This is a genomic window from Thioclava atlantica (assembly GCF_000737065.1).
Taxonomy (GTDB): Bacteria; Pseudomonadota; Alphaproteobacteria; order Rhodobacterales; family Rhodobacteraceae; genus Thioclava; species Thioclava atlantica.
In genome coordinates this window covers 335,619-446,333 of sequence record NZ_AQRC01000001.1, presented here as the reverse complement: position 1 = coordinate 446,333, position 110,715 = coordinate 335,619, and the positions used below count along the sequence as shown (strand labels likewise).

Sequence of the window (110,715 nt, the reverse complement as noted above, 5' to 3'; positions counted from 1 at the left end):
AGGCGAGCGGCGGCAGCCCCGGCGGCTTCAGAATGCCATCGCGGACGTTGGCGGCGAGGATCGCCTCGGCGGCGTCGTGGTCATAGTCTTCAGGCTCGACCCCCGCCAGCCCGAGGATCGTCGCGCGGTCGGTCGCGTGGCCCTTGCCGGTGAAAGCCAGCGATCCGTGCAGCCGCACCCGCAGCCCCTGCGCCGAGAAGGGCGATCCGCGCAGCGCCTCGAGAAACCGCGCCCCCGCGACCATCGGCCCCATCGTATGCGACGAGGACGGCCCGACGCCGATCTTGAAGATATCGAAGACGCTCAGAAACATCCGCTTCCTCCTTGCCCGGTTTCCTCCACTCTGCCCTCGCCGGGGCCGCCGCTCCGGTTTCGAAACGACATGCGCGCGACAAAACAGGCATCGGCGATAGGTATTTGGATCCATTTCTCGACCGCTTCGCGCGGAAACGCAACGCGCTCGCCTCTGCGCCCTTGCGCGAATGCCCGCCGGCTCCGGCCGTCTTCGGACGAAATGCCCCCGGGGTCAGAAGACGGTAGCGCCGCGTCGCGGCGCCCCCGGGAGACGGAAACGCACCCTCCGGACCCGCCACAATTACCCTCGCACCCTTGGGCATGATTGCCTATAACCGGGGCAACCAAGCTTCATGGAGTAACCGATGGCCGCCGAACTCTCCCCAATCGACAAGGCAAAATTCGTCGCCGCCCGCCGGGCCGTTGATCTCATCGAGGACGGGATGCGCGTCGGGCTCGGAACCGGCTCCACCGCCGCCTGGATGGTGCGCTGCCTGGGCGAGCGCGTGCGCGAGGAAGGGCTCAAGCTGGTGGGCGTTCCGACCTCGGCGCGCACCGCCGATCTGGCCCGTCAGGTCGGCATCGACGTGGTCGCGCTCGACGAGGCGAAATGGCTCGACATCACGATCGACGGGGCCGACGAGTTCGACCCGGCTCTGAACCTGATCAAGGGCGGCGGCGGCGCGCTGCTGCAAGAGAAGATCGTCGCCACCGCTTCGGATCAGATGGTGGTGATCACCGACGCGTCGAAGGAGGTCAACCATCTGGGCGGCTTCCCCCTTCCGGTGGAGGTCATCCCCTTCGGCTGGCAGACCTCGCGCGCGCTGATCGAGGAATTGCTGGACTCGATGGATGTGCTCGGTCGCCAGACCAGCCTGCGCCTGAACGGCTCGGAGCCCTATGTCACCGACGAGGGCAATTACATCATCGACCTCCATCTCAACCGGATCGGCAATCCGCGCCAGCTGGCGCTGGTGCTCAACCAGATCCCCGGCGTGGTCGAGAACGGCCTCTTCATCGACATCTGCGATCTCGTGATCATCGGCGGCACCGACGGGAAGGTCGAGATCCGCGACATCAACGAGGGCTCGGTCGCGCATGACACGATCGAGTTCGCCGAGGAGGAAAACATCTTCCGCGATCTCGACTGAGGCAGGACAAGGACAGCTCTCAGACATGACTTTCGATTACGATCTCTTTGTCATCGGCGGCGGCTCGGGCGGCGTCCGGGCGGCCCGCATCTCGGCCACCCATGGCGCGAAGGTGGCGCTGGCCGAGGAATACCGCATGGGCGGCACCTGCGTGATCCGCGGCTGCGTCCCGAAAAAGCTGATGGTCTTCGCCTCGACCGCGCCCGACGCGATCGAGGAGGCCCGCGCCTATGGCTGGGACGCATCGGTCGGCGCGTTCGACTGGCCGCGCTTCCGCACCGCCCTCGATGCCGAGCTTGACCGGCTCGAGGCGATCTATCGCCGCGGACAACAGAATGCCGGGGTGACGGTCTATGATCAGCGCGCGACCGTTGCGGGGCCGCATGAGGTGCGCCTCGCCGATGGCACGACCGTTTCGGCCAAGCATATCCTCGTCGCGACCGGCGGGCGTCCCTTCGTGCCCGATTTCCCCGGCTGCGACCTCGTGATGACCTCGAACGAGGTCTTCAAGATGGAGCGACTGCCCGAACGGATCCTGATCGTGGGCGGGGGCTACATCGCCTGCGAATTCGCCTGCATCCTGCACGGGCTGGGCGTGAAGGTGACCCAGTTCAACCGCTCCCCCCTGCTGCGCGGCTTCGACACCGAGGCGCGCGACCTGATCGTCGATCAGATGGGCGCGCGCGGGATCGACATCCACACCCATGTCGTGATCACCAAGATCGAGAAAGAGGGCGACGAACTCGTCGTCACCTGCGGCGACGGGCGCGAGGAGCGGTTCGACGCGGTGCTCTATGCGACGGGCCGCACGCCCAATACCGAGGGGCTCGGGCTCGAGACGGCGGGCGTCAAGCTCGGCGAGCGCGGCGAGGTGATCGTGGACGAATGGTCGCAGACCAATGTGCCCTCGATCTTTGCGGTGGGCGATGTGACCGACCGGATCAATCTCACCCCGGTGGCGATCCGCGAAGGTCACGCCTTCGCCGACACGATCTTCGGCGGCAACGCGCGTCCCTCCGATCACGAGATGGTGGCCTCGGCGGTGTTCACCCAGCCCGAATTCGGCACATGCGGGATCACCGAGAAAGAGGCGGAAGAGCGGGGCAATACCGAGATCTACGTCTCGACCTTCAAGCCGATGCGGTCGGGCTTTGCCGGCTCGGATGCGCGGGTGCTGATGAAGCTGATCGTGTGCCGCGAGACGCGCAAGGTGCTTGGCTGTCACATCGTCGCGCCCGAAGCGGGCGAAATGATCCAGATGGTCGCGATCGCGATGAAGATGGGCGCGACCAAGGAACAGTTCGACGCGACCTGCGCGGTCCATCCGACGATGGGGGAGGAACTCGTGACGATGCGTAACCCGGCCCGGCATTATTGAAATCACGAAGATGATACCCAACTGACCGAGAAGATAACGGAAAGGTGAGGAGCACATGAGCAACGGAGGCCCGTGGGGCAGCGGCGGTGGCGGGGATGACCGCGACGATGGCCGCGAAGACAACCGTCCCGGTCAGCGTCGTCCCGGAGAGGGCGGGCAGATTCCCGAGATCGAGGAATTCATGCGCAAGGGATCGGAGCAGCTCAAGGTCCTGATGGGCGGCAAGGGCGGCGGTGGCCGCTCCAACCGGCCCACGGGCGGCGGTCCGGGTGGTGCCTTCCCGGTCAAGCTTGCCGTGCTCGTAGGGATCGTCGCGGTGGTGGCGATCTGGCTGGCCTCCTCGCTCTACAAGGTGAACCCCGAAGAGCGTTCGGTCGAATTGATGTTCGGCCGCTATTACGCGACCAAGGGGCCGGGCCTCAATCTCGCTCCCTGGCCGTTCATCACCTATTCCAAGGTGCCGGTCACCCGCGAACAGACCGTCGATATCGGCTCGGGCCGCGCGGGCACGAACGATACCGGGCTGATGCTCACCGGCGACCAGAACATCGTCGATCTGGAATTCCAGGTGGTCTGGAACATCAACGATCCGGCGAAGTACCTGTTCAACCTCACCGATCCGCAGGACACGATCCGCGCGGTCTCGGAATCGGCGATGCGCGACATCATCGCGCGCTCGAACCTCGCGCCGATCCTCTCGACCGCACGCGGCGAGATCGCGGCCGACCTGCGCCAGGCGGTGCAGAACACGCTCGACAGCTATGACGCGGGCATCAACATCGTGCGGGTGAACTTCAACCGCGCCGACCCGCCGCGCGAGGTGATCGACAGCTTCCGCGAAGTGCAGGCCGCCCAGCAGGAGCGTGACCGGCTCGAGAAGGAAGCCGACGCCTATGCCAACAAGGTGACGGCGGGCGCTCGCGGTGAAGCCGCCCAGCTCAAGGAAGAAGCCGAGGGCTACCGGGCCCGGATCGTCAACGCCGCCGAAGGTGACGCGGCGCGCTTCAACTCGATCCTCAAGGAATACGAGAAGGCGCCCGAAGTGACCAAGCGGCGGATGTACTACGAAACCATGGGTCAGCTGCTGTCGGGGCTCGACAAGATGGTCGTGGACACCAAGCAGGGTGACGGGGGCGTCGTGCCCTACCTGCCGCTCGACCAGCTTCGCAAACCCGCCCCGAGCACGACCGGCAACACCAATACCGGAGGGAGCAACTGATGCGCGGACCTTTCGCACTAGCCGTTCTGGTGATCCTGATCGCCCTGGGGCTGAACTCCTTCTTCGTGGTCGACGAGCGCGAGAAAGCTCTCGTGCTGCGTTTCGGCGAGGTTCAGCAGGTCAGGACCGAACCGGGTCTGGGCTTCAAGATCCCGCTGATCGACATCGTCATGAAATATGACGACCGGATCCTGAGCCTCACCACCCAGCCGCTCGAGATCACCCCCGAGGACGATCGCCGCCTCGTCGTGGACGCCTTCGCACGCTGGCGCATCGTCGACGCGGTGAAGTTCCGCGAGGCCGTGGGCGGCGGCGGCGAGCAGATCGCCAAGAACCGGATCGACGGCATCCTGAACAACGCGATCCGCGAGGTCCTGGGTTCGGTCCCCTCGACGGCCGTTCTGTCTGACGACCGGACGCCGCTGATGAACCGCATCCGCGATCTGGCCCGGCGCGAGGCCGCCTCGCTCGGGGTCGACGTGATCGACGTGCGGCTTACCCGCACCGACCTGCCCGAGCAGAACCTCGCCGCGACCTATGGCCGGATGCGGGCCGAGCGCGAACGCGAGGCCGCGGACGAGCGGGCGCGTGGCGCCGAGGCCGCACAGCGCGTGCGCGCCACCGCCGACCGGACCGCGGTCGAGGTGACCTCGAAGGCCAAGAAGGAAGCCGAGATCGTGCGCGGTGAAGCCGATGCGGAAGCCAACAAGGTCTACGCGGAAGCCTATGGCAAGGATCCGCAGTTCTTCGCCTTCAACCGCGCGCTGCAATTCTACGCGCAGTCGATGAAGACGCAGACCTCCTCGCTGGTGACGCAGCCCGACAGCCTCTATTTCGACTATGGTCGCTTCCTGCGCTCGATCGGGGAAAACCCGGGGCCGGAGACGGGCGCCGGGCGGGGTAGCGCATCCGCGGCGGCGACGGGCCAGTGATGGCGATGCTTCTGACCGGTCTGGGACTGGTCCTTGTGATCGAGGGGCTGGCGCTTGCGCTGGCCCCTTCGCGTATCGAGGCCGCGCTCGATCTGCTGCGCGCCATGTCGCCCGGCCAGCGTCGCATGCTGGGCCTCGTGGCGCTCTCCGGCGGCGTGGCGCTGCTCTGGACGATCCGCCTCCTGGGCTGAGCCTGCCCGCCCCGCGACGATATTTCCCGCCTTCGTGGCATGGAAAATCTTCCCATCACGCCCCTGCGCTCCTACATTTCACGAATACGGGAGGAAAAGGCCGGCGCGTGTCGGCCCAATAAAGGGAGAACCTCATGAATTTCGCCACCGCCCCCGGAGCCTCGCTGCGTGCCGTCTTCAGCGCCGTCATGCTGGGCGTCGCGCTGAGCTGCGCCCCGATGGCGGCCCCCGCCTTCGCCCGCGCCGCCCCCGAGAGTTTCGCCGATCTCGTCGATCAGGTCTCGAATTCGGTGGTCAACATCACCACCTCGACCACGATCGCGGCGCCGACGGGCGACGTCCCGAATTTCCCGCCCGGATCGCCCTTCGAGGATCTGTTTCGCGATTTCGGCCTGCCCGGTCCGAACGGTCCCAACGGCCCCAACGGACGGGGCGCGCCGCGCCGCTCGAACGCGCTCGGCTCGGGCTTCGTGATCTCGGAAGACGGCTATATCGTGACCAACAACCACGTCATCGAGGATGCCGACGAGATCGAGATCGAATTCTTCTCGGGCCGGCGGCTCGAGGCGACGCTCGTGGGAACCGACCCCAAGACCGATATCGCGCTTTTGAAGGTCGAACCCGAGACGCCCCTGCCCTTCGTGAATTTCGGCAATAGCGACAAGGTGCGCGTGGGCGACTGGGTGATGGCGATGGGCAACCCGCTCGGACAGGGCTTCTCCGCCTCCGCCGGCATCATCTCGGCACGCAATCGCGAACTCTCGGGGAGCTACGACGACTATCTGCAGACCGACGCCGCGATCAACCGGGGCAACTCGGGCGGCCCGCTCTTCGACATGGAAGGCGAGGTCGTCGGCGTGAACACCGCGATCCTGTCGCCCAATGGCGGCTCGATCGGGATCGGTTTCTCGATGGCCTCGAACGTGGTCTCGAAGGTCGTCGATCAGCTCATGAATTTCGGCGAGACCCGGCGCGGCTGGCTTGGCGTGAAGATCCAGGACGTGACGCCGGACATGGCCGAGGCGATGGGGCTCGACAAGCCCGAGGGCGCGCTGGTTTCCGAAGTGCCCGATGGGCCCGCGAAAGAGGCCGGGATCGAGGCGGGCGACGTCATCACCTCCTTCGATGGCGGCGAAGTGAAGAGCACCCGTGACCTCGTGCGCCGCGTGGCCGACGCCCCGGTGGGCGAGAAGGTCCGCGTGGTGGTGCTGCGCGATGGCGAGAGCAAGACGATCCTCGTCACGCTGGGACGGCGCGAACAGGCCGAGGGCGAAGAAGCCCCGGCGGAAGTTCCGGCCCCGCAGGAGGCCGAGAAGGACATGCTCGGCCTGACCGTCACGCCGCTCACCGACGCGATGCGCACCGAGCTCGGCCTGACCAAGGAGGCGCAGGGCCTGATCATCAAGTCGATCGACGAGACCTCGACCGCCTATGAGAAGGGTTTGCGCACGGGCGACCTGATCACCGAGATCGGGCAGCAACCCGTCGCCACGGTCAGCGATTTCGAGGCGCGGGTTCAGGACGCGAAGGATGCCGGGCGCAAATCGGTCCTGCTGCTGATCCGCCGCGGCGGAGAGCCACGTTTCGTCGCGCTGCCGGTCGAGTGATCCACGGCGATACCGGCCAGTCAGGGCGCTCCTCCGGGGGCGCCCTTTTTCATGCCCAGGCTTCGCGCGCTCCTACCCGGCGCGCGGCGATCGCGAGACTGAAGGACGCGGCCACGCACCACGCCGCCATGCCCAGCATCTGCGTGGGCAACCCCACGCCCATATCGATAAGCACGCCGGTGATGCCCGGCCCGATTGCGGTGGAGAGAACCATCGAGGCCACGATGATCGCGCGGATGCCGCCGAGGTTCTTCAGCCCGTAGACCTCGGGCCAAAGCGCGCCCATCAGCGTGCCGGTGAAGCCGTTGCTGATCCCCAGAAGCAGCATGAAGACATAGATCCCCCAGACCGGCGTCACCAGCGCGACCGTCAGCGAGGCGAGCATCAGCGGCCCCAGCACGAAGGGGAGAAGGCGCAGCGCCCCGAACCGGTCGATCAGATGGCCGCAGACGAAGCCGAAAGCCACGGTCGCGACGGACATCACCGGGAAGGCCGCCGCGAAGGCGAGATCGGAATAGCCGCGCAGCTCGGTCAGGTAGCCCTGATGGAAGAAGATCACCGTTCCGATGAAGGGCGGCGCGAGCAGCCCCGCGAGCAGCATGTAGAGAACCGGGTCGCGGATGACCTCGGCGCGGGTCCAGTCGCGCGCGGTGCCCGAATTCGTCGCCGCGATCTCGGTCGAATGCGGCACGCGCTCCACGCGCATCAACCCGACGATGAGCGGCAGTCCGACCACGATCAGAAGCCCCGCCGAGAGCCACCAGGCCACATGCCAGTCGCCGCTCCAGCGATCGACCATCACAACCGCGAGCGGCAGGATCGCCGAGCCCGCGGGCTGTCCCGGCACGATGATCGACATCGCGCGGCCCCGGCTCGCGACGAACCAGCGACCGATCTCGGTGAAGGCGATCTCGGTCATCATCCCCTGCCCGAAGAGCCGCAACAGGTAGAGCGCGAGCCCGAGCAGAACGACATTCGGCGCGAAGGTGATCAGCAGGCAGGCCAGCGCCAGGGCGGGCGTGGTGAAGCGCACGACCTTCCAGCCCGGCATCAGGTCGAGCGTGCGCCCGAGCCAGGGCAGCGTCGAGGCGCTCGCGAGCGTCGCCAGCATGTAGAGCGCGCCGAACTCCCCGCCCGAAAGGTGAAAGGTGGCACGCAGCTCGTTGCCCGACAGCCCGATGAAGAAGGTCTGGCCGAAAGAGGAAAACAGCGTCAGCAGGAAGCCCGCCGACAGCCAGCGGGCATTGTCGAGAACGAACCGGAGATTGCTGCGGAAAAAATCAGGCATCGGGCCTCGCATGTGACCTGCCCCTTAGACTGGAGGGCGCGGGGCATTGCAAGACGTCAGCCCCGGTCACGGCGTCCAGATATAGAGGCCCAGCTCCTGCGCGGCGCGCACCGAGAGGGTCGGGCTGTCGAGCCCGCGCGGTTTCTGATAGGCGGCAATCGCGCGGCCCGTCGCCGGATCGAGCTTGCCGTCCGCCGCCCCCGAATAGAGCCCGCGCGCCCCGAGCGCGCGCTGCACCATCGCGACGAAGGCGGGGGTGAGATCGCTCGAGCAGATCGCGGGGAAATAGCGCGCCGATCCCGCCTCGACGATGCGCTGCGCATCCACTTCGCGATAGATCGCGGGCTGGGTCACCTCGCCGGTCTTCGGGTCGCGCTGCTCGGGCACGACCTGAACCTGTTGCGTGACCGTCTCGACCGTCGCGGGGGCCTTGAGTTCAGCATAACAGCCCTGCGTGCCCTGCGCCGGGGGCGTCTTTACCAGAACCCGCGCAAGCGTGCGCTCGGGCGCGGGCCGTGCGCCCTGGGGGGGCGTGCCGCGGGCGGGCTCGGGCTGACAGCCCGCAAGCGCGAGCGCAGCGGCCAGGACGAGCCCCGCCGTTCCGAATAGTCTGACGCCGCGATCTGCCACCGGTCTCTCCGCCTGCATGCCCCGCGAGATTAGCGAAACCGCGCGCGGCAGCAATCCCCGGTCGCGCGATCGGCGATCCGCCTCTGGTCAAACCGCGCAAAGGTGCTTAGATCGGGGGCGTCCGGCCCCGGCCGGGCAGGGAAATTGCGACGGAGGGGCCCAAGCCCATGGCGAAGATCACTTATGTCGAAGCGAACGGAACGCGTCACGAGATCGACGTGAAGCCCGGCATGACCGTGATGGAAGGCGCGCGCGACAATGGCGTGCCCGGCATCGACGCGGATTGCGGCGGCGCCTGCGCCTGCTCGACCTGCCATGTCTATGTCGACAAGGACTGGGTGGATCGCCTCCCGCCGAGAGACCCGATGGAAGAGGACATGCTCGATTTCGCCTGGGAACCCGATCCGGTGAAGTCGCGGCTGACCTGCCAGATCAAGGTCACCGACGCGCTCGACGGGCTCGTGGTCAACATCCCCGAAAAGCAGATCTGATGCGGGCGCGTCCGGTGATCCTCGCGCTTGCGCTGATCGCCGCCGCCCTGCCCGCGCGCGCCGCCCCCGAGGTGAGCGCGCATTTCGCCGCGCCGACCGACCGCTATGGGCATGGCGCGCTCGGGCCCGAGCACGAATTCGCGAAGCTCGTGGTGACGGTGACGCGGCCCGGCTCCGGTCCTTCCCCGGCGGTCGAGCGCAAGAGCTACACGATCACCGCCGCCGCCGACATGGTGTTCGAGGATACCGCACCGCGCCTTGCCGATCTCGACGGAGACGGGTTCGAGGAGGTGATCGTGGTGGAATCGAGCCTCACCAAGGGCTCGCGCGTCGCGGTCTTCGGCCTCGCCACGGGCGCGCCGACGCGGATCGCGGCGACCGAATTCGTGGGCGAGCCCAACCATTGGCTGGCCCCGATCGGCATCGCCGATCTCGACGGCAACGGAGAGCCCGACCTCGCCCTGATCGACGCGCCGCACCGGCTCGGCATCCTGCGGATCTACGCCTTCCGCGACGGGGCGCTGCACCAGATCTACCAGGGCGGCCGGCTGAGCAATCACCATTACGGCGCGTCCCGGATCCTCGGCGGGATCCGCGATTGCGGATCGGGGCCGCAGATGGTGGTGGCCCGCTTCGACTGGGGCCGGTTCTATGCCCTGCGCCTTTCCGCGGACGGGCGCGTGTTCCAGACCGATCTCGGACGCGATACCTCGTCGGCCGCCTTCGACGCCGCGCGCGCCTGCAAGATCTGATCCCGTCGTCTTTGCTCCGGCCCAAGTCGCTTTCGCCTCAGCCGGTTTCGCGACAAAGCCGGATTGTGCCCCCAGCCGCCGCGCGCTAAGCCATCGCGCAGGAATGCGAAAGGACCGAACATGACCCAGACCGCCAACGCCTATGTTCTCACCGTCGCCTGCTCCTCCACGCGGGGTATCGTCGCGGGCATCGCGAATGCGCTGGCCGATCAGGGCTGCAACATCACCGACTCGCATCAATATGACGACCCGAAGACGGGACGCTTCTTCATGCGGGTCAGCTTCGTGTCGGAAAAAGGCGCCGATGCCGCGCAGATCCGCGCCGCCTTCGAGCCCGTCGCGCAGGAATTCGCGATGGACTGGGCGGTGCGCGATGCGACCGAGAAGATGAAGGTCCTGCTGATGGTCTCGAATTTCGGCCATTGCCTCAACGACCTGCTCTATCGCTGGCGCATCGGCGCGCTGCCGATCGAGATCGTGGGCGTGGTCTCGAACCACATGACCTATCAGAAGGTGGTCGTGAACCACGACCTGCCCTTCCACCACATCAAGGTGACGAAGGAGAACAAGCCCGAGGCCGAGAAGCGGTTGATGGATGTGGTCGAGGAAAGCGGCGCCGAGCTTGTCGTTCTGGCGCGCTACATGCAGATCCTTTCGGATGCGCTGTGCCAGAAGATGTCGGGCAAGATCATCAACATTCACCATTCCTTCCTGCCGAGTTTCAAGGGCGCGAACCCCTACAAGCAGGCCTATGAGCGCGGCGTGAAGCTGATCGGGGCGACCTCGCATTACGTCACCGCCGATCTCGACGAAGGCCCGATCATCGAGCAGGACACGGTGCGCGTCACCCATGCGCAGAGCCCCGAGGATTACGTCTCGCTCGGCCGCGATGTCGAGGCGCAGGTTCTGGCGCGGGCGATCCACGCCCATGTGCAGCACCGGGTCTTTCTCAATGGCAACAAGACGGTGGTCTTCCCGGCCTCGCCCGGCGCCTATGCCTCCGAGCGGATGGGCTGATCAGAAGCGCAGGACGCCCGCTTCGGTCACGATCAGGTCGAGAGGCTGGTCGGTGGGCTCGGTGGGCACCTCTCCCACTTCCTGCGCCGCGAAGGCGAAGCCGATCGCGGTGACAGGTCCGCGGGCGCGCAGCCGCTCCAGCGTCCGGTCGTAGAAGCCCCCGCCATAGCCCAGCCGGTAGCCGCGCGTATCGAAGGCCAGAAGCGGCACGATCAACACCTCGGGAATGACCTCTTCGGCTTGCGCGGGGACATGGGCGCCGAAGACGCCCTCGATCATCGGTGCGCCCGGTGACCAGCGGTGGAATTCGAGCGGACGCCCCTGCCCCACCACCACCGGCAGGCAGAGCGGACCGCCATGCGCCTCCATGGCCGGACGCGGATCGGGCTCGGTGCGGATCGGCCAGTACCCCGCGAGCACCCTGCCCGCATAAGGCTCGAGCACCGCGGTCAGCGCCCGCGTGGCCGCCCCGTCGTCGGAAGCATGTGCGGCCTTGCGCGCGGCGAAGGCGGCCTTGCGCGCCAGATCCTTGCTCATAGCAGGATCAGCGACGCGAGCCCGAGGAAGGAGAAGAAACCGACCACGTCGGTCACCGTCGTGACGAAGGTGCCCGAGGCCAGGGCCGGGTCCGCCCCCACCTTCTCGAGCGTGAGCGGCACGAGGATCCCCGCGAAGGCCGCGACCGAGAGGTTGATCAGCATCGCGAGCGCGATCACCACGCCCAGCTGCGCCCCGCTGAACCAGAAGGACGCGACGACCCCCATCACCACCGCGAAGGCGAGCCCGTTGAGCATCCCCACGATCACCTCGCGCCGCACGACGCGCCAGACGTTGCTCTCCGTGAGGTTCTTGGTGGCGAGTGCGCGCACCGCGACGGTCAGCGTCTGCGTTCCCGCATTGCCGCCCATCGAGGCCACGATCGGCATCAGGACCGCGAGCGCGACGAGCTTCTGGATCGTGCCCTCGAAGACCGCGATCACCGCCGAGGCGAGAATTGCGGTGAGCAGGTTGACGAAAAGCCAGGGCAGGCGCTGACGGACGGTTTCGAGCACGGTATCGGAGATCGAGGATTCCTCGCCCACGCCGGCGAGGCGCAGGATGTCCTCCTCGTGCTCCTCGTCGAGCACCGACATCGCATCGTCGATGGTGATGACGCCGACCAGCCGGTCATCCTCGTCCACGACGGGCGCCGAGATCAGGTGATACTGGTTGAACGCATAGGCCACGTCGCCCTCGTCCTGATAGGCCGAGATGGTGCGGAATTCGTCCTCGCAGATATCGACCAGTTTCGAGGCACGCGGCGCCGAGAGGATCCGGCCCAGCGTCACGTTTCCGATCGGGTGGTGGCCGGGATCGACGAGGGTGACGTGATAGAACTGGTCCGGCAGCCATTCGGCCTTGCGCAGGAAGTCGATCGTCTCGCCCACCGTCCAGTGCTCGGGCGCGGTCACGACCTCGCGCTGCATCAGGCGGCCGGCGGAGTATTCGGGATAGGCGAGCGACTTCTCGACCGCGACCCTGTCGGGTTCGTCGAGCGCGTCGAGGATCGCCTCCTGCTGCGGCTCCTCGAGATCCTCGATCAGGTCGACGACGTCATCGGAATCGAGTTCGCGCACCGCGTCGGCAAGCACGTCCGGCGGCAGGCTCGCGAGCACTTCCTCGCGGATCCCCTCGTCGATCTCGGTCAGGATCTCGCCGTCGATCTCGCGGCCCCAGAGCCGCAGGATCGCGCGCCGCTCATGGCCCGAAATCTGTTCGAGAAGGTCGGCGATATCGGCCGCGTGCAGCGGCTCGAGCAATTCGCTCAGCCGCGCGGCATCCTCCTGCTCCGTGGCATCGAGAATCGCCTCGACCAACTCGCCGTCGAGCCGGTAATCCTCTTCTTCGCGTTCCGTCTCTTCGGCTTGTGCTTCGGCCATGTCGCCCTCATTCCGATCGCGCTTGAACCATATCCGAATTCACCGCGAGGGACAGGGGGCGGGGGCGAAAAAACATGTACGTGACGGCAGAGATTTACCTTCACATCGCCGCGCCCTAGCATGACGTTTCGGACAGGAGAAAGAGCATGGTCGCGCTGCATCTGGGGCAGACACTCGAATATCGCGGCGATCCCTTCGTGGAAGGCCCCGCGGCGGTCGTTCATCGGCGCCGGGGTGCGATCGCGGTCGCGGATGGGATGATCGTGGCGGTGGACGAGGCCGACAAGCTGCGCGCGGCTCATCCGCAGGCCGACATCACCGATCACGGCGATCACCTGCTCTCGCCCGGTTTCGTCGACGCCCATGTCCATTACCCGCAGACCGCGATCATCGCGAGCTGGGGCAAGCGGCTCATCGACTGGCTCAACCATTACACCTTCCCCGAGGAGATCTCCTTCGCCGATCCCGCCCAGGCGTCCGAGATCGCCGATCGCTATCTTGACCTCGCCTTGGCGAACGGCACGAGTTCGATGTGCAGCTACTGCACGATCCATCCCGGCAGCGTCGACGCCTTCTTCTCCGCCGCGAAGGCGCGCGGGATGCGCGTCGCGGCAGGCAAGACCTGCATGGACCGCAACGCCCCCGACGGTCTGCGCGACACGCCGCGCAGCGCCTATGAGCAGTCGAAGGCGCTGCTCGAGCGCTGGCACGGGGTGGACCGGCTTTCCTACGTGATCACGCCGCGCTTCTCGCCGACCTCCTCGGCCGACCAGCTCGCCGCGCTCGGCGCGCTCTGGAGCGAGCATCCCGACTGCCTGATGCAGACCCATCTGAGCGAACAGGTGGACGAGGTGGCCTGGGTGCGCGAGCTCTATCCCGCCGCGCGCGACTATCTCGACACCTACGAGACCTACGGGCTGCTCGGACCGAACGCGCTCTACGGGCACGCGATCCATCTCGAGCCGCGCGAGGCCGAGCGGATCGCCGAGACCGGCGCGGCGCTGATCCATTGCCCGACCTCGAACAGCTTCATCGGCTCGGGGCTGTTCGACTGGCCCAAACGGCTGGGCGAGCGCCAGCGGATCGGGCTTGCGACCGATACCGGCGGCGGGTCGAGCTTCTCGATGCTGCGCACGATGGCCGCGGCCTATGAGGTGGGGCAACTGACCCACCAGCCGCTTCACCCCGCGCAGCTGTGGTGGCTCGCGACGCAGGGCTCGGCCCGCGCGATGCGGATGGAGGAGCGGATCGGCGCGCTCGCCCCCGGCATGGAAGCCGACTTCATCGCCGTCGATCTCGCCTCGACCCCGGCCATCACGCAGCGCGCCGAGCGCGCCGAAGATATCTGGGAAGCCGTCTTCCCGACGATCATGATGGGCGATGACCGGGCGATCGCGGGTGTCTGGATCGGCGGAGCGCGCGCGCTGTGATCCCGCCCCCCGGGGGTTTCACACCCCCGGACCCCCGTGGGGTATTTCCCTCAAGGTGAAGATCAGCCCATCAGCTTGGCCGCGAGGCGGGATTGGGTCTCGATCACGCGTGGCAGGTCGATCGTGGCGATCTGCCCGTCGCGCACCACCTGCCGCCCTTCCACGAAGAGGTGCTTTGCCTTCGGCGGGCCGCACAGGACGAGCGCCGCGACCGGATCCCAGGCGCCCGCCGCCTCGAGCCCCGACACATCCCAGATCGCCAGATCGGCGCGCTTTCCCGGCTCGAGCGAGCCGCAATCGGGCCGCCCCAGCACCTGCGCACCGCCCAGCGTGGCGATCTCCAGCGCCTCGCGCGCGGCCATCGCATCCGCGCCGTTCCGCACCCTTTGCAGCAGCATCGCCATGCGTGCCTCGCCGATCAGGGACCCCGCATCATTGCTGGCCGAGCCATCGACCCCGAGCGCAACCTTCACGCCCGCATCGCGCATCGCGCGCACCGGGGCGATCCCCGATCCGAGGCGGCAATTCGAGCAGGGACAATGGGCGACGCCGGTGCGGGTGGAGGCGAAAAGGTCGATCTCGGCGCGGTCCAGCTTCACGCAATGCGCGTGCCAGACATCCTCGCCCGTCCAGCCCAGGTCTTCTGCATATTGCCCCGGGCGGCAGCCGAATTGCGCGAGCGAATAGGCGATATCCTCATCGTTCTCCGCCAGATGGGTGTGCAGCATCACCCCCTTGTCGCGCGCCAGAAGCGCTGCGTCGCGCATCAATTCGCGCGAGACCGAGAAGGGCGAACAGGGCGCGACGCCGACCCGGCACATCGACCCTTCCGCCGGATCGTGGAACGCGTCGATCACCCGGATGCAGTCCTCGAGGATCGCGTCTTCGCGCTCGACGAGACTGTCGGGCGGCAGGCCTCCCGCGCTCTCGCCGATCGACATCGCGCCGCGGGTGGGATGAAAGCGAAGTCCCAGCTCGGACGCGGCGTGGATCGTGTCCTCGAGCCGCGCGCCGTTCGGGTAGAGATAGAGGTGATCCGAGCTCAGCGTGCAGCCGCTCAGCGCGAGTTCTGCCAGTCCCACCAGCGCCGAGACTCGGAGGTCCTCCGGGCCCATGCGCGCCCAGATCGGGTAGAGCGTCTGCAGCCAGCCGAAGAGAAGCGCATCCTGCCCCCCCGGCACGGCGCGGGTGAGCGTCTGGTAGAGATGGTGATGGGTATTCACCAGACCGGGCGTGACGACGCAGCCCTGCGCCTCGATCACCTCGCCCGCGCAGTCCAGCCCCGGCCCCATCGCCGCGATCCGACCGTCGCGGAGCAGCAGGTCCGCGCCTTTGAGTTCGCGCCGCGCCCCGTCCATCGTGACGACGACCTCGGCGCCCCGGATCAGTGTCTCGCCCATCTCTGCCTTTCTTGTATCCGGCTCAGCGCCCCATCGCGTAGAATTCCGCATTGGGCGGGATCGCGGCCATGTTCACCAGCCGGTTCGACAGCGCGAAGAAGGCCGCGATCGCGCCGATATCCCAGATATCGTCCTCGCTGAAGCCATGAGCGCGCAACTCCTCGTAATCACTCTCTTCCACCTCCTGCGCGCGCAACGCCACCTTCATCGCGAAATCGAGCATCGCGCGCTGGCGCGGAGTGATCGGGGCCTTGCGGTAATTCACCGCGACCTGATCGGCGATCAGCGGATTCTTGGCGCGGATCCGCAGGATCGCCCCATGCGCGATCACGCAATACTGGCACTCGTTCGCGGCCGAGGTGGCCACCACGATCATCTCGCGTTCGGCCACGGTGAGGTTGCCGGGCCGCTCCATCAGCGCGTCGTGATAGGCGAAGAAGGCGCGGAATTCGTCGGGTCGATGCGCCAGCGCGAGAAAGATATTGGGGATGAAGCCCGCCTTTTCCTGAACCGCCTCGATCCGGGCGCGGATATCCTCGGGCATGTCTTCGAGCGCGGGCACCGTGTGCCGGCTGATCTGATCTTGCATGATGTCTCCTCCTTGCCGGCGATGCTGCGTCGGCGCGCGGGAGGATGCAAGCCGCGAGACGCGGGCGCTCAGGCGGCGAGGTCGATCCAGACCGGGACGTGATCGGAGGGTTTCTCGCGGCCGCGGATCTCCTTGTCGATCCCGACCTCGCGCAACAGGTCCGCCGCCTGCGGCGAGAGCAGCAGATGGTCGATCCGGATCCCGTTGTTCCGCTGCCAGGCCCCCGCCTGGTAATCCCAGAAGGAATAATGGCCCGGTCCCTGCACGCGGGCGCGGAAGGCCTCGGTGAAGCCGAGATTGAGGATCCGGCGGAACGCTTCGCGGCTTTGCGGCAAGGCGAGTGCGTCGTCGCGCCAGGCTTCCGGTTTCGCGGCATCCTCGTCCTGCGGGATGATGTTGTAATCGCCCGCCATCACGACCGGCTCCTCGGTCGCGAGAAGCGCTTCGGCACGGGTCTTCATCCGCTCCATCCAGGCGAGCTTGTAGTCGTATTTCGGCCCCGGCGCGGGGTTGCCATTGGGCAGGTAGAGCCCGCACAGGCGCACCGCGCGTTCGCCCACCACCGTTGCCTCGATCCAGCGCGCCTGCTCGTCCTCGTCATCGCCGGGCAGGCCCCGGGTGACATCCTCGAGCGGCAGTTTCGAGAGGATCGCGACGCCGTTGAAGCCCTTCTGGCCGTGGGTCTCGACCTGATATCCGAGCTCTTCGAACAGCTCGCGCGGGAAAGCCTCGTCGACCGACTTGATCTCCTGCAGGAGCACCACCTCGGGCTCGGCCTCCTTGAGCCAGTCGACCAGCGCCTGATGGCGGGCCTTGATGCCGTTGATGTTGAAACTGGCGATTTTCATGCTCGGCTCCGGCTTGGGTCTGGGACGGGTGTAGCGTCAAGGCGGGCCGGGAGACAAGGCCTCGGGCCAGGATAGCCCTTGCAGGGAAATGCGGTGGCGCAAAGAAAAAGCGCCCCGCAGGGCGCCTTTCCGCGTGTTTTTCTGTCTCAGTTGATCGTCAGCTCGAGCGTGATCTCGCAATCGAGCAGTTTCGAGATCGGGCAGCCCGCCTTGGCCTCTTCCGCCGCCTTGCGGATCGCTGCTTCGTCGCCGGTGCCCGAGACATGCGTCGCCAGCGCGGATTTCTTGACCGCGAACCCCTCGCCCTCCTTGTCGAGCGAGACTTCGGCCTTGGTGTCGATGACGATGTCGCTGATGCCGGCCTGTTCGAGCCCGAGCGAGAGCGCCATCGAGAAACAGGCGGCGTGGGCGGCGCCGATCAGCTCTTCGGGGTTCGAGCCCGGCTTGCCCTCGAAGCGGGTGGCGAAGCCGTAGGGCTGATCCTCGAGCGCCCCGCTCTCCGTCGAAATCGTGCCCTTGCCGTCCTTGATCGGTCCTTCCCAATGGGCGGATGCGTGCTTGCGGATCATCGGCTTCCCTCCTGTTCGTTGTCCACCGGGGACAACGGCAAGAGGGCCGGACTTGTTCCCTCAGACGGTCCGGCCGATCAGCCGATCGTATTCCTGGATCGCGAAACGGTCGGTCATTCCCGCGACGTAATCAAGCACGACCCGTGCGAGCGCCTCCTTCGCCTCGGGCCGGGTGCGGTCGCCGCCCGCGATCCGGGCCTTCGACACCTCGTCCTGCCATTCCTCGGGCAGAAGCTCGGGGCGTTCCATGAACAGCGGGAAGAGCGCGTTGACCATCGCGGTCACCCGCTTGCGCTCGACCACCACCGAGGGCGCACGATACATGCGCTGGAACAGGAACTGCTTGAGCACCTTGAGGTTCTGGTAGAGCGGTTTCGAGAAGCGGATGATCGGCCCGTCCATCTGGCGGATGTCATCGACGGATTGCGGCCCGAGCGAGGTCAACCGGTTCTCCGCCACATGGATCACGTCCTCGACCATCACGCCGAAGACCCGTCGCAGGGCCTCGTGCTGGCGGCGCGTCGGGTCCAGCCCCGGATGCAGCCGGTCCACCTCGGCGAAACACTCGCCGATCATCGGCAGCTCGCACAGGTCATCCTCGGTGAAGAGCCCCGCGCGCAGGCCGTCGTGAAGGTCATGGTGATTGTAGGCCACGTCATCGGCCACCGCCGCCACCTGCGCCTCGGCGCTGGCATTGGTCTCGAGCTCCAGATCCCACTCGGCATCGACCTCGGCCAGCGCATAGGGAAGCTGGTCGCGCGTCGGGAAGGAATGCGACCCGCCCGTATCCGAGATCGCGGGCCCGTTATGCTTGGCGATCCCCTCGAGCGTCTCCCATGTCAGGTTGAGCCCGTCGAAGCCTGCGTAATGCTTCTCGAGCTTGGTCACGATCCGCAGCGCCTGGGCGTTGTGATCGAAACCGCCGTATGGCGCCATCAGCTCGGCCAGCGCATCCTCGCCGGTATGGCCGAAGGGCGGGTGGCCGAGATCATGGGCGAGCGCCACGGCCTCGGCGAGATCGGTATTGAGCCCGAGCGCGCCCGCGATCGTGCGCGCCACCTGCGCCACCTCGATCGTGTGCGTCAGCCGCGTGCGGTAGTAATCGCCCTCGTGTTCGACGAAGACCTGCGTCTTGTGCTTGAGCCGGCGAAAGGCCGAGGAATGGATGATCCGGTCCCGGTCGCGCTGGAACGGCGAGCGGAAGGTGGACATGCTTTCGGGATGAAGCCGCCCGCGGCTCTCGCCGGGCTGGCAGGCATAGGGTTTGAGCACAGAAAACCTCGTCTTGTCGGCGCGCCGTGCCCCTCCTATATCTCGGATAAGACGGAATTACAGGCCCCGCGAGGGGATGAAAGGTGGATCCGATGCAATTGCCCCCGAAAGTGACCGAACGCGCTTTCGCCCGCCTCGCCGAGATCAATGCCGAGCGTACGCCGCCGCAGGCGCTGCGGGTGGCGGTCGAGGGCGGTGGCTGCTCGGGTTTTCAATATGACATCAAGCTCGAGGATACGCCCGCGAGCGACGACATCGTTCTCGAAGGGGCGGGCCAGAAGGTGTTGATCGACCCGGTCTCCCTGCCCTTCCTCGAAAACGCGGTGATCGACTTCACCGAGGAACTGATCGGCGCGCGTTTCGTGGTGGAGAACCCGAACGCCACCAGCTCCTGCGGTTGCGGCGTCTCGTTCTCGATGTAAGCGCCCCGGACGGGCCGGGACCGCTCCGCGGGGGGTATTTCGGTCTAGGTGAAGCGAGGCCGCGGCCCCTCACCCTTCCTTGGATACATGGCGGAGACGTTCTTCGGGGATCGGTTCACCGCGAGGGAAGCGGGCCGCCCATGTCGATGCCGCTATCCATCGCGAGCGCCCGCGCCTTCTCGATGCGTGCCCAGAGCGCTGTGTCGCCCTCGTCCTGCGGCCACACGCCGGTCAGCGCGAAGCGGAAGCGCGCGGAATGGCGTGCCTCGCGCTCGATCCGGTCGATGAAATCGGCGCCGTGATCGGCGATCAGATCCTCGAGCGGCCCCGCGGCCAGCATCACCACCTGCCAGACCGTCTCGGCCCCGGCCAGCGCCTTGCGGATGAAGGCCCAAAGCTCCTCGGGATATTCGCGCAACTCATAAACGCAGAGCACCGACCAGGGGAAATCCTCCCCTTCGGGTTCCTGCGCATTGTCGGCCAGCCAGAGCGCCACCAGCGCCTCCACCGTGCGCACATCCTCGGGCGCATTGGCCTCGTTGCACAGGACGGAGACGAGCTCGGGGGGGAGGGGCGTGGTCATGGGGCCGAATTCTCCAGCGAAGGATGGGGGATGGGGCTGTAGCCCGCACGCAGGACGGCAAGCGTCGCCGCCGGGGTGAGCACGGTGATCGCGCCGCGCGGCAACGCCAAGGCTGCCCGATATCCGTCGCGATGCCAAGGACGAAGCGCCCCCGCCCAGACCAGCATGGGGCGTCCCTCGATCAAGGCCATCGCGCCGTCGGGCAGATCCCGGGCCGAGACTTCATGGCGACGCTGGCCGCCCCCGGTCACGCCGTCCAGCCGGTCGGCATGGAGTGTCCGGTCAAGTTCCGCCGCGCTCGGCCGGTCTCCGAAGGCATGCTCCCAAGCAGCCCGGAAGCGCAGGTAATCCCCGCGCCGGCACTCGGCGCAAGGGCGATGCCCGACCGCAAGCGCCGTCGCCTCGTCGAGGAAGAACAGCTCGGTATAGCGACCCGGCACCATCAGCGTGCGCCTGCGCCCCTTGAAGGACAGACGGCAGGTGATCCAGTTGCGGTGCCTCCAGCGGGCGCGGCCCAATCTCCGCGCCGCATCGTGAAGACAGCCGCGATTGCCCATCAGGGTCCCGCGAAAGGGTTCCGCCACGATCTCTCCCGTGGGCAGAACCCGGTTCTGCAGGGTCACTGCATCATCTCCTTGGTCGCGCTCAGCGTCACGCCCTCATAGTCGCGCTCGACCCGGTCGATGTCCCATTGCAGGCGGGTCAGGAACACCACGTCGCCGTCATGGTCGTAGGAGATGTGCTGCTTGTTCGCGTTCAACAGCTTCTCGACCGCCGCCTTGTCGCCCTGCACCCAGCGGGCAGAGGTGAACTGCGACGTCTCGAAGCGCACGGGAATGCCGTATTCCAGCTCGATCCGGCTTGCCAGCACGTCGAATTGCAGCGCGCCCACGACGCCGACGATGAAGCCCGAGCCGATTGCGGGCTTGAACACCTTGGCGGCCCCTTCCTCGGCGAATTGCATCAGCGCCTTTTCCAGATGCTTGCCCTTCATCGGGTCGGTCGCGCGCACCGATTGCAGCAGTTCGGGAGCGAAGCTCGGAATGCCGGTGAAGCGCAGGCTCTCGCCCTCAGTCAGCGCATCGCCGATGCGCAGCTGGCCGTGGTTCGGGATGCCGATGATGTCGCCGCCCCAGGCCTCTTCGGCCAGCTCGCGGTCGGCGGCGAGGAACAGCACGGGGTTCGACACCGCCATCGGCTTTTTCGAGCGCACATGGAACAGCTTCTGCCCGCGGGTGAAATGGCCCGAGACGAGACGCACGAAGGCCACCCGGTCGCGGTGCTTGGGGTCCATGTTGGCCTGCACCTTGAAGACGAAGCCGCTCACCTTCTTTTCCTCGGGCGCCACGTCGCGCTCGGCGGTCTTGAACACTTCCGGCTCGGGGCCGAACTCGCCGATCCCGTCCATCAGTTCCTTCACCCCGAAGGAGTTGATCGCCGAGCCGAACCAGATCGGCGTCAGATGCCCTTCGAGGAAGCTCTGGCGATCGAAGGCGGGCAGCAGCTCGCGCGCCATCTCGACCTCTTCGCGCAGCTTCTCGAGCATATCGGCGGGCACGTGTTCGGCCAGTTTCGGATCGTCGAGGCCGGAGATCTTGATCGACTCGGCCACCTTGTTGCGATCGGCCCGGTCCATCAGCTCGAGCCGGTCATGCAGCATGTCGTAGCAGCCGAGGAACTCGCGGCCCATCCCGATCGGCCAGCTCGCGGGCGCCACGTCGATCGCGAGGTTTTCCTGGATCTCGTCGATGATCTCGAACGTGTCGCGGCTTTCGCGGTCCATCTTGTTACAGAAGGTCAGGATCGGCAGGTCGCGCAACCGGCAGACCTCGAAGAGCTTGCGGGTCTGGCTTTCCACGCCCTTTGCGCCGTCGATCACCATGATCGCGGCATCCACGGCGGTGAGCGTCCGGTAGGTGTCTTCGGAGAAATCCGAGTGGCCGGGCGTATCGACGAGGTTGTAGCGGAAATCGCGATACTCGAACGACATGGCCGAGGCCGAGACCGAGATCCCGCGATCCTGTTCGAGCTTCATGAAGTCCGAGCGCGTGCGCCGCGCCTCGCCCTTGGCCCGCACCTGCCCCGCCATCTGGATCGCACCGCCGAAAAGCAGGAACTTCTCGGTCAGCGTGGTCTTGCCCGCATCCGGGTGCGAGATGATCGCGAAGGTGCGGCGACGGGCGATTTCGGGCGGGAGGGCGGGACGGTTGCTCATGCGCGCCCGTTTATCCTGCCCGAACGCGCCATGCAATCGGCGATGGAGGCGTGGCCCCCCGGAACGCGAGCGCGGTCTCCCCCGGTGATGTTAGCGCAAGCCCGCAGACGGGGCGGCCTCGATGGGCCCGAGACACCGCTGGGGGCCCCACACGGTGGCCGGAGGGAGCGGGGCAAGATGGGCCGCAACGCCCTCGAAGGCGGCATTTCTTTCCTCGAAGACGGACCCGGTGGCACGGCACCGCGTTGGCCTTGCGACTAACCTTTGGAGGACCCTTGAGCTGGCTCGTGGACAACAGGGAGATCATCGGCCTCGCGGTGCAGAGCGTCACCGCGATGGTCTGGGTCGTCTATCTGCAACTGCTGCTGAGCAATTTTCGCCGCGAGCGACGCTCGAAGATCCTGATCACCCGGGTCGCGGGCGGGCATGAACATGGTCACCTGATGGTGGGCAACATGGGCGCCGAGCCGATCTTCGTGAAAGCGGTGCTGGCCGATCTCGAGGTCGACGGCCAGACCTATCACTCGATCGCCAACGATTCCGGCGGGTTCGCACCGTTCACCGACGACGATCCGAGCCGCTCGATCAAGGGGCCGCTCAAATCCGCGGATTATCGCGACCTCGGCCGGATCTCGGATCTGGTGAAGATCGCCTACGATCTTGCCGATATCCCCAAATCGGCGCATCAGATCGAGGCGGTGGTGGTCACCGTGCTCGCGGAAAGCAGCCGCGACGGGGTGCTGGTCGCGGGCCGGCAATGTTTCGACGTCTATCACGGCCGCGGGCATATGCGCTTCTTCCCGCGCAACGCCTCGACGCTGCAATTGCGCAGCTTCCGCAAACGCCGCGAACTGGCGCGCAGGATGGATGAGATGCTGGCGCAGGAGGCCAAGGCCTTCCTGCAGGGCGAGGACGGGAAGCGGCCGAAACGTGGCGCCGATCTGGGGCAGATCGGGCGGAGCGAGGAGGCGCGCGCCGAGGCAGAGGTGGCGCGATGACGCTCCTCGGCCTTCTCGGCGCCGCGATCGTCCTTGTCACCTTCTGGGACATCATGATGTCGGCGCTCAGGGCGGGCACGGCCGGCCCGCTCGCGCCGCGCATGGCGCGGGCGATGTTCGCGGCGATGCGCCCCTTCGCCCACCATCGCTTCGCCCACCGCATCTGCGGACCGCTGTCGATATCGAGCGTCGGCGCGATGTGGATCGCGTTGCTGCTGCTGGGCTGGAGCCTCGTCTTCGCCTCCGCACCCGGCGCGGTGGTCGAAACCGCGGACAAGACCGCCACCGGCCCGCTCGGCCGCATAGCCTTCGTCGGCCATCTGCTGGGCACTTTGGGCGGCGGGCTCAATGAAGCAGGCGGTCAGGGTTGGGGGCTCGTCTCGGCGCTTGCGGGCGTGTGCGGGATGATCGTCCTGACGCTGTCGGTGAGCTTCGTCTACTCCACGACGCAGGCCGTGGCCTCTTCCCGCGCGGTGATGGCGCTCGCGGAGGTGCATCCGCCCGGGTCGGAACATTTCTCGCAAGTGTTTCTGCCCCAGCTCGGGACGATGGTGGCGCAATTCAAATCCATCCCCTTCGCGCTCCATTTCAGCACCGAACGGGAGCGACGGCGGGTGCCGCGCGGGCTGTGGCGGCTGCGCCATGACGCACGGCTCACCTCGGATCAGCGCGAGAGCCTCGATATCCTTCTGCACGAATTGCCCGGGCTCGAGAGCGCTCCGGAAGAAGGGTTCGACGAGACATTGCGCACATGGGCACGGCAATACGATCTCGGACCGCGCGATTTCTGAGGCATCGACCGCAGGGGATCCGCGCCGCGCTTAAACGCCTCATCGCCACGCCTTGAGATGGCGGCGGGGTGGCGAGAGGATCTCGGGCGAAGCGCCATGTCGCGTGAACGCAACGGCGCTCCGTCCCCTCAAATGGCATCATCGGCCAGGTGAAACGGCACCCCGGACCCGCTGCGGGAAGGTGAAAATTTCGCCCTCGAGTTGTCTTAGGTTAATGACTTTTACTTTTTTCGACTCGCGCCCCGGATTCGGTCAAATCCGCAGGAACTGGCGTCGAAGATCCGGCGTTACGGCCCCGGAATATCCATAAAGACAAGCGTCTTTCCCCACCGCATTTTAGGAGGGCTGTCCGTCCATGCCTGCTCGGCTCGTCGTTGTTTCCAATCGTATTCCCACCGGAGGCGCCCCGTCGGGCGGGCTCGTCGTGGCGCTTGACGAAGCGCTGCGGGAAAAGGGCGGCATCTGGATCGGGGCGCATCCCGAAACAGGGCCGGAAGAGGAGGCGCTGACCGATCTCGGGGGCGACGCCTACCGCCGGCTCGGCTTCCGCCTGAGCGAGGCGGATCGCGAGAATTACTATCTCGGTTTCGCCAATTCGGTGCTCTGGCCGCTCTCGCATCACCGCACCGATCTCGTCGACACGAACCGCGCCTTCACCGAAGCCTATGCCCGGGTCAATCGCCGCCTCGCGCAGCAGATGGCCGAGGTCATCGCGCCCGACGACCTGATCTGGGTTCATGACTATCACTTCTTCCCGCTCGCGCAGGAGCTGCGCAAGCTGGGCGTGACGAACCGGATCGGTTTCTTCCTGCATATTCCCTTCCCCAACATCACCGATCTCGCGGTGCTGCCCGATCCGCCCGCCTTCGCCGGCTGGCTCGCGCATTACGACCTGGTGGGGTTGCAGACCCGCGCCGATGTCGCGCGGTGCCTCGAGATGTTCCGGGCCACGCCGCAGGCGGAGCATCTTCGCGGCGGCACGATCAAGTTCGGCGCGCATGAGGTGGCGATCCGGTCCTTCCCGATCGGCATCTCGGTCGAGGCCTTCACGCAGGCGGCACAAGGCGGCGCTCCGGCCCTGATGCAGGACGGATGCGGCGACGCCTATGTCATCGGGGTCGACCGGCTCGATTACTCCAAGGGGTTGCCGAACCGGTTTCGCGCCTATGAGCGCTATCTGGAGCGTTTCGGACCCGATCCGCGCATCTCGCTGGTGCAGATCGCGCCGCCCTCCCGCGAAGGGGTGAAGGCCTATCGCGAGATCACCCATGAGCTCGAACATATCGCGGGCCAGGTGAACGGTCGTTTCGGCGAGGTGCACTGGGCGCCGATCCGCTTCCTTCATCGGCCGGTCCCGCGCGACGAGGTCGCGGGATTGCTGCGCGGCGCCCGGGCCTGTCTGGTGACCGCGCTCGCGGACGGGATGAACCTCGTGGCGAAGGAATATGTCGCCGCGCAGGCCCCGGAAGACCCGGGCGTGCTGATCCTGTCGCGTTTCGCCGGCGCGGCCGAGGACATGACCGAGGCGCTCCTGGTCAACCCCCATGACTGCGACGAGGTGGCCGAGGCGATCCACCGCGCCCTGACGATGCCGCTTTCGGAGCGGCGCGCGCGATATCGCGCCTGCATGGACGTGGTCGAAGCAACCGATGTGGGCGATTGGGCGCGTCGTTTCCTCGATCGCCTCGCCGCATGCCCCCCCACCCTGTCGGTGGCGGGCAAACCCGTGGATGTCGCCCTGCGCGCGCTCGGGGGAGATAGTTCGCAAAACCGGGCCCGCGCCGGATATCCTGACGCCGTCCCCACTGAGGAGGCTTGACATGATGCACGACCCGAAAATCCAGTCCCCGAGCGAGGGGGCGCTCGTCCTTGCTATTCACCCCGAATGCTGCACCCTCGATCTCGACAGCGATCTTGCCCAGGCGCTCAAGGGGGACCGGGCGCATCTGGTATGCCTGTCCCATAACGGGATGGGGCGCAGCGACATCCTGGACCGTCTCGCGCGCCACGGGGCATCGCCGCTTTGCACCTCGTTCCTGACCTATGAGATGGAGCAGCTCAGCGACCCCGACGAGCATTGCGCGATCGCCCATGTGCTGTCCTACATCATGCGCGCGCATGAGCTGCGCAAGATCCTGATCGCCGCACATATCCCCGACGGCGACACGTCAGCGGCCGTGGAGGCGATCGCCGGGTATCTCTCGCGGATCACCGGGGCGACGGTGCTGCGTCACGGCGCCTTGCCGGTCACTCCGGTCGCCAACCGGCCCCCTATCGAACCGGCCCGGTAACCCCTGCGCGATCATTCTTCGCCCAGGGCATTCGTTAAGTGATTTGATCTGATCTTTCCCGCGTGCCCGTCCGTTGGGGCGCGCACTGCACGAGCGCTCCGCCCCGCAAGGTCAGGGACCATGCGGGGCGGTCGTGATCGGCGCTCTCGCGTGATCTCAGCCCTTGCGGCGCGGCGGCTTCGGCCCGTCAGCGGAGGGAGCGGAGAACTTGCGCCCCTCGCCCGACTTGCCCTTGGCAGGCTTGCTCGAAGCCGATTTCTTCGCGGCGAACTTGCCCTTCGTCACTGGTTTCTTGCCCGGTTTCGGGCCGCGCTTGGGTTCATATTTGGCCGCACGCTTCTTCGCATGACCCTGCCCTTCGGCGGGTGCAGCCTCGTCATCGGGGCGCCAGCCGGCCGAACCCGCCTTGTCGCGGCGGGGTTTGGCCTCGTCATGACCGGGCTCGTCCCGTTTCGTCCAAGCTTTCCCGCCCGTGGACGGCTTGCCCTGCTCCGAGCCATCCTTCCGGGTCGCGGGCGCGCCATCGCGGCCGGTCCGGTGCTGCCCTTTCTCGGGTCGGGGCTTGCGGGGGGCACGGGCGAAGTCGGGCGGCCCGTCGAGCGCGGAGGCGGTCATCCCGTCCGATATCTCCCCGTCCGGCCCAATTGCCTTCATGAATTGCGCCACGCTGCTTTCCGCGATCTCGACGAAGGTCTCGGACTGCTGCACGCGGATCGCACCGATCGCGGCTTTCTCGAGATCCGCCGCCCGGCGCAGCAGCGGCAACAGCCAGCGCGGCTCCGCGCGGTCATCGCGCCCGACCGAGAGGGAGAACCAACGGCTCGGCCCGAACTCCTTGCGTTCGGAGACACCCTTGGTATCGGGCGGCAGAAGCTCCTCGGGGGCGGCGTGGCGCGACTGGTGCAGGCGCAGGAAAGCCGCGGCGACCGCCTCGGCCCCGTGCCGCTCGAGCAGTTTCTGCGCGAAGGCCGCCTGATCCTCGGTGATCGGTTCGCGCCAGGCGGGATCGGTCAGGAGCCGCTCCTCGTCGCGCGCGATGATCTCGTCCGCCGAGGGCGGGACTGTCCATTCGGCGTTGATCTTCGCGAATTTCAGCAGACGCTCGGCGCGTTTTGTCATCCGGGGCGGCACGATCAGCGCCGAGACACCCTTGCGCCCGGCACGGCCGGTGCGGCCCGAGCGGTGCAGCAGGCTTTCGGTGTTCTGCGGCAGATCGGCATGGATCACGAGGTTGAGGTTCGGCAGGTCGATCCCGCGCGCGGCCACATCGGTCGCCACGCAGACCCGGGCCCGCCCGTCGCGCATCGCCTGAAGCGCATGGCTGCGCTCGGACTGGCTGAGCTCACCCGAAAGCGTCACCACCGGCAGGCCGCGATTGGACAGCCGCGCCGTGAGATGGTTCACCTGCGCCCGCGTATTGGCGAAGACGATCGCGCTCTCCTCCTCGTGGAAGCGCAGCAGGTTGAAGATCGCGTGGTCGCTGTCGGAGGCCGCGACGCGCAGTGCCTTGTAGCTGATATCTGCGTGCTGCTGGGCCTTGTTGATCGTCGAGATCCGGCGCGCGTCGCGCTGGAACTGCTCGGCGAGCTTGGCGATCATCGGCGAGACGGTGGCCGAGAACAGCAGGGTCCGGCGCTCGGCCGGGGCAGCGCCGAGAATGAATTCCAGATCCTCGCGGAAGCCCAGATCGAGCATCTCGTCGGCCTCGTCGAGAACGACGGCGCGAATGTCGCTCAGATCCAGCGATGCGCGGCGGATATGGTCGCTCAGACGCCCCGGCGTCCCCACCACGATATGCGCGCCGCGTTCGAGCGTGCGCCGCTCCTGGCGCATGTCCATCCCGCCCACGCAGGAACTCACGATCGCGCCGGTCTTTGCGTAAAGCCAGCGCAGTTCCTGCATCACCTGGAAGGCCAGTTCGCGGGTCGGCGCCACGACGAGGGCAAGCGGCGTCGCGGCCGAGCCGAAGTGATCGTCCTCGCCCAGAAGCGTCGGGGCGATGGCAAGGCCGAACCCCACCGTCTTGCCCGACCCCGTCTGCGCCGAGACCAGCAGGTCCGCGTTTCCGAGATCAGGCGCGGTCACCGCCTCCTGAACGGGGGTAAGGGTTTCATAGCCGCGCTCGGCAAGCGCCGCGGAGAGGGGAGTGATCATGAGGTCGAGAATCCAAGGGGGAGGTAAGAGGGTCGTACGGTTGCCCGCGCAACGAGGAAGCCGCCTTCTTAGCGGGCCGGGCAGCAAATGTATATCCGCAAATCGCCGGATACTGCAAAACCTGCAGGAAATTCACGCAATCTGAGCCGGGAACCGCTCGCCGGGAACCGCCTGCCGCACGCCCGGCGCAGGGTCGGGGCGTCTTGAGGCCCCGCGCATGGACCGATAGGTTGGGGCAAACCGAGAAGGGGAGCCGCCATGACCGAATATCTCGAGACGCCCGAAGGCCGCCGCATCGCCTATAACCGCACCCCCGGAACGGGGCCGGGCGTGGTCTTTCTCGGCGGTTTCAAGTCGGACATGGAGGGCACCAAGGCGCTCGCGCTCGAGGAATGGGCCAAGCGCACGGGCCGCGCCTTCCTGCGCTTCGACTATTCCGGGCACGGCGTCTCGGATGGCAGGTTCGAGGATGGCGCGATCGGCGACTGGTTCGAGGATGCGCGCGACACGATCGCGGCGCTCACCGAGGGGCCGCAGATCCTCGTGGGCTCGTCGATGGGCGGCTGGATCTCGCTCCTGATGGCGCGCGAACATCCCGAAAAGGTGGCCGGTCTCGTGACCATCGCCGCGGCCCCCGATTTCACCGAGGACGGCTATTGGGCAAGCTTCGACAAGGAGACGCGCCACCGTCTCGAAAGCGAAGGCTCGGTCGCGGTGCCCTCGGATTATGGCGCGCCCTATATCATCACCCGCCGCCTCATCAACGAGGGGCGCGAGCGACTGGTCCTGCGCACCCCGCTCGCGCTGCCCTTCCCCACGCGCTTCCTGCAAGGCACGGCCGACGACGCGGTGAGTACCGAGACCGCGATCCGGCTCCTCGATCATGCCGAGGGCCCGGATATGCGTCTCACCCTCGTGAAAGGGGCGGATCACCGCTTCTCGGATCCCGACTGCCTGACGCTGATCGAGACCGCGCTCGGCGAGGTGATCGAGCGGCTTTGAGCCGCGCCCCCGGTTTTCGATTTGCCAGCCCCGCAGGCTTGCGGCACACTCGACCCAACAGAGCGCCTAAGCGCCGTGAATGAGGTTTCGAGCCATGCCTAGCGCCCCGCTGGTCTTCCTGCCCGGTTTCATGTGTGATGCCCGGCTGTTCTGGCACCCGCTCCAGGAATTGTCCGCCCAACGCAGCGTGATGGTGGCCCGGCTCCGGGGCACCAGCATCGAGGAGATGGCCGAGGCGGTGCTGGAGGAGGCCCCTGCCCGCTTCGCGCTGGCCGGGCATTGGCTGGGCGGCATCGTCGCGATCGAGATCCTGCGCCGCGCGCCCGAACGCGTCAGCCAGATCGCGTTGATCGACGTCTCGCCGCTTCCCGAAACCCCGCAGGTCGCCGCGATGCGCGAGACCCGGATCGTGGGCGCGCGCACGGGGCGGCTCGACGAGGTGATGCTCGACGAGATCCCCGCCGAAACCCTCGCCCCCGGCCCCGAACGCGCGCATGCGCAGGCCCTGCTTCTGGAGATGGCGGCGGCGCTCGGCCCCGAGGCTTTCGCCGCGCAGTCGCGCGCGCTGATGCGCAGGCCCGACCTGCAGCGCACCTTGCGCAATTCGAAGGTCCGGGCCCTGCTGATGTGCGGCGAATTCGACCGGATCTGCCCGCCCCGGCGGCACGAGTTCCTCGCCGAGCTGATGCCGCATGCCGAATACCGGATGATCCTGGGCGCAGGCCATCTGAGCCCGCTGGAGCAGCCCGAGAAGGTCACGCAAGGTCTGCGGGACTGGCTGGAGGCGCCGCTTCTGCTCGCGTGAAACGCAAAAAGGCGCGAGGTTTCCCCCGCGCCCTTGTCTTCAGATCCACGCCGCTCAGGAGGCTTCGGCCTGTTTCACCCGCTTCTTGCGGATCGGGGTGACGGTCGCGGCTTGCACCTTCGCGCCGGGCACCGGGTTGTCGGCATTCTCGTCGATGAATTCGAGCACCAGCGGGCGGATGTTGTTGCGCCAGTGCGAGCCCGCGAAGATGCCGTAATGGCCCGCATCGGGTTCGAGATGCTGCTGCTTCATCGACTCGGGGACGCCGGTGCACAGATCGAGCGCCGCCACGCATTGGCCGGGCGCCGAGATGTCGTCCTTCTCGCCCTCGACGGTCTTCACCGCCACCGCGGTGATCTTGCCGATATCGACGGGCTTGCCCGCGACCACGAACTGGTTCTGCGCGATCTCGAGCCCCTTGAAGACCCGCTCCACGGTCGAGAGGTAGAACTCGGCCGTCATGTCCATCACCGCGAGATACTCGTCGTAGAAACGGTAATGCTTGTCATGATCGGAGCCCTCGCCCGTCGCTTCCTTCCAGATCTTGTCCTGGAAGGCCTGGGCGTGCTTGTCCATGTTCATCGAGATGAAGGAGGCGAGCTGCATCAGGCCCGGATAGACCAGACGGCCCGCGCCCTTGAATTTGAAGCCGACGCGCTGGATCACCATCTGCTCGAGCTGGCCCATCGTCACGCGGCGTCCGAAATCGGTCACCTCGGTCGCCGCGGCGTCGGGGTCGATCGGGCCGCCGATCAGGGTCAGCGTGCGGGGCTGGGCCGCGGGTTCCTCCTCGGCGAGATAGGCGGTCGCGGCCAGAGCGAGCGGCGCGGGCTGGCACACCGCGATCACGTTGATGTCGGGGCCCAGCGCCTTCATGAAATCGACAAGGTAAAGGGTGTAGTCCTCGATATCGAACTTGCCCATCGAGACGGGAATGTCGCGCGCGTTATGCCAATCGGTGACCCAGACATCGGCATCGGGAAGCAGCGAGGCCACGGTCGAGCGCAGAAGGGTCGCGTAATGGCCCGACATAGGCGCAACCAGCAGGATCCGGCGCGCCATCGGCTCGCGGCCCTGCACGTTGAAGCGGATCAGGCTGCCGAAGGGCTTGTCGAGAACGCTCTCGACCTCGACGAGGTGATCGCGGCCATCCTCGGCCGTGACCGCATGGATCCCCCAGTCGGGCTTGATCACCATGCGCGCGAAGGAACGCTCGGTCACCCGCCCCCAGGCCGACATGATCTTGAACATCGGGTGCGGCGCCAGTCCCCAGACCGGATAGGAGGCCATGGCGCGTGCCGAAGCTCCCATCCACTCGTTCGTATTCCTGAAGGTCTCCATCAGGTCGTAGGACATGATTGTCTTCATCGTGACTCCTCGGGAGGGCTGGCAGGTCTGCGCCTGGCGCTTGGCAATCGCCGCTTTACCCAAGGATGGCGGCAAGACTAAGCTGCACGGGAGAATAGGGAGGAAAGTCACTCATGACAACCGAGGACGAGAACAAAATTGCTGCATCGCAGAAAATGCAGGAAAATCTCGCCCGGATCGAAGAGCTCACCCAGCGCATGGTCGAGGCGGCCGCGAAAAAGCGCCCGATCAACCCGGCGCTGGAGGGGCCCGGAGCGGATCTGTACCTGTCCGCGAGTGCCGCCTTCATGAAGGAATGGCTGGAGAAGCCTTCAAAGGTGCTTGAGGCTCAGGTGAACTACTGGGGCGATGCGATGAAGCATTACCTCGAGGCGCAGGAGGCTCTGGCCAAGGGCGCACTCGCGCCGCCCGCTGATCCCGGACCGTCCGACCCACGCTTCACCAACCCTCTCTGGGACACGCATCCCTATTTCAATTTCATCAAGCAGCAATATCTGATCGCCTCGAAAGGGGTGGAGGAGGCCGTGGAGCGGATCGAGGGTCTGGCCCCGGCCGATCGCAAGCGGCTGCACTATTTCGCGCGCCAGATCATCGACCTCATGTCGCCCACGAATTTCCTCGCGACGAACCCCGACGCCCTGGAAAAGGCGATCGAGACGGAAGGCGAGAGCCTCGTGAAGGGGCTCGAGAATCTCGTCGCGGATATCGAGGCCAATCGCGGCGATCTGCTGGTGACGCTCGCGGACAGGAACGCCTTCAGGGTCGGCGAGAATATCGGCACCGCCGAGGGCTCGGTCGTCTATCGCAACCGCCTGTTCGAGCTGATCCAGTACAAGCCAACCACCGAGACGGTGCACAAGACGCCGCTCGTGATCTTTCCGCCCTGGATCAACAAGTTCTACATTCTCGACCTGAAGCCGCAGAACTCGCTGATCCGCTGGATCGTGGATCAGGGCTTCACCCTCTTCGTGGTGAGCTGGAAGAACCCCGACAGGAGCTATGCCGAGACGGGCCTCGACGATTACGTCGAGGAGGGCTACCTGACCGCGATCGAGCAGGTGAAGCAGATCACCGGCGAGAAGAAGATCAACGCGGTCGGCTACTGCATCGCCGGCACCACCCTCAGCCTGACGCTGGCGCTTCTCGACAAGCGCAAGGACCGGTCGATCAACTCCGCGACCTTCTTCACCACGCTCACCGATTTTTCGGATCAGGGCGAATTCACCGTCTTCCTGCAGGACGATTTCGTCGACGGGATCGAGCGGCAATGCGCCGCGGACGGGGTGCTGTCGAGCTATTTCATGTCGCGCACCTTCTCGTTCCTGCGCTCGAACGACCTGATCTACCGGCCCGCGATCCGCAGCTACATGATGGGCGAGGCCCCGCCCGCCTTCGACCTGCTCTACTGGAACGGCGACTCGACGAACCTGCCCGGACGGATGGCACTCGATTACCTGCGCGGGCTGTGCCAGCGCGACCTCTTCGCGCGGGGCGGCTTCGAGGTTCTGGGCGAAAAGCTGAGCCTCGCGGATGTGAAGGTGCCGCTGATGGCGATCGCCTGCGAGACCGACCATATCGCTCCCTGGATCGCCTCCTTCAACGGCGTCGCGCAGATGGGATCGAAGGACAAGAGCTTCATCCTCTCCGAGTCGGGCCATATCGCCGGGATCGTGAACCCGCCCAGCAAGAAGAAATACGGGCATTACACCTCGGCCGCGCCGGTCGCGAATCCCAATGAATGGAAGGCGACGGCCCAGTTCAACGAGGGAAGCTGGTGGCCCCGCTGGGGAGAATGGCTCGCCGCGAAATCCGGCAAGATGGTTCCTGCGCGCCAGCCCGGGGACCGCGAGCATCCGGTTCTTGCAGCCGCGCCGGGCACTTACGTGACCGAGATCGTGAAGATCTGATTTCACACGCTCCGATTGTAACCTTTCTGCGACGCAGCAAGTTTTCCTTGAAATGCTGCGCTGCAGCATGTATATACGTTACGTAAGCGAAAAGGGCCCGGCCGTTGTTCCCACCTCGGGGGCCCCAACCCAAGGAGCAAAGTTATGGCCAAGACCCAGGACTACACCAAGATCATGCAGGACATGATGGCGTCCTTCCCCGTCGACACGACGAAATTCCAGGATGCCTTCAAGTCGCAAGCCGCGCTCGGCGAGAAGATGACCAAGGTCGCGCTCGGCGCCGCCGAGAAGTCGACCGAGATCTCCTCGAAATGGACGAAGGACACTCTCGCGAAGATGAGCGACCTCGCCAAGACCAAGGAAGAGCCGGCCGATTACGCCAAGGCGATGAGCGACTTCACCTCCTCCGCCGCGGAAATGGCCGCCGAGAACCTCGCCGCTTTCGCCGAAGTCGCGAAATCGATGCAGATGGAAACCGTCGAGCTGATGATGGCTGCCGGCAAGGACATGTCGGAAGAGGCCAGCGCGACCGTCAAGAAGGCGACCGCCGACATGAGCTCGGCGACCAAGAAAGCCGCCGCGGCCGCGAAATAAGTTCCTCCCGCGGCTCCCGGCTTCCTCCTCCCCGCCGGGACAGCGGACCTCCCTGGGCGCGCGTCAAGCGCGCCCTTTTCTTTTGTTGCTTTTGCGCGCGCGGCGTCTCACAATCGCTGCGACCGCATCATCCGGGGAGGATCGCACCACATGGCCGAAGACGAAAAGCCCTTGCTGATCAAGCGCTACGCAAGCCGCCGGCTCTACAATACCGAGACGAGCGATTACGTGACGCTTGAAGATATCGCGAAATTCATCCGCGACGGGCGCGAGGTGCAAATCGTCGATCTGAAATCGGGAGACGACCTGACGCGGCAATACCTGCTGCAGATCGTGGCCGAGCACGAGAGCCGGGGCGAGAACGTCCTACCGGTCGATGTGCTCACCGATCTGGTGCGTTCCTATACGGGGGCCGCGCAATCGGTGGTCCCGCAGTTTCTGGCCGCCAGCTTCGAGATGCTCCGCGAAGGCCATTCGCAGATGCTCGACAACATGACCAAGATGCCGAACCCGATGGCGAACATGCCGGGCTTCGAGGCGCTCCAGCGCCAGCAGCAGGCCTTCTTGCAGAACATGATGGCAGGCTGGGGCACCGCGGGGTCTTCCGGGCCCGCGCCCGAAAGCGACGAGAAGAGCGACGACCGCTCCGAACTCAACGCGATCAAGAAGCAGCTCGCGGATCTGCAGAGCAAACTCAACAAGATGTGACGAAAGGGCGCCGCACGGCGCCTTTTTCATGCCGGAACAAGGGGCGGCCTCCTTCGGGCGCGCCGAACGCAGCCGCGGAATAACTGACCGGCCCCGACGGGAAACACGGCACGCCTTCGGCCGCGTCCGAATGTCCCGGTCCGCCCTCGCGAAGGACGGGGGCGCATCCCGCCGCGACCTCTCCGTCTTCCCTGCCCCATTGACAGCCGCGCCGCGCTTTCGCAAAAGGCTTTCAGCACATATCCCGCAACCGGGCGTTCCGTGGGCGCCAAACCGACGAGGAGGACGACATGTCCCAGATCTCCCTCACCTTTCCCGATGGCAATTCGCGCGAGTACGCCGCGGGCGTGACCCCGGCCGAAGTGGCGGCCTCGATCGCGCCGTCGCTGGCGAAGAAAGCGATCTCGGCGCAGGTCAACGGCGCGCATTGGGATCTGCAATGGCCGATCACCGAGGACGCCCAGATCGCCATCAACACGATGGCCGACGACGGCCCCGCGCTGGAGCTGATCCGCCACGACCTCGCCCATATCATGGCCCGCGCCGTTCAGGAGCTCTATCCCGGCGTGAAGGTCACGATCGGCCCGGTGCGCGACAATGGCTGGTTCTACGATTTCGACCGCGAGGAACCCTTCACCCCCGAAGACCTCGGCGCGATCGAGAAGAAGATGCGCGAGATCATCAATGCGCGCGACGCGATCAAGACCGAGGTCTGGAGCCGCAAGCATGCGATCGACCACTACCTGGCCACCGAGGAGCCTTACAAGGTCGAGCTGATCAACCGGATCCCGCCCGGCGAGGATATCCGGATGTATTGGCACGGGAACTGGCAGGATCTGTGCCGCGGTCCGCACCTGCAGCACACCGGCCAAGTGCCCGCAGATGCGTTCAAGCTGACCCATGTCGCGGGCGCCTATTGGCTGGGCGACTCGACCCGCCCGATGCTGCAGCGGATCTACGGCGTGGCCTTCAAGACCAAGAAGGACCTGAACGCCTGGGTCACGATGATGGAAGAGGCCGCCAAGCGCGACCACCGCAAGCTGGGCCGCGAGATGGATCTCTTCCACATGCAGGAAGAGGCGCCGGGCCAGATCTTCTGGCACCCGAATGGCTGGACCATCTACACCGCGCTGCAGGACTACATGCGCCGCAAGCAGCGCACGGATGGCTATGTCGAGGTAAACACCCCGCAGGTCGTCAACCGCAAGCTCTGGGAGGCCTCGGGCCACTGGGAGAACTACCAGGAGAACATGTTCATCGTCGAGGTCGACGAGGAGCACGCGCGCGAGAAGACCGTCAACGCCCTCAAGCCGATGAACTGCCCCTGCCACGTTCAGATCTTCAATCAGGGCGTGAAGAGCTACCGCGACCTGCCGCTGCGCATGGCCGAGTTCGGGTCCTGCGCGCGCTACGAGCCCTCGGGGGCGCTGCATGGCATCATGCGGGTGCGCGGCTTCACCCAGGACGACGCGCATATCTTCTGCACCGAGGATCAGATCGAGGTGGAGACCGAGAAGTTCATCAAGTTCCTCTCGGGCATCTATGCCGATCTGGGCTTCACCGACTGGCGCATCAAGCTGTCGACGCGCCCCGAGAAGCGCATCGGAAGCAATGAAAGCTGGGACTATACCGAGGCTGCGCTTGGCAATGCCTGCAAGGCCGCCGGCTACAATTACGAGATCTTCGAGGGCGAAGGTGCGTTCTACGGGCCGAAGCTCGAATTCGTGCTGACCGACGCGATCGGGCGCGACTGGCAATGCGGCACGCTGCAGGTCGATACCAACCTGCCCGAGCGGCTCGATGCGGAATTCGTGGGTTCGGATGGCGAACGCCACCGGCCCGTCATGCTGCACCGCGCGGTGCTGGGCTCGTTCGAGCGCTTCATCGGCATCCTGATCGAAAGCCACGCGGGCAAGATGCCGCTCTGGCTCGCGCCCCGTCAGGTCGTGGTGGCCTCGATCGTCTCGGATGCGGACGATTACGTGCTCGAGGTGACTTCGAGGCTGCGCGTCGCCGGCATCCGCGCCGAGGCCGACACCCGCAACGAGAAGATCAACTACAAGGTCCGCGAGCACTCGCTCGGCAAGGTCCCCTATATCTTCGCAATCGGGATGAAAGAGGTCGAGGAGCGCACGGTTTCGGTCCGCAAGCTGGGCGAGAACCGCACCTCCACGGTCGCGCTCGACGCCGTCATCGAGGACCTGCGCGCCGAATCGACCCCGCCCGACCTGCGCGGATAATCGCTTCAAAACAGGGCTGAAGCCGAAATTTCACAGACCTGTGAGGGGCTTGCGCCCCTCACGGAATGTCATTGATTTTTCGCGAAGTTGCGCCAGACTTGATTTGCGTGTTTCGCAGACTTTCTTACCGCCTCGCTTCTGAAAAAGGCAGCCGGAAGACACGAAAGAGACTGGCTGCACGGCTCGGACGCAATCACGCGCCGGGAGACTACTAAGGAGAAGACGGTAATGGCCACTGGCACCGTGAAATGGTTCAATTCCACCAAGGGTTATGGCTTCATCGCCCCCGATGAAGGCGGCAAGGACGTGTTCGTGCACATCTCTGCGGTCGAACGTGCGGGCCTGAAGGGTCTCAACGACAATCAGAAAGTCCAGTACGAACTGCAGGACGGTCGCGACGGCCGCGCCTCGGCCTCGGACCTGCAACTGCTCTGATTGCCGGCAGACGGTCTTGACCAGCGGTCCGCGCCTCTCGCGCGGGCCGTTTTCTTTTGTCCACGCGGCGATGCGGGACGGCAGCGGCGGATGCCTCCGGCGGGGGTATTTGGGACCAGGTGAAGTTCAGAGCCACTCGGCCTGAACCGGCTTCGCCCAGCCCAGCGTGAGTTTCCCGCCCTCGCGGATCACCGGACGCTTCATCAGCGCGGGATGGGCGCGCAGCAGATCGGCCACGGGCGCCGCGCGCTCGGCCTCGGAGAGGCTGCGCCAGGTCGTCGAGGCCCGGTTCACGATCTTGTCGCCGAAGGCCGCCTCGAACTCGGCGGTCTCCGCCGACGAGAGCGGTTCGGCCCGCACGTCGCGAAATTCCACCTCGCGGCCCGCAGCTTCCAGCGCCTTGCGCGCCTTGCGCACCGTGTCACAGGTCGAAATCCCGTAGACGATCATCAGCCTCTCCTCAGCCTTCGCTCAGCATTCCGTTCTCGAGCCGCACCACCCGGTCCATCTTGGCGGCGAGTTCGAGGTTATGGGTCGCGATCAGCGCCGCAAGCCCGGTATCGCGCACCAGCGCCATCAGGACGTCGAACACCCGGTCGGAGGTCGCCGGGTCGAGATTGCCGGTGGGTTCGTCCGCCAGAAGCAGGCTCGGCGCATTGGCGAGCGCCCGACAGAACGCCACGCGCTGCTGCTCGCCGCCCGAGAGCGCCGAGGGACGGTGGTCAATGCGCTCGGTCAGCCCCACCCGGTCCAGAAGATCGGCGGCGCGCGCCTCGGCCGCCGCGCGGCTCTGGCCATTGGCGAGCTGCGGCAGGATGATGTTCTCCGCGGCGGAGAATTCGGGCAGCAGGTGGTGAAACTGGTAGATGAAACCCAGTTTCTCGCGCCGCGCCGCGGTGCGCCGTCCGTCGCGCGCGCCGGTCAGATCCTCGCCGTCGATCACGACCCGGCCCGCATCCGGGGTGTCGAGCAGCCCCGCGATATGCAGCAGCGTCGACTTGCCCGCCCCCGACGGCGCCACGAGCGCCGTGACCTGACCCTTCGGGATCGTCAGATCGAGACCGCGCAGCACCTTGATCTCGTTCGGCCGCCCCTTGTTGTAGCTCTTCTCGAGCCCTTCGCAGATCAGAACCTCACTCATAGCGCAGCGCCTCCACCGGATCCATGCGCGCGGCCCGGCGCGCGGGGAAGATCGTGACCACGAAGGAGAGCGACAGCGCGAGCCCCACCGCCTTGAGCACGTCCCAGGGCTGGAGCTTCGCGGGCAGCTGGTAGATGCCGCGGATCGACGGGTCCCAGGCCGGGCCGCCATTGATCCAGTTCACGAAGCCCATGATGCTGTCGATATTGAGCGCGAACAGCACGCCGAGCGCGAGACCGGCCACCGTGCCGATCACGCCGGTGAAGGCGCCGCAGAGGAAGAAGACGCGCATGATCGAACCCTGGCTCAGGCCCATCGTGCGCAGGATGCCGATATCGCGGCCCTTGTTCTTCACCAGCATGATCAGCCCCGACGTGATATTCATCGAGGCGATCAGCACGAGGATCGCGAGGATCACGAACATCACGTTATCCTCGATCGTGAGCGCGCGCAGGAAGCTGCCCGAAGCGTCCTTCCAGGTCCAGATCAGGGTGCCCTTGCCGCTCGCATCGGAGATCGCGGGTTCCCAGTCCGCGACATTGTCGGGATCTGCCACGTCGACATCGATCTCATCCGCCCCGCCCTCGCGGTTGAAATAGCTCTGCGCCTCCTTGAAGGGCATGTAGAGCCGGGTCTGGTCGATGTCGTAGCGCCCGGCCGAGAAGATATAGACGACCTTGTAGGCATTGACGCGCGGCGAGGTGCCGAAGGGCGTCTTGGCGCCGCTGGGCGAGATCAGTTTGACCGTGTCGCCCACCGTCACGCCGAGATCGCGCGCCATGCCGACGCCCAGGGCGATGCCCTGCCCGAGATCGTCGATATTGCCCTGCGCCTCGTCGGAATGGGCGATATTGGGGATATTCTTGAGATCGGAGAGCGCGAGCCCGTAGACATCGGCCACGTTCGAGCGGTCGCCGAAGCTCACCATCGCCTGACCGCGGATCGCGGGGGCGGCGCTGACGACGCCGGGGATCTTCTTGATCCGTTCGGTACGCGCCTCGAAATCGCGGATCAGCCGGGAATAGACGCCCGAGCCCTCGACCACCTCGGTCGGCGCGGAATAGACCGTGATCTGCGGATTCGACCCGACGATCGTGCTCACGAATTCGTCGCGGAAGCCCGCCCGCACCGCGAGCGTGGCAATCAGCGCGGCCACACCGAGGGCGATGCCGATGAGCGAGATCCAGGTCATGGTCGAGACGCCGCCCTCGGCACGGCGCGCGCGCAGGTACCGCCAGGCGATCATGAACTCGAAACGGGAAAACGGGGCTGTGCGTGCGGCCATAAGCTCCATCCACGAAAATCCGGCGCAAGCTGGCCCGGCGGGCCGCGAAGGTCAAGCCCGCACCATTCACGCCAGCGCAACTCCGCGCCGGCCCGGAGGTTCCCCTCATCCGCGAGGGGGCTCACTCGCAGGCGAGACTTCCCGGCACATCGGCCAGAAGCGGCGCCATCTCCTCGGCCCGGTCCGCCGGGTAGTCGATCCGAACCGTGGCGAGGACCGGCCCCGAGGGACAGGCCAGCCGCAGCGTGCGGATCAGTTCGACCTTGCCCGAGGGATCGGTGGCGCGGATCTCGAAACCCTGCGCGTCACTCTGATCCGAGGTCACCTGCGCCCCGTCGAGCAGCAGCGCGCGCAGGCTCTGGTCATGGGCCGGGCCCAGATCGGCCCCCGGATCGGGATAGGCGCGCAGCGCGACATGGGGGGCATGGCGCGGCTCTCCGCCGGGGGCGGTGAAGAGCACGCCGCCGCCGGGCAGCGTATCCGAGCCCCAGCCCTGCGGCACCTCGGCGGTGATCCCGAGCGCCTCGTCCGACCACGCGACGAGCCCGCCCGCCTGCGCCATCGGCGCGACGGCGAGCGCCGCGCCGAGCGCGAGGATGGCCTCAAAGCGCGGCATAGATCGCGGCCACCTTCTCGACCGCCGCCTCTGCCGACATCTCCTCGCTCTCGCCGGTGCGGCGGCAGGTGAGTTCCACCTTGTTCGCCGCGATCCCGCGCGGGCCGACGGTGATCCGCCAGGGCAGACCGATCAGGTCCATCGTGGCGAATTTCGCCCCCGCCCGCTCCTCGCGGTCGTCATAGAGCGGCTCGAGCCCGTGCTCGGCGAAAGCGCGGTAAAGCGCCTCGCAGGCGCTGTCGCAGCTGACATCGCCCTGCTTGAGATTGACGATGCCGACATGGAAGGGGGTCACGCCCTCGGGCCAGATGATGCCCTTCTCGTCGTGGTTCGCCTCGATCAGCGCGCCGACGAGGCGGCTCACGCCGATCCCGTGCGACCCCATATGGACCGGCACCTTGCCCTGATCGGGAGTGTTCACGGTCGCGCCCATCGGCTCGGAATACTTGGTGCCGAAATAGAAGATCTGCCCGACCTCGATGCCGCGGCCGACCTGGCGGCGCTCCTCGGGGATCTCGTTGAACAGCGCCTCGTCATGGGTCTCGTCGGTGCGCGCGTAAAGGGTGGTGAACTCCTCGCAGATGCCTGCGACCTCTTCGCGATTGTCGTAATCGACCTGCCGGTCGCCCAGCTTCAGCTCGGGCACCTTGGCATCGTAGAAGACTTCCGACTCGCCGGTCTCGGCCAGCACGAGGAACTCATGCGTGTCATCGCCACCGATCGGGCCGCTATCGGCACGCATCGGAATCGCGGTCAGGCCCATGCGCTCATAGGTGCGCAGGTAGCTGACCATGTGGCGGTTATAGGCGTGCAGCGCGTCTTCCTTGGTCAGGTCGAAATTGTAGCCGTCCTTCATCAGGAATTCGCGGCCGCGCATGACGCCGAAGCGCGGACGCACCTCGTCGCGGAATTTCCACTGGATGTGGTAGAGCGTCAGCGGCAGCTGCTTGTAGCTCTCGACATGGCTGCGGAAGATGTCGGTGATCATCTCCTCGTTGGTCGGTCCGTAGAGCATGTCGCGGTCGTGGCGATCCTTGATGCGCAGCATCTCGGGGCCGTAGGCGTCGTAGCGGCCCGACTCGCGCCACAGGTCGGCGGGCTGGAGCGTCGGCATCAGCAGCGGGATATGCCCGGCGCGGATCTGCTCTTCGTGGACGATCTGCTCGATGCGCTTGAGCACCTTGTAGCCCAGCGGCAGCCAGGAATAGATACCGGCCTGTTGCTGCTTGATCATGCCCGCACGCAGCATCAGCCGATGCGAGGCGATCTGCGCCTCGGCGGGCGTTTCCTTAAGAACGGGGAGGAAATAGCGGGAAAGGCGCATCTGCGGTCCTTTGGGCTTGGTTTGATCGGTTGTGTTCCGCCTAGAGGAAAGCGGGCCTCTGGGCAAGATCCATGGGGATATGACACCGCTCCGCGCGTGCGATCTTGCGCGAACGATCGACGGAACGATCGAGGGAACGGCTGCCCGGCAGGTTCCGACGCCGCACGCGCTCGTCGGCATGGAAAGGCACGGGAACCTCCGCGCCCCGCGGGCAGAGCCCCACTTGATTTCCCCCCGCAATCCGCCACGTTAAGGCGACACATCCCGAGAGGAACCCGCATGGCCCTGCCCGCCCGCAAGCAAGCCACCTATTGGAGCATCGCCGCGCTGGTCTTCGTGTTCGCGCTGTGGTGGCTGGGCAATGTCATCCTGCCCTTCGTGATGGGCGGCGCGATCGCCTATTTCCTCGACCCGCTGGCCGACCGGCTGGAAAAGCTGGGCCTGAGCCGGACCGCCTCGACCGCGGTGATCGCGCTGATCGCGGTGGTGGCCTTCGTGGTGCTCTCGCTCGCCGTGGTGCCGATGCTGGTGCGCCAGCTCGGACAATTCATCGCCCTCGCCCCCGACCTGGTGAAATCGCTGCAGGGCTTCCTGACCGAGCGGTTCCCCGATCTGTTGCAGAACTCGGTGATCAACGACACGCTCAACAGTCTCGGCGAGGCGATCAAGGCGCGCGGCGGCGAACTCGCCTCGACCCTGCTCAGCTCGGCCATGACGCTTGTCAATGTCATCGTCTTCATCGTCGTCGTGCCGGTCGTGGCCTTCTACATGCTGCTCGACTGGGATCGGATGGTCGCGAAGGTCGATGGCTGGCTGCCGCGCGACCATGCGCCCACCATTCGCCGGATCGCGCGCGATATCGACAAGGTGCTGTCGGGCTTCGTGCGCGGACAGGTCACGGTCTGCCTCGTGCTCGGGACCTTCTACGCCGTCGCGCTGATGGCCGCGGGGCTCGATTTCGGTCTTCTCGTGGGCTCGATCGCGGGGGCGCTGACCTTCATTCCCTATATCGGGGCGATCATCGGCGGGATTCTGGCGATCGGGCTCGCGTTGTTCCAGTTCTGGGGCGACTGGCTGCAGATCGGCATCGTCGCCGGCATCTTCGCCTTCGGCCAGTTCATGGAAGGCAATTTCATCACCCCGCGCCTGATGGGCAATTCGGTGGGCCTCCACCCGCTCTGGCTGATCTTCGCGCTCTCCGCCTTCGGCACGCTGTTCGGTTTCGTCGGCATGCTGGTCGCGGTTCCGGTCGCTGCGGTGATCGGAGTGGTTGCACGCTTCCTCATCGACCAATATTTGCACGGGGCGCTCTATCGCGGCCAGTCGGGGCGTAGTAATCCGCCCGGTGACGCGCCACCCGGACTGATCAACGAGACGACCGGAACGGTGACGAGCGCGGCCGAAACGCGAGATACCGAGGGCTAAGATGGCCGAGCAGTTGACCTTCCCGCTGCACCTGCGCTCGGCGCAGGGGCGCGAGGATTTCTTCATCGCACCCGCGAACGCGCTTGCGCTGACCACGCTCGATTCGCCCCCGAGCTGGCCGCTGGGACGGATGATCCTGATCGGGCCCGAAGGGGCGGGCAAGACCCATCTCGCCGCGATCTGGGCCGACGAGCACGGCGCGGCACTTCGCCGCGCCCGCGACCTGACCGAGGAAATGGCGCCCGAGCTCGTCGCGCAAGGCGCGGCGGTGATCGAGGATGCCGAGGCCGTGGCGCAAAGCCTCGACCATCAACGCGCGCTGTTCCATCTGCACAACCTCATGCAGGCCGAGGGCGGGCAGCTTCTGCTGACCGCGCGCACCCCACCCCGCGACTGGGGGATGACGCTCCCCGACCTGATTTCACGGATGGAAGCGACCGCCACCGTGCGGATCTCGCCCCCCGATGACGCGCTGCTCTCGGCGGTGCTGGTCAAGCTCTTCGCCGATCGACAGCTGACCGTGCCGCCCAACCTGATCGCGTGGCTGGTGACCCGGATGGACCGCTCGCTCGCCACCGCCCGCAAGCTCGTGGCCGCGCTCGACCGCCAGGCGCTCGCGCAGCGCCGTGCGATCACCCAGAGGCTTGCGGCCGAGGTGCTGGACAGTCTCGACTGAGCTGCGCAAACTGTCATAGAGGCCACACAATCCGCAACGAAAAGAGCCCCATGACCCAGGCAGATTTCCTCAAGTCCCCCTTCCCCACCCCGGTCACGCTGCCGCCCGGCGAGATCGAGGGGCCGGGACGGTTCTTCAACCGGGAACTGAGCTGGCTCGCCTTCAACTGGCGGGTGCTCGAAGAGGCGCGCAATCCGCGCGTGCCGCTTCTGGAGCGGGTGCGCTTCCTGTCGATCTCGGCCACCAACCTCGATGAATTCTACACCGTGCGCGTCGCGGGCCTGATGGAGCTGGTGCGCGAAAGCAACGTGAACCCCTCCGATGACGGGCTCACCCCGGCCGAGCAGCTGGCCAAGATCAACGCCAATGCGCGGCGGCTGATGGACACGCAGCAGGCCACCTGGTCGGCGCTCAAGCGCGAGATGGAACGCGAGGGCATCCATGTGGTCTCGCGCTCGCGGCTCACCAAGCGCGATCTCGATTTCCTCGCCGACCACTTCCTCAACAAGGTCTTCCCGGTGCTCTCGCCGCTCGCGATCGACCCGGCCCATCCCTTCCCCTTCATCCCGAATACCGGCTTCTGTCTCGCGCTCGAACTGGAGCGCGAGAAGGACCAGCGCCGGCTCCAGGCGCTCCTGCCGATCCCGCAGCAGATCGACCGCTTCGTGCGCCTGCCGGGCGAGGCGCGGTTCCTGCCGCTCGAACAGCTCCTGATGATCCATCTCGGATCGCTCTTCCCGGGCTATCGCGATATCGGGTCGTGCTCGTTCCGGGTGCTGCGCGACAGCGATCTCGAGGTCGAGGACGAGGCCGAAGATCTCGTGCGCGAATTCGAGACCGCATTGAAGCGCCGCAGGCGGGGCCAGGTGATCCGGATGTCGGTCTCGGCGGGCGCGCCCGAGGACCTGCAGGCGCTCGTCATGGAAGAGCTGCATGTCGATCCCGACGAGGTCGTGGCGGAAAAGGGGCTGGTGGGCATCGCCGACGTGAAGGAGCTCGTGCTGTCCGAGCGCCCCGACCTGCTCTGGCCACCCTTCACCCCGCGCGTGCCCGAGCGCGTGCAGGATCACGAGGGCGACATGTTCGCCGCGATCAAGCAGAAGGACATCCTGCTGCACCACCCCTACGAGACCTTCGATCTGGTGGTGCGTTTCCTCGACCAGGCGGCGAACGATCCCAATGTGCTCGCGATCAAGCAGACGCTCTACCGCACCTCGAAGGACAGCCCGATCGTCTCGGCGCTGTGCGAGGCGGCGGAGGCGGGCAAATCGGTCACCGCACTGGTGGAGCTCAAGGCGCGGTTCGACGAGGCCGCCAATATCCGCCAGTCGCGCCGGCTCGAACGCGCGGGCGCGCATGTCGTCTACGGCTTCATCAACTACAAGACGCATGCCAAGATCTCGACCGTGGTGCGCCGCGAGGGCGACCAGCTCGTGACCTATACCCATTACGGGACCGGCAACTACCACCCGATCACCGCGAAGATCTACACCGACCTGAGCTTCTTCACCTGCGACGCGGCACTCGGGCGCGACGCGACGAAGGTGTTCAACTACCTGTCGGGCTATGTGCAGCCCGAGGGGCTGGAGAACCTCGCGATCTCGCCGATCACGCTCAAGCCGCGGCTGCTGGACCTGATCGAGCGCGAGATCTCCCATGCCAGGGCCGGCAAACCCGCCGAGATCTGGGCCAAGATGAATTCGCTGATCGAGCCCGACGTGATCGACGCGCTCTACCGCGCCAGCCAGGCGGGGGTGAAGATCAGCCTCGTGATCCGCGGCATCTGCGGCATCCGCCCCGGCATCAAGGGCCTGTCCGAGAATATCCGCGTCAAATCCATCGTCGGGCGTTTCCTCGAACATTCGCGCATCGTCTGCTTCGGCAACGGCCACGCCCTGCCCTCCGAACATGCGCGGGTCTTCTTTTCCTCGGCCGACTGGATGGGGCGCAATCTCAACCGCCGGGTCGAGACGCTGATCGAGGCCAAGAACCCGACTGTGAAGGCGCAGATCGTGAACCAGATCATGGCCGCGAACATGGCCGACGAGGCGCAGAGCTGGATCCTGCAGCCCGACGGCAAGTTCATCCGGCACCTGCCCGACGGCAAGGACGACCTGTTCTCCTGCCACCGCTTCTTCATGGAATTCCCCTCGCTCTCGGGACGCGGTTCCGCGGGGGCAAGCGACGTTCCCAAACTTGCCCATAGCTTCGACTAGCCCTAGCGTTGGGGCGAACGACTCACTCGGACGGACTCGATGAACAAACGCAAGGCGCCGCACGAAACTGGCGATAGCGACGATTGGGATCCCTTCGGGCAGCCGCTTTTCGACGATCCGTCGGTGCGCGCGCTCTCGCGCGTGGGCGTGGTCGATATCGGCTCCAACTCGATCCGGATGGTGGTGTTCGACGGTGCCGCCCGCAGCCCGGCCTATTTCTTCAACGAGAAAGTCATGGCGGGCCTCGGTCAGGGGCTGGCCGAGACCGGCCGCCTCAACCCGCAGGGACGTGAGCGCGGTCTCGTCGCACTCCGTCGCTTCGCCGCGCTTGCGGAAGGGATGGAGATCGGCCCGCTGACCTGCGTCGCCACCGCCGCGATGCGCGATGCCGAGGACGGGCCCGACTACCACCGTCAGATCGAGAAGGAGACCGGGCTCAAGGTTCATGTGATCGACGGGCTCGAAGAGGCGCGGCTGAGCGCGCAGGGCGTGCTTCTGGGCTGGCCCGAGGCCGAGGGGCTGGTCTGCGATATCGGCGGCAATTCGATGGAGCTGGCCGAGATCCGTGCCGGCAAGGTCTGGCGTCGCGCCACCTCGCAGCTCGGCCCGTTCCGGCTGCAGCAGATCGAGGGCGGGAAGAAGGCGGTCACCGCCCATATCCGCGCCACCATCGCCGAGCTTGCCCAGCAGGTCGGCACCGGCCACGAGCGGATCTACCTCGTGGGCGGCTCATGGCGCGCCATCGCGCGGCTCGACATGGAGCGGCGCGGATATCCGCTTCTGGTGCTCCACGAATACCGGATGGACCCGGAAGGCCTGATCGAGACGATCGACTGGATCGGCAAATCGGACATGGAGAAACTGCGCTCCAAGACCGGCACCTCGGCCGCCCGGATGGAGCTGGTCCCGCTCGCGACGCAGGTCCTGCGCGAGCTGATCGACACTTTCCAGCCCCGCGAGATCGACGTCTCGGCCTACGGGATCCGCGAGGGGCTCCTGTACGAACAGATGCCCGAACGGCTGCGCCGCCGCGATCCGCTGATCGAGGCCTGCCGCCATACCGAGCGGGTGATGTCGCGCATGCCCGGCTTCGGCAAGAAGCTCCACAGCTTCATCGAGCCGATCTTCGGCCCGCTCCCGCCCGAGAAATTCCGCCTCGTGCGCGCGGCCTGCCTGCTCCATGACACGACCTGGCGCACCCATCCCGATTACCGCGCCGAGGCCTGCTTCGAGAATGTCACCCGCGCGAACTACTCGGCGATGTCGCATGCCGAACGGATCTGGCTCGGCGTCGCGCTCCTGCACCGCTACAAGAATTCCCGCTCGGGCTCGCGGCTCGACCCGTTCCTCGGGCTGCTGAGCGAGGACCAGCTGCAGGAGGCCGAGGTTCTGGGCAAGGCGATGCGTTTCGGCGCCATGTTCGCCACCCACAGCCCCGCCGATGCGGGCGAGCTCTTCTATTCGCGCAAGGACAACGTGCTGGAACTCAAGCTGACGAGGCGCGGGACGGCATTTTACGGAGAGGTGGCCGAGTCGCGCTTCCGCTCGCTCGCCACTGCGCTCAAGGCCGAACCGAAAGTCTCCGGCTAAAGCTCGATCCCGTTCTCGGGGCTTTCCTGCGGCCGCTGTCGCTCCGGCGAAGGTTCCGGCCCGCCATCGGGTCCCGGCACGGGCGGTTCGCTCAGCAGCGGCGGAGGCGGCGGGGCGCCGGGCTTGCGACGCAGAACGATATCGCCATTGGGCAGCCGCTCGGGCGCCTCGTAATTTCGGATATCGTCGATCAGCGCGAGGAACTGCCCCAGTTTCGGCCCCATCTCGCGCGCGGCCTCCTCGAGCCCCTTCTGCATCTCGTCGAGCTTGGGTCGCATCTCCTCGATCAAGCCGCGCAGCAGAAGCTCCGCCCCCTGTTCGAGCAGCGTCACCCCGCGATCGACATCGCCCTCCTCCTCCTGCGCGCGGACCGGCGCGGCCAGGAGCGAGACGATCAGGACGGGGGCGATCAGCGCTTTCATAGCCCCGATCCTACGCCAGCCGCGCGGGAAAATCACGCCTGCTTGGCGGGGGCGAGATCGAGATCGACCGAGACCGGAAAATGATCCGAGGCCTGCAACAGCGCCTCGCGCAGCTCCGGCACCCGGTAGATATGCGGATCGTCGAACGGGTGCCAGATCCGCCAGCCGCGCGCCTGCGCCGCCAGATCGGGCGAGAGCATCACATAGTCGAGCATTGCCGAGAAATACTGTTTCTCGCTCGCGAGATAGAACCGCGCCGAACTGGGCGCCGCAGCCGTGTGATGGGCGGCGCTCAGCTGGGCATGCGGATCGCAGAGCCGCAACGCCTCCGGCCCGCCCTCGCCCGCGACGATCTCGACGCTCGAGCGCCCGAAGAGCTTCTCGTATTCGTCGAGCCCCGGACCGTCATTGAAATCGCCCAGCACGATCAGGCTGTCGCCCGCCGCGAGATGTTCCTCCACCCGGCCACGCAGCCAGATCGACTGCGCGAGCTGCTTGCGGCGGTTCTCGATCGCGATCCGGATCGCCGCCGCCTCGCTGGTGATGCCATGCGGGGCTTTCGCCTTCACATGCACCCCGATCAGTCGGATCACCCGCCCGCCGCCGCATTCGAGCGCCGCCTCGAGCGGGGGCTTGGAGAAGCTCACCGTGTCGAGCCGCGCGTCGATATCGAGATCGATCTTCATCTCCCCGTCGAAACGCGGCCAGGTCTCCGAGCGTTGCGGATCGTGGCGCGCCGCGACCATCTCGGGATCGTAGAGCAGCGCGATCTCCTGCTGGGTGTCGTTGGTGAAGCCGATCATCGCCTTGCGCTGGCGCAGCTCGTATTTCGCCGCGAACCGCTCGAGCATGTCGACCGTGTGATGGCGGTGATTGTCGTCGGGCGCCTCGACGATCAGGATCACGTCGGCATCGAGCGCGCTCAGCACGATCCCGATCGCGCCCAGCTGCTCGCCCCGCGTCACCTTGTAGCGCGCCGACCATTCAGTGTCCTCGAGCAGCTTGCCTTCCCGGTCGAACAGGTTGTTGAACCATTCGATATTCCAGGCCGCGATGCGCATCAGGCCTCCGCGCGGCTGGCGCGGATCTCCTCCCAGGCCTTGTTGAGCGCGATCACCCGCGCCTCGGCCAGCTGCACCGCTTCCTCCGGCAGTCCGCGCGCGATCGCGCGGTCGGGATGGGCCTCGCGCACCTTGGCGCGCCAGGCCTTGCGCACCTCCTCGAGCGGCGTGCCGGGCTCGAGCTCGAGCACCGACCAGGGATCGGGTTCGGCATCGGGCACGAAGGCCGAGCGCATCGCGCGGAAACAGCATTCCTCGAGCCCGAAGATGCGTGCGACCTCATGCAGGAAGGCATCCTCGCCCTCGTGATAGTCGCCATCGGCCATCGCGATGAAGAACAGCCCCTCGAGCACATCCTTGAGCACATCCGCACCGGGCCCGAACATCCGCGCGATCTTGCGCGCATAGGCGTCGAATCCCGCGACATCGGTGCGCGCCATGTTGAAGATGCGCGCCGCGTTGCCCTCCTCGTCGGGCGGGATCTGGAAGATCCGCCGGAACGCCGCCACCTCGTCGCGGGTCACCTGCCCGTCGGCCTTGGCCATCTTCGCCCCGAGCGCGATCACCGCGATGGTGAAGGCGACCGAACGCTCGGGCGGCGCGCGCAGATTGTCGAAGACCGCAGACAGACCCTCGCCCCGCCCGAGGGCGGAGAGCGCCTGCGCGATGCGCGACCAGAGGGAAACCGGCTTGTCCATATTCCTAAATTAGCGGTTTCGCCGCGGTTTGACACCCGTCAGCGCTCATTCCCGGCCAATTGGCTCGAATGTGACCGCGACGACGCGCGCGCGGCCGGTGATCGTCCAGAAAATCTGCTTGTGCCAGAGACGCGCCTCGGCACGCGCGCGCCGGAAACTCAACATGCGGCGCTGCCACCGCGTCGCGATGCCGGGCGGTGGCACGATGGCAATAACGCTCCCGCCCGGATCGGGAAGCTGCGCAACCACGGACGGGATCAGCATCGCGGGACGAAATTCCGGGCCGAGCATCGGCGACACAGTTTCATTGAAGAGGAAATGATCTATCGGCACGTCGATCCGGCCTATGTAACGCAGGGTGCGCTGAGCCGCAGAGCGCGAAATGATATAACCTGCGGAGCCGGTGTGACGGGAAAAGAGGCGCCGGATCGCGACCCCCTTCTGGTCCGCCACCCGAACGGCCGCTCCCATCAGAAGCTTCGACACCCTATGAGCGTTATATTTCTCGACCTTGATCAGGCCAAATTCGTTCGGAATCCAGTCGCTATCGGAAAGGAGCGGGGCGAGCTCGGGCCGGAGCGCCACGTCATCCTCAAGAACGAGCGCGAAGCCTCGCTTTCGACCAAACGTTGCCAGCAACGGACATGGCTCGCGGTACAGGCACGCGCAGCGTCGGAAAGCGGCCCGATCGGCCCTTCAGCTGGCCCATTCGCGTCGAGCCGCACGGGGTCGATCTCACGCGCGTCGACCGCGTTCAACCTCTCTAAGGACAGGCCAAGTTCGGCACACCGCGCCTCAATCCCTGCAAGACGGTCGGGCCGCCGCGCCAGATTGATCAGATAAGTTGGGATCTCTTGCATATTCACCCCGCCCGGCTCCCAGGCCGTCTCTAGCCCAATCGCGGCGGGAACCAAAGACACCGACCGGATTTTCCGCCAGAAGGCGCTCGAGAATGCCGGAAAGCCACAGTTCACCTGGCTGGAGTTTGCTCGAGAGAAAGCGCCCGATGGCGACACCTCCTGCTTGACTTCAAATTGTCGCCATTCAGCAACGGGGGAGGCAGCGCCCCCAGCCCCCTCTTCACCCCGCAGGCTCAGCTGCGCGTGGTGCGGATGATGTCGAGGATCTCGCGCGCGGCGGCGGGAATGTTGGTCCCCGGTCCGAAGATCGCCTTGACCCCCGCTTTCTTGAGGAACTCGTAATCCTGTTGCGGGATGACACCGCCGCAGATCACGATGATATCCTCGGCGCCCCTCTCCTTCTTCCCGGCGGTTAACCGTTGAGGTGGCGGACTGTCCGGCATTCGTCCGCCCTGTCCGTCGAGAGTGAAAGGCTCAACAGCTCTTCACTGACAGCTCTCGGTCGGGCGAGCCCCCTGGCCTCACCCCAGTTTCGCAAGTCCGGGGAAGGTGTCGAGCAGCCAGAAGCTGATCGCCGAGAAGGCGTTGGTGAGCAGGAGCAACCCGACCACCACCAGAAGCGCGCCCATCGTCTTTTCGATCACGCCCATGTATTTCTTGAGCCGGTTCATCACTCCGATCGCGCGCTGGATGAAGAGCGCGGCGAGCAGGAAGGGAATGCCGAGCCCCATCGCGTAGACCGCGAGCAGCGCCGTGCCGCGCAGCTGATCGCCTCCTTGCGCGGCGAGCGACAGGATCGCGCCGAGCTGCGGGCCGATGCAGGGCGTCCAGCCGAAGGCGAAGGCAAGCCCGAGGATATAAGCGCCGAGGCTCGAGCCGCCCCGGTCGCCCGCGTCGAGCCGCGCCTCGCGGTCGAGGATCGGGATCCGGAACAGGCCGAGGAAATGCAGCCCGAGGATAATGATCACGCCGCCCGCGATGCGTCCGAAGAGCACCTGATTGGTGAGGAAGAAACGCCCGAAGGTCGAGGCGGCGAAGCCCATGAACAGAAAGACCGTCGAGAGCCCGAGCACGAAGAAGATCGCAGGCAGCACCGCCGAGCGCTTGCCCTCGCGCAGATCGCCCATCGAAACCCCGCCCATATAGGCCAGATAGGGCGGCACGATGGGCAGCACGCAGGGGCTGAGAAAGGACAGCAGGCCCGCCGCCAGCGCGACGAGCGCGGCGGGGAGGAAGGCGGCGGAGACGAGATCGATTCCAAACATGTCCTTCCCATAGCGGATTGCACACGCGCGGTCACCTGGGCGTGAGGTCACAACCGCGTGGACAATACCGCGCGTCGGGCGTAAGCGCGGATCATGCAGATCGATCTTCATATCGACGCGCGCGGGCTGTTATGCCCGCTCCCCGTCCTGCGGCTGCGCAAGGCGCTCGAGGAACTGCCCGCCGGGGCGCTGGTGCGGCTCGAGGCGACCGATGGCGCGTCCTGGGTGGACGTGCCCCATTTCTGCGCGCAGACCGGCCATGAGCTCGTCGAGGCCGAGGACTGGGAGGGCATAAAGGTCTATCTCGTGCGCAAGGCCTGAGGGACCCGGCTTACCCCTCACGACGAGCAGCCACGAAAAAGGCCGGGCGACTTGCCCGGCCTTTTCTTTCGTTCCCGTTCGCAGCGCTCAGCCGCGGTTCCACCAGCCGCGGCGGCGCGGCTTGGGTTTTTCCTCGACGAGGATCTCGCCCCGCTCCTGCTCGGCCTCGGCCGTCGCGGGCGGCGGGATCTCCACCGGCGCATCGGGCTGGGGCGTCTCGAAGGGCTGCTCCACCGGCATTTCGGGCTCGGGCGCTTCGGGGCCCTCGTCCGGCGTCACGTCGGGCTCTTCGGTCGGGGTGGGTTCGGGCACCTCGACGGGCGCATCGGGCTGCGGCGTCTCGACCGGCTCGGCCGGAGCGTCGGGCTCGGGCGTCCCGGGCTCCTGACCCTCGGCCGTGGCGACCGGCTCCTCGACCTTCTTGCGCGACCGCGTGCGGCGCTTCGGCTTGGGGGCTTCCTCGGCCTCGGGCATCGAGGCGCTGCCCTCGATCGCGGCCTGAGCCTCACCCTCCGGCGTCACCTTCTTGCGCGACCGGGTGCGGCGTTTCGGCTTTTCCTCGGCCGCGGACGCTTCCGCCTCGGTGGGGGCTTCGGCGGCAACCGCAGGCTCCTCAGCCTTGGGCTCTTCGGTCTTGGGCTCTTCCACCTTCTTGCGCGCACGCGACCGGCGCTTCGGCTTGGGCGCCTCCGCCTCCGCCTCGGCGGCCTCGGGCTTGGCCTCGCCTTCCGCCTCGGGAGCGGCCTGCGCTTCGGCTTCGGCTTCGGGCTGGGCTTGCGCCGCAGCCTCCTCGGAGACGGCGTCCTGCGTGCCGTTTTCCTGATCGGCCTGATCGCCGTTCGACTTCCGCCGACGGCGGCGACGACGGCGCTTCTTCTTCGGCTGATCGCCATTCTCGTCCTCGGCCGCCGCCTCGGTCGCCTCGGCCTCGGTCTCGGTCTCGGTCTCGTCTTCCTCGGTCTCGTCCTCGTCGTCGATTTCGGCCATCAGGCTCGCGGAAACGGAGACGACGGGGCTGGCGAGATCGGCAACGGGGCGGGTCGCGGTCTTGAACTTCTCGATCGTGAAATCGGGCGAGACCAGTTCCGGCGCCGCCTCGATGCGCACCGACATCCCGTAGCGCGCCTCGATGAGGGCGATATGCTCGCGCTTGGCGTTCATCAGGTAATTCGCCACCGCGACCGGCGCGCGCACCAGAACCTCGCGCGTGCGCTTGCGGGTGCCTTCTTCCTCGATCGCACGCAGCACGCTGAGCGCCAGGCTGTCATCGGAACGGATGATGCCGGTGCCGTGGCAATGGCTGCAGGGCTGGGTGGTGGATTCGAGCATGCCCGGGCGCAGGCGCTGGCGGCTCATCTCCAGCAGGCCGAAGCCCGAGATCCGGCCCACCTGGATGCGGGCGCGGTCGGTCTTGAGCTTGTCCTTCAGCTTCTTCTCGACGGAGGCGTTGTTCTTGCGCTCTTCCATGTCGATGAAGTCGATCACGATCAGGCCCGCGAGGTCGCGCAGGCGCAGCTGGCGGGCCACCTCCTCGGCGGCCTCCAGGTTGGTCTTGAGCGCGGTCTCCTCGATCGACCCTTCCTTCGTGGCCTTCCCGGAGTTCACGTCGATCGCGACGAGCGCCTCGGTGATGCCGATCACGATGTAGCCGCCCGACTTGAGCTGCACCACCGGGTTGAACATCGAGCCGAGATAGCTCTCCACCTGGAAGCGCGCGAAGAGCGGCAGCGCATCGGTGTAGTGCTTCACGTTCTTGGCGTGGGACGGCATGATCATCTTCATGAAGTCCTTGGCCAGGCGATAGCCGCGCTCGCCCTCGACGAGCACCTCGTCGATATCCTTCGAATAGAGATCACGGATCGAGCGCTTGATGAGGTCGCCTTCCTCGTAGATCGGGGCGGGCGCGACCGATTTCATGGTCAGATCGCGGATCTGCTCCCACAGGCGCATCAGATATTCGTAATCGCGCTTGATCTCGGTCTTGGTGCGCTGCGCGCCGGCGGTGCGGATGATCAGGCCCGCCCCTTTCGGCACTTCGAGGCCCGAGGCGATTTCCTTGAGCTTCTTGCGGTCGGGCGCGTTGGTGATCTTGCGGGAAATCCCGCCGCCGCGCGCCGTGTTGGGCATCAGCACGCAATAGCGGCCCGCGAGCGAGAGATAGGTGGTCAGCGCGGCGCCCTTGTTGCCACGCTCTTCCTTGACGACCTGCACCAGCATGATCTGGCGCACCTTGATCACTTCCTGGATCTTGTAGCGGCGCGCGCGCGGCTTGCGGGCCGGGCGGATCTCTTCCTGGACATCCTCGTCGGCGACCGACTCGATCCCGTGATCGGCCTCGGCTTCCTCCTCGGAAGCCTCATCCTCGGCGCCGGTTTCCTCGACGCTCGTCTCTTCGGCGGCGTCATCGGCGGGTTTGTCACCGGTGGATGTGTCGCCGGTCTGGGCTTCGACAGGGGCCTGCTCGGCTTGCGACGCCTCGTCCGACGCGTCGGTCTCGCTCGCCCCCTCCTCGGTCTCGCCCTCGTCGAGATCGACGACGGCCATGCCCGGGATTTCCTCCGAGCTCAGAACCGCATCGTCCTGCGCGGCCTTCTCGGCCTTGGCCGGGGACCGGCGCGGGCGCCGGCGACGCGAGGATTTCGGCTTGTCCTCTTCCTCGGCTGCGGCCTCGGCGAGCTGACGCTCCTCTTCGAGAAGCGCTTCGCGATCAGCGACCGGGATCTGGTAGTAATCGGGGTGGATCTCGGCGAAGGCGAGGAAACCGTGACGGTTTCCGCCGTAATCGACGAAGGCCGCCTGAAGCGACGGTTCGACCCGGGTTACCTTTGCGAGATAGATATTGCCGGCGAGCTGCCGCTTGTTGATCGTCTCAAAGTCGAATTCCTCGACCTTGTTTCCGTCCACCACCACGACGCGGGTCTCTTCCGCGTGGGTGGCATCGATGAGCATCTTCTTTGCCATGTAAATCCATTTGGCCAGCCCCCTGCCATCCCCGCCGGGGCGGAGAGCAGTGCAGGGCCGGATCTGTCCTTGAGGCGGGTGCGGACATGCGCACAGATGGCGGTGGCCCGCGGCCTGCCCGTCCTCATCTGCGAAATCCTGTCACGCACCATCGCGGTTCTTTCCAAAGCGCGCAGCCTTTTCGGCGTTACGCGCCCATTCAACGGCCTCCATCCCGTCCAGACGGCAGAGGGAGACAAACTTGCGGCCTTGCGGCCAATCGGTTGACTCGGGGCCCTTGCGCGGCACTCGCGCCGAAAGAGCCCGGAGATCAGCGAATTCCGTGAGCCTCGCGGTTTGCGAGCGAGGCCGACTAACTGCGACAATAGCGGCACGCGCGGATGAAACACAATCGAATTCTCGATCGGACGGGGGGAATTGCACCCGCGCGGGGGGCGTTTTGCGGCGCTGCGGCGGGCCACGCCACGTCAAAGTGATTCAGCGCGAGGCAAATCGCGTGGAGCGAAGACAGGGCGCGGCCTACCCTTTCGGGCGAAGCAAGACGGAGTTTTCCCGATGCGCCTCAACGTTCTGATGTCGGTCCTGTTTCTGCTGCCCCATGCGGCCGGCGCAGGCCCTCTCCCCGCGCCCGAACTCGTCGGCGAGATCGCCCTGCCAAGCGGTCTGTCGCTGGGTGGCATCCCTTTCGGCGCGATTTCCGGGCTCTCCTACGATCCGAAAAGCGGCGCGTTCTTCGCGCTCAGCGAGCCGGACGGCGATCACGGCGCTCCGCGTGTCTACCGGCTCGCCGTCTCGGTGAAGGACGGGCGCTTCGCCGGGCTCGACATCGCGGGCGAGGAAGACCTGCCAGCCCCCGGCCAGAGCGGATGGGCCCCCGGCGGCAGCGATGGCGGCGGGATCGCGGTCGATCCCCGGGAGGGCGCCGTGTTCTGGTCCGTAGAGGCCGCCGATGGCTCGCCCGCGCTCTACGTCCTGCCCCGGGGCGCGGCGCATCCGCGCGCCCTCTCCCTGCCCCCGGCCTTCCTGCCCCGGGGTGGCAGGGCCCACGGCACCCGCGCCGGACAGGGGTTCGAAGGGCTCACGCTGAACCGCGACGCGCACCTTCTCGTGGGCGCGACCGGGAGCGCGCTGCGACAGGACGGGCCCGAGGCGAGCTTCACCGCGCCGAGCCCGATCCGGCTCCTGATCACGGACAGCCGCTCGCTGAAGCCGGTGGCGCAATATCTCTACCTGACCGACACGATCCCCGCGCGCCCCGCGACGATCGGGGGCCGGGCGGCAAACGGCCTCAGCGCCCTTGCGAGCCTGCCCGATGGCCGGCTCGTCGCGGTGGAACGCGCCGAAGCCGAGGGAAGCGGCAGCAATATCCGCTTCTACGTGGTCTCCACGGTGGGCGCGACCAATGTGAACGGGCAGGACCGGCTCGACCTCGCCCATGACCTGCCGGTGCAGAAGGACCTATGGTTCGCGCTGCGCCCGGGCATGACGGGGATCACGGCGGACGATCTCGAAGGTCTCGCCTTCGGCCCGGTGATCGACGGCAAGGATACCCTGCTCACGGTCAGCGACAACCATTTCGCGCGCCACCGCGCGACCCGCTTCAAGCTCTTCGAGATCGACCGCCCGGACCACACGAACTGAACGAGGGGCGCCCCCCGTCGGTGAATGGCGACAATCCGCGGCGCAAGAGGGGCGCTGCCCCCGGCTGCCTGCCGGCAGCCTCCCCCGGGATATTTCCGAGCATTTGGAAGACCCGTATCCGCTTCCAAATGCCCGAAATATCCTGGGGTGAATTCGCGCCAGCGAAGAGGGGCGACGCCCCTTTCCCTCAGAGGTAATCCGCGCGCTGCAGCCCGTATTTGGCCATTTTCTCGTTCAGCGTCCGGCGCGGCAGGCAGAGCTCTTCCATCACCGCCGCGATCGAGCCCTTGTGGCGCCGCATCGTGTTGTCGATCAGCATCTTCTCGAAGCTCTCGACATATTCCTTGAGCGGCTTGCCCTCGGTGGTGATCGCCGCGGGCCCGGTATCCTCGTCATCGGCCATCAGGAGCGAGGCGATCGAGCCCGAGCCGCGGCGCGATTGCAGCACCGCGCGTTCGGCCACGTTGATGAGCTGGCGCACATTGCCCGGCCAGGGGGCCTGCAGGAGCTGCGCGGCCTCCTGCGCGGTCACCTCGGGCACCTCGCAGCCATATTCGTCGGCGAACTGCTCGGACATCCGGTTGAAGAGCGTCAGGATGTCCTCGCCGCGCGCGCGCAGCGGCGGCAGGGTGATCTTGAGCGCGGCGAGCCGGTAATAGAGATCGGGGCGCAGCGCGTCCTCGACGGTCTTGCCCTCGCCATGGGTGTTGCAGATCGCGACGATCCGGGTCTCCGCCGGCGTGCCCTGATCGTTGATGAATTGCAGGAGCCGCGCCTGCATCGGCTGCGAGAGCGCCTCGATATCCTCGAGGCAGAGCGTGCCGCCGCGCGCCTCCTCGACATAGGGAAGGCCGCCCTCCTCGACCGGTCCGAAAAGCTTGGCGGCGAGCACTTCCTCGGTGAAGGCGGCGCAGCTCACCACGACGAATTTCTTGCCCGCACGCGGGCCCGTCGCATGGAGCGCATGGGCCACCAGGGTCTTGCCGGTGCCGGTCTCGCCGTCGATCAGCACATGGCCGTCGGCCTGGGAGAGATCGAGGATATCCTCGCGCAGCCGCTCCATCGGCTCGGAGGTGCCGATCAGCTTGCCCATCACCTTCTCGCCCTCGGCCAGGTCGCGGCGCAGCGCCCGGTTGTCGAGCGTGGTGCGCCGCGCCTGGGTGGCGCGCTTGGCAAGCTCGGTCATCCGGTCCGGGCTGAAGGGCTTTTCCATGAAATCCATCGCGCCCAGGCGCATCGCCTCGACCGCCATCGGCACATCGCCATGGCCGGTGATCATGATCACCGGAAGACCGCTATCGATCCCCATCAGCCGCTTGAGGAAGGCCATCCCGTCCATTCCGGGCATCCGGATATCGGTGATCACGACGCCGGGCCAGTCCGGTCCGATTTCCTTGAGCGCATCTTCGGCGCAGGGGAAGGTCTCGGTATCGAAGCCCGACAGCGCCAGCCACTGACTGACCGACTGCCGCATGTCTTCCTCGTCATCGACGATCGCCACCTTCATCATTCTTGTCATATTTCACTCCGCGGCCTTGATGGACCTGTTCTTGTCTGACAGCAGGGGCAGCTGCACTTCGAAGACCGCCCCCCCGCTCTCGGCATTATGGGCGGTCATGCGACCGCCGAAGTCGGTTATTATGGAGGAGGAAATCGCCAGACCCAATCCGGTTCCCTCCCCGGGCTTCTTTGTCGTCCAGAAGGGTTCGAACAGCTTGTCGAGATCCGAGATCCCGGGACCGTTGTCGCGCACGCTCAGCACGGCGGTCTCCCCCGCGGTCAGCAGCAGCTCGACCTGCGGCTCCTCGACCGCCTTGGTCGCGTCGAGCGCGTTGCGCAGAAGGTTGATGATGACCTGTTCGAGCCGGATCCGGTCGGCCATCACCATCACCGCGCCGCGCGGCATGGTGCGGATGATATGCACCTTGCGGGTCTTGAGCTGCGGCTCCATCATCGAGAGCGCCTCGGAGAGCGCCGCGCGCAGATCGACCGGCTCGAAGGCATCGCCGCCCTTGCGCGCATAGCTCTTGAGCTGACGCGTGATCGCCCCCATCCGGCCGATCAGATCGTCGATGCGCTGGAAGGAGGAGAGCGCCTCGTCGACGCGGGCGCGCTGCAACAGCAGCTTCGCCCCCGCCAGATAGGTCTTCATCGCGGCGAGGGGCTGGTTGAGTTCGTGGCTCACCGCCGCCGACATCTCGCCGAGGGCGGCCAGTTTCGAGCTTTGTGCAAGCGTCTGCTCGGCCACGGCCAGATCCTGCTGCGCCTTCTCGCGCTCGGCGATCTCGCGGCTCAGGCGGGCGTTGAGCGCGCGCAGCTCGGCGGATTCGACGCGCAGCGCCTGGCTCTGGCGCCGGGCCCGGCGCGACAGCGCATAGAAGACGAAGGCGAGCAGGATCGCGAAGCCCATGATCTCGAGCGCGAGCACGGCATTCACCCGCTCGCGGACGGAATCGTAGCTGGTGAAGGCGATCATCTTCCAGCCGCGGAACGGGATGCGGGCCTCGGTGCGCATCACGGCGCGGCCGCGCAGATAGGCGTCAGGCGCCTCGTTGGCCCAATCCGCCGTCGCCTGGAGCGCGCGCTCGATCGCCGATGGGGCGGAACGCGCCGCGAGCGCCTCTTCCATCGTCACCCCGCGCCAGCGCGGCTCGGTGGTCAGGATGATCTTGCCCGAACTGTCGACCACCGCGAGCGCGTCCGATATCCCGACCCAGGCGCGCTCGAATTTCGACAGATCCGCCTCGACCACGATCACGCCGACGGGGCGGTTGTCCTTGATCACAGCGCGCGAATAGTCGAACTCGGTTCCGCCCGCGTCGTTGCGATTGACCGAGAAGATCGTCCCGCGCGAGCGCGTCGCATCGACGAAGAAGGAGGTGCTGGGAAAGCTCATCCCGATCTGGGTGCGGTTGGTCGAGGCCACCACCCGGCCCTGCATGTCGAGAAGCCGGATCGAGGCCACCGCGACCTCCTCGCGAGCGCTGATCAGCGTGGCCGAAGCGGTCGAATAGTCATTGCTGTCGAGAGCCTGGGTGAGTTGCGGATCGCGCGCCAGCAGCAACGGCACCACCGAGGTGCGCTGCAATTCCGAGATGATGTTGCCGGTATAGAGCGCCAGGCGCAGTTCGGTCCGGACCCGGGTGGTCTCGGTGAAACGCTGGGTAAGCCATTGATTGGTCATCCACATCACCGCGCCGGCGGTAATCAGGATGACGGCGACCACGCCGCGCAGCAGCCAGCGCGCCCGCTCCGACCGGCCGAGCACGCTCGGCCCCGCCTCGCTCTCGGCGGCGACGTCCGGCAGGATCATGGAGCTTGGCGGCGCTTGCGTCATGGTCGAAGCTTAAGCCAGAGCCCGATGCGCAACAAGCGCGCCCGCTCAGGCGGTCTCGAGCACCTGTGTCAACGCGCGGAAAAGCGCCGCCCCGTCGGCGCCACCTTGCGCATTTTCGATCGCGCGCTCGGGATGGGGCATCATGCCCAGCACCCGGCGATTTTCCGACAGCACGCCCGCGATATCGTCAACCGATCCGTTCGGGTTCTCGACATAGCGGAAGGCCACGCGGTCCTCGCCCTCGAGCCTTGCCAGCCCCTCGGCGTCGATCTGGTAATTGCCGTCGTGATGGGCCACCGGGATCACGATCTCCTGCCCCGGCTCGTAGCCCGAGGTGAAGGCGCTCTCGGTCGTCGCGACACGCAGCGCGAGCGGCTTGGAGACGAATTTCAGCCCCGCATTTCGCATCAGCGCGCCCGGCAGAAGCTGCATCTCGGTCAGCACCTGGAAACCGTTGCAGATGCCGATCACATACCCGCCGCGCGCCGCGAAATCGGCCACCGCCTGCCCGATCGGCGAGCGCGAGGCGATCGCGCCGCAGCGCAGGTAATCGCCATAGGAGAACCCGCCCGGAACGCCGATGATGTCGACGCCCGCGGGGATCTCGGTCTCCTTGTGCCAGACCTTGACGACCTCGGCCCCGGCTTGCGCGAAGGCCACGCTCAGGTCACGGTCGCAATTCGATCCGGGGAAGGTGATGACGGCGGCTTTCATGCGCGAAAACTCCTTGTCTTCGGTCTTGTCGAAATATCCCGGGGGTGAGCGGCGCCAGGCCACGTGGGGGCGGCGCCCCCTGCCCCGGCCCCGGTCTCAGGCGATCTCGATCGTGTATTTCTCGATCACGGTATTGGCGAGCAGCTTCTCGCACATCTGCTTGACCTCGGCCTCCGCCGCGGCCTTGTCGGTCGCGCTCAGGTCGAGCTCGATCACCTTGCCCTGACGCACGGCCTCGACACCGCCGAAGCCCATATGGCCGAGCGCGTGACGCACCGCCTCGCCCTGCGGGTCGAGCACCCCATCCTTCAGCATCACATGAACGCGGGCTTTCATCGGGTGGGCTCCTTTCAGTTGATCAGGGTCGGCTTGATGGGCTGCGTGTTCGTGGGCAGCACGCCCAGACGCTTGGCCACTTCGGTATAGGCGTCGGTCAGATTGCCCAGGTCGCGCCGGAACACGTCCTTGTCGAGCTTCTGTCCGGTCTTCATGTCCCACAGGCGGCAGCTGTCGGGGCTGATCTCGTCGGCCACGATCAGGCGCATGAAATCGCCGTCCCAGACCCGGCCGATCTCGATCTTGAAGTCGATCAGCTTGATACCGACGCCGTAGAACACGCCGGTGAGGAAGTCGTTCACCCGCAGCGCGAGCGCCACGATGTCATCAAGGTCCTGCTGGTTCGCCCAGCCGAAGGCGATGATGTATTCCTCGGGCACGAGCGGATCGCCGAGATCGTCGTTCTTGTAGCTGTATTCGACGATCGGGCGCGGCAGCGGCGAACCTTCCTCGAGGCCGAGGCGCTTGGCGATGGAGCCGGCGGCGAAATTGCGTACGATCACCTCGAGCGGGACGATCTCGACCTGACGGATCAGCTGCTCGCGCATGTTGAGCCGCTTGATGAAGTGGGTCGGCACGCCGATATTGGTCAGCCCGGTCATGAAATATTCGGACAGGCGGTTGTTGAGCACGCCCTTGCCCTCGATCGTCGCTTTCTTCTGTGCGTTGAAGGCGGTGGCGTCGTCCTTGAAATACTGCACAAGGGTGCCGGGCTCGGGGCCTTCATACAGGATCTTCGCCTTGCCTTCGTAGATCTTCTTGCGCCGGGGTGCCATTGCGTCTCCGTTCTCGCTCGGGGCGGATGACCTCGGGGCACGGCGCGCGTTTCGCAACAGCCGCCGCCCCTGCGCGCATCCGCGTAAGGGTATTGACCGCCCTATAGGCCAAGCCCGCCCTTGCCGCAAGGCAAAGCGCAAGCGGGATCACGGGCGGACACGCCCGCGTCAAAGCGGCGCGCGGGGCGCCCTTTCCCCTTGCGGCCCGCCCTTCGGGTGTGCATATCGGAGGTAACGGAGACTTTACCGGGAGGGACGAAGGCGATGACCACCTTCGACGATCGCGAGCACGCCTACGAAAACAAGTTCGCCCATGACGCGGAGCTGCAGTTCAAGGCGGACGCGCGCTGCAACAAGATGCTTGGCCAGTGGGCCGCGGGGCTTCTCGGCAAGGCCGGCCCGGAGGCCGAGGCCTATATCCGCGAGGTCGTGACGGCGGATTTCGAGGAGGCCGGCCACGAGGACGTCTTCCGCAAGCTCTCGGCCGATCTCGGCGAGAAAGCCGATGCGGAGACGATCCGCGCGAAGATGGCCGAATGCATGACCGAGGCGCGCCGTCAGGTGCTCGAGGAAGAGAGCTGAGACGCACGCCCTCCGGCGGGATTTCAGGGGTCGGACGCGCGCGTCCGGCCCCTTTTCAATTCGCCCGAGCGACACCCGCGCCGCACTTTCGGCCGGAGCGGGGCCAAACCGGGCTCAAGATGTTCATGAAGGAAAGGAATTTGCCAATTCCGCCCCATCATGGCACAGGAGAGCCCAAAGCCGCTCATTCGCGCGGCACGACATGCATGACGAGGTCGAGATGACTGACGCGCTGAGCCGCCTTCTGGAAACCCGCGACTGGCTGATGGCCGACGGGGCGACGGGTACCAACCTGTTCAACATGGGCCTTGCCTCGGGCGACGCGCCGGAGCTGTGGAATGCCGACGAGCCGGCGAAGATCGCCAAGCTCTATTCGCTCGCCGTCGATGCGGGGTCGGACCTGTTCCTGACCAATTCCTTCGGCGGCAACGCCTCGCGGCTCAAGCTGCACAACGCGCAGAACCGGGTGCGCGAACTCAACCGCCTCGCCGCCGAGATCGGCCGCGAGGTCGCCGACAAGCGCGACCGCCCGGTGATCGTGGCCGGGTCGATGGGCCCCACCGGCGAGATCTTCGCCCCGATGGGCACGCTCACCCACGAGCTCGCCGTCGAGATGTTCCACGAACAGGCCGAGGGCCTGAAGGAAGGCGGCGCGGATGTGCTCTGGGTCGAGACGATCTCCGCGCCGGAGGAATACAAGGCCGCCGCCGAAGCCTGTCACCTGGCCGGCATGCCCTGGTGCGGCACGATGAGCTTCGACACCGCCGGGCGCACGATGATGGGCCTGACCTCGCAGGCGATGGTCACCATGGTCGAGAAACTGCCCCATCCGCCGCTGGCCTTCGGCGCCAATTGCGGCGTCGGCGCATCGGACCTGCTGCGCACGGTGCTCGGCTTCGCCGCCACCGGCACCGAGCGGCCGATCATCGCCAAGGGCAATGCCGGCATCCCGAAATATGTCGATGGTCACATCCACTACGACGGCACGCCCGAGCTGATGGCGGAATATGCGGTGATGGCGCGCGATTGCGGCGCGACGATCATCGGCGGCTGCTGCGGCACGATGGCCGAGCACCTCGTCGCGATGCGCGAGGCGCTCGAGACCCGTCCGCGGGGCGAGCGTCCGACGCTCGAGGATATCTCGGCCAAGCTGGGCGGGTTCTCGTCGGAAGATGACGGGCTCGGCGAAGGCGGCGCCAAGCGCGAGCGGCGCGGACGTCGCCGCGGCTGAGGCCGGGGCCCGGCTTGGGGCTCTGCCCCCCGGCCTGACGGCCTCCCCCCGGGATATTTGAACCAAGAGGAAGAAAGGGTCGGGGTTTCCCGGCGGATGGAATATGCGCGCGCTGCAGACGAGCTCAGAACAGTTCGAGCTGATCGCCCGGCCGGGGCGGGACGCGGAATTGCGCGCAGTCGAGTTCGGGCAGCGTATGAGCAAGACCGAGCCGCTTGCAGCTGAGCGCGAAGCGCTGCTGCAGGAGCTCCGCCATCTCGCCCTCGCCCTTCATGCGATGCGCGAAGCGCGGATCGTTCAGCCGCCCGCCGCGCATGTCGCGGATCCGGCCGAGCACCTTCGCCGCCTTGCCCGGATGGTGACGCTCGATCCAGTCGGCGAAGAGCGGCGCCACCTCGTGCGGCAGTCGCACCGGCATCATCGAGGCGGCGCGGGCGCCCGCCCGGCGCGCCTCGGTCAGGATCGCCTCGAGTTCGTGATCGGTGAGGCCCGGGATCATCGGCGCGGCCATCACCCGCACCGGCACGCCGGCGCGCGACAATTCCCGGATCATCCGGATACGGGTCGGCGGGCTCGGCGCACGCGGCTCCATCGCGCGGGCGAGACCGGCATCGAGCGTGGTGACCGAGATCCCGACCTGCGCCAGTCCAGCCTCCGCCATCGGCGCGAGCAGGTCGAGATCGCGCAGCACCGCGGCGCCCCGCGTGACAATCGTGACCGGATGGCGGTAGGCCCGGAGCACCTCGAGCACGCCGCGCATGATCTCCATGCGGCGCTCGAGTGGCTGGTAGGGATCGGTATTGGTGCCGATCGCGAGCGGATTCACCCGGTAGCCCTTGCGGCGCAGCTCCTCCTCGAGCACCCGCGGGGCCTCGGGCCGCGCGATCAGGCGGGTCTCGAAATCGAGCCCCGCCGAGAGGCCGAGATAGCCGTGGCTGGGCCGGGCGAAACAGTAGATGCAGCCATGCTCGCAGCCGCGATAGGGGTTGAGCGAGCGATCGAAGGGCACATCGGGCGAGCTATTGCGGGTGATGACCGAGCGCGGGCGCTCGAGGCTGACCTCGGTGCGCACCAGACGCTCCTCCTCGGGGATGTCCCAGCCATCGTGCTCGGGCGCGCGGGCATAGGGTTCGAACCGCCCCGCGGGACGCGAGGCGGCGCCGCGCGCGCGCAGGCGCTCGGACGGGCTCGGGGGCGGAAGATCGAGTGGCAGACTCATGGGCAAAGAATAGAACGAATTGAGAACATTTGCCAAGATCCCCTCGCGCAACCACATGTGAGGTCGGACAAAAGACCGCGCATGTCGCAATTCGCCAAGACTTGACGGGGCACGCGCCCCACCACAGGCTCAGGACGGCTATCAGGAGACCAGACACATGGCCGAAGACGACGACGATATCATCCTCTCCGAACTCGACGACGACGAGCTCACCGCGCAGATGATGGATGACCTCTATGACGGTCTGAAGGAAGAGATCGAGGAAGCCACGCGGATCCTGCTCGATCGCGGCTGGACGCCCTATGACATCCTCACCAAGGCGCTGGTCGCGGGCATGACCATCGTGGGCAACGATTTCCGCGACGGGATCCTGTTCGTGCCCGAGGTGCTTCTGGCCGCCAACGCGATGAAGGGCGGCATGTCGATCCTCAAGCCGCTTCTCGTCGAGACCGGCGCGCCGCGCATGGGCAAGATGGTGATCGGCACCGTGAAAGGCGACATCCACGACATCGGCAAGAACCTCGTGGCGATGATGATGGAAGGCGCCGGTTTCGAGATCGTCGATCTCGGGATCAACAACCCGGTCGAGAGCTATCTCGAGGCGGCCGCGCGCGAAGAGGCCGACATCATCGGTATGTCCGCGCTGCTGACCACGACCATGCCCTACATGAAGGTCGTGATCGACACGATGAAGGAGCAGGGCATCCGCAACGACTATATCGTGCTGGTGGGCGGCGCGCCTCTGAACGAGGAATTCGGCCGCGCGATCGGGGCCGACGCCTATTGCCGCGACGCCGCCGTCGCGGTGGAAACCGCCAAGGATTTCATCAAGCGCAAGCACAACCAGGTCGGCGCGTAAGCGGAATTCCTCCAAGCGATCCCGAAGGCCCCGATTTTTTTGTCGGGGCCTTTTCATACCCGCCCTTGCGCCCCATACTTAACACTAAGGGGGAAACGCGAAATGCCGCTGCCACATTTTCTGTTGCTGATCCTGTTCGTGATCGTCCTGGCGGGCCTGACGCTCTGGGCCTTCGCCGTCTCGGGCGTGCCGGTCGCGATGCTCGCGCTGATGGTGCTGATCGCGGCGGGGGTGATGCGGCTGATGGCGCGGGTGGAATGACCGCCCTGCCCGGCGACGCAGATTTCACACGATCCGGACTGGCTCCCGAAGGCACGGGACGGCTCCTGCTCATCGCCTGCGGGGCCCTCGCGCGCGAGATCCTCGATCTCAAGCGGCTCAATGGCTGGGATCATATCGATCTCACCTGCCTGCCGGCGAAACTCCACCTCCATCCCGAGAAGATCAGCGGCGCGGTGGCCGAGGCGGTCGCGGCCTATCGCGGAAAATATGACGACATCTTCGTCGTCTATGCCGATTGCGGCACGGGCGGGCAGCTTCAGGCGACCTGCGCGGAGCTCGGCGTCCAGATGATCGAGGGCCCGCATTGCTATGCCTTCTTCGAGGGCAATGCCGCCTTCGCCGAGAAGGCCGAAACCGAGATCACCGCCTTCTACCTCACCGATTTCCTCGTGCGCCAGTTCGACGCCTTCGTCTGGCGCCCGATGGGTTTCGACCGTCATCCCGAGCTGATCGGGATGATGTTCGGCAATTACGACCGGCTGATCTACCAGGCGCAGACCGAAGATCCCGAGCTCGACGCGAAGGCCCGTGACGCGGCCGAGCGGCTGGGGCTGGCCTATGAGCGGCGCTTCACCGGCTATGGCGATCTGGCGACCAGCCTGTCCGGTTTCGCCGCGAAATCGGGCAAATCCGCTTAAGCCGGTTTGAATTTTTCTTAAAACATGCAGCGAACGCTTGGCATTGCCGCGCTGCGGCGATACATGCAGAGCAAACCAGACCCTCCCGGCCCGCCCCCTCCCCGGTCGCGGGCCTTTGCTTTTACTGGAGTGACGCATGACCCTGACGCAATGGCGCAGCCAGTGGACTGGCAACCTGCGCGCCGATTTCCTCTCGGGACTCGTCGTGGCCCTCGCGCTGATCCCCGAGGCGATCGCCTTTTCCATCATCGCGGGCGTCGACCCGAAAGTCGGCCTCTACGCTTCCTTCTCGATCGCGACCATCACCGCCTTCTTCGGCGGCCGGCCGGCAATGATCTCGGCCGCGACCGCGGCGACCGCGGTGCTGATGGGCACCCTGGTGCGCGAGCACGGTCTCGACTACCTGCTCGCGGCGACGATCCTCGCGGGCCTTCTGCAGATGGTCGCCGGGGCGCTCAATCTCGGCAATGTCATGCGCTTCGTGTCGAAATCGGTGATGACCGGCTTCGTGAACGCCCTCGCCATCCTGATCTTCCTCGCGCAATGGCCCGAGCTCGACCCGGCGCGCGTGCCCCCCGTCACCTATGCGCTCGTCGCCGGTGGCCTCGCGATCATCTACCTGCTGCCGCGTGTCTTCCGCGCCATTCCCTCGCCGCTGATCGCGATCCTCGTGCTCTCGGCGATCACGCTGGGACTGGGTCTCAATGACGTGCACACGGTGGCCGACATGGGCGCGCTTCCCGATCAGCTGCCCTCGCTGCTGATCCCCGCCGTGCCCTTCAATCTCGAGACACTGCAGATCATCCTGCCCTATTCGATCGCGGTGGCGGCGGTAGGCCTGCTCGAGAGCCTGATGACGCAGAACATCGTCGACGAACTCACCGACACCCATTCCGACCGTCGGCAGGAATGCTTCGGCCAGGGGATCGCGAATTTCTGCACCGGCTTCCTCGGCGGCATGGCGGGCTGCGCGATGATCGGCCAGTCGGTGATCAACGTGACCTCGGGCGGACGCACGCGGCTCTCCACCCTGATCGCCGGCGTCGCGCTTCTGATCTTCTGCGTGGTGCTGGGCGACTGGGTCGGCCAGATCCCGATGCCCGCGCTGGTGGCGATCATGATCATGGTGTCGATCGGCACCTTCAACTGGGCCTCGCTGGGCCAGCTGCGTTCCATGCCGCTCTCCTCGAGCATCGTGATGCTCTCGACCGTGGGATTCGTGGTCGCGACCCACAATCTCGCGATCGGCGTCGTCGCGGGCGTGCTGCTCTCGGGGATCTTCTTCGCCGGCAAGATCGCCCGGATGACCTCGATCAGCTCCGAGCTCGATGCCGAGAAATCGCAGCGCACCTACCATATCCGCGGCCAGATCTTCTTCGCCACGGTCGAGGAGTTCAACCGCGCCTTCGACTTCCAGGAAGGGCTCGACCGCGTGGTGATCGATCTCACCCATGCCCATATCTGGGACATCTCCTCGGTCGCGGCGCTCGACCGCGCGATGGGCAAATTCCGGATGACCGGCACGGAAGTCGAGGTCATCGGCATGAACGAGGCAAGCCGGACCATCATCGGCCAGCTCTCGAATGGCGGCCGGGTCGCCCACGGCCACTGAAGGCTGCGGGGGCGCCGTCCCCGCAACCGTGCCGCTCCCCCGGAGCAGTCGGTCCAGGTGAAGGAAGAAGTCTTCCTCTTGACCCAAATATCCCGGGGGTGAATTTCCGTCAGGAAAGAGGGGGCAGCGCCCCCTGCCTGACCGATAGTTGCCTCGTAGCACTGAAAATATCGACGATACTCGGCGTAACACCCCCTGCGGAAAGCAAAGCGCCGAGATCAGTGGTGATCTCGGCGGCAAGCGCATCGGGTGCGTCTGGGTCGGGTCTCAACTCGACCCGCCTTATGAGTTCTCGAAGATGCTCATTGGCCTGGTGAACAAGCTCGGGGTCGGCGAGCAGTGTCTCGAGTTCCTGCACAGCGCGCGCAAAGAGCGCAGCACTGTCAGTCGGAAGTTGCGGCAGGACCGAGCGGGTCTCTTGATGCTGATCCAGCTCGGCTTCAAGACCTGCGATCTCGCGTTCGAGGTCTTCCGCGCGCGCCTTGTAAGCGCTGTATGGCGCGCCTTGCTCAATTGCATCGAAGATCCGCTGGCGGCTCGTGCGCGCTTTCTTAAGACGACGCTCGAGCCGAGTTGCGGTATCTGCGCCTTTGGTGCTCGCGAGCGCCTTGTACTCCGCCTTGAGCGCGGCATCGAAGCTCGCGGCCAATTCCGGCGTCAGAAAGGTGCCCCGAAGCTTCGCGAAGACGCGCGCCTCGATCCGGTCACGGTGAATGGTCGTCTTGTTGTTGCACGCCCCCTTGCGAGCCTCACGGCATCCGAAATGCGTCCGACCAACTTTTATGTAAGTCGCGCCACAGCTGCCGCAGACCAGCAGACCGCTCAGAAGATGCTTGCTGCGCCGGGCCCCGACGGGGTTGCCTTTTCTTCGGGCCTTCGCGGCTTGGGTCGCAAGCTGGGCCTCCACCCGATCCCAGAGATCTTGATCGACGATCCGCAGCGCAGGGATCTCGATCTCCGTGGCCGCGCTCGGGGTTTCGTAGACTTCCTTGCTCCCGGTTTCCGGATGGTAGCGGCGTGACGTCTTCGCGACGCTCGCGATACCAATGTAGAGACGATTGCGCAGCATGCCTTCGAAGCGTGCCGGGTTGCCTCGGATCGTGCTTATGTCCCAGGTGCCGCCGCGCGGGGCCGGAATGCCATCGTGATTTAGCCGCTTCACGATCGCTTGGGTCGAATGCCCGTCGGCGAATTCGCTAAAGATGCGGCGGACGATCTCCGCCTCCTCGGGGTCGATCTCGCGGTTGAGCCCTTCGTCGCCGTCACGCTTGCGGTAGCCATAAGCACTCGTGTGAAGCCGTTTCCTGGTGAGCCCCTGCACCATGCCACGTCGCGTGTGTTCGCCGATCATTTGCGCATAAAGCTGCGCGCCGAGCGCGTTGATCAGAACCTTGAAGAAGTCTTGCTGACCCTCCGCGACCGAATAGAGTTCAGCTTGCTGAAACTGGAACAGCTCGTAATGATTGAGCGCGTCGGCGATCTTGCGAGTCAGACGGTCGACGGCTTCGATGACGATCGCATCGACCTGCCGCGCGTTGACCGCAGCGCACAGCGCCTGCAGCCCTTCGCGGCGGGTATTGCGGCCCGATTTCTCATAATCCGTGAAACGATGTGTCACCACCCAGCCGCGCTCGGCTGCAAAACGCTCCGCCATGGCGACCTGATCGTCGATCGACGTTTGTTTCTGGAGACCGGAGCTGTAGCGAGCATAGATGGCGACGCGTTTCGTCATTGTGCTTCTTCCTTTCGAGGCGCGGCGGGGCTGTTGGCGGGGATCGCGTTCGCAAGATCCCGGGCAACTGCGCGCGCCAGAAGTCGGGCGATCGCGTTGCAGGCTGGTGGCACGATCGTTGCTTCATCGAGCGTATCGTTGGCGGCGGTGACGTGGACGGATGGCATGGTAAGCTCCTTCGTAGCGTGGTCCTACTCAGGAAGCTGCGTTCATCGCTCAGAGCGCGGAAATGCGATTACGGAAAAACTGAAAAACGCGTTTCAAAGCGGTCGGCATGAAGCTCGAGTTCATTGCGGACAAGCCGGCTCTCGTGTTCGTCTAAGGGGCGGCCGCACGTTCGAAATGGGCGGAAAGCGTTTGTTACCTGCAAGCGCGAGGACATCCTGTAGCTAGGGCAATAGCGGACATTCAAACATGGATGTGTTCTGCCCCCCTTTTTCCGCCCCGCTTGGGCGGAAAAAGGGGGTTCGGAAGTAAGAATTCGCTTCGGATGCACAGGGAGCGAACTTTCGACTGGTGCTCTAGAACATGTGAGGGGCAGTCATTGGGGCTCAAATCCCCTCGTCAGGGCAATTTTCTTTGAATTCACGAAGCGCGCTGTCTTCCGCAGGCGCTGCACTCACTCGAATCGCTTAAACTACAAAGATACGCAAATCCAGCGCCACTGACGTGTTCCCCTTAAGTTCGCAGTGTGATATCAATGATTTGCGATGCCCCGCTTGAAAGGTACTAGATGCCGACTCGACTCTTTATAAGCCATTCGTGGTCATACAGCGATCGCTACAATGCGATGGTGAACCTGCTCAACAATCGCCCCTATTTCAACTTCACGAATTTTTCGGTGCCGGAAACGAAGGCATTTGGGCCTATGGCACGTTACAAGATGGAAGACGAGCTGCGTGGGCTCTGTTGCACAAATCGGCTGAGGGTCGAGGTTCCCCTTCCCCCGGACAGACTCATCCCACGGCTTCAGTGACGGGTATGCCGAGTGCGGTGAAGCCGTTCAGGACGACCACACGGATCTGAAACTCGGCAACCTGACGGTCGAAGTCCCTGGCAGTCAGGCGTTGGCCCAGCAGCTTCACACAATGCATCTTCGTTTCGACGCGGCTCCGGCGGTGATAGCCGCTCCATCGTCGCCAGATGTTTCGCCCGAAGCGACGTGACGCGCGCAGGGCTTCGTTGCGCGCGATTGCTCCGGGAGTGTCGGGCTTCCATGGCCTGGCATTTTTGCGTGGCGGTATGACTGCGGCGGCACCTCGGGCGGCGATGGCATCGTGGCACTTGCGGGTGTCAAAGGCACCATCAGCGGTGACGCTTGCAACCTCGTGATCTGGCGGGATCTGGTCCAGAAGCTCTGGCAGCATGGGCGCGTCACCGACATCACTGGTGGTGAACTCGGCCGCGCGTATTTCCAGCGTTTGCTCGTCAATTCCGATGTGGATCTTGCGCCAGACCCGGCGCTTGGTGCCACCATGCTTGCGGGCGTTCCACTCCCCTTCGCCCTCGACCTTGATGCCGGTGCTGTCGATCAGCAGGTGCAACGGGCCGCCGGATCCACGGTAGGGAATATTGATCTTCAGGGACTTCTGGCGCCGCGACAGCGTGCTGAAGTTGGGCACGGTCCAGTCCAGGCCGGTCAGGCGCAGCAGGCTCTCAACGAAGCCCGTCGTCTGCCTGAGCGCCATGCCAAACAGCACCTTCATCGTCAGGCAGGTCTGTATGGCTGCGTCACTATAGTCAGGCTGTCGGCCACGTTTGCCTGTTGGCCTGGCCTCCCAGGTCATCTCGGGATCGAACCAGATCGTCAGCGAGCCACGACGCTTCAGAGCTTCGTTATAGGCGGGCCAATTCCTGGTCTTGTAGGCGGGGGGGCTGGGTCGGCTCATGCGCCCCCAGCTACCACGCTGGATTCACAAGATGAATCCCTCACGCGATTTGTGCAACAGAGCCCGCTTGATCCTGAGAAATCTAATGATCCAGAAACACGCGGAATTACAGGGGCGATGTATAAGCGTCTGTGGCTGGCGACCAACCAACCCGGACAATTGGACATGGCAATCCGACATTACCGTCGAGGGTTTGAAGTGCGAGGCGACTATTACAACGGTGAGAATTTGGCTACCTGCTACGATATGCGCGGAGCGCTGCAATCTGATCCAGACGAAGCGCTATTCGACCGGATGAGCGCACGCAAGACGCGCGAAAATATCGTTGCCAATCTTGAGCGCATACTAGGTGATCCCGCCTCAGCTGAGCGAAGTGACATGAAATGGATCCACGCCACGCTGGCTAATTGCCTTTTCGCCCTCGGCGATAGCGATACTGCCTCCCATCACGAAGAGCTCTTTCGTGCACTTGATCCAGCGCTCTGGGAGATTGCCACCTTTGAGCAGGGGCGAGAATATGCGCTAGCGACTGGTGCAGCGCAAAAAGAGAGGCGGCGCGACGAATAGACGCCTGAGTTAATTTATTCGAAGAGCGTTATAATTTAGATGCGCCGGGCTGCTTTGCAACGACTTGAAGAATATTCTGATTGTCATGTCGCGGATTTTGGCTTCTGGCTGGCCCCGAGCGATAGCCGTTCCACCGAAATCATGACAGTCGCTCCGCGTGTGCTTTTCCGGTTGAACGGCTTAGGATGCCAGGTCATTTGCCGGACGCCGAAGAACGGGGTCTCCAGGAACTGCTCGTCGATCCGTCGCATCAGGCCGAGGTTCTGTTCGGTCTCGCCCTTGGGGGTGTAGTAGAAAGACGAGCGCGCGATCGACAGCAGCTTGCACTGCTGGCCGATCGACAGGTCCGGGTGGTCAGGCTCGATCATGCCGCGCCTCACTTCCCGCCCCAGGGCTTCAGCTTTCGTTCCAAAAAAGAGTTGGCCACCGCCAGCTCCCCGATCTTGGCGTGGAGCTCCTTCACCTGCTCCTCGTCGATCTCGGGCTTCCTGCGGCCCCCGCGCTCGAACACGCCGGACGCGCCTTCGAGCAGGGCCCGCTTCCATTGATGGATCATCGTCGGATGCACCCCGAACCGGCTCGCCAGTTCGGCCGCTGTCTCTTCACCCTTCAGGGCTTCCAGCGCGACCTTTGCCTTGAACTCGGGCGCGTGCTGCTTGCGTTTCGACATCTCTGATCTCCTTCTCGTCGAAGATCAGCAGACTGCAAATCGTAGCTTATGTCAGTGTCCGAATTTCAGGGGGTAGCTCAAAATGCGCCCGGAATGCACAAGCTGCCATCGTTCTCTGTCGGACCAGAAGCCCTCGGGCTCTGTGCAGCATCAGAAATGCCTGATCTTCGCGCGATTTGATCGGGACAAAGCGCATGTTGGGACGGGTAACCGCTTCACAAATGGCGGCCGCATCAGTGGCGTCATTCTTCGCCCCCCGGCGCACGAAGGGTTTGACGTAACCTGGAGGAATGAGGCGCACGTCATGGCCGAGCCCCTGCAACTGACGGGCCCAGTTGTGGGCTGTCGCACACGCCTCAATACCGATCAGGCAAGAGGGCAACGACTCGAAGTAAGGCATAAGCTCACGACGCGTAAGCCGCTTGCTCTCGAGCGTTCTGCCGGACGCGTCGGCGACATGGACGTGAAATACGTTCTTGGCCAGATCAAGGCCCACGGTGGCTGGGTTCATAGGGATGCTCCTTCTGCAAAGTAGGACCAGTATACGGCCCCTTCTCAGGAGCGGGGCCGTCTTCCCCATCAACGGCCGGATGCGCGACGAGCTACTCAACGAGACCATGTTTCGTAACCTGGTTCAAGCGCGCAGATCGCTGTCATTGCCACTGAATGCGCTTCGCCGTCGTTTGACGCGCGCCCGGTCCGACGACGTCGGTCGGGGCTCGGATGAGAAAACGTGAAAAAGTTCGCGAATTCGATTTCCGCGCGCAGCGCGGTGAACCCACCTCATCATCAGCGGCCAAGAAGCCCTGTGACAGACGCGGGGCAGATGCCGCAGAAACCGCCAGAAAAGGATTAGACGACATGGCACAGAAACACCGGCATCCCGTGATCGACTGGAACCGCATGACCGACCGCCAACGGCAAATGAAAGCCCGCGCGGAAAACCTCACTGCGCAGATCGCTCTTGATCAGCACCGGGAGCACGACCGCGCGAACAAAGCGCTCTTCGCCAGCCTCGAGAGCGTCTTGGCACAACTCGCGGATACGCCCAAAGCGGAAGAGTTTTTCCGCCTGTTCAGCGAAACCGCCACGCTCGCCAACGCCAAACGGATCGCCAATCATCCTGACTGCCCGGATGTCGTGCGCGACGAAATCGCGCTGCGGATCGAGAAAACTGGCGCCACCCGTGGCCGCGAAGGCGCCGCAAGCGTTGCGCCCGGGCAATCGGTCAACGCCAGCGAAGGCTGACTAGACTTAGATCACGCAAAACGAACAGGAAAAGGGCGCGGTGGAATCCGCGCCTTTTCTCTTTGTCAGTGGCAGCGTCTTGGCCAGGCAGAGACAATGCCTGCAGGCGCAAGTGAGCCCACCCAATTGCGGACATCGGAACCATTCAGCGGACAACTATCGGTCGGGCTAGGCCCCCTCCCCCTCTTCACCCCGCGGGCTCAGCTGCGCGTGGTGCGGATGATGTCGAGGATCTCGCGTGCGGCGGCGGGGATGTTGGTCCCCGGTCCGAAGATCGCCTTGACCCCGGCTTTCTTGAGGAATTCGTAATCCTGCTGCGGGATCACGCCGCCGCAGATCACGATGATATCCTCGGCGCCCCTCTCCTTCAGCGCTTCGATCAGCTTCGGCGCGAGCGTCTTGTGCCCCGCCGCCTGCGAGGAGATCCCCACCACATGCACGTCATTGTCGATCGCGTCCTGTGCGGCTTCCTCGGGGGTCTGGAACAGCGGGCCCACATCGACGTCGAAGCCGATATCGGCGAAGGCCGTCGCGATCACCTTGGCGCCGCGATCATGCCCGTCCTGACCCATCTTCACCACCAGCATCCGCGGGCGGCGGCCCTCGGCCTCGGCGAAGCTCTCGACGTCGCGCTGGATCTGCGCGAAGCCCTCGTCGCCCTCATAGGCCGCGCCATAGACCCCCGCGAGGGTCTTCACCTCGGCACGGTGCCGGCCGAATACCTTTTCCATCGCCATCGAGATTTCTCCCACAGAGGCCCGGGCGCGCGCGGCCTCGACCGCCGCCTCGAGCAGGTTGCCGCCGTCCGTCGCGCGGCGGGTGAGTTCGTCGAGCGCGGCCTGGCAGGCGGCCTCGTCGCGGCTGGCGCGGATCTTCCCGAGCCGGGCGATCTGGTTCTCGCGCACCTTGACGTTGTCGATATCGAGAATGTCGAGTTCGTCCTCCTTCTCGAGGCGGTACTTGTTCACCCCCACGATCACCTCCTCGCCGCGGTCGATCATCGCCTGACGGCGCGCCGCGGATTCCTCGATGCGCAGCTTGGGCATGCCCGAGGCCACGGCCTTCGTCATGCCGCCCATCTCCTCGACCTCTTCCATCAGCGCCCAGGCCTTCTCGGCGAGATCGGCGGTGAGCTTCTCGATGTAGTAGGAGCCCGCGAGCGGATCGACGACATTGGTGATACCGGTCTCTTCCTGCAAGATCAGCTGGGTATTGCGCGCAATCCGGGCCGAGAAATCGGTGGGCAGCGCGATCGCCTCGTCGAGCGCGTTGGTGTGCAGCGATTGCGTGCCGCCCAGCGCCGCGGCCATCGCCTCATAGGCGGTGCGCACGACGTTGTTATAGGGGTCCTGCTCGGCCAGCGACACGCCCGAGGTCTGGCAATGGGTGCGCAGCATCGAGCTTTGCGGTTTTTGCGGGTTGAACTCGCTCATCACGCGGTGCCAGAGCAGGCGCGCGGCGCGCAGCTTGGCGACTTCCATGAAGAAGTTCATCCCGATCGCGAAGAAGAAGCTCAGGCGCCCCGCGAACTTGTCGACATCCATTCCCGCCTTGATCGCGGTGCGGACATATTCGCGCCCGTCGGCCAGCGTGAAGGCCAGCTCCTGCACGAGGTTCGCGCCCGCCTCCTGCATGTGGTAGCCCGAGATCGAGATCGAGTTGAAGCGCGGCATCTCGTTCGAGGTGTATTCGATGATATCCGCGATGATCCGCATCGAGGGCTCGGGCGGATAGATATAGGTGTTGCGGACCATGAATTCCTTGAGGATGTCGTTCTGGATCGTGCCCGACAGAACCGAGCGGTCATGGCCCTGCTCCTCGCCGGTGACGATGAAATTCGCCAGAACCGGGATCACCGCGCCGTTCATCGTCATCGAGACCGAGACCTGATCGAGCGGGATGCCGTCGAACAGGATCTTCATGTCCTCGACCGAGTCGATCGCCACGCCTGCCTTGCCGACATCGCCCTCGACGCGCGGGTGATCGCTGTCATAGCCCCGATGCGTCGCGAGGTCGAAGGCCACCGACACGCCCTGCTGACCGGCCGCCAGCGCGCGGCGATAGAAGGCGTTCGATTCCTCGGCCGTCGAGAAGCCCGCATATTGCCGGATCGTCCAGGGGCGGCCGGCATACATCGTGGCGCGCGGGCCGCGGGTGAAGGGCGCGATCCCCGGCATCGTGCCCAGATGGTCGAGCCCGGCGGTGTCGTCCTCAGTATAGACCGGCTTGACCTCTATCCCCTCCAGCGTCTGCCAGGTGAGATCCTCGAGCGGCCGGCCGCGCAGCTCCTTCTCGGCGAGCTTGCGCCATTCCTCTTTTCTGTCCGTCATGGCCATGTCCTTCTTTCACTGTCGCCGCGGGGCATTTCGCACCTGTCGCGGCCGATCGTTACGTCCGAGCCTCCCCCCGCCCTGCCGGGGGATGAAAATCGTGTCGGGCGGCATGGCGCGGGCGGCGCGCAATGCCTATATCGGGTTCAGGAGAGACGATGATGCCCCCACGCCTGACCCTTGGAATCGCTGCATATCTCGCGCTGGCGCCGCTCGGGATGCCGTTCGGGATGGCCACGGCGCAAGAGGCGGTGCCGCCCGAGCCGGCGGCGGTCCAGAGCGAGCACGAGGACCCCGTCTTCGCCCCCGTTCCCGGAGCCGAGGCGGATCTGGCCTCCTTCGTCTGGCAGAAGCGCCCGGTCGTCGTCTTCGCCGACAGCCCGTTCGATCCCGCCTTCCGCGAGCAGATGCGCCAGATCGAGGCGCATTGGTCCGAACTGGCCCGGCGCGACGTCGTGGTAATCACCGACACCACGCCCGATCCCGCCAGCGACCTGCGCCGACAGCTCCGGCCGCGTGGCTTCTCGCTCGTCATCATCGCCAAGGACGGCACCGTGAACCTGCGCAAACCCGCCCCCTGGGACGCGCGCGAGATCGTCCGCTCGATCGACAAGATGCCGATCCGACGCGAGGAGGTCCGCCAGGAACGCGGTCTCTGATCGCGCCCCGCCGTGGCGGGACAGGCCGCGGGGGCCAGCCTATGCCACGGCGCGGCAGCCACTTATTCGAACTCCATGATGATGTCGTCCACCGCGAGGCTCGCCCCGGCTTCGGCATTGATCTTCTTGACCATGCCCTTGCGTTCGGCGCGCAGGATGTTCTCCATCTTCATTGCCTCGACGGTCGCGAGCGCCTGCCCCTCCTGCACCTCCTGCCCTTCCTCGACCGAGATCTTCACGACGAGGCCCGGCATCGGGCAGAGCAGGAATTTCGAGGTGTCGGGCGGCAGTTTCACCGGCATCAGCTGCGACAGCTCGAACTGGCGCGGCGTGCGCACATGGACCTTGAGATCGGCGCCGCGCACCCGGATCCGGAAGCCCAGCGGGATCTTCCCGACCTTGAGCACCAGCGGCGCGCCATCGACCGTCAGCTTGGCCAGCTGATCGCCCGGGGTCCAGTCGCTCTCGACGCGCATCGCATCGCCATCCTCGAAGACGATGGTCGAGCCCTGCTTGTCCGCCTTCACCGTGACGGGGTAGTCATCCCCTTGCAGCGAGACGACCCAATCCGTGCCGACCATGCGTTCGTGATTGCCCAGCGTGCCCGAGATCTTCGTGCGCCGGATTTCCGCGACGCGCTCCATCGCCGCGGTCGCCGCGGCGACCTTGCGCAGCATGTGCTTGGACAGCGTCACCCCTTCGAAGCCCTCGGGATATTCCTCGGCGATGAAGGCGGTGGTGATATTGCCGGTCACGAAGCGCTCGTGATCCATCACCGCCGCGCAGAACGGCAGGTTGTGCCCGATCCCCTCGACCTCGAACGTGTCGAGCGCGAGACGCATCTCCTCGATTGCCTCCTCGCGGGTCGGGGCCCAGGTGCAGAGCTTCGCGATCATCGGGTCGTAGAACATCGAGATCTCGCCGCCCTCGAAGACGCCGGTATCGTTGCGCACGATGCCGCCCGTCGCGCTCTGGCCTTCCACCGGCGGGCGGTAGCGGGTGAGCCGGCCGATCGAGGGCAGGAAGTTGCGATAGGGGTCCTCGGCGTAAAGACGGCTCTCGATCGCCCAGCCATTGATGCCGATATCACCCTGCGCGAAGGGCAGTGTCTCGCCATCGGCGACGCGGATCATCTGCTCCACCAGGTCGATGCCGGTGATCAGCTCGGTGACGGGGTGCTCCACCTGAAGTCGGGTGTTCATCTCGAGGAAGTAGAAGTTCTTCTCGCCATCGACGATGAATTCCACCGTGCCGGCGCTCGCGTAATCCACCGCCTTGGCCAGGGCCACGGCCTGCTCGCCCATCGCGCGGCGGGTCTCGGGGTCAAGGAAGGGCGAGGGCGCCTCTTCGATGACCTTCTGGTTGCGGCGCTGGATCGAGCATTCACGCTCGTTCAGGTAGACGCAGTTGCCGTGCTTGTCGGCCAGCACCTGGATCTCGATATGGCGCGGTTGCGTCACGAATTTCTCGATGAAGATGCGGTCGTCGCCGAAGCTGTTCGCGGCCTCGTTCTTCGAGGACTGGAAGCCCTCGCGCGCCTCTTCGGCGTTCCACGCGATCCGCATCCCCTTGCCGCCACCGCCGGCGGAGGCCTTGATCATCACCGGGTAGCCGATCTGATCCGAGATCTTCACCGCCTCGTCGGCATCCTCGATCAGCCCCATGTAGCCGGGCACCGTCGAAACCCCCGCCTCCTGCGCGAGCTTCTTCGAGGTGATCTTGTCGCCCATCGCCTCGATCGCGCCCGAGGGCGGGCCGATGAAGGCCACGCCTTCCTTTTCCAGCGCCTCGGCGAAAAGCTTGTTCTCGCTCAGGAAGCCATAGCCCGGATGCACGGCCTCGGCCCCGGTCTGGCGGATCGCGTCCATAATCTTGTCGATCACGATATAGGATTGGTTCGCGGGCGGCGGACCGATATGGACCGCCTCGTCGGCCATCCTGACATGGAGCGCCTGCGCGTCCGCGTCGGAATAGACGGCGACCGTCTTGATCCCCATCTTGCGCGCCGACTTGATGACGCGGCAGGCGATCTCCCCGCGGTTGGCGATCAGGATTTTCTTGAACATGTCAGGTCCTTCCCTTCGGGAGCGGGAGGGGCCTCCACCCGCCCCGCATGTCGTGATCTTGCTGTGAGACAAAAGAAAAACCGCCACCGGGGCGGCGTGCCCCGATGGCGGTCATGTCGAGTGGGCGCGCGGTCAGGCCCGCGCGGTCGAACTCAGTAGGAGCGGGTGCAGACGCCCGCGTCGTCGCAATAGGTGCCCGCGAGCGCACCCAGAGCGGCACCGGCAACCACGTTGTTGTCGGTCGCATCCGCGATGATCGCGCCGCCCGCGGCGCCTGCCAGCGCGCGCTGGCCGTCGGTTTGCATGCAGCCTGCGAGCGCGAGCCCGGCGGCGAGAAGAAGAAGGGGGGTTTTGCGCATGGGACACTGCCTCCGTTAGCGGTTCTGATTGCGCAAAATCTTATCGCGAAGCCGTGAAAAGCCAACGGCAAAAACGCCGCACGAGCACCCGTCGCGCGTCGATCGGCGTCGCACCGCCTATCCTGCGCCCCTTCACGGGAAAAAAACTGCGGCCCGACCATCAGATCAGGCCGCAGATAAAGGGAAGGGGTAGGGATTTTACGCGGGTCAGGAATAGTGGGGACAGTTTGACCCGCCCCCTGAACCTGCGCCTTCACCCGATGGATTGCAAAGGCGTTTTCCGCGTCCTGCGCGAACTCGGCAGCATGCTGCCATTCCGGCCGGAGGATCAGCGAAATCATGCCCAATCCTCGTCCTCGTCACCGAAATCGAACGCCTCCGGAGAGGCGAAGACCTCGGGGAAGGAGGCCTGCGCGCGCTTCACGTCGAGACGCAGAAGCGCCTCGTAGCTTTCGGGATCGAACGGGTCTTCGGCCGGCACCACCTCGCGGCCGAACAGCCAGCTCAGTCGCCCGGCATCGAGATTGCCGCGCTCGAAGGGCTCTTCGCCGAAATGGGTCCAGAGCGCGGCCAGAAAGCCCGCATCCGCCCGCCGGTCGGCCGCAGCGCGGTCGGCAAAGCGCTCGCGCCGGATGATCTTCGTCGCGCCCTTCTTGTTCGCCCGGCGGATCGTGAACTGGTAATCCGTCGAAGGCAGGCGCCCGGGAAATCCGCGATGCTTCAGCATGACACGCCCTCCCGCGGCTCACACCCGGGACGACGCGCCAGCCTCGAGACGTCAGGGAGCGGTCGTAGCCCCGTTCGCGCCGGTCGGAGTGTCGTTGGGCGTGCGGGTCGGCACGTTGCCGTTGCTGCCCTCATGGGTCGGGTCGGGCACGCAGACCGCAGGTCGCGCAGCGGTCGCCCCGACGAGATGCGATCCGGGCGCGCATTGCTGCGGGCAATCGGGCACGGAGACCGGATACTGGCTGCCCACGAGATAGCCTGCGGGGCGGCAGGTCTCGACCGGTCCGCCATATTTCCCGGTATAGACCGGCTCGGCCGTGACAGGCTCGGGCATCGGCTTGGGCGCACAGGCTGCGAGCGCCGCGGCACCGACCGCCAAAATGATGTATTTCTTGTACATTTTTCACTCCCCCGTTCTTGATTTCGAACGGGAAAAGCGTACCGGCGCAGCCAAGTTGCCGCTAGGTAACCGTAAGATATATGCGGGGCGGCCGGCATGTGCGGCGCCCGCTCCGTCCCCTCGCCCGCGCGCTGCGCGATCGCCGAAGCCCGCGCGGCAAACGGCCAGGCTGCACCACCGGTCTGAACGGTCGCGGCTGATGCCATCAGTAGAACTCCCATATGCATTTCCCGTCTTGAACCGAGAAACTGTCGAAATATTGCACCGCCTCGGGGGCGGCCTGTCCGAAGGGCACGATCCGGTCCGAGAGGCTTACGATCACCTGCTCGGGCTCGGGTGCCGGTGTTGCGAGGCGCGGCACCACCCAGCTGTTGCACAGCGCCTCGATATCATTCAGCGCGATCTCCGGGCTCAGCGGGCTGCGCCCCCCGATCTGCGGTGCGAGGAAGCGGAACCGGTAGGTCAGCCCGTTCGTCCCCGCGGCGGTGTGGATCACGTCGACCCACCACAGCTTCTGCCCCGAGGGCACCGGGATCGCGGTGCCGAAAGTCCCCGGGGGTCCGTCCCCCGGCTCGAGATCGTCGGGATGCATCAACAGCCCGTATTCCGGCGCGGCGGGCACCTCCCGCAATTCCTGCGCCATCACGGGAGCGGGCAGCATCAGCCCGGCCAGAAGGCCGATCCAGATCCGATGCAGCCGAGCCCCCATCGCGGTCCTCTCCCTCCTCAGAGCGGAATGTTGTCGTGTTTCTTCCAGGGGTTGGAGAGCTTCTTCGAGCGCAGCGCCGCAAAGGCCCGCGCCACCCGGCGCCGGGTCGAGCGGGGCTGGATCACCTCGTCGATGAAGCCCTTCTCGGCCGCGACGAACGGGTTCGCGAAGCGGTCCTCGTAGTTCTTCGTGCGCGCCGCGATCTTCTCGGCATCGCCCAGTTCAGACCGGTAGAGGATCTCGACCGCGCCCTTCGCCCCCATCACCGCGATCTCGGCGGTGGGCCAGGCATAGTTGAAATCGCCGCGCAGGTGCTTGGAGCTCATGACGTCATAGGCCCCGCCATAGGCCTTGCGGGTGATCACGGTCACCTTCGGCACGGTCGCCTCGCCATAGGCGAAGAGCAGCTTCGCGCCATGCTTGATGACGCCGTTATATTCCTGGCTGGTGCCCGGCAGGAAGCCCGGCACGTCGACCAGCGTCAGGATCGGGATCTCGAAGGCGTCGCAGAAGCGCACGAAGCGCGCGGCCTTGCGCGAGCTGTCGATATCGAGGCAGCCCGCCAGCACCATGGGCTGGTTCGCCACCACGCCCACGGTCTGGCCCTCGAGCCGGATGAAGCCGGTGATGATATTGGCCGCGAAATCCTTCTGGATCTCGAAGAAATCGCCCTCGTCCGCGACCTTCAGGATCAGCTCCTTCATGTCATAGGGCGTGTTGGGGTTCGCCGGCACCAGGGTGTCGAGCGAGGCCTCGACCCGGTCCACCTCGTCGAAGAAGGGCCGCACCGGCGCCTTCTCGCGGTTCGACAGCGGCAGGAAGTCGATCAGTCGGCGGGTCTCGTAAAGCGCCTCCACGTCGTTCTCATAGGCGCCGTCGGCGACCGAGCTCTTCTTGGTATGGGTGGTGGCGCCCCCCAATTCCTCGGCGGTGACGATCTCGTTGGTCACCGTCTTCACCACGTCGGGGCCGGTGACGAACATGTAGGAGCTGTCCTTCACCATGAAGATGAAATCGGTCATCGCGGGCGAATAGACCGCCCCGCCCGCGCAGGGCCCCATGATGAGGCTGATCTGCGGCACCACGCCCGAGGCCATGATGTTGCGCTGGAACACGTCCGCATAGCCCGCGAGCGACGCGACGCCCTCCTGGATCCGCGCCCCGCCCGAATCGTTGATCCCGATCACAGGCGCGCCGTTCTGCACCGCCATATCCATGATCTTGCAGATCTTCTCGGCATGGGTTTCCGACAGCGAGCCGCCGAAGACGGTGAAATCCTGCGAGAACACGTAGACCATCCGGCCGTTCACCGTGCCCCAGCCCGTGACGACGCCGTCGCCGTAAGGCTTGCTCTCCTCCATCCCGAAATCGGCGCAGCGATGGGTCTTGAACATGTCGAACTCTTCGAAAGAGCCCTCGTCCAGCAGCAGCTCGACGCGCTCGCGCGCGGTCAGCTTGCCCTTCTTGTGCTGCGCCTCGATCCGCTTCTCGCCGCCGCCGAGCCGGGCCTGCGCGCGACGCTCCTCGAGCTCGTTCAGGATGTCTCTCATGAGGGTCCTCCGAATATTTTCGGCACCCTATGACAAGCGCAACAATCTTACAAAGGGGATTCAAGAAAATTTGCAAAACATTGGCAAGCATTTCTCAGCGAATTGCGAACATGCGAACAGAGGTGGCGCCGCCGCCCGGTCACGCCCCCTCGCTCAAACCGGCACAGCGATACGGGAAAATTGACGCCTCCTCTTTGCAAAGCTAAGAAATCATTTGCAAAAGGAGGAGATATGGCGACTCAGAAACTCTATGCCGGGGTGAAGCTGCGCGAGACCCGCACGCGGCTCGGGCTGACGCAGAAGGCTTTCGCGGAACGTCTCGGCGTCTCCCTGCCCTATCTCAACCAGATGGAGAACAACCACCGGCCCGTCTCGGCGCAGGTGGTTCTGGCACTCGCGGGCGAGTTCGGCCTCGACGTGACCGAGCTGTCGGCCGGCGATGCCGAGCGGCTGGTGAGCGACATGCGCGAGGCGCTGGCCGATCCGATCTTCTCCGATGCCGCGCCGCCGCTTGCCGATCTGCGGCTTGCCGCGTCGAACGCCCCCGCCCTCGCCCGTGCCTTTCTCGAGCTGCACCGCGCCTATCGCCAGACCCATGAACGCCTCGCCTCGCTCGACGAGGCGCTCGGCCGCGACGGCGCGCAGACGGTGGTGAGCCCCTGGGAAGAGGTCCGCGACTTCTTTCATTATTGCGACAATTACATCGACGCGGTCGACCGCGCGGCCGAGCGGTTCTCCTGCCCCGGTGGCAGGCGCCTCGACCCGATCCCCCACGCCATCGCGACGCTCGCGAAACGCGGGATCGAGGTTCAGTTCTCCGACATCTCACCGCTGCGCGAACGCAGGGACGACACGATCCTGATCAATGCCCATGCGGGCCGCGCGACGCAGGCCTTCCAGCTTCTCCACCAGGTCGCGCTGAGCACCCAGAACGACCTGCTCGAAGCCACGCTCGATCTCGCGCGCTTCCAGTCCGACACCGCCCGCGCCATCGCCAAGATCGGCCTTGCGAATTATTTCGCGGGGGCGGCGCTGCTGCCCTACGCCTCCTTCCTCGAGGCCGCGCAGGAGACCCGCCACGACCTCGAACGGCTCAGCGACATCTTCTCCGCTTCGATCGAGCAGGTCGCCCACCGCCTCTCGACGCTGCAGCGCCCGGGCGCCAAGGGCATCCCCTTCTTCTTCGTGCGCGTCGACCAGGCCGGCACGATCACCAAGCGCCACTCCGCCACGCGGCTCCAATTCGCCCGCTTCGGCGGCGCCTGCCCCTTGTGGAACGTGCATCAGGCCTTCGAGACGCCGACGAAATTCCTCCGCCAGCTCGCCGAGACGCCCGACGGGGTGCGCTATCTCTGCCTCGCGCGCGACGTGTCGAAATCGGGCGGCTCCTTCACCGCGCCGGTGCGCCGCTACGCGATCTGCCTGGGCTGCGAGGTGAGCCACGCCAAGGGGCTCGTCTATGCCGACGACATGGAGCTCGGCAATCCGAAGGCCTATCAGCCGATCGGAATCTCCTGTCGGATCTGCGAGCGCAAGGACTGCCACCAGCGCTCGGTGCCGCCGCTCGAGCGCCGCTTGCAGGTCGATCCCGACCATCGCGGGCTGCTGCCCTACGACATCGCATGAAAACGCCCCGGGACGCGGGGTCCCGGGGCGCTTCTGCGCGGATGTGTCCCTCGTTCGCCACCCCTCAGGCGACAGCACTCAACATCCGCGCGATCTCGTCCTTCACCAGAGCCCGCTGCTTGCGCAACTCGGTCTCGGCGAGGCTGTCCATCGGCTCGATATTGGTCTCGGCCCGGTGAACCTTGTCGTTGAGCGTATCATATTGATCGAGCAGCTTGGCGAAATGCGAATCGCTCAGCTTGAGCGCGTGGATCTGCTCGACCTGATGCGGAAATTCGTCTTGCAGCGTATGCGGCGTGTTGGCCATGTCGTCTCCCTTTCATGACTGTCAGAAGCACCTTAGCGCGCCCCGCGCGGCTCCGCTTTGACACGGGTCAAATCAGCCGCCCGCGTGGCGCCATCCGGCCGCTTTCGCCTCCGCCTCGGAACAGAACCACCGCTCGCCCTTCGCGGTGCTGATCCGGGTCGCGCCATAGCTGCGCTCGCCCGGCAGATGGTAGAGCTTGCCGCGCGCCGAGATATTGCCCTTGATCGCGCAGCGCCCCGGCGCCTCCTGCCCCTTGCGCGCCTCGGTGCGCACCTGCGCCGGCCGCTCCGCCGCGCCCTGCCAGATCCCGCGATGCGCGGCATGGGCGGCCTCCTCGGCGGGCACGTAGTCACGGGCATATTTGCGATAGGCGAAGGCCGCGCCCTTGCGCACCATCTCGGCATTGATGTCGCGCCCGCCCGCCCGGCAGACCGCGATCAACCGCCCGTAGCGATCCTCCTGCGCGCCGGTGCAGCGCACCCCCTGCCCGGCCAGCTCGCGCAGCGCCGCCGTCGCGGCCGCCCCGCAGGCCCAATGCCCGCCCGTGCCGGTCTCGCAACGCTGGCGGGCCTCGGGCGCGTCGATCCCGAACAGCCGCACACGCGTGTTCTGCACCACCAGCGTATCGCCGTCGACGATGCGCGGAATGCCCGAGACAGTCGCGGCAGCGGCGGGAAACGCCATGAGAACGAGAAATGAACAAATCCTTAACATACTCAAGATATCGAGTTTTCTGATCTGCAGATCAACAGATTTCGTAGGGAATGGCAGAACACCACCCACGCCGCCCCGGACCACCGTTTTCCCGAAGGACCACCCCCGATGACCGATTACGCGAACCTCGCAGGCCGCATCCTGATCGCCCTGCTCTTTCTCGGCGGCGCGGCCCAGAAGGTCTCGGACCCGCGGATCGTGCAGGAGATGATCGGCTGGCTCGGCCTGCCCGGCTGGCTGGTCTGGCCGGTGGCGGCGTTCAACCTGGTCGCCGGGCTCGCCCTGATCGCCGGGCCGCGGGTGCAGCTCTGGGCGCTCGCGCTTGCGGGCTATTGCCTCTTCACCAGCTGGTTTCACTGGCAGCTGCGCGCCGATCCCTGGCAGGTCACGATCGTGGTCAAGAACTGGGCGGTCGCGGGCGGCTTGCTGATCCTCGCGGCGCAGGGGCCGGGGCGGCTCGCCCTCGGCGCCGGGCGCGGCTGATCAGCGCTGCGCCACCTGCCAGTTCGGCGCGACCCAGGGCTCGAGATTTTCGCGCGGCAGCGGATCGCGGCCCAGCAGATGATCGGCGATCTTCTCGCCGACCATGATCGAGGGCGCATTGAGATTGCCGTTGGTGATGCGCGGAAAGACCGAGCTGTCGGCCACCCGCAGCCCCTCGACCCCGATCACCCTCCCTTCGGGATCGACCACCGCCTCGCGGTCATCCGCCGCGCCCATCCGCGCGGTGCCGCAGGGATGATAGGCGCTCTCGGCATGCTCGCGGATGAAGGCGTCGATCTCCTCGTCGCTCTCGACCGCCGGTCCGGGCTGGATCTCGTGCTTCACATGCCCCGCCATCGCGGGCTGGGCAAAGATCTCCCGCGTCAGCCGGACGCATTTGCGGAACTCCGTCCAGTCGTCGGGATGGCTCATGTAGTTGAACCGGATCTCGGGCTTGGCCGCGGGATCGTCCGAGCGCAGCCGCACCGTGCCGCGCGATTTCGACCGCATCGGCCCGACATGCGCCTGGAAGCCATGCCCCTCGGCCACGGCCTTGCCGTCATAGCGCACCGCGATGGGCAGGAAATGATACTGGATATCGGGATAATCGATCCCGGCATCGGAACGGATGAAGCCGCAGGCCTCGAACTGGTTCGACGCGCCCACGCCGCCCTTCGAGAACAGCCATTGCGCACCCACCCAGGCCTTGCCCGCGAGGTTCCAATACCTGAAGAGCGTGACCGGCTCCCGCGCGGCGAATTGCATATAGACCTCGAGATGGTCCTGCAGGTTGCCGCCCACGCCGGGCCGGTCCGCCAGCACCTCGACGCCGCGCGCCCGCAAATGCTCCGCCGGGCCGATCCCGGAGAGCATCAGCAGCTTCGGCGTGTTGATCGAGCTTGCCGCCAGCACCACCTCGCGGCCGGCGCGGATCACCTCGATCCGGCCCTTGCGCTCGACCTCGACCCCCACCGCGCGGGTGCCCTCGAACACCACCCGCCGCGCCAGCGCCCGCACGATGCGCAGCTTTCCGGTCTTTCGTGCCGGACGCAGATAGGCATTGGCCGCCGACCAGCGCCGCCCCCTCCAGATCGTCGCCTCCATCGGGCCGAAGCCTTCCTGCCGCGCACCGTTGTAGTCGTCGGTCACCGGGTAGCCCGCCTGCCGCCCCGCCTCGACGAAAGCGTCGAAGAGCGGATTGGCGCGCGGCCCGCGGGTCACATGGAGCGGCCCGGCGCGCCCGCGCCATTCGCTCTCGCCGCCGTGCCAGTGCTCCATCCGCTTGAAATAGGGCAGCACATCGGCATGGCCCCAGCCCCGCGCGCCGCTTTCCTCCCAATGGTCGAAATCGCGCGCATGACCGCGCACATAGACCATGCCGTTGATGCTCGAGGAGCCGCCCAGCACCTTGCCGCGCGGCGTCGCGAGGCGGCGCCCGCCGAGCCCCGGCTCGGGCTCCGAGGCGAAACCCCAGTCATAGACCGGCATGTTCATCGGATAGCTCAGCGCGCCCGGCATCTGGATGAACGGTCCCGCATCCGAGCCGCCATGCTCGATCACCAGAACCTCGCGCCCCGCTTCCGCCAGCCGATAGGCCAGCGCCGAGCCGCCCGAGCCCGCTCCAACGATCACGAATTCCGCAGCCTGCGCCATCATCTTCCTCTTGACGAAAATATCCTCGGGGGGTCCGGGGGGCAGACAGCCCCCCGGCCTCTCCCGGCGTGTCTCAGTAAGGGCTCTCGACCGGCCCCATGCCCACATAGACCGACTTGAGCTGGGTGTAGTGCTCGACCGCTGCGCGCGAATTCTCGCGCCCGAATCCCGATTGCTTCACCGCGCCGAAGGGCATCTCGACCGGGGTGAGGTTATAGGCGTTGATCCAGGTGGTGCCCGCCTGAAGCTGGCCGACAACGCGGTGCCCGCGCGCCAGATCGCCGGTGAAGACCCCCGCCGCGAGGCCGAACTGCGTGTCGTTGGCGCGCGCGATCACGTCCTCTTCGGTCTCGAATTCGAGCACCGACATCACCGGACCGAAGATCTCCTTGCGCGCGATGGTCATCGCGTCGGTCACATCGGCAAAGACCGTGGGCTGCACGAAAAGCGGCCCCTCATTGCCCGCCGAGCCGCCGCAGACCAGCCGCGCGCCCTCATCCTTCGCGGTCTCGATATAGGACATCACCTTGTCGAACTGCGCCGCCGAGATCAGCGGGCCGAATTGCGTGGCCTCGTCGAGCGGATCGCCCGCGACGATCTTTTCGGTGCGCTCCTTCAGCCGTGCGAGGAACGCCTCCTTGATCCCCTTCTGCACGAAGACCCGCGTCCCGTTCGAGCAGATCTGCCCCGAGGAATAGAAATTCCCCAGCATCGCCGCGCCGATCGCGCTTTCCAGATCGGCATCCTCGAAAACGATCAGCGGGGACTTGCCCCCCAGCTCCATCGTGACATGCTTCATGCCCGCAGCCGCCGCCTGATAGACCTTCCGGCCCGTCGGCACCGAGCCGGTCAGCGACACTTTTGCGATCCGCGGATCGCTCGAGAGCGCCGCGCCCACCGGCCCGAAGCCCTGGACCACGTTGAACACGCCCGCGGGCATCCCCGCCTCGATGAAGATCTCGGCCAGTCTCAACGCGCCCAGCGGCGTCATCTCGGAGGGTTTGAACACCATCGCATTGCCGGTCGACAGCGCCGGCGCCGCCTTCCAGCAGGCGATCTGGCTCGGGTAGTTCCACGCCCCGATCCCGGCGCAGACGCCCAGCGGCTCGCGGATCGTATAGGCGAAATCGCCGCCCAGCGGCATCGTCTCGCCGGTCAGCGTCGGCGCGAGCCCCGCAAAATATTCCAGCGCCTCGGCCCCCGAGGGCCAATCGGCCTCGCGGGTCTCCTGAATCGGCTTGCCGGTATCGAGCGTCTCGAGCTGCGCCAGTTCCTCGGCGCGCTCGCGGATGATCGCGACGGCACGGGTCAGAACCCTCCCCCGCTCGACCGGGCGCAGCGCGGCCCAGTCTTTTTGCGCCTGCACGGCGCCTTCGATCGCGGCGTCGATCACCGCGGGCGTCGCCGCATGCAGCTTCGCGATCACCTCGCCGGTGCCGGGATAGGTGACGATCAGCGCGTCGCCCGCCTCGTCTTCCATCCACGCGCCATTGACGAAATGGCTCGCCTTCGGTTGCGCTCTCATTGCACGCCCTCCAATTCCTTTTCCAGATGCGCCAGCACCAGATCGCAGGCGGCGTCCCGGTCGGGCTCGCCCCCCACCAGCGCGGCGCGGATATAGACCCCGTCGATCAGCGCGCCCAAGCCCTCGGCCACGGCCCCGGCCCGCGCGCCCACCAGCGGTCGCAGCCCGTGCACCAGGTTCGAACGCAGGCGACGCTGATAGACATGCAGCAGCCGGCGCGCATCGGCGCTCGACTGCGCGAGAACGTAGAAGTTCAGCCAGGCCGCGATCGCCTCGTGCCGGAACGAGCCGGCCGCGAAAGACCCCATCACCACCGCCCGCACCCGGTCGCGCGGGGCGCGCGCGGTCGCCAGCGCGCCGCGCACCTCCGCCCCGTAGATCGACAGGATCGCGCGCATCGCGGCGAGGAAGATCTGCTCCTTCGAGCCGAAATAATGATGTGCCAGCGCCGACGACATGCCCGCGCGCCGCGCGATCTGCGCGACCGTGACATCGAGCGATCCGGCCTCGCCGACGGTCTCAATCGTCGCTTTCACCAGCGCGGCGCGGCGTATAGGCTCTGCTCCAAGCTTCGGCATGGTGGTTTCGTCCCCGGGCGGTTTCCTTGCATGTCGAGCTAGGACATGTTTATTGACTCGTCAATCAACAACCGCATCCTGCGGTTTTTCGACGCTGGCACAGGGAGAAAAATATGAAGCTACGTTCCACCCTCCTCGCTCTGGGGGCTGCGCTTTCGCTCGGCATCGCGAGCACCGCACCCGTCCAGGCGGCCGACTGCTCCTCCGTCACCTTCTCCGATGTCGGCTGGACCGACATCACCTCGACCACCGCGGTCGCGACCACGATCCTCGAGGCGCTCGGCTACAAGACCGACACCAAGGTCCTCTCGGTTCCGGTGACCTACGAGGCGCTGTCGAAAGGCGATGTCGATGTGTTCCTCGGCAACTGGATGCCCTCGATGGCCGCCAATATCGAACCCTACGAGAAAGACGGCACGGTCGAGACGCTCGGCGTGAACCTCGAAGGCGCGAAATACACCCTCGCCACCAACGCGGCCGGCGACAAGCTCGGCATCCACGATTTCGCCGATATCGCCAAACACAAGGACGATCTCGACGGCCAGATCTACGGCATCGAGCCCGGCAATGACGGCAACCGCCTGATCCTCGACATGATCGAGAAGAACGCCTTCGACCTCAAGGGCTTCGACCTGAAGGAAAGCTCCGAGCAGGGGATGCTCGCGCAGGTCGCGCGCGCCGACAAGGCCGGCAAGCCGATCGTGTTCCTCGCCTGGGAGCCGCACCCGATGAACTCGAATTTCAAGATCACCTACCTGACCGGCGGCGACGATTATTTCGGCCCCGATTACGGCGGCGCGCAGGTGATGACCAATGTGCGCAAGGGCTTCGTGCAGGACTGCCCGAACCCCGGCAAGCTCGTCTCGAACCTGAATTTCTCGCTCGCGATGGAAAACGAGATCATGGGCAAGATCCTCGATGACAACGAAGATCCGAAGGCCGCCGCGAAAGCCTGGCTCAAGGCGCATCCCGCGACCTGGGAAGCCTGGCTCGAGGGCGTGACCACCCTCGATGGCGGCGATGCCCGCCAGGCGGTCGAAGACGCGCTGAACTCGTGAGCCTCCCCTCGCTCACGCGGCGCGCGGCGCAACGGGCCCCGGCCCCGCGCGCCGGGCGCCCCCGGCGCCGCGCCCCTCTCGGCGCGGCGTTTGTGCTCGCGCTCGCGGCGCAGACGGCACAGGCCGCCGAGCCGGCCACCCCGCCCTGCCCCGCCGCGAGCGACCTCGCGGGGGCGGGCATCACGCTCACGCGCGACGCCCCGCAAATGGCGATGGCCTACCGGTTCGAGGACGGCGCCCTCACCTCCTATCGCGCCGACGACTCCGCGACCGGCCTGCCGCCCAAGCGCGAAACCTATGCCCATCCGCTCGCCGTCACCCTCCAGGAGATGAGCGGGCGCCGCTTCGAGCTGCGCTACGACGCCGATCCGCAAAGCCTCGCGAGCCTGCCCGAAACTGGCGAATGGCAAAGCAAGGTGACCCTCGTCATCGTCGGCGAGACCGAACGCAACGGCACCGTCACCTATCGCTATCTCGGCACCGGCGAGGTGCATATCGGTGCGTGCAGCTACCCGGCCTGGCAGGTCGTCGAACGCATCGACATGGGCAAGCTGCAAAGCGCTTTCCTGAAGGAATACGCCCCCGATCCGGGCCTCGTGCTGCGCGTGACGCGCCTCGACCCGGAGACCGGAACGCCGCAATCTCAGGTCGCCTTCGACGCGATCGCGGCGCGCAAGAAGAAGAACTGACAAGGGACAGGCAATGAACTGGCTGACCGACACGAAACTCCCCGTGGGACGCACCGCCCGGGCGGTGATCGACTGGCTGCAGGACCATGCGGCGCCGCTTTTCGATGCGCTCTCGGTCGCGCTTCAGGCGCTGATCGACGCGACGCTCTGGGTCCTGCAAAGCCCGCCGCCGCTCCTGGTGATCGCGACCTTCGCGGCGCTCGCCTACGCGCTCCAGCGCAGCTGGAAGATCGCGGTCCTCGTCGTCGCGGGCTTCCTCTTCATCCTCAACCAGGGCTACTGGGAGGAAACCACCGAGAGCCTGACCCTGGTGATCGCGGCCTGCGTCGTGTGCATGGGGATCGGCGTGCCGATCGGCATCGCCGCCGCCCATCGCCCGCGCCTCTACGCGGTGATCCAGCCGGTGCTCGACCTGATGCAGACCCTGCCCGCCTTCGTCTACCTGATCCCCGCGATCGTGTTCTTCGGCATCGGCATGGTGCCCGGGCTGATCGCGACGGTGATCTTCGTGCTGCCCGCGCCGATCCGGCTCACCCATCTGGGCGTCGCCTCGACCCCCGACACGCTGCGCGAGGCGGCCCAGGCCTTCGGCGCGACGAAGAACCAGCTCCTGTGGAAGGTGGAACTGCCCTTCGCCACGCCGCAGATCATGGCGGGGCTGAACCAGACCATCATGCTCTCGCTCTCGATGGTGGTGGTCGCGGCGCTGGTCGGCGCCGACGGGCTCGGCGTGCCGGTCGTGCGCGCGCTCAACACCGTCAATACCGCGCTCGGCTTCGAGTCGGGCTTCGTCATCGTCGTGGTCGCGATCATTCTCGACCGCATGCTGCGCCGGGGAGGCTCGAAATGACCCGGACCACTCCCAGAACCGCCGTCCGCTTCGACAATGTCTCGATCGTCTTCGGCGACGATCCGCACGAGGCCCTGCCGCTGATGGATCAGGGCCTCACCCGCGAGGAGATCCAGGAACGCACGGGCCAGGTGCTCGGCGTGCATGACTGCTCGGTCGAGGTGCCCGAGGGCGAGATCCTCGTGCTGATGGGCCTCTCCGGCTCGGGCAAATCGACGCTTCTGCGCGCGGTCAACGGGCTCAACCCGGTCGCGCGCGGCAAGGTCGAGGTGCAGGACGGAGACGGCCTCGTCGACGTCACCCATGCCGATCCCGCCACCCTGCGCCGGATGCGGCTGACCAGGATCGCGATGGTGTTCCAGCAATTCGGCCTGCTGCCCTGGCGCTCCGTGCGCGAGAATGTGGGGCTCGGTCTCGAACTGGCGGGAATGAGCAAATCCGAGCGCCGCGAAAAGGTCGATGCCCAGCTTGAATTGGTGGGCCTCGCGGACTGGGCCGAACGACAGGTCGCCGAGCTCTCGGGCGGCATGCAGCAGCGCGTGGGGCTCGCCCGCGCCTTCGCCACCGACGCGCCGATCCTCTTGATGGACGAGCCCTTCTCCGCGCTCGACCCGCTGATCCGCACCAAGCTGCAAGACGAGCTGCTCGAATTGCAGGACACGCTCAGGCGCACGATCATCTTCGTCAGCCACGATCTCGACGAGGCCTTCAAGATCGGCAACCGGATCGCGTTGATGGATGGCGGGCGGATCGTGCAATGCGGCACCGCGCGCGAGATCATCGCCCGGCCCGCCAATGCCTATGTCGCCGATTTCGTCGCCCATATGAACCCGCTCGGCGTGCTGACCGCGGAAGACCTCGCCGACCCGCCCGGCACCCCGATGGCCAGCGCCGCGGGCGCGCCGATGCCGCCCGATGCGCCGGTGCGCGCGGTGATGGAGCGGTTGCGGACCGAAGCGGTCGTGCCGCTCACCGACGGGCGCCTGGTGACCCGCGAGGGCGTCATCACCCGGCTCATCGACCCGCAGGGCGGCGCGCACGGCCAGTGAGGATGCCTCCGGCGGGGATATTTCGAGCATTTGGAAGCCCGGCGTCGCGCCCGCTTCCAAATGCCTCAAATATCCCCCGCGGAGCGTCCCCGCGCCGGGCCGGGCGCGCCGGTCTCAGATCTTGGTGGCCGGCGCGGGCGGGGTGATCGCGCGTTTCTTCACCTGCGCCTCGCGCCAGGTCATGTAGCTCACCGCGGCGATGATGATCGCGCCGCCCAGCAGCACGAAGGGATCGGGCCGCTCGTCGAAGAAGGCCCAGCCCGAAAGCGCCGCCCAGACCAGTTGCAGGAAGATCACCGGCTGGGTCACCGTCACCGGGGCGGCGGCGAAGGCGCGGGTCATGCAGTAATGCCCGCCCGTCGCGAAGATCGCCACCGCGCCGAGCCAGAGCACCTCCGAAAGCGAGATCGGCTGCCATTGCCAGAGCGCGACCGGCGCCAGCGCCGCCGTCACCACCAGCGTCATCATCGCGACCACGGTGCTCGCGGGGACGAAATCGGTAAGCCTTTTCGCCGCGAGATAGGCGCCGCCGAAGAAGAGCGCCGCACCCAGCTGGGCGACATGGCCCGGCTCGATCGCGCGCATCCCCGGGCGCAGGATGATCACCGCCCCGATCAGCGCCACGATCACCGCCGAGATCCGCCGCCAGGCCAGCCCCTCGCCGAACAAAAGCGCGCCGCCCACCGTCACCACGATCGGGTTGAGATAGTTGATCGCGGTGACGTCCGCGATCGGCGTGCGCGCCATCGCGAAGAACCACAGCCCCACCGCGAGCGCGTGGAACATGCCGCGCAGGCCGAACAGCGCCCAGACCTTGCCCGGATAGCTGCGGCGCAGGATCCGCACCAGCGCCGGGGCGAAGAAGACGAGCCCCCAGAGAAAGCGCACGAAGGCCGATTGCGCGGCTGGCACCCCCTCGCCGAGAGCATGCACGATGATGTTGACCAGCACGAAGCACAGCGTCGTCGCCAGCATCCACAGGATGCCGATCAGCGGTTTGTCGGGGGGCTCATGCGCGATCATGGGCTCTCTTGGACGCGCAATTCGCGCAAGGATCAAGGGGCGTGATTGTATCCGTTACAGCGCGCCCGCGGCGAGGCGCCAGGCGAGCGATCCCATCAGGAGCGCGATGCCCGCATCGAGCACGCGCCAGGCCTCGGGGCGGGCGAAGAGCGGCGCGAGAAGCCGCGCGCCATAGGCGAGCGCGAAGAAGAACAGGAAGGAGGCGGTGATCGCGCCCGAGGCGAAACCGAACCGCGCGCCGGGAAACTGCGCCGAGACCGCCCCCAGCAGCACCACCGTGTCGAGCCAGACATGGGGGTTGGCCCAGGTGAAGGCGGCGACGGTGGCCAGCACCGCGCGCAGGCTCGGCGCGGCGCCGCGCCCGGCCTCGAGATGCTCGCCGCCCCGGATCGCGGCGATGAGCGAGCGCAGCGCATACCAGCCCAGGAAGGCGACCCCGCCCCAGCGCAGCGCCTCGGGGAGCCAGGGCAGCGCACCGCTCGCCAGTGCGAAGCCCGAGACGCCGAGCGCGATCAGCACCGCATCGGAGAGCGCGCAGAACAGCGCCACCGCGAAGACATGCTCGCGCCGCAGCCCCTGGCGCAGCACGAAGGCGTTCTGCGCGCCGATCGCGACGATCAGGCCGAGGCCGAGTTTCAGTCCTGCGAGAAAGGCCATGATCGTCCCCCCGGGGTTTCGCGGCTTTCTTCTGGCGGGCGGGACGGATAAGTTCAACTTAATTAATCTGATCCTGAATAAGATGAACTTATGCTGGACTATCGCGCGCTCGACGCGCTCGCCACCGTGATCGAAACCGGAAGCTTCGAGGCCGCCGCCGCGCGGCTCGGGGTGACGCAGCCGGCCGTCTCGCAACGCATCCGCGCGCTCGAGGAGCGGATGGGTACGGTGCTGGTGATCCGCGGCGCGCCCTGCCGCGCGACCGAGGACGGGGCGCGGCTGATCCGACACCTGCGCGAGGTGGCGCTGCTGGAGGCCACGCTCGCACCCGCCGAGGCGCCGCCCGTTTTGCGCATCGCGGTCAATGCGGACAGTCTCGCGACCTGGGTGCTGCCGGCGCTGGCGCAGGTGACGGGGATGCGCTTCGATCTGGTGATCGACGATCAGGACCATTCGGCGCACTGGCTGCATCGCGGCGAGGTGGTGGCCGCGATCACCTCCGATCCGGGGCCGGTGGCGGGCTGCGACACGGTCGCGCTCGGGCGGCTGCGCTATGTCGCGACGGCGAGCCCGGATTTCGTCGCGCGCCATTTCCGCGCCGGGCTGAACCGCGAGAGCCTGAGCGACGCGCCGGCGCTGCAATTCAACGCCAAGGACCGTCTGCAGGAGGATTGGGCGGCGATGATCTGCGGCGGGCCGGTGGGCCTCGCGAGCCACCGGATCGCCTCGACCGAGGGTTTCGTCACCGCGACGCTGCTGGGGCTCGGCTGGGGGCTCAATCCCGAGGTGCTGGTGCGCGGACATCTCGCGAGCGGCGCGCTCGAACGCATCGGGCAGGCGCCGATCGACGTGCCGCTGCATTGGCAGAGCCTGCGCCGGCTGAAGGCGCCGCTCGCGCCGCTCAGCCGTGCGATCCGCGCGGCGGCGCGCGAGGTGCTCCTTGGCTGACGGGGCGGGTGACGGGCCCTCTTGACCGTTGCGCAAAAAGGCGTAAATCGCGCGACGCGGGCAGAGGGCCCCGCGCCAGATTTTCCGAAAAAACCGATGATCCCTGTTTCGATGTCGTCCGGCGACCTGATCGCCGATCGTCGTGCCGATTATGCCGAGGCGCTTCTGCCCGAGGACCCGGCGGCGGCCTGCGATCTCTATGCGCAGGCGCTGGAGCTTGTGCCCGGCTGGGCGGCGGGCTGGTGCCGGCTGGGCGAGATCCGGGCCGAAGCGGGGCTCGCGGGCGCGGCGGAGGCTTTCGAGGCCGCGATCATGGCCGATCCGGCCGACCGGCTGGGCGCGAGCCTGCGCCGCGATCTGCTGCGCGAGCGCACGCTGGCCGATGCGATGCCGGCGGCCTTCGTCGAGACACTCTTCGATCAATACGCCTCCGAGTTCGAGACGGCGCTTCTGGACAAGCTCGACTACCGGGCGCCGGAGTTGCTCGCGGGCGGGCTGACGGCGCCTTACGGGCGGGTGCTCGACCTGGGCTGCGGGACCGGGCTGATGGGGGTGGAGTTGCGCGCGGGGGCCGATGAGCTCGAGGGCTGGGACATCTCGGCCGAGATGCTGCGCGAAGCCGAGGCGAAGGGGATCTACGACCGGCTGGAGAAGCGCGATCTCTCGGCGCTCTCCCCCGCGCCCGCGCGATGGGACCTGATCACGGCGGCGGATGTCTTCGCCTATCTGGGCGCGCTCGAGCGGATCGTGGGCTGGGTGGCGCAGGCGCTCGCGCCCGAGGGACGCTTCGCCTTCACCGTCGAGGCGCATGAGGGCGCGGAGGCCTATGTGCTGCGCGAGAGCCGCCGCTATGCCCATTCCGAGCCGCATCTGGCCGCGCTTCTGGCCGAGGCGGGGTTCGAGGCGCATATCACCCGCGCGGTGCTGCGTCAGGACCGGGGCGCGCCGATCTGGGGGCTGGTGGTGCAGGCGCGCAAACCGGCGGGGTCTGCGGACCGGGAGGGCGAGGCTCAGCGCAGCCTCGCGCTCTGAGCCTCAGGCACCGAGCTGCGCGGCCAGATCGCACAGATCGGCGGCGACGAAATCCCAATCCTGTTCCGGGGCGAGATCGGTGTTCTGGCCCGGCCCGTGCTCGTGCGGGCGCAGCACGAAGGCGGTGCGCATCCCGCAGGTGCGCGCGGCGGCCAGATCGTCGTTATGGGCGGCGACCATCACGATCTCGGACGGGTCGAGATCGAGAAGCCGCGCGGAGCCGAGATAGGCCTCGGGATCGGGCTTGTAGGCGCGCACCAGCTCGGCGCCCATGATCGCGTCCCAGGGCAGGCCCGCGCGCTTGGCCATGTCGAGCAGGAGCCGCAGATTGCCGTTCGAGAGCGGCGCGACGATCAGGCGGGCCTTGATCCGGGTCAGCCCCTCGATCGCATCGGGCCAGGGATCGAGCCGGTGCCAGGCGAGATTGAGCGCGTCGAGTTCCTCGGAGGGGAAGATCGCCGGGTCCACGCCGCAGAGCGACAGCGCGGCTTCGAGGTTTTCGCGATGGAGCAGATCGAGCGGCACGAAGGGGCGTCGCCCCGCCCGCACCTCGGCCATCGAGGGCGCGTAGCGCGCGCGCCAGGCATCGGCCATCGCGAAGGGATCAAGGTCGGTGACGCCGTGGCGCTCGAAGAGCGTGGCCACCTCGCGGGCGATGCCGCGGCGCCAATCCACCACCGTCCCGAACGTATCGAAAAGCGCGGCCTGCATCTCTCGGTCCTTCCCGCAATCCCGTCTCCGTTTGTCTCAGAACCGGGACGGGCGCGCAATCGGCTTGGGGTCCCCTCCCCGCCCGGGTGATTGCCAAGCCGGGCACGGCGGCCGATAGTGCCGCACGAAGCCCGGTCGCGACGCGGGGCGCACAGATGAGGACACGCCATGGACCTGCCCGATTTCATCCGGAATTTTCCCGCCCTCGACCTGCCCTTCCCCGAGGATGTGGTTCAGGGCCGTGCGGTCGTGTCCGAGAGCGGGCTCGTGGTCTTTCTCACCTTCCTCGAGGATTTCGATCTGCCGACCCATGCGCATCGCGCGCAATGGGGCACGGTCCTGGAAGGCGAGCTGGAACTGACGATCGGCGACGAGACCCGGATCTATCGGCCCGGCGACAGCTATTCGATCCCCGCGGGCATGCCGCATGGCGCGCGGATCAAGGCCGGGACGAAGGCGATCGACGTCTTCGAGGAGACCGACCGCTATGCGCTGAAAGGGTGAGATCGGGGGTGGGCACTGCCCGCGCTCCCTCCCGCCGATGAAAAAAGGCGCCCCGCGGGGCGCCTTTCGCATTCCGTCCGTCCGGGTCGCTCAGAGCTGAGCCGCGACCTCCTCGGGCACGTCGAAATTGGCGGTGACCGACTGCACGTCGTCATCGTCCTCGAGCGTGTCGATCAGCTTCATCAGCTTCTGCGCGGTCTCGAGATCGACCTCGGTGCGGTTCTGGGGCTTCCAGACCAGCTTGGCCTCATTGGCCTCGCCCAGCTCGGCCTCGAGCGCTTCGGAGACCTCCGAGAGGTCCTCCATCGGGCAGTAGATCCAGTGGCCCTCGTCGTCGCTCTCGACATCCTCGGCGCCGGCTTCGATCGCGGCCATCATCACCGTGTCGGCATCGCCCGCAGAGGCGTCGTAGGTGATCTCGCCGACATGGTCGAACATGAAGCTCACCGAGCCGGTCGTGCCGAGATTGCCGCCATGCTTGGTGAAGGTCGAGCGCACGTTCGACGCGGTGCGGTTGAGGTTGTCGGTCAGCGCCTCGACGATGATCGCGATGCCGTTCGGGCCGTAGCCCTCGTAGCGCATCTCGGTATATTCGTCGCCATCGCCCGCCTGCGATTTCTTGATCGCGCGTTCGATCACGTCCTTGGGCATGGATTGCGACTTGGCGGCCTTGACCGCCAGACGCAGACGCGGGTTCTTCTCGGGATCGGGGTCACCCATCTTCGCAGCGACCGTGATCTCTTTCGAGAGCTTGGAAAACATCTTCGAGCGCGCCGCATCCTGCTTGCCCTTGCGGTGCTGGATATTGGCCCATTTGGAATGGCCTGCCATGGGTATCTCCGTTCGGATATTCGCGAAATCGGGCTCGATATAGAGCGGATCGGGGGGGCGGGGCAAGGCCGCAGCGGTTCAGGGCGTCACGAGCGTCCCGTCGCCCTGGTCGCGCGTGGCGATCGGGCGCGGCGTGCGGAAGCTCCAGCTCCGGCCCGAAGCGTCGCTGAGCACGACGCGCGCATAGGGCTGGAAGAGCCCGCCGATCCCCGGCACGCCCGCCAGATGGCTCGGGCGGAAATCCTCGATCCGGTAGTGGAGCGGGTAGCGGCAATCGCCGAGCGTACCGGTGCCCTGGGCGGCGCTCGCCGAGCAGCGGGTGCCGTCATTGAACGACACCCGCATCACATCGCCGCGAAAGCTCACGTCATCGGGCCAGGAGGGCGCGCGCATCCCGCCCGCACAGGCGGCAAGGACAAGCGGCAGGATCAGGGCGGCACGCATGGGGTGTTACTCCTTCAGAAGGGCCAGACCAGCGGGATCAGGAAACAGGCGGTGAGGCCGGTGACGATATCCATCGGGATCCCGAGACGCAGGAAATCGGTGAATTTGTAGCCGCCCGGACCGTAGACCATCATATGGGTCTGGTAGCCGATCGGCGTGGCGAAGGCGACCGAGGCGGAGAACATCACCGCCACGGCGAAGGGGCGCGGATCGAGCCCGAGCGCGGAGGCGAGCGAGATCGCGATCGGCGTGTAGATCACCGCGACCGCGTTGTTCGACAGCAGTTCGGTCATGATGAGGCCGAGGAAATACACGGCGATCAGCGCCGCCTGCGGGGGCAGGACCTTGAGAAGCGGCGCCACCCCGTCGACGATGAGCTGCACCGAGCCCGATTTCTCGAGCCCGACCCCGACGACGAGCATCGCGAAGATCAGCGCGAGCAGCCGCCCCTCGATGAAGGTGAAGGCCTCGTCGGTGTCGATGCAGCGCAGCACGAGGATCCCCGCCACGGCGACCATCGCGAGGGCGAGGATCGGGGCGACCCCGAGCGCGGCGAGAATGACGACGGCGGCCAGCGCGCCTGCCGCAATCGGCATATGCGTGCGGCGATAGGCGCGGGCCTGGGGTTTCGAGACATCGACGAGATCCATGTCCGCGGCGAGGCGCGCGATATCCTCGGGCGCGCCTTCAAGGAGCAGCGTGTCGCCCACCACCACCACCAGATCGTCGAGCTGGCGGCCGATATTCTGGTTCCGGCGATGGGCTGCGAGCACATAGACGCCGTAGCGGCGGCGCAGGCGCATGTCGCCCAGCCGCTGACCGATCATCCGGCAGCCGGGCGAGATCAGCACCTCGACCGTCTCGGTGCGCACCGAGGACAGCTTGTCCACCATCCGCAGATCGCGGTTCTGCTGCATGCCGAGAAGCTCTTCCATCTCGGAGCGCAGCACGACCCGGTCGCCGGCCATCAGCTCCACCGTTTCGAGGTTGCGCCGCAGCGAGGCGTCGCCGCGCAGCACGTCGACCACGCGGACGCCTTCGCGCTTGAAGACATCGGTCTCGAGCACGGGGATGCCGATCAGGCCCGATTCCTCGGGGATCGCGACCTCGGTGAAATATTTCATCTTCGGACGGTCGCCGAGCAGGAAGGAAAGCGATTGCCGATGCGCCAGCAGGCGCGGCGCGAAGAGCGCCATGAACGCGCCCCCGGTGATGCAGACCGCGAGGCCGATCGGTGCGATCTCGAAGATCGAGAAGGGCTCGATGCCGCGGGCGCGCACCACGCCGTCGACGAGGATGTTGGTCGAGGTGCCGATCAGGGTAATCATGCCGCCCATCACCGTGACGTAGCTCAGCGGCATCAGGAAACGCGACGGCGAGATGTTGAGCTTGCGCGCCACCTGGATGAAGACCGGGATCATCACCGCGACGACGGGCGTGTTGTTCATCACCGCGCTCGCGAACATGGTGATGACGAACATCAGCAGGATGGTGAGTTTCGGGTTCGCGTCGATATGCGACTCCGCGTAGCGCGTCATCGCGTCGAGCGCGCCGGTGCGCACGAGCGCCCCCATGATGAGGAACATGAAGGCGATGGTCCAGGGCGCGGGGTTCGAGAGCACCGCCGCCGCGTCGGGATAGGGAACGAGCCCGAAGACCAGCATCAGCGCGGCCCCGGCGATCGCGGTGACCTCGGGGGGCCAGCGTTCGCGCAGGAACATCGCGAACATCCAGGCCACGACCAGCAGCGCGGCAATCGCCGTGCCGGTCTCGGAAAGGGGCAGTCGGATCATGTCTCGATCTCGCGCAGACGCTTCGGGCCGATACTACAAGGGACGCGCGAACGGGCAAGCGCGCCGTGGCCCGGCTCGGGCGCGGTTTCAGGTCTTTGCCGGGCGCCTCGGCACGGGCGGACGCCGATCGTCAAAGCGGGGATACCTGCGCGAGCCGGCCGCCGACCCGGATCGCCTCGGCGCGCTTGGCCCGGCCGGTGCGGTCGTCGGTCTCGACATAGAACCCGCAAAGCGTGACCTCGCCGCGCGCCGGGCTGAAGCGGTCGCGCGCCATGCCGGTGACGAAGCGGCGCATCGGCTCGGCCTTCTCCATGCCGATGACCGAATTGTAATCGCCGCACATGCCCGCATCCGTCAGGTAGGCGGTGCCTCCCTCGAGGATCTGCGCGTCGCCCGTGGGCACATGGGTATGGGTGCCGACGGCGACCGAGGCGCGCCCGTCGCACCAGTGGCCCAGCGCCATCTTCTCGGAGGTGGCCTCGCAATGGATATCGACGAGCGCCGCCTGCACCGCGCCGCCCAGCGGAAAGCGTTTCAGCTCGGTCTCGATCGCCGAGAAGGGATCGTCGAAGGCGCGTTTCATGAACACGTTGCCCAGCACCTGCGCCACGAGCACCTTGCGTCCGCGCCGGTCCGAGAAGACCCGCGCGCCCTTGCCCGGCGCTTCCTTGGCGTAGTTGACGGGGCGGATGATGCGCGGCTCGGTCTCGATGAAGCGCATCATGTCCTTCTGGTCGAAGGCGTGATCGCCCAGCGTGACCACATCGGCCCCTGCCTCGAGCAGGAGCTTCGCGTGATCGCCGGTCAGGCCCATCCCGCCCGAGGCGTTCTCGCCGTTGACCACGACGAAATCGAGGCCCCAGTCCTCGCGAATTTTCGGCAGGCGGGCGGCGATCGCGGCGCGTGCCGCGCGGCCCATGACATCGCCTAAAAACAATATCTTCATGGCGCATCTAGATAGAGCCCGCACGCGGCGAGGGCAATGGTCGCGATCGCTCCCGCGTGAACGGCGCGTGTGGCCCGTTTTCCGGCCGGTCCCCCGCCCGCTGACCCGCGCGCATGATCTTCATGACGATTTCTCAACCTGCCGGGTCGGTTGCGGGCTTTGCTCGGGCGCGCGGGGGCAATAGATACGGGGGGGTAGCGGCGGACGAACCGGGAGCGTGACATGAGCGACGACGTGCAGGTGATCTTTACCCCCTCGGGCAAGCGCGGCCGGGTGGCGCGCGGCACGCGGGTGCTCGCGGCTGCACGCAAGCTCGGGGTAGATCTGGACTCGGTCTGCGGCGGGCGCGGGATCTGCTCGAAATGCCAGATCGCGCCCTCCTATGGCGATTTTCCCAAGCACGGGCTGCATGTCGAGGCCGATGCGCTCAGCCCGGTGAACGCCGTCGAGGAACGCTACGACCGGGTGCGCGGGCTGAAGCCGGGCCGACGGCTGGGCTGTCAGGCGGAGATCCTGGACGACGTGGTGATCGACGTGCCGCCCGAGAGCCAGGTGCACAAGCAGGTGGTGCGCAAGGCCGCCTCGGAACGGGTGATGGAAATGGATGCGGCCACGCGCCCCGTCTATGTCGAGGTCGAGGAGCCCGACATGCACCGCCCCGAGGGCGATTTCCAGCGCCTCGCGCAGGCGCTCGAGCGGCAATGGCGGATCGCGGGCGCGAAAGCCGATCTGGAATTGCTGCGGGTGTTGCAGCCGGCGTTGCGCAAGGGCGGATGGAAGGTCACCGTCGCGGTGCATGACGCGGGCGACGGGCCGCGGGTGACGGGGATCTGGCCGGGACTGCGCGAGGCGCCGCTCTACGGGCTGGCGATCGACCTCGGCTCGACCACGATCGCGGGGCATCTGGTCGCGCTCGACGACGGGCGGGTGCTGGCGAGCGCAGGCGTGATGAACCCGCAGATCCGCTTTGGCGAGGACCTGATGAGCCGGGTCTCCTATGTGATGATGAACCCCGGCGGCGACCGCGAGATGACCCAGGCCGTCCATTCCGCGATGGGGGATCTGGCGCGCGAACTGGCCGGCGAGGCGGGGATCGAGACCGGCGAGATCGTCGAGGCGGTCGTGGTGTGCAACCCGGTGATGCATCATCTGCTGCTCGGCATCGACCCGGTGGAGTTGGGTCAGGCGCCCTTCGCGCTCGCCACCTCGGACAGCCTCGAGTTTCCCGCCCGCGAGATCGGGATCGAGGCCGCGCCCTCGGCGCGGGTCTATGTGCTGCCGCTGATCGCGGGCCATGTCGGGGCGGACGCCGCCGCGGTGGCGCTCTCGGAGGCGCCGCAGACCCGCGAGGAGTTATCGCTGATCGTCGATGTCGGCACCAATGCCGAGATCATCCTCGGCAATTCGCACCGCGTGCTCGCCTGTTCCTCGCCCACCGGCCCGGCCTTCGAGGGGGCGCAGATCTCCTCGGGCCAGCGCGCCGCGCCCGGGGCCATCGAACGGATCGAGATCGACCCCGAGACCAAGGAGCCGCGCTTCAAGATCATCGGCAACGATCACTGGTCGAACGCGCCCGAATTCGGCGAGCCGCGGATCACCGGCATCTGCGGATCGGGCATCATCGAGGCGGTGGCGGAGATGCGGATGGCGGGGATCGTGGACACGTCGGGTCTGATCGGCTCGGCCGCGCAGGTCGGGACCGAGCGCTGCGTCGCCAATGGGCGCACCCATGAATACGTGATCCATGATGCAAGCCCCGAGGGCCCGCGCATCACCGTCACCCAGGGCGATATCCGCGCGATCCAGCTGGCGAAATCGGCGCTCTATGCCGGGGCGCGGCTGCTGATGGACGAGATGGGCGTGGACCGGGTGGACCGGGTGGTTCTCGCGGGCGCGTTCGGCGCGCATATCAGCCCCAAACACGCGATGGTGCTCGGCATGATCCCCGATGCGCCCCTTTCCGCAGTCACCTCGGCGGGCAACGCGGCCGGGACCGGGGCGCGCATGGCGCTGTGCTCGGTCAAGGCGCGGCGCGAGATCGAATCCCAGGTGCGCCGGATCTCCAAGATCGAGACCGCGATCGAGCCGCGCTTCCAGGAGCATTTCGTGGCCGCGAACGCCCTGCCCCATGCGAGCGATCCCTTCCCCGAATTGCGCAGCGTCGTGACCCTGCCCGAGGTGAGTTTCAATACCGGCGGCGGATCGGGCGAGGGTGGCGGCGGACGCCGACGCCGGCGGCGCGGCTGAGAGGCACGTTCGGGCAAGACGCGCCGCGCTCCCGCGCCCACGCCTCACGAAGTCGTGATCGGCCTCATGTGATCGGATCTCCCCGGTGGCTGCGTAGCCCTTGTGCAACGGCGGATATGGTTCTGCCGTCCATCAGGGAGAGTAGAAAATGCTCAGCAACCTCCGTACCTTCGCCGCCACCGCGGCCGCCGCCGTCACGCTCGGCCTCGCCGGTCCCGCACTGGCCGACGGGCACATGAACCCGACGGTCGGGGGCGCGCCGATGTATGCCGACAAGCCGATCGCGGCGAATGCCTCGGCGGCTCCGAACCTCACCACGCTGGTCGCCGCGGTGAAAGCGGCGGGGCTCGTCGACACGCTCGCCGGCCCAGGCCCGTTCACCGTCTTCGCGCCCACCAATGACGCCTTCGCCAAGCTGCCCGCGGGCACCGTCGACACCCTGCTCAAGCCCGAGAACAAGGACCAGCTGACGAAGATCCTGACCTGCCACGTCGCCGAGGGCGTGATCAGCGCCGAGAACATCATGAAGACCGTCGAGATGGGCAACGGCATGGCCACCATCAAGACGCTGGGCGGCTGTGACCTGACCGCGATGGTGAAGGACGGCATGGTGATGCTGAAAGACCCCAAAGGCGATGTCGCCACCGTCTCCACCGCCGATGTGAAGCAGTCGAACGGCATGGTCCATGTGATCGACACGGTGATGCTGCCGAAGATGTAAGCGGGCCCTTTCCCCCTTGGGGCTTGCGGTCGCGCCCGGTCGGTTCATCCGGCCGGGCGTTTTTTATGCGCGAAGGGGGCTGAGACGGGGCTGGACGTCAGCGAGGGCGGGCGATCGTGTAGAAGCAGCCGGTCCCGATCGGGCTCTCGCTGCCGTCTCCCTCCAGCCGGAAAAGATCGTAACCATGTGCGTGCAGGATCTCCGCCGCGGCCTGCGCATTGGTGTCGGCGATCTCGATATAGAGCACCGGGCGGATCTCCGAGAGCAGGCGCGACGCGCCCTCGAGCGCCACGATCTCCGCGCCTTCCACGTCGATCTTCACCACATCCGGGGCGCGCCAGTTCTCCAGAAGCGCATCCCCGCGCAGCGCCACCACCGAGCGCAGCGCCGCCAGATCGCCCCCCGCGAGCGTCCCCTCGGCCACGAGCCGGTTGCGGGCATGGCCGCGCGCGGAGATCCCGAAGCTGCGGATCCCGTCCCGCGCGTCGATCGCGGCGCACAGCACATCGACCGGCGCATAGGAGGCCCCGAGCCCCGCCGCGGTGCGCGCGATCAGATCGGCATATTTCGGATCCGCCTCGAGCGCGTGGACCCTGCCCCGCGCTCCCGCGCAACCGGCGGCCATGAAGGAGAATATCCCCAGATTGGCGCCGATATCCCAGACCGTCATGCCCGGCCGCACCAGGTTGCGCGCGACCATCTGCAGATCGCGCGCGGCCCCGTTCCAGCCGGGACGAAGGACGCGGCGGTCGGCCCGCGCCGTCACCCGGATCTTCGCGCCCCCGAACTCGGCCGGCAGACGTTTTCCATATTCGAAATCGAGAAGCTCCCTGAACCGCATGCCCTCTCCCTGTCCCGCCCGGACCTTGCCGGGCCGTCTGCACGCCGTTCTGCGGTGCGAGGGAGGGGGTTTCAAGGAGAAAGCCCGCGGCGAAGGCCACTTGACGGGTGCGGGCGGGAGCGATATCTGACGGCGCATCAGGCGGGTATGATGTAATGGTAGCCTGTCAGCTTCCCAAGCTGAACGCGCGGGTTCGATTCCCGCTACCCGCTCCAGTCTCCTCTCTTTCCGGTATCAGCCGATAAACATCGCGCCCGGGGCCGTTCGGTCGCAGGGGGCAAGGCGATGCGCTGCCAGCCGGGTCCGGCCAGATGCTTGATCGCGCCACGATGCGGCGCTCGTTCGTACCGCGTGGGATCCCACCCGAAACCCGCTCATCGCTCGTCTGACGGCGCGCCAGGCTCACCTCCGCCCGCCATCGCAGGCGCGGGTCGCTCGAAAGGCAGCGATGCGATTGCCCCGATCCCGAGCAGCACGAGCAGGAAATTCGCCATCCAGCCAAGCACCGGGATGAAGTTCAGCAGGGCCGCGACCACGAGCCCTGCCGCGAGCGCCGCGAGCTTCAGCCCCATCCCCGGCTCCGCAGCGCCGCCCCTGAGCGCGCGCAACACGCGCAGCGAGACCGCGAAGACGCCGAGCAGGTAGCCCGCCATCCACAGCAGGATGATCGCGAGGAGGATCACGGGCAGAAGCGGCAAGCCGATGATCGTGAGCGCCAGGATCGGCACCAGTCCGATCGCCGCGCTCAGAGCGATCAGCCCCCTGAGCAGCATGATCGCGGGCCGCGCCGCGATGCGGCCATCGAGATCGGCCACCATGCGCGGCGCGAAGGCGAGGAAGATCGCCCCCATCGCGACGAAGAAGACCAGCGTCCTCGCCGCGCCCGCGAGAACCGCGCCCCGGCCGGGCAGCGGCCAGTGCCCGTTCCAGTCCCGCTCGACCATCCGCGCGGCGGCCTCTCCGAGAGGGTGGAAGGTGACGCGATCCTCCGCGATCACCGCGGCGGGAATGGCCAGGGGTTCGCGCGTCGAGTAATGCAGGCGCCCCGCAATCCGTGCCTCCGCGCCGAAACGCAGCGTTCCCGCCGTGAGCCAGACATCGCCCCCGATCGGCGCGTCGAGCGTGACCTCTCCGGCCGAGACGACGAGCGCGCCCTCCACCGGACCGCCGATGGTGACCGCGCCGCCCGAGAGCCGCGCATTGCCGCCGATCCTGGCCGCGCTGTCGGTCGTGACCGAGACCCCCGCGACCGAGAGATCGCCCTGCACGGGGGCCGATATCTTCACATCGCCGCCCGCGGCCATGAGATCCCCGCCGACCGGCCGCGCCACCTCGACCCGCGCGCCGAGAAGATGCGCATCCTGCGTCACAGGCGCCGTCAGACGAACGCTGAACCCGGTGGCAAACAGGTCGCGACCGGCCGTGGACATGACCCTGCTGTCCTCGCCGGCCACGTAAAGATCACCACCGGCCGAAAAGGCCTCCGGATGCGCAACCTGCGGGATGACCGCGAGGAGCAGCGCGACAACCAACTGGATCCGGAACATGGGCACACTCCCTGAACATGTACCCGCACCATCGCACGGAACCCGCCTGCGTCCTTTGACGGCGGTCAATGGGCTGGGCAGTGGAGCGGATCGATCCCGATCGACCAACGAGAACCAGGACGTGAAGGGCTTTCACAAGGAATCTCGGGCGGAGACCGGCGCGGCGGGGGTTTTCCACCCCCGCACCCCCGGAGGATATTTTCGTCAAGAGGAAGAAAGATACGCGCTTCCTCTTGATCCAAATATCCCGGGGGAGCCGCCCCCAGGCGGCGGGGGCAGCGCCCCCTTTTTGCGTGTGAATTTTCGGCATCCGGCGGCGGAGAGGCAGCGCTCCCTCCGGCCTCACCCCTTCGCGCGGACCTTGTGCAGGAGCGGCATCAGCTCACCCATATCGGGCCCGTGATCCATGCCGGTCACGGCCTTTCTGAGCGGCATGAAGAGCCCCTTGCCCTTGCGCCCCGTCGCGTCTTTCACGGCCGCGGTCCAGTCCTTCCAGGCGGTCTCGCCATAGGGCGGCGCGGGCAGCAGCGTCATCGCCTGAGCGATGAACTCGCGATCTTCCTCGGCGATCGCCGGCTCGGCGCCCTCGAGGCACAGATCCGCCCAGCCCTTCAGGTCCTCGAGCTTGTCGATGTTCTGCGAGGCGACCGCCCAGAACCGCTCGCCCTGCTCTGCGGGGATCCCGAGAGCCGCGATCCGGTCCTTCACCGCCGCGTAGGGCAGGTGCTGGTTGCGCGCGCGGGTCAGCGGGATCAGGTCGTTCGCGTCGAACTTCGTGGGGGCCGAGCCGAACTGGCTCAGCTCGAACCCGTCGGCCAGTTCGTCGATGCTCATCTTCAGCTCGATAGGCTGGCTCGAGCCGAGCCGCGCCATCATCGACAAGAGCGCCTCGGGCGCGATGCCCTGCGCGCGCAGGTCGCGGATCGAGAGCGCTCCAAGACGTTTCGACAGCTCCTCGCCCTGCGGGCCGGTCAGCAGCGAATGGTGCGCGAAGTTCGGAACCGTCCCGCCGATCGCCTGGATGATCTGGACCTGGGTCGCGGTATTGGTGACGTGGTCGGCGCCGCGCACGATATCGGTCACGCCCATATCGGTGTCGTCGACCGAGGAGGCGAAGGTGTAGAGCACCTGCCCCGAGGCCTTGATCAGCACCGGATCGGAGACCGAGGCCGCGTCGATCGACAGATCGCCGAGAATGCCGTCGGTCCATTCGATCCGCGCGCGCTCGAGCAGGAAGCGCCAATAGCCTTCCTTGCCCTCGGCCCGCGCCCTGTCCTTGTCCTCGTCCGACATCTCCAGCGCGGCGCGGTCATAGACCGGCGGCTTGCCCATGTTGAGCTGCTTCTTGCGCTTGAGATCCAGCTCGGTCGGGCTTTCGAAACACTCGTAGAGCTTGCCGCGCGCCTTGAGATCCTCGGCCACCTCGGCATAGCGCCCGAGGCGAAGCGACTGGCGTTCCTCGCGGTCCCAGGTGATGCCGAGCCATTCCAGATCCTGCTTCAGCGCGTCGATATATTCCTGCTTCGAGCGCTCCTGATCGGTATCGTCGAGGCGCAGGATGAACTGGCCGCCGGTCTTGCGGGCGATCAGGTGGTTCATCAGGGCGGTGCGCAGGTTTCCGACATGGATGTAGCCGGTGGGCGACGGGGCGAAACGGGTAACGGTTGTCATCGGGCTCTACTCCTGTTGGCGCCTGCTCTTTCACAGAGCGGCCCGTTTGTCCATATGAGGGGGATTGGCACACGGCGCCAAGCGCGGATCGGAGGCAGGCATGGCATCGGAAGACGACTGGCACGACCGGATCGCGCCGGGTCTCGGGGATATCGAGAGCCTGGCCGAAGCGGCCCGCGCCGCCCTGCCCGCCCCCTTCGACAAGGCCGCGAGCGAGATCGCGATCCGGGTCGAGGATTTCGCCTCGCAGGAGATGCTCGCGGCGCTCGGCATCGAGGACCCGTTCGAGCTGACCGGGCTTTACGAGGGCATTCCGCTCACCGAGAAATCGGTGATGGATCCGGGCGGACATACAGATGTGATCTGGCTCTTCCGGCGGCCGATCCTCGACGAGTGGCTTGCCCGCGGCAACGAGGAACTCGGCGCGCTCGTCACCCATGTCTTCGTGCACGAACTGGCCCATCATCTCGGCTGGTCGGATGCGGATATCTCGTCGATCGACCGCTGGTGGGAGTGATCCATCCCGGGCGCCCTGACGTTCTCGTGATGGCCGGAGCGCAGCTCGTGCTAGACTCCGGCACTGGGAGATCGTCAACAGCTACAGGGAGAGACCGATGACGAGGACGACCATGACACGCCGCACAGCGCTCAAGACCGCCGCCATCCTTCCCGCCGCGCCCGCGCTCCTGTCGGGAACCGGAGCCGCGGCCCAGAGCGCCGACGCGCCGCCCGCGATCCCGCCCTACCGCCGGATGAGCCTGGGCGAGATGACCGTGACGACGCT

The 110,715-nt window shown here is 66.4% G+C and carries 109 protein-coding genes, 1 tRNA gene and 3 pseudogenes (2 of these 113 running past the window's edge); 51 read left to right on the top strand and 62 right to left on the bottom strand.

Features of this window, described 5'->3' with window-relative positions:
- On the bottom strand, positions 1-313 hold the start of the coding sequence (locus DW2_RS02165; RefSeq protein WP_038143101.1) for an L-serine ammonia-lyase. 1,067 nt of this gene lie to the left of the window's left edge; the window shows 313 of its 1,380 coding nt (coding positions 1-313); its start codon is at positions 311-313; the stop codon falls past the left edge of the window.
- Positions 314-659: 346 nt separating this feature from the next.
- Between DW2_RS02165 and rpiA the strand changes: the two genes are divergently transcribed.
- From rpiA to DW2_RS02135, 6 genes are all read left to right on the top strand, one after another.
- A complete protein-coding gene (rpiA, locus tag DW2_RS02160; protein WP_038143098.1) occupies positions 660-1,445 on the top strand; it encodes a ribose-5-phosphate isomerase RpiA in 786 nt (261 codons plus the stop codon).
- A 25-nt stretch (positions 1,446-1,470) separates the two neighbouring features.
- Positions 1,471-2,823: a glutathione-disulfide reductase gene (gene gor, locus DW2_RS02155; protein WP_038143096.1), complete on the top strand. Its 1,353-nt coding sequence runs from the start codon at positions 1,471-1,473 to the stop codon at positions 2,821-2,823.
- Positions 2,824-2,878: 55 nt separating this feature from the next.
- Positions 2,879-4,042 (top strand): FtsH protease activity modulator HflK, encoded by a 1,164-nt coding sequence (gene hflK / locus DW2_RS02150; protein WP_038143094.1) that lies wholly within the window; start codon positions 2,879-2,881, stop codon positions 4,040-4,042.
- Positions 4,039-4,974: a protease modulator HflC gene (gene hflC / locus DW2_RS02145; RefSeq protein WP_420340827.1), complete on the top strand. Its 936-nt coding sequence runs from the start codon at positions 4,039-4,041 to the stop codon at positions 4,972-4,974. The genes hflK and hflC overlap by 4 nt, the downstream gene beginning before the upstream one ends.
- Complete coding sequence (locus DW2_RS02140; protein ID WP_038143090.1) at positions 4,974-5,165, top strand: DUF2065 family protein; 192 nt, start codon at positions 4,974-4,976, stop codon at positions 5,163-5,165. The genes hflC and DW2_RS02140 overlap by 1 nt, the downstream gene beginning before the upstream one ends.
- A 134-nt stretch (positions 5,166-5,299) precedes the next feature.
- Positions 5,300-6,772, top strand: coding sequence for a DegQ family serine endoprotease (locus DW2_RS02135; protein WP_038143088.1), 1,473 nt, complete (start codon positions 5,300-5,302; stop codon positions 6,770-6,772).
- A 49-nt stretch (positions 6,773-6,821) separates the two neighbouring features.
- On the opposite strand, the gene DW2_RS02130 is transcribed toward DW2_RS02135, so the two are convergent.
- Positions 6,822-8,060 carry an MFS transporter gene (locus DW2_RS02130; protein ID WP_038143085.1) on the bottom strand — a complete coding sequence of 413 codons (1,239 nt, stop codon included), beginning with the start codon at positions 8,058-8,060 and terminating at the stop codon, positions 6,822-6,824.
- 66 nt (positions 8,061-8,126) lie between these two features.
- A complete protein-coding gene (locus DW2_RS02125; RefSeq protein WP_051855155.1) occupies positions 8,127-8,690 on the bottom strand; it encodes a peptidoglycan-binding domain-containing protein in 564 nt (187 codons plus the stop codon).
- Positions 8,691-8,857: 167 nt separating this feature from the next.
- On the opposite strand from DW2_RS02125, the gene DW2_RS02120 reads away from it, so the two are divergent.
- The 3 genes from DW2_RS02120 (at position 8,858) to purU (ending at position 10,950) form a co-directional block, all read left to right on the top strand.
- On the top strand, positions 8,858-9,181 hold the full coding sequence (locus DW2_RS02120) for a 2Fe-2S iron-sulfur cluster-binding protein (protein ID WP_038143081.1): 324 nt from the start codon (positions 8,858-8,860) through the stop codon (positions 9,179-9,181).
- Positions 9,181-9,933 carry an FG-GAP repeat domain-containing protein gene (locus DW2_RS02115; protein ID WP_051855153.1) on the top strand — a complete coding sequence of 251 codons (753 nt, stop codon included), beginning with the start codon at positions 9,181-9,183 and terminating at the stop codon, positions 9,931-9,933. Before DW2_RS02120 ends, DW2_RS02115 begins: the two co-directional genes overlap by 1 nt.
- A 120-nt stretch (positions 9,934-10,053) precedes the next feature.
- Positions 10,054-10,950 carry a formyltetrahydrofolate deformylase gene (purU, locus tag DW2_RS02110; RefSeq protein WP_038143079.1) on the top strand — a complete coding sequence of 299 codons (897 nt, stop codon included), beginning with the start codon at positions 10,054-10,056 and terminating at the stop codon, positions 10,948-10,950.
- On the opposite strand, the gene DW2_RS02105 is transcribed toward purU, so the two are convergent.
- Together DW2_RS02105 and mgtE are read right to left on the bottom strand one after the other, a co-directional pair.
- Positions 10,951-11,487, bottom strand: a complete 537-nt coding sequence (locus tag DW2_RS02105) for a 5-formyltetrahydrofolate cyclo-ligase (protein ID WP_038143077.1) — start codon at positions 11,485-11,487, stop codon at positions 10,951-10,953.
- Positions 11,484-12,869, bottom strand: a complete 1,386-nt coding sequence (mgtE, locus tag DW2_RS02100) for a magnesium transporter (RefSeq protein ID WP_038143075.1) — start codon at positions 12,867-12,869, stop codon at positions 11,484-11,486. Before mgtE ends, DW2_RS02105 begins: the two co-directional genes overlap by 4 nt.
- Positions 12,870-13,015: 146 nt before the next feature.
- On the opposite strand from mgtE, the gene guaD reads away from it, so the two are divergent.
- On the top strand, positions 13,016-14,299 hold the full coding sequence (gene guaD, locus DW2_RS02095) for a guanine deaminase (RefSeq protein WP_038143073.1): 1,284 nt from the start codon (positions 13,016-13,018) through the stop codon (positions 14,297-14,299).
- A 62-nt stretch (positions 14,300-14,361) separates the two neighbouring features.
- Here the strand turns inward: guaD and DW2_RS02090 are convergent, their stop codons facing one another.
- The 5 genes from DW2_RS02090 to DW2_RS02070 all read right to left on the bottom strand — a co-directional run bounded on the left by DW2_RS02090 (position 14,362) and on the right by DW2_RS02070 (position 18,977).
- Complete coding sequence (locus tag DW2_RS02090) at positions 14,362-15,699, bottom strand: 8-oxoguanine deaminase (RefSeq protein ID WP_038143071.1); 1,338 nt, start codon at positions 15,697-15,699, stop codon at positions 14,362-14,364.
- Between the two features lie 22 nt (positions 15,700-15,721).
- Positions 15,722-16,288 carry a peroxidase-related enzyme gene (locus DW2_RS02085; protein WP_038143069.1) on the bottom strand — a complete coding sequence of 189 codons (567 nt, stop codon included), beginning with the start codon at positions 16,286-16,288 and terminating at the stop codon, positions 15,722-15,724.
- A 68-nt stretch (positions 16,289-16,356) separates the two neighbouring features.
- Positions 16,357-17,136 carry an exodeoxyribonuclease III gene (gene xth / locus DW2_RS02080; protein WP_038143066.1) on the bottom strand — a complete coding sequence of 260 codons (780 nt, stop codon included), beginning with the start codon at positions 17,134-17,136 and terminating at the stop codon, positions 16,357-16,359.
- A 146-nt stretch (positions 17,137-17,282) separates the two neighbouring features.
- Entirely contained in the window at positions 17,283-17,705 is a 423-nt protein-coding gene (locus DW2_RS02075; protein WP_038143063.1) for an OsmC family protein, read from the bottom strand.
- A gap of 60 nt (positions 17,706-17,765) precedes the next feature.
- Positions 17,766-18,977 (bottom strand): deoxyguanosinetriphosphate triphosphohydrolase, encoded by a 1,212-nt coding sequence (locus tag DW2_RS02070; protein WP_038143060.1) that lies wholly within the window; start codon positions 18,975-18,977, stop codon positions 17,766-17,768.
- A 92-nt stretch (positions 18,978-19,069) separates the two neighbouring features.
- Here DW2_RS02070 and DW2_RS02065 point away from each other — a divergent pair, with 92 nt between their 5' ends.
- Entirely contained in the window at positions 19,070-19,399 is a 330-nt protein-coding gene (locus DW2_RS02065) for a HesB/IscA family protein (protein ID WP_038143057.1), read from the top strand.
- 115 nt (positions 19,400-19,514) lie between these two features.
- Here DW2_RS02065 and DW2_RS18925 read toward each other — a convergent pair whose 3' ends face one another.
- The 3 genes from DW2_RS18925 to DW2_RS02050 are packed head-to-tail and all read right to left on the bottom strand — an operon-like array spanning position 19,515 to position 22,197.
- Positions 19,515-19,982 carry a DUF6869 domain-containing protein gene (locus DW2_RS18925; RefSeq protein WP_051855149.1) on the bottom strand — a complete coding sequence of 156 codons (468 nt, stop codon included), beginning with the start codon at positions 19,980-19,982 and terminating at the stop codon, positions 19,515-19,517.
- Complete coding sequence (locus DW2_RS02055) at positions 19,979-20,605, bottom strand: hypothetical protein (protein WP_038143055.1); 627 nt, start codon at positions 20,603-20,605, stop codon at positions 19,979-19,981. Before DW2_RS02055 ends, DW2_RS18925 begins: the two co-directional genes overlap by 4 nt.
- Positions 20,602-22,197 carry a peptide chain release factor 3 gene (locus DW2_RS02050; RefSeq protein WP_038143052.1) on the bottom strand — a complete coding sequence of 532 codons (1,596 nt, stop codon included), beginning with the start codon at positions 22,195-22,197 and terminating at the stop codon, positions 20,602-20,604. The genes DW2_RS02055 and DW2_RS02050 overlap by 4 nt, the downstream gene beginning before the upstream one ends.
- Positions 22,198-22,472: 275 nt before the next feature.
- Between DW2_RS02050 and DW2_RS18920 the strand changes: the two genes are divergently transcribed.
- The 4 genes from DW2_RS18920 to DW2_RS02030 all read left to right on the top strand — a co-directional run bounded on the left by DW2_RS18920 (position 22,473) and on the right by DW2_RS02030 (position 26,277).
- On the top strand, positions 22,473-23,195 hold the full coding sequence (locus DW2_RS18920; protein ID WP_051855146.1) for a hypothetical protein: 723 nt from the start codon (positions 22,473-22,475) through the stop codon (positions 23,193-23,195).
- Positions 23,192-23,986, top strand: coding sequence for a hypothetical protein (locus tag DW2_RS02040; protein ID WP_038143050.1), 795 nt, complete (start codon positions 23,192-23,194; stop codon positions 23,984-23,986). The genes DW2_RS18920 and DW2_RS02040 overlap by 4 nt, the downstream gene beginning before the upstream one ends.
- A 355-nt stretch (positions 23,987-24,341) precedes the next feature.
- Positions 24,342-25,805 carry an alpha,alpha-trehalose-phosphate synthase (UDP-forming) gene (locus tag DW2_RS02035; RefSeq protein ID WP_081874803.1) on the top strand — a complete coding sequence of 488 codons (1,464 nt, stop codon included), beginning with the start codon at positions 24,342-24,344 and terminating at the stop codon, positions 25,803-25,805.
- 4 nt (positions 25,806-25,809) lie between these two features.
- Positions 25,810-26,277 (top strand): hypothetical protein, encoded by a 468-nt coding sequence (locus DW2_RS02030; RefSeq protein ID WP_156102850.1) that lies wholly within the window; start codon positions 25,810-25,812, stop codon positions 26,275-26,277.
- Between the two features lie 156 nt (positions 26,278-26,433).
- Here the strand turns inward: DW2_RS02030 and DW2_RS02025 are convergent, their stop codons facing one another.
- A complete protein-coding gene (locus DW2_RS02025; RefSeq protein WP_038143046.1) occupies positions 26,434-28,431 on the bottom strand; it encodes a DEAD/DEAH box helicase in 1,998 nt (665 codons plus the stop codon).
- Positions 28,432-28,689: 258 nt separating this feature from the next.
- Here DW2_RS02025 and DW2_RS02020 point away from each other — a divergent pair, with 258 nt between their 5' ends.
- Positions 28,690-29,433, top strand: coding sequence for an alpha/beta hydrolase (locus DW2_RS02020; RefSeq protein ID WP_038143043.1), 744 nt, complete (start codon positions 28,690-28,692; stop codon positions 29,431-29,433).
- Positions 29,434-29,527: 94 nt separating this feature from the next.
- On the top strand, positions 29,528-30,238 hold the full coding sequence (locus DW2_RS02015; protein ID WP_038143041.1) for an alpha/beta fold hydrolase: 711 nt from the start codon (positions 29,528-29,530) through the stop codon (positions 30,236-30,238).
- Between the two features lie 54 nt (positions 30,239-30,292).
- On the opposite strand, the gene phaZ is transcribed toward DW2_RS02015, so the two are convergent.
- Positions 30,293-31,606, bottom strand: coding sequence for a polyhydroxyalkanoate depolymerase (phaZ, locus tag DW2_RS02010; protein ID WP_051855144.1), 1,314 nt, complete (start codon positions 31,604-31,606; stop codon positions 30,293-30,295).
- A gap of 113 nt (positions 31,607-31,719) precedes the next feature.
- Between phaZ and phaC the strand changes: the two genes are divergently transcribed.
- The 5 genes from phaC to DW2_RS01985 all read left to right on the top strand — a co-directional run bounded on the left by phaC (position 31,720) and on the right by DW2_RS01985 (position 37,490).
- A complete protein-coding gene (gene phaC / locus DW2_RS02005) occupies positions 31,720-33,513 on the top strand; it encodes a class I poly(R)-hydroxyalkanoic acid synthase (protein ID WP_038143038.1) in 1,794 nt (597 codons plus the stop codon).
- Positions 33,514-33,657: 144 nt separating this feature from the next.
- Positions 33,658-34,107, top strand: a complete 450-nt coding sequence (locus tag DW2_RS02000) for a hypothetical protein (RefSeq protein ID WP_038143035.1) — start codon at positions 33,658-33,660, stop codon at positions 34,105-34,107.
- 150 nt (positions 34,108-34,257) lie between these two features.
- Entirely contained in the window at positions 34,258-34,815 is a 558-nt protein-coding gene (phaR, locus tag DW2_RS01995) for a polyhydroxyalkanoate synthesis repressor PhaR (RefSeq protein ID WP_038143033.1), read from the top strand.
- Between the two features lie 290 nt (positions 34,816-35,105).
- Complete coding sequence (gene thrS / locus DW2_RS01990; RefSeq protein ID WP_038143030.1) at positions 35,106-37,055, top strand: threonine--tRNA ligase; 1,950 nt, start codon at positions 35,106-35,108, stop codon at positions 37,053-37,055.
- 228 nt (positions 37,056-37,283) lie between these two features.
- Positions 37,284-37,490 carry a cold-shock protein gene (locus DW2_RS01985; protein ID WP_038143029.1) on the top strand — a complete coding sequence of 69 codons (207 nt, stop codon included), beginning with the start codon at positions 37,284-37,286 and terminating at the stop codon, positions 37,488-37,490.
- A gap of 126 nt (positions 37,491-37,616) precedes the next feature.
- On the opposite strand, the gene DW2_RS01980 is transcribed toward DW2_RS01985, so the two are convergent.
- The 5 genes from DW2_RS01980 to proS form a co-directional block, all read right to left on the bottom strand.
- Positions 37,617-37,940 carry an arsenate reductase family protein gene (locus DW2_RS01980; RefSeq protein ID WP_038143027.1) on the bottom strand — a complete coding sequence of 108 codons (324 nt, stop codon included), beginning with the start codon at positions 37,938-37,940 and terminating at the stop codon, positions 37,617-37,619.
- Between the two features lie 10 nt (positions 37,941-37,950).
- Positions 37,951-38,631, bottom strand: coding sequence for an ABC transporter ATP-binding protein (locus DW2_RS01975; protein ID WP_038143024.1), 681 nt, complete (start codon positions 38,629-38,631; stop codon positions 37,951-37,953).
- Entirely contained in the window at positions 38,624-39,916 is a 1,293-nt protein-coding gene (locus DW2_RS01970) for a lipoprotein-releasing ABC transporter permease subunit (RefSeq protein WP_038143021.1), read from the bottom strand. The genes DW2_RS01975 and DW2_RS01970 overlap by 8 nt, the downstream gene beginning before the upstream one ends.
- 121 nt (positions 39,917-40,037) lie before the next feature.
- Positions 40,038-40,532 carry a hypothetical protein gene (locus tag DW2_RS01965; RefSeq protein ID WP_038143017.1) on the bottom strand — a complete coding sequence of 165 codons (495 nt, stop codon included), beginning with the start codon at positions 40,530-40,532 and terminating at the stop codon, positions 40,038-40,040.
- A complete protein-coding gene (gene proS / locus DW2_RS01960; protein ID WP_038143015.1) occupies positions 40,519-41,856 on the bottom strand; it encodes a proline--tRNA ligase in 1,338 nt (445 codons plus the stop codon). Before proS ends, DW2_RS01965 begins: the two co-directional genes overlap by 14 nt.
- A gap of 279 nt (positions 41,857-42,135) precedes the next feature.
- On the opposite strand from proS, the gene DW2_RS01950 reads away from it, so the two are divergent.
- From DW2_RS01950 to DW2_RS01935, 4 genes are read left to right on the top strand one after another with little or no spacing between them, the layout of a single operon-like run.
- The gene (locus DW2_RS01950) at positions 42,136-43,281 is read left to right on the top strand and encodes an AI-2E family transporter (RefSeq protein ID WP_038143012.1); all 1,146 of its coding nucleotides are present in this window, start codon (positions 42,136-42,138) and stop codon (positions 43,279-43,281) included.
- Between the two features lies 1 nt (position 43,282).
- Positions 43,283-43,957 carry a P-loop NTPase family protein gene (locus DW2_RS01945; RefSeq protein ID WP_038143010.1) on the top strand — a complete coding sequence of 225 codons (675 nt, stop codon included), beginning with the start codon at positions 43,283-43,285 and terminating at the stop codon, positions 43,955-43,957.
- A gap of 50 nt (positions 43,958-44,007) precedes the next feature.
- Positions 44,008-46,173 (top strand): RNA degradosome polyphosphate kinase, encoded by a 2,166-nt coding sequence (locus DW2_RS01940; protein ID WP_038143008.1) that lies wholly within the window; start codon positions 44,008-44,010, stop codon positions 46,171-46,173.
- Between the two features lie 39 nt (positions 46,174-46,212).
- Complete coding sequence (locus DW2_RS01935) at positions 46,213-47,763, top strand: Ppx/GppA family phosphatase (protein WP_038143006.1); 1,551 nt, start codon at positions 46,213-46,215, stop codon at positions 47,761-47,763.
- On the opposite strand, the gene DW2_RS01930 is transcribed toward DW2_RS01935, so the two are convergent.
- From DW2_RS01930 to DW2_RS01910, 7 genes and pseudogenes are all read right to left on the bottom strand, one after another.
- Complete coding sequence (locus DW2_RS01930; RefSeq protein WP_051855140.1) at positions 47,760-48,185, bottom strand: hypothetical protein; 426 nt, start codon at positions 48,183-48,185, stop codon at positions 47,760-47,762. The genes DW2_RS01935 and DW2_RS01930 overlap by 4 nt on opposite strands.
- Before the next feature lie 32 nt (positions 48,186-48,217).
- Positions 48,218-49,246: an endonuclease/exonuclease/phosphatase family protein gene (locus tag DW2_RS01925; protein WP_038143003.1), complete on the bottom strand. Its 1,029-nt coding sequence runs from the start codon at positions 49,244-49,246 to the stop codon at positions 48,218-48,220.
- The gene (locus tag DW2_RS01920) at positions 49,246-49,944 is read right to left on the bottom strand and encodes a TerB family tellurite resistance protein (protein WP_038143001.1); all 699 of its coding nucleotides are present in this window, start codon (positions 49,942-49,944) and stop codon (positions 49,246-49,248) included. The genes DW2_RS01925 and DW2_RS01920 overlap by 1 nt, the downstream gene beginning before the upstream one ends.
- A gap of 45 nt (positions 49,945-49,989) precedes the next feature.
- A complete protein-coding gene (locus DW2_RS01915) occupies positions 49,990-50,583 on the bottom strand; it encodes a glycosyltransferase family 25 protein (protein WP_272944415.1) in 594 nt (197 codons plus the stop codon).
- Positions 50,565-50,804, bottom strand: a pseudogene (locus DW2_RS20375) (glycosyltransferase family 25 protein); the annotation flags it as partial. The pseudogene DW2_RS20375 and the gene DW2_RS01915, both read right to left, overlap by 19 nt.
- Positions 50,805-51,037: 233 nt before the next feature.
- Positions 51,038-51,205 (bottom strand): annotated as a pseudogene (locus DW2_RS19275) (hypothetical protein); the annotation flags it as partial.
- A gap of 120 nt (positions 51,206-51,325) precedes the next feature.
- A complete protein-coding gene (locus DW2_RS01910) occupies positions 51,326-52,069 on the bottom strand; it encodes a cytochrome c biogenesis CcdA family protein (RefSeq protein ID WP_038142996.1) in 744 nt (247 codons plus the stop codon).
- A 93-nt stretch (positions 52,070-52,162) separates the two neighbouring features.
- Between DW2_RS01910 and DW2_RS01905 the strand changes: the two genes are divergently transcribed.
- Positions 52,163-52,390 carry a sulfurtransferase TusA family protein gene (locus DW2_RS01905; RefSeq protein ID WP_038142994.1) on the top strand — a complete coding sequence of 76 codons (228 nt, stop codon included), beginning with the start codon at positions 52,163-52,165 and terminating at the stop codon, positions 52,388-52,390.
- Between the two features lie 87 nt (positions 52,391-52,477).
- Here DW2_RS01905 and DW2_RS01900 read toward each other — a convergent pair whose 3' ends face one another.
- On the bottom strand, positions 52,478-55,351 hold the full coding sequence (locus DW2_RS01900) for a ribonuclease E/G (RefSeq protein ID WP_038142993.1): 2,874 nt from the start codon (positions 55,349-55,351) through the stop codon (positions 52,478-52,480).
- A 555-nt stretch (positions 55,352-55,906) separates the two neighbouring features.
- On the opposite strand from DW2_RS01900, the gene DW2_RS01895 reads away from it, so the two are divergent.
- Entirely contained in the window at positions 55,907-56,992 is a 1,086-nt protein-coding gene (locus DW2_RS01895) for an esterase-like activity of phytase family protein (RefSeq protein WP_038142990.1), read from the top strand.
- 187 nt (positions 56,993-57,179) lie between these two features.
- Here the strand turns inward: DW2_RS01895 and DW2_RS01890 are convergent, their stop codons facing one another.
- The 5 genes from DW2_RS01890 to purC form a co-directional block, all read right to left on the bottom strand.
- Complete coding sequence (locus DW2_RS01890) at positions 57,180-58,511, bottom strand: sigma-54-dependent transcriptional regulator (RefSeq protein ID WP_038142987.1); 1,332 nt, start codon at positions 58,509-58,511, stop codon at positions 57,180-57,182.
- Between the two features lie 3 nt (positions 58,512-58,514).
- Complete coding sequence (locus tag DW2_RS01885; RefSeq protein WP_420340824.1) at positions 58,515-60,305, bottom strand: sensor histidine kinase; 1,791 nt, start codon at positions 60,303-60,305, stop codon at positions 58,515-58,517.
- A 69-nt stretch (positions 60,306-60,374) separates the two neighbouring features.
- A complete protein-coding gene (gene purQ / locus DW2_RS01880; protein WP_038143449.1) occupies positions 60,375-61,043 on the bottom strand; it encodes a phosphoribosylformylglycinamidine synthase subunit PurQ in 669 nt (222 codons plus the stop codon).
- A gap of 96 nt (positions 61,044-61,139) precedes the next feature.
- Positions 61,140-61,379, bottom strand: a complete 240-nt coding sequence (gene purS, locus DW2_RS01875) for a phosphoribosylformylglycinamidine synthase subunit PurS (protein WP_038142985.1) — start codon at positions 61,377-61,379, stop codon at positions 61,140-61,142.
- Between the two features lie 14 nt (positions 61,380-61,393).
- On the bottom strand, positions 61,394-62,155 hold the full coding sequence (gene purC / locus DW2_RS01870; RefSeq protein WP_038142977.1) for a phosphoribosylaminoimidazolesuccinocarboxamide synthase: 762 nt from the start codon (positions 62,153-62,155) through the stop codon (positions 61,394-61,396).
- 264 nt (positions 62,156-62,419) lie between these two features.
- Between purC and DW2_RS01865 the strand changes: the two genes are divergently transcribed.
- Together DW2_RS01865 and bmt are read left to right on the top strand one after the other, a co-directional pair.
- The gene (locus DW2_RS01865; RefSeq protein WP_038142974.1) at positions 62,420-62,737 is read left to right on the top strand and encodes a DUF1476 domain-containing protein; all 318 of its coding nucleotides are present in this window, start codon (positions 62,420-62,422) and stop codon (positions 62,735-62,737) included.
- A gap of 220 nt (positions 62,738-62,957) precedes the next feature.
- Positions 62,958-63,968, top strand: coding sequence for a betaine--homocysteine S-methyltransferase (bmt, locus tag DW2_RS01860; protein ID WP_038143447.1), 1,011 nt, complete (start codon positions 62,958-62,960; stop codon positions 63,966-63,968).
- Between the two features lie 124 nt (positions 63,969-64,092).
- On the opposite strand, the gene DW2_RS01855 is transcribed toward bmt, so the two are convergent.
- On the bottom strand, positions 64,093-65,187 hold the full coding sequence (locus DW2_RS01855) for a PA0069 family radical SAM protein (RefSeq protein WP_038143445.1): 1,095 nt from the start codon (positions 65,185-65,187) through the stop codon (positions 64,093-64,095).
- A gap of 157 nt (positions 65,188-65,344) precedes the next feature.
- Here DW2_RS01855 and DW2_RS01850 point away from each other — a divergent pair, with 157 nt between their 5' ends.
- The 4 genes from DW2_RS01850 (at position 65,345) to DW2_RS01840 (ending at position 68,578) form a co-directional block, all read left to right on the top strand.
- Positions 65,345-66,046, top strand: coding sequence for a corrinoid protein (locus tag DW2_RS01850; RefSeq protein WP_038142971.1), 702 nt, complete (start codon positions 65,345-65,347; stop codon positions 66,044-66,046).
- Between the two features lie 102 nt (positions 66,047-66,148).
- Positions 66,149-66,307, top strand: coding sequence for a hypothetical protein (locus DW2_RS20030; RefSeq protein WP_202900075.1), 159 nt, complete (start codon positions 66,149-66,151; stop codon positions 66,305-66,307).
- The gene (locus tag DW2_RS01845) at positions 66,304-66,966 is read left to right on the top strand and encodes a DUF1638 domain-containing protein (RefSeq protein ID WP_051855138.1); all 663 of its coding nucleotides are present in this window, start codon (positions 66,304-66,306) and stop codon (positions 66,964-66,966) included. Before DW2_RS20030 ends, DW2_RS01845 begins: the two co-directional genes overlap by 4 nt.
- Positions 66,967-67,102: 136 nt before the next feature.
- A complete protein-coding gene (locus tag DW2_RS01840; RefSeq protein ID WP_038142969.1) occupies positions 67,103-68,578 on the top strand; it encodes a SulP family inorganic anion transporter in 1,476 nt (491 codons plus the stop codon).
- 109 nt (positions 68,579-68,687) lie between these two features.
- Here the strand turns inward: DW2_RS01840 and DW2_RS01835 are convergent, their stop codons facing one another.
- The 3 genes from DW2_RS01835 to DW2_RS01830 form a co-directional block, all read right to left on the bottom strand.
- On the bottom strand, positions 68,688-70,310 hold the full coding sequence (locus tag DW2_RS01835; RefSeq protein ID WP_038142966.1) for a recombinase family protein: 1,623 nt from the start codon (positions 70,308-70,310) through the stop codon (positions 68,688-68,690).
- On the bottom strand, positions 70,307-70,477 hold the full coding sequence (locus DW2_RS19635; RefSeq protein ID WP_156102849.1) for a hypothetical protein: 171 nt from the start codon (positions 70,475-70,477) through the stop codon (positions 70,307-70,309). Before DW2_RS19635 ends, DW2_RS01835 begins: the two co-directional genes overlap by 4 nt.
- Before the next feature lie 789 nt (positions 70,478-71,266).
- Positions 71,267-72,199: an IS5 family transposase gene (locus tag DW2_RS01830; RefSeq protein ID WP_038142964.1), complete on the bottom strand. Its 933-nt coding sequence runs from the start codon at positions 72,197-72,199 to the stop codon at positions 71,267-71,269.
- A 51-nt stretch (positions 72,200-72,250) separates the two neighbouring features.
- Here DW2_RS01830 and DW2_RS01825 point away from each other — a divergent pair, with 51 nt between their 5' ends.
- Positions 72,251-72,766 carry a tetratricopeptide repeat-containing protein gene (locus DW2_RS01825; RefSeq protein WP_337588231.1) on the top strand — a complete coding sequence of 172 codons (516 nt, stop codon included), beginning with the start codon at positions 72,251-72,253 and terminating at the stop codon, positions 72,764-72,766.
- An 83-nt stretch (positions 72,767-72,849) separates the two neighbouring features.
- Here DW2_RS01825 and DW2_RS01820 read toward each other — a convergent pair whose 3' ends face one another.
- From DW2_RS01820 to DW2_RS01810, 3 genes and pseudogenes are all read right to left on the bottom strand, one after another.
- On the bottom strand, positions 72,850-73,134 hold the full coding sequence (locus tag DW2_RS01820; protein ID WP_038142962.1) for a hypothetical protein: 285 nt from the start codon (positions 73,132-73,134) through the stop codon (positions 72,850-72,852).
- A gap of 8 nt (positions 73,135-73,142) precedes the next feature.
- Complete coding sequence (locus DW2_RS01815) at positions 73,143-73,436, bottom strand: IS3 family transposase (protein ID WP_038142960.1); 294 nt, start codon at positions 73,434-73,436, stop codon at positions 73,143-73,145.
- Between the two features lie 82 nt (positions 73,437-73,518).
- Positions 73,519-73,947: pseudogene (locus DW2_RS01810) on the bottom strand (IS110 family RNA-guided transposase); the annotation flags it as partial.
- Between the two features lie 212 nt (positions 73,948-74,159).
- On the opposite strand from DW2_RS01810, the gene DW2_RS01805 reads away from it, so the two are divergent.
- Complete coding sequence (locus tag DW2_RS01805) at positions 74,160-74,684, top strand: hypothetical protein (protein ID WP_156102847.1); 525 nt, start codon at positions 74,160-74,162, stop codon at positions 74,682-74,684.
- Positions 74,685-74,884: 200 nt separating this feature from the next.
- On the opposite strand, the gene scpA is transcribed toward DW2_RS01805, so the two are convergent.
- Positions 74,885-77,014, bottom strand: a complete 2,130-nt coding sequence (gene scpA / locus DW2_RS01800) for a methylmalonyl-CoA mutase (RefSeq protein WP_038143437.1) — start codon at positions 77,012-77,014, stop codon at positions 74,885-74,887.
- A gap of 158 nt (positions 77,015-77,172) precedes the next feature.
- Between scpA and DW2_RS01795 the strand changes: the two genes are divergently transcribed.
- The gene (locus DW2_RS01795) at positions 77,173-77,673 is read left to right on the top strand and encodes a DUF4174 domain-containing protein (RefSeq protein ID WP_337588230.1); all 501 of its coding nucleotides are present in this window, start codon (positions 77,173-77,175) and stop codon (positions 77,671-77,673) included.
- 62 nt (positions 77,674-77,735) lie between these two features.
- On the opposite strand, the gene DW2_RS01790 is transcribed toward DW2_RS01795, so the two are convergent.
- The 6 genes from DW2_RS01790 to DW2_RS01765 form a co-directional block, all read right to left on the bottom strand.
- Positions 77,736-79,739 carry an acetyl-CoA carboxylase biotin carboxylase subunit gene (locus tag DW2_RS01790; RefSeq protein WP_038142955.1) on the bottom strand — a complete coding sequence of 668 codons (2,004 nt, stop codon included), beginning with the start codon at positions 79,737-79,739 and terminating at the stop codon, positions 77,736-77,738.
- Positions 79,740-79,891: 152 nt separating this feature from the next.
- Positions 79,892-80,098 carry a hypothetical protein gene (locus tag DW2_RS01785; protein ID WP_038142952.1) on the bottom strand — a complete coding sequence of 69 codons (207 nt, stop codon included), beginning with the start codon at positions 80,096-80,098 and terminating at the stop codon, positions 79,892-79,894.
- 337 nt (positions 80,099-80,435) lie between these two features.
- On the bottom strand, positions 80,436-80,825 hold the full coding sequence (locus DW2_RS01780; protein ID WP_038142949.1) for a hypothetical protein: 390 nt from the start codon (positions 80,823-80,825) through the stop codon (positions 80,436-80,438).
- Between the two features lie 51 nt (positions 80,826-80,876).
- Positions 80,877-81,224 carry a hypothetical protein gene (locus DW2_RS01775; protein ID WP_038142948.1) on the bottom strand — a complete coding sequence of 116 codons (348 nt, stop codon included), beginning with the start codon at positions 81,222-81,224 and terminating at the stop codon, positions 80,877-80,879.
- 205 nt (positions 81,225-81,429) lie between these two features.
- Complete coding sequence (locus tag DW2_RS01770; RefSeq protein WP_238321228.1) at positions 81,430-81,933, bottom strand: DUF6497 family protein; 504 nt, start codon at positions 81,931-81,933, stop codon at positions 81,430-81,432.
- Positions 81,934-81,950: 17 nt separating this feature from the next.
- Positions 81,951-83,483: an acyl-CoA carboxylase subunit beta gene (locus DW2_RS01765; protein ID WP_038142946.1), complete on the bottom strand. Its 1,533-nt coding sequence runs from the start codon at positions 83,481-83,483 to the stop codon at positions 81,951-81,953.
- A gap of 231 nt (positions 83,484-83,714) precedes the next feature.
- Between DW2_RS01765 and DW2_RS01760 the strand changes: the two genes are divergently transcribed.
- Positions 83,715-85,109 (top strand): helix-turn-helix domain-containing protein, encoded by a 1,395-nt coding sequence (locus tag DW2_RS01760; protein WP_038142943.1) that lies wholly within the window; start codon positions 83,715-83,717, stop codon positions 85,107-85,109.
- Between the two features lie 64 nt (positions 85,110-85,173).
- Here the strand turns inward: DW2_RS01760 and DW2_RS01755 are convergent, their stop codons facing one another.
- Positions 85,174-85,416 carry an HP1242/YdcH family protein gene (locus DW2_RS01755; RefSeq protein ID WP_038142940.1) on the bottom strand — a complete coding sequence of 81 codons (243 nt, stop codon included), beginning with the start codon at positions 85,414-85,416 and terminating at the stop codon, positions 85,174-85,176.
- 72 nt (positions 85,417-85,488) lie between these two features.
- Positions 85,489-86,100 (bottom strand): thermonuclease family protein, encoded by a 612-nt coding sequence (locus DW2_RS01750; RefSeq protein WP_238321227.1) that lies wholly within the window; start codon positions 86,098-86,100, stop codon positions 85,489-85,491.
- A gap of 138 nt (positions 86,101-86,238) precedes the next feature.
- Between DW2_RS01750 and DW2_RS01745 the strand changes: the two genes are divergently transcribed.
- Entirely contained in the window at positions 86,239-86,613 is a 375-nt protein-coding gene (locus DW2_RS01745; protein ID WP_038142935.1) for a DoxX family protein, read from the top strand.
- Here the strand turns inward: DW2_RS01745 and betA are convergent, their stop codons facing one another.
- From betA to betI, 3 genes are all read right to left on the bottom strand, one after another.
- Complete coding sequence (gene betA / locus DW2_RS01740; protein ID WP_038142932.1) at positions 86,614-88,266, bottom strand: choline dehydrogenase; 1,653 nt, start codon at positions 88,264-88,266, stop codon at positions 86,614-86,616.
- 73 nt (positions 88,267-88,339) lie between these two features.
- Positions 88,340-89,791, bottom strand: a complete 1,452-nt coding sequence (gene betB, locus DW2_RS01735) for a betaine-aldehyde dehydrogenase (RefSeq protein WP_038142929.1) — start codon at positions 89,789-89,791, stop codon at positions 88,340-88,342.
- Positions 89,788-90,369 carry a choline-binding transcriptional repressor BetI gene (gene betI / locus DW2_RS01730; protein ID WP_038142927.1) on the bottom strand — a complete coding sequence of 194 codons (582 nt, stop codon included), beginning with the start codon at positions 90,367-90,369 and terminating at the stop codon, positions 89,788-89,790. The genes betB and betI overlap by 4 nt, the downstream gene beginning before the upstream one ends.
- A 113-nt stretch (positions 90,370-90,482) precedes the next feature.
- Here betI and choX point away from each other — a divergent pair, with 113 nt between their 5' ends.
- The 4 genes from choX to choV all read left to right on the top strand — a co-directional run bounded on the left by choX (position 90,483) and on the right by choV (position 94,015).
- Positions 90,483-91,427, top strand: a complete 945-nt coding sequence (gene choX, locus DW2_RS01725; RefSeq protein WP_038142925.1) for a choline ABC transporter substrate-binding protein — start codon at positions 90,483-90,485, stop codon at positions 91,425-91,427.
- 92 nt (positions 91,428-91,519) lie between these two features.
- Positions 91,520-92,116, top strand: coding sequence for a hypothetical protein (locus DW2_RS01720; protein WP_156102846.1), 597 nt, complete (start codon positions 91,520-91,522; stop codon positions 92,114-92,116).
- A 13-nt stretch (positions 92,117-92,129) separates the two neighbouring features.
- Positions 92,130-92,966 carry a choline ABC transporter permease subunit gene (gene choW / locus DW2_RS01715; RefSeq protein ID WP_038142922.1) on the top strand — a complete coding sequence of 279 codons (837 nt, stop codon included), beginning with the start codon at positions 92,130-92,132 and terminating at the stop codon, positions 92,964-92,966.
- On the top strand, positions 92,963-94,015 hold the full coding sequence (gene choV, locus DW2_RS01710) for a choline ABC transporter ATP-binding protein (RefSeq protein WP_038142919.1): 1,053 nt from the start codon (positions 92,963-92,965) through the stop codon (positions 94,013-94,015). Before choW ends, choV begins: the two co-directional genes overlap by 4 nt.
- A gap of 114 nt (positions 94,016-94,129) precedes the next feature.
- Here choV and DW2_RS01705 read toward each other — a convergent pair whose 3' ends face one another.
- Together DW2_RS01705 and DW2_RS01700 are read right to left on the bottom strand one after the other, a co-directional pair.
- A complete protein-coding gene (locus DW2_RS01705) occupies positions 94,130-95,038 on the bottom strand; it encodes a DMT family transporter (protein WP_238321226.1) in 909 nt (302 codons plus the stop codon).
- A gap of 54 nt (positions 95,039-95,092) precedes the next feature.
- Positions 95,093-95,695 carry a LysE/ArgO family amino acid transporter gene (locus tag DW2_RS01700; protein ID WP_038142916.1) on the bottom strand — a complete coding sequence of 201 codons (603 nt, stop codon included), beginning with the start codon at positions 95,693-95,695 and terminating at the stop codon, positions 95,093-95,095.
- Positions 95,696-95,785: 90 nt separating this feature from the next.
- On the opposite strand from DW2_RS01700, the gene DW2_RS01695 reads away from it, so the two are divergent.
- Together DW2_RS01695 and DW2_RS01690 are read left to right on the top strand one after the other, a co-directional pair.
- Positions 95,786-96,643 (top strand): LysR family transcriptional regulator ArgP, encoded by an 858-nt coding sequence (locus tag DW2_RS01695; RefSeq protein WP_038142914.1) that lies wholly within the window; start codon positions 95,786-95,788, stop codon positions 96,641-96,643.
- Between the two features lie 96 nt (positions 96,644-96,739).
- Positions 96,740-97,675 carry a class I SAM-dependent DNA methyltransferase gene (locus DW2_RS01690; protein ID WP_038142912.1) on the top strand — a complete coding sequence of 312 codons (936 nt, stop codon included), beginning with the start codon at positions 96,740-96,742 and terminating at the stop codon, positions 97,673-97,675.
- Positions 97,676-97,678: 3 nt separating this feature from the next.
- Here DW2_RS01690 and DW2_RS01685 read toward each other — a convergent pair whose 3' ends face one another.
- Positions 97,679-98,386 (bottom strand): haloacid dehalogenase type II, encoded by a 708-nt coding sequence (locus DW2_RS01685; protein WP_038142910.1) that lies wholly within the window; start codon positions 98,384-98,386, stop codon positions 97,679-97,681.
- A gap of 168 nt (positions 98,387-98,554) precedes the next feature.
- Here DW2_RS01685 and DW2_RS01680 point away from each other — a divergent pair, with 168 nt between their 5' ends.
- Positions 98,555-98,890 carry a cupin domain-containing protein gene (locus DW2_RS01680; RefSeq protein ID WP_038142908.1) on the top strand — a complete coding sequence of 112 codons (336 nt, stop codon included), beginning with the start codon at positions 98,555-98,557 and terminating at the stop codon, positions 98,888-98,890.
- Between the two features lie 90 nt (positions 98,891-98,980).
- On the opposite strand, the gene DW2_RS01675 is transcribed toward DW2_RS01680, so the two are convergent.
- The 4 genes from DW2_RS01675 to DW2_RS01660 all read right to left on the bottom strand — a co-directional run bounded on the left by DW2_RS01675 (position 98,981) and on the right by DW2_RS01660 (position 102,904).
- The gene (locus tag DW2_RS01675; protein WP_038142904.1) at positions 98,981-99,721 is read right to left on the bottom strand and encodes a YebC/PmpR family DNA-binding transcriptional regulator; all 741 of its coding nucleotides are present in this window, start codon (positions 99,719-99,721) and stop codon (positions 98,981-98,983) included.
- Between the two features lie 78 nt (positions 99,722-99,799).
- Positions 99,800-100,165 (bottom strand): hypothetical protein, encoded by a 366-nt coding sequence (locus tag DW2_RS01670; protein ID WP_038142901.1) that lies wholly within the window; start codon positions 100,163-100,165, stop codon positions 99,800-99,802.
- Positions 100,166-100,179: 14 nt separating this feature from the next.
- On the bottom strand, positions 100,180-101,958 hold the full coding sequence (locus tag DW2_RS01665; protein ID WP_038142900.1) for an SLC13 family permease: 1,779 nt from the start codon (positions 101,956-101,958) through the stop codon (positions 100,180-100,182).
- Positions 101,959-102,088: 130 nt separating this feature from the next.
- Positions 102,089-102,904 carry a TIGR00282 family metallophosphoesterase gene (locus DW2_RS01660; protein WP_038142897.1) on the bottom strand — a complete coding sequence of 272 codons (816 nt, stop codon included), beginning with the start codon at positions 102,902-102,904 and terminating at the stop codon, positions 102,089-102,091.
- Between the two features lie 222 nt (positions 102,905-103,126).
- Between DW2_RS01660 and DW2_RS01655 the strand changes: the two genes are divergently transcribed.
- Together DW2_RS01655 and DW2_RS01650 are read left to right on the top strand one after the other, a co-directional pair.
- Positions 103,127-105,151: an ASKHA domain-containing protein gene (locus DW2_RS01655; RefSeq protein WP_038142894.1), complete on the top strand. Its 2,025-nt coding sequence runs from the start codon at positions 103,127-103,129 to the stop codon at positions 105,149-105,151.
- A 148-nt stretch (positions 105,152-105,299) separates the two neighbouring features.
- The gene (locus tag DW2_RS01650) at positions 105,300-105,872 is read left to right on the top strand and encodes a fasciclin domain-containing protein (protein WP_038142892.1); all 573 of its coding nucleotides are present in this window, start codon (positions 105,300-105,302) and stop codon (positions 105,870-105,872) included.
- A gap of 97 nt (positions 105,873-105,969) precedes the next feature.
- On the opposite strand, the gene DW2_RS01645 is transcribed toward DW2_RS01650, so the two are convergent.
- Positions 105,970-106,713 carry an FkbM family methyltransferase gene (locus DW2_RS01645; RefSeq protein WP_038142890.1) on the bottom strand — a complete coding sequence of 248 codons (744 nt, stop codon included), beginning with the start codon at positions 106,711-106,713 and terminating at the stop codon, positions 105,970-105,972.
- Between the two features lie 141 nt (positions 106,714-106,854).
- Here DW2_RS01645 and DW2_RS01640 point away from each other — a divergent pair.
- A tRNA-Gly gene (locus DW2_RS01640) sits at positions 106,855-106,928 on the top strand.
- Between the two features lie 159 nt (positions 106,929-107,087).
- Here the strand turns inward: DW2_RS01640 and DW2_RS01635 are convergent.
- Both DW2_RS01635 and gltX read right to left on the bottom strand, forming a co-directional pair.
- Positions 107,088-108,260 carry a DUF8173 domain-containing protein gene (locus DW2_RS01635; protein WP_038142885.1) on the bottom strand — a complete coding sequence of 391 codons (1,173 nt, stop codon included), beginning with the start codon at positions 108,258-108,260 and terminating at the stop codon, positions 107,088-107,090.
- Positions 108,261-108,602: 342 nt separating this feature from the next.
- Positions 108,603-109,931: a glutamate--tRNA ligase gene (gene gltX, locus DW2_RS01630; protein ID WP_038142883.1), complete on the bottom strand. Its 1,329-nt coding sequence runs from the start codon at positions 109,929-109,931 to the stop codon at positions 108,603-108,605.
- A gap of 100 nt (positions 109,932-110,031) precedes the next feature.
- Here gltX and DW2_RS01625 point away from each other — a divergent pair, with 100 nt between their 5' ends.
- Together DW2_RS01625 and DW2_RS01620 are read left to right on the top strand one after the other, a co-directional pair.
- Positions 110,032-110,448: a metallopeptidase family protein gene (locus DW2_RS01625; RefSeq protein WP_038142881.1), complete on the top strand. Its 417-nt coding sequence runs from the start codon at positions 110,032-110,034 to the stop codon at positions 110,446-110,448.
- A 97-nt stretch (positions 110,449-110,545) separates the two neighbouring features.
- Positions 110,546-110,715 carry the 5' portion of an MBL fold metallo-hydrolase gene (locus DW2_RS01620; RefSeq protein ID WP_038142879.1) on the top strand. It continues 760 nt past the right edge of the window, so 170 of the gene's 930 nt are visible here — the first part of the coding sequence; its start codon is at positions 110,546-110,548; the stop codon falls past the right edge of the window.

Excerpts from the sequence above, each read along its gene's own strand:
- rpiA (WP_038143098.1), top strand. The coding sequence starts at position 660 with ATGGCCGCCGAACTCTCCCCAATCGACAAGGCAAAATTCGTCGCCGCC.
- gor (WP_038143096.1), top strand. The coding sequence starts at position 1,471 with ATGACTTTCGATTACGATCTCTTTGTCATCGGCGGCGGCTCGGGCGGC.
- hflK (WP_038143094.1), top strand. The coding sequence starts at position 2,879 with ATGAGCAACGGAGGCCCGTGGGGCAGCGGCGGTGGCGGGGATGACCGC.
- DW2_RS02140 (WP_038143090.1), top strand. The coding sequence starts at position 4,974 with ATGGCGATGCTTCTGACCGGTCTGGGACTGGTCCTTGTGATCGAGGGG.
- DW2_RS02135 (WP_038143088.1), top strand. The coding sequence starts at position 5,300 with ATGAATTTCGCCACCGCCCCCGGAGCCTCGCTGCGTGCCGTCTTCAGC.
- DW2_RS02130 (WP_038143085.1), bottom strand. The coding sequence starts at position 8,060 with ATGCCTGATTTTTTCCGCAGCAATCTCCGGTTCGTTCTCGACAATGCC.
- DW2_RS02120 (WP_038143081.1), top strand. The coding sequence starts at position 8,858 with ATGGCGAAGATCACTTATGTCGAAGCGAACGGAACGCGTCACGAGATC.
- DW2_RS02115 (WP_051855153.1), top strand. The coding sequence starts at position 9,181 with ATGCGGGCGCGTCCGGTGATCCTCGCGCTTGCGCTGATCGCCGCCGCC.
- purU (WP_038143079.1), top strand. The coding sequence starts at position 10,054 with ATGACCCAGACCGCCAACGCCTATGTTCTCACCGTCGCCTGCTCCTCC.
- DW2_RS02105 (WP_038143077.1), bottom strand. The coding sequence starts at position 11,487 with ATGAGCAAGGATCTGGCGCGCAAGGCCGCCTTCGCCGCGCGCAAGGCC.
- mgtE (WP_038143075.1), bottom strand. The coding sequence starts at position 12,869 with ATGGCCGAAGCACAAGCCGAAGAGACGGAACGCGAAGAAGAGGATTAC.
- guaD (WP_038143073.1), top strand. The coding sequence starts at position 13,016 with ATGGTCGCGCTGCATCTGGGGCAGACACTCGAATATCGCGGCGATCCC.
- DW2_RS02090 (WP_038143071.1), bottom strand. The coding sequence starts at position 15,699 with ATGGGCGAGACACTGATCCGGGGCGCCGAGGTCGTCGTCACGATGGAC.
- DW2_RS02085 (WP_038143069.1), bottom strand. The coding sequence starts at position 16,288 with ATGCAAGATCAGATCAGCCGGCACACGGTGCCCGCGCTCGAAGACATG.
- xth (WP_038143066.1), bottom strand. The coding sequence starts at position 17,136 with ATGAAAATCGCCAGTTTCAACATCAACGGCATCAAGGCCCGCCATCAG.
- DW2_RS02075 (WP_038143063.1), bottom strand. The coding sequence starts at position 17,705 with ATGATCCGCAAGCACGCATCCGCCCATTGGGAAGGACCGATCAAGGAC.
- DW2_RS02065 (WP_038143057.1), top strand. The coding sequence starts at position 19,070 with ATGCAATTGCCCCCGAAAGTGACCGAACGCGCTTTCGCCCGCCTCGCC.
- DW2_RS18925 (WP_051855149.1), bottom strand. The coding sequence starts at position 19,982 with ATGACCACGCCCCTCCCCCCCGAGCTCGTCTCCGTCCTGTGCAACGAG.
- DW2_RS02050 (WP_038143052.1), bottom strand. The coding sequence starts at position 22,197 with ATGAGCAACCGTCCCGCCCTCCCGCCCGAAATCGCCCGTCGCCGCACC.
- DW2_RS02040 (WP_038143050.1), top strand. The coding sequence starts at position 23,192 with ATGACGCTCCTCGGCCTTCTCGGCGCCGCGATCGTCCTTGTCACCTTC.
- DW2_RS02035 (WP_081874803.1), top strand. The coding sequence starts at position 24,342 with ATGCCTGCTCGGCTCGTCGTTGTTTCCAATCGTATTCCCACCGGAGGC.
- DW2_RS02030 (WP_156102850.1), top strand. The coding sequence starts at position 25,810 with ATGCACGACCCGAAAATCCAGTCCCCGAGCGAGGGGGCGCTCGTCCTT.
- DW2_RS02025 (WP_038143046.1), bottom strand. The coding sequence starts at position 28,431 with ATGATCACTCCCCTCTCCGCGGCGCTTGCCGAGCGCGGCTATGAAACC.
- DW2_RS02020 (WP_038143043.1), top strand. The coding sequence starts at position 28,690 with ATGACCGAATATCTCGAGACGCCCGAAGGCCGCCGCATCGCCTATAAC.
- DW2_RS02015 (WP_038143041.1), top strand. The coding sequence starts at position 29,528 with ATGCCTAGCGCCCCGCTGGTCTTCCTGCCCGGTTTCATGTGTGATGCC.
- phaZ (WP_051855144.1), bottom strand. The coding sequence starts at position 31,606 with ATGAAGACAATCATGTCCTACGACCTGATGGAGACCTTCAGGAATACG.
- phaC (WP_038143038.1), top strand. The coding sequence starts at position 31,720 with ATGACAACCGAGGACGAGAACAAAATTGCTGCATCGCAGAAAATGCAG.
- DW2_RS02000 (WP_038143035.1), top strand. The coding sequence starts at position 33,658 with ATGGCCAAGACCCAGGACTACACCAAGATCATGCAGGACATGATGGCG.
- phaR (WP_038143033.1), top strand. The coding sequence starts at position 34,258 with ATGGCCGAAGACGAAAAGCCCTTGCTGATCAAGCGCTACGCAAGCCGC.
- thrS (WP_038143030.1), top strand. The coding sequence starts at position 35,106 with ATGTCCCAGATCTCCCTCACCTTTCCCGATGGCAATTCGCGCGAGTAC.
- DW2_RS01985 (WP_038143029.1), top strand. The coding sequence starts at position 37,284 with ATGGCCACTGGCACCGTGAAATGGTTCAATTCCACCAAGGGTTATGGC.
- DW2_RS01980 (WP_038143027.1), bottom strand. The coding sequence starts at position 37,940 with ATGATCGTCTACGGGATTTCGACCTGTGACACGGTGCGCAAGGCGCGC.
- DW2_RS01975 (WP_038143024.1), bottom strand. The coding sequence starts at position 38,631 with ATGAGTGAGGTTCTGATCTGCGAAGGGCTCGAGAAGAGCTACAACAAG.
- DW2_RS01970 (WP_038143021.1), bottom strand. The coding sequence starts at position 39,916 with ATGGCCGCACGCACAGCCCCGTTTTCCCGTTTCGAGTTCATGATCGCC.
- DW2_RS01965 (WP_038143017.1), bottom strand. The coding sequence starts at position 40,532 with ATGCCGCGCTTTGAGGCCATCCTCGCGCTCGGCGCGGCGCTCGCCGTC.
- proS (WP_038143015.1), bottom strand. The coding sequence starts at position 41,856 with ATGCGCCTTTCCCGCTATTTCCTCCCCGTTCTTAAGGAAACGCCCGCC.
- DW2_RS01950 (WP_038143012.1), top strand. The coding sequence starts at position 42,136 with ATGGCCCTGCCCGCCCGCAAGCAAGCCACCTATTGGAGCATCGCCGCG.
- DW2_RS01945 (WP_038143010.1), top strand. The coding sequence starts at position 43,283 with ATGGCCGAGCAGTTGACCTTCCCGCTGCACCTGCGCTCGGCGCAGGGG.
- DW2_RS01940 (WP_038143008.1), top strand. The coding sequence starts at position 44,008 with ATGACCCAGGCAGATTTCCTCAAGTCCCCCTTCCCCACCCCGGTCACG.
- DW2_RS01935 (WP_038143006.1), top strand. The coding sequence starts at position 46,213 with ATGAACAAACGCAAGGCGCCGCACGAAACTGGCGATAGCGACGATTGG.
- DW2_RS01930 (WP_051855140.1), bottom strand. The coding sequence starts at position 48,185 with ATGAAAGCGCTGATCGCCCCCGTCCTGATCGTCTCGCTCCTGGCCGCG.
- DW2_RS01925 (WP_038143003.1), bottom strand. The coding sequence starts at position 49,246 with ATGCGCATCGCGGCCTGGAATATCGAATGGTTCAACAACCTGTTCGAC.
- DW2_RS01920 (WP_038143001.1), bottom strand. The coding sequence starts at position 49,944 with ATGGACAAGCCGGTTTCCCTCTGGTCGCGCATCGCGCAGGCGCTCTCC.
- DW2_RS01910 (WP_038142996.1), bottom strand. The coding sequence starts at position 52,069 with ATGTTTGGAATCGATCTCGTCTCCGCCGCCTTCCTCCCCGCCGCGCTC.
- DW2_RS01905 (WP_038142994.1), top strand. The coding sequence starts at position 52,163 with ATGCAGATCGATCTTCATATCGACGCGCGCGGGCTGTTATGCCCGCTC.
- DW2_RS01900 (WP_038142993.1), bottom strand. The coding sequence starts at position 55,351 with ATGGCAAAGAAGATGCTCATCGATGCCACCCACGCGGAAGAGACCCGC.
- DW2_RS01895 (WP_038142990.1), top strand. The coding sequence starts at position 55,907 with ATGCGCCTCAACGTTCTGATGTCGGTCCTGTTTCTGCTGCCCCATGCG.
- DW2_RS01890 (WP_038142987.1), bottom strand. The coding sequence starts at position 58,511 with ATGACAAGAATGATGAAGGTGGCGATCGTCGATGACGAGGAAGACATG.
- DW2_RS01885 (WP_420340824.1), bottom strand. The coding sequence starts at position 60,305 with ATGATCCTGCCGGACGTCGCCGCCGAGAGCGAGGCGGGGCCGAGCGTG.
- purQ (WP_038143449.1), bottom strand. The coding sequence starts at position 61,043 with ATGAAAGCCGCCGTCATCACCTTCCCCGGATCGAATTGCGACCGTGAC.
- purS (WP_038142985.1), bottom strand. The coding sequence starts at position 61,379 with ATGAAAGCCCGCGTTCATGTGATGCTGAAGGATGGGGTGCTCGACCCG.
- purC (WP_038142977.1), bottom strand. The coding sequence starts at position 62,155 with ATGGCACCCCGGCGCAAGAAGATCTACGAAGGCAAGGCGAAGATCCTG.
- DW2_RS01865 (WP_038142974.1), top strand. The coding sequence starts at position 62,420 with ATGACCACCTTCGACGATCGCGAGCACGCCTACGAAAACAAGTTCGCC.
- bmt (WP_038143447.1), top strand. The coding sequence starts at position 62,958 with ATGACTGACGCGCTGAGCCGCCTTCTGGAAACCCGCGACTGGCTGATG.
- DW2_RS01855 (WP_038143445.1), bottom strand. The coding sequence starts at position 65,187 with ATGAGTCTGCCACTCGATCTTCCGCCCCCGAGCCCGTCCGAGCGCCTG.
- DW2_RS01850 (WP_038142971.1), top strand. The coding sequence starts at position 65,345 with ATGGCCGAAGACGACGACGATATCATCCTCTCCGAACTCGACGACGAC.
- DW2_RS20030 (WP_202900075.1), top strand. The coding sequence starts at position 66,149 with ATGCCGCTGCCACATTTTCTGTTGCTGATCCTGTTCGTGATCGTCCTG.
- DW2_RS01845 (WP_051855138.1), top strand. The coding sequence starts at position 66,304 with ATGACCGCCCTGCCCGGCGACGCAGATTTCACACGATCCGGACTGGCT.
- DW2_RS01840 (WP_038142969.1), top strand. The coding sequence starts at position 67,103 with ATGACCCTGACGCAATGGCGCAGCCAGTGGACTGGCAACCTGCGCGCC.
- DW2_RS01835 (WP_038142966.1), bottom strand. The coding sequence starts at position 70,310 with ATGACGAAACGCGTCGCCATCTATGCTCGCTACAGCTCCGGTCTCCAG.
- DW2_RS19635 (WP_156102849.1), bottom strand. The coding sequence starts at position 70,477 with ATGCCATCCGTCCACGTCACCGCCGCCAACGATACGCTCGATGAAGCA.
- DW2_RS01830 (WP_038142964.1), bottom strand. The coding sequence starts at position 72,199 with ATGAGCCGACCCAGCCCCCCCGCCTACAAGACCAGGAATTGGCCCGCC.
- DW2_RS01820 (WP_038142962.1), bottom strand. The coding sequence starts at position 73,134 with ATGATCGAGCCTGACCACCCGGACCTGTCGATCGGCCAGCAGTGCAAG.
- DW2_RS01815 (WP_038142960.1), bottom strand. The coding sequence starts at position 73,436 with ATGTCGAAACGCAAGCAGCACGCGCCCGAGTTCAAGGCAAAGGTCGCG.
- DW2_RS01805 (WP_156102847.1), top strand. The coding sequence starts at position 74,160 with ATGAGAAAACGTGAAAAAGTTCGCGAATTCGATTTCCGCGCGCAGCGC.
- scpA (WP_038143437.1), bottom strand. The coding sequence starts at position 77,014 with ATGACGGACAGAAAAGAGGAATGGCGCAAGCTCGCCGAGAAGGAGCTG.
- DW2_RS01795 (WP_337588230.1), top strand. The coding sequence starts at position 77,173 with ATGATGCCCCCACGCCTGACCCTTGGAATCGCTGCATATCTCGCGCTG.
- DW2_RS01790 (WP_038142955.1), bottom strand. The coding sequence starts at position 79,739 with ATGTTCAAGAAAATCCTGATCGCCAACCGCGGGGAGATCGCCTGCCGC.
- DW2_RS01785 (WP_038142952.1), bottom strand. The coding sequence starts at position 80,098 with ATGCGCAAAACCCCCCTTCTTCTTCTCGCCGCCGGGCTCGCGCTCGCA.
- DW2_RS01780 (WP_038142949.1), bottom strand. The coding sequence starts at position 80,825 with ATGCTGAAGCATCGCGGATTTCCCGGGCGCCTGCCTTCGACGGATTAC.
- DW2_RS01775 (WP_038142948.1), bottom strand. The coding sequence starts at position 81,224 with ATGTACAAGAAATACATCATTTTGGCGGTCGGTGCCGCGGCGCTCGCA.
- DW2_RS01770 (WP_238321228.1), bottom strand. The coding sequence starts at position 81,933 with ATGGGGGCTCGGCTGCATCGGATCTGGATCGGCCTTCTGGCCGGGCTG.
- DW2_RS01765 (WP_038142946.1), bottom strand. The coding sequence starts at position 83,483 with ATGAGAGACATCCTGAACGAGCTCGAGGAGCGTCGCGCGCAGGCCCGG.
- DW2_RS01760 (WP_038142943.1), top strand. The coding sequence starts at position 83,715 with ATGGCGACTCAGAAACTCTATGCCGGGGTGAAGCTGCGCGAGACCCGC.
- DW2_RS01755 (WP_038142940.1), bottom strand. The coding sequence starts at position 85,416 with ATGGCCAACACGCCGCATACGCTGCAAGACGAATTTCCGCATCAGGTC.
- DW2_RS01750 (WP_238321227.1), bottom strand. The coding sequence starts at position 86,100 with ATGGCGTTTCCCGCCGCTGCCGCGACTGTCTCGGGCATTCCGCGCATC.
- DW2_RS01745 (WP_038142935.1), top strand. The coding sequence starts at position 86,239 with ATGACCGATTACGCGAACCTCGCAGGCCGCATCCTGATCGCCCTGCTC.
- betA (WP_038142932.1), bottom strand. The coding sequence starts at position 88,266 with ATGGCGCAGGCTGCGGAATTCGTGATCGTTGGAGCGGGCTCGGGCGGC.
- betB (WP_038142929.1), bottom strand. The coding sequence starts at position 89,791 with ATGAGAGCGCAACCGAAGGCGAGCCATTTCGTCAATGGCGCGTGGATG.
- betI (WP_038142927.1), bottom strand. The coding sequence starts at position 90,369 with ATGCCGAAGCTTGGAGCAGAGCCTATACGCCGCGCCGCGCTGGTGAAA.
- choX (WP_038142925.1), top strand. The coding sequence starts at position 90,483 with ATGAAGCTACGTTCCACCCTCCTCGCTCTGGGGGCTGCGCTTTCGCTC.
- choW (WP_038142922.1), top strand. The coding sequence starts at position 92,130 with ATGAACTGGCTGACCGACACGAAACTCCCCGTGGGACGCACCGCCCGG.
- choV (WP_038142919.1), top strand. The coding sequence starts at position 92,963 with ATGACCCGGACCACTCCCAGAACCGCCGTCCGCTTCGACAATGTCTCG.
- DW2_RS01705 (WP_238321226.1), bottom strand. The coding sequence starts at position 95,038 with ATGATCGCGCATGAGCCCCCCGACAAACCGCTGATCGGCATCCTGTGG.
- DW2_RS01700 (WP_038142916.1), bottom strand. The coding sequence starts at position 95,695 with ATGGCCTTTCTCGCAGGACTGAAACTCGGCCTCGGCCTGATCGTCGCG.
- DW2_RS01695 (WP_038142914.1), top strand. The coding sequence starts at position 95,786 with ATGCTGGACTATCGCGCGCTCGACGCGCTCGCCACCGTGATCGAAACC.
- DW2_RS01690 (WP_038142912.1), top strand. The coding sequence starts at position 96,740 with ATGATCCCTGTTTCGATGTCGTCCGGCGACCTGATCGCCGATCGTCGT.
- DW2_RS01685 (WP_038142910.1), bottom strand. The coding sequence starts at position 98,386 with ATGCAGGCCGCGCTTTTCGATACGTTCGGGACGGTGGTGGATTGGCGC.
- DW2_RS01680 (WP_038142908.1), top strand. The coding sequence starts at position 98,555 with ATGGACCTGCCCGATTTCATCCGGAATTTTCCCGCCCTCGACCTGCCC.
- DW2_RS01675 (WP_038142904.1), bottom strand. The coding sequence starts at position 99,721 with ATGGCAGGCCATTCCAAATGGGCCAATATCCAGCACCGCAAGGGCAAG.
- DW2_RS01670 (WP_038142901.1), bottom strand. The coding sequence starts at position 100,165 with ATGCGTGCCGCCCTGATCCTGCCGCTTGTCCTTGCCGCCTGTGCGGGC.
- DW2_RS01665 (WP_038142900.1), bottom strand. The coding sequence starts at position 101,958 with ATGATCCGACTGCCCCTTTCCGAGACCGGCACGGCGATTGCCGCGCTG.
- DW2_RS01660 (WP_038142897.1), bottom strand. The coding sequence starts at position 102,904 with ATGAAGATATTGTTTTTAGGCGATGTCATGGGCCGCGCGGCACGCGCC.
- DW2_RS01655 (WP_038142894.1), top strand. The coding sequence starts at position 103,127 with ATGAGCGACGACGTGCAGGTGATCTTTACCCCCTCGGGCAAGCGCGGC.
- DW2_RS01650 (WP_038142892.1), top strand. The coding sequence starts at position 105,300 with ATGCTCAGCAACCTCCGTACCTTCGCCGCCACCGCGGCCGCCGCCGTC.
- DW2_RS01645 (WP_038142890.1), bottom strand. The coding sequence starts at position 106,713 with ATGCGGTTCAGGGAGCTTCTCGATTTCGAATATGGAAAACGTCTGCCG.
- DW2_RS01635 (WP_038142885.1), bottom strand. The coding sequence starts at position 108,260 with ATGTTCCGGATCCAGTTGGTTGTCGCGCTGCTCCTCGCGGTCATCCCG.
- gltX (WP_038142883.1), bottom strand. The coding sequence starts at position 109,931 with ATGACAACCGTTACCCGTTTCGCCCCGTCGCCCACCGGCTACATCCAT.
- DW2_RS01625 (WP_038142881.1), top strand. The coding sequence starts at position 110,032 with ATGGCATCGGAAGACGACTGGCACGACCGGATCGCGCCGGGTCTCGGG.